Raw genomic sequence first — 107735 nt, 5'->3', positions numbered from 1 at the left:
CAGTGGGCCGCACCACGATCTCGTTCACATCCACATCGTCAGGCTGTTCGATCGCAAACCGCACCGCGCGCCCGATCGCGTCCGGCTGCAGGGCGATGGCGCGATAGCCGACCATCATCGCGGCGGCCGCCGGATCAGTGATGCTGTCGGCCAGCTCGCTTTCCACCACGCCGGGATGGATGCAGGTCACCCGCAGTTCACGGTGTTCCTGGCGCAGGCCGTCGGAGATCGCACGTACCGCGTATTTGGTCGCGCAGTACACCGCCGCCGTCGGGACCACCGACAGCGCACCAACCGAGGCGATGTTGATGATCTGCCCGCTGCGCTGCGCGATCATGCCGGGTAGCACGGCAGCGATGCCGTACAGCACGCCGCGGATGTTTACGTCGATCATCCGGTCCCACTCCTCGACTTTCAGCGAGGACATCAGGGACAGCGGCATCACGCCGGCATTGTTGACGATGACATCGATGGAACCGAAGTGCTGGCGGGCGGCGTCGGCGAAGGCCTCGACCTGCGTGCGGCGGGTGACATCCAGGGCGTGCACCAGCACCTCGGCGCCCTGCAGGCGCAGCTCGTCGGCCAACGCCTGCAGGCGATCCACGCGACGGGCGCCCAGCACCAGGCGTGCACCCGGTTGGGCGAGGGAGCGGGCGATGCCGGCGCCGATGCCACTGGAGGCGCCGGTGATCAGGATGGTTCGGGAAGGGCTCATGGCAGTGCTCTTGAGGGGGGAGTGCCGGGCCGCGCCCGGTACAGCCACGGTAGACGTCCGACCTTGTCGCGATAAGATGGCGACTCCTGATCACCTTGTTCAGATCTTCTAACCAATGAGCGTCGATCTCAACGCGCTGGCCGTGTTCCAGCGGGTCGCCGACTGCCGCAGCTTCACCGGAGCGGCCCAGCAGCTGGGCGTGACCCGTTCGGCGGTCAGCCAGACCATCGCCAGGCTGGAACAATCGTTGGGTGCTGCCCTGGTAATGCGCACCACCCGCAGCGTCAGCCTCACCGATGCCGGTCAGGCGCTGCTGGCCTCGATCAGGCCTGCGTTAGCGGAACTGGGCGACGCGCTGGAGGCCAGCATGCGCCGCCAGACAACCGTGTCCGGGCAGCTGCGGCTTGCTGTGTCATCCATTGCCGAGGCGTTCCTGGCTGGCCCGATGCTGGCCGGTTTTGCTGCACGTTATCCGGCGTTGCAGCTGGACATCACCGTCACCGATGAAGGGTTCGACATCGTCGGCGCGGGATTCGATGCGGGCGTGCGGCTGGGAGAGGTCATTGCCCAGGACATGGTGGCGGTGCCGGTATCGGCGCGGCAGCGCCAGTTGGTGGTGTGCTCGCCGGGCTATCGTGATGCCCACGCGCTGCCGACGCACCCACGGGAACTGGGTGCCCACCGCTGCATCGGATGGCGCAGCGCGCCGGACAGGGCGCCCTACCGATGGGAATTCGAAGAGCGGGGGCGTGAGTTCAGCGTCGATGTACAGCCGGAAATCACCAGCAACGACATGGGCGTGATGGTCCGGCTGGCCCTGGCCGGAGCGGGGCTGGCCATCGGCATGGAAGAGACCTGGCGGCCCTGGCTGCAGCGCGGCGAACTGGTGTCCGTGCTCGACGCATATTGCCCGCGCTTCGCGGGCTTTTTCCTCTACTACCCCAGCCGTCGCCAGGCCGAGCCGAAACTGCGCGCGCTGGTGGAGCATGTGCTGGCGCAGCGTCAGTAGCGTCGAGCTTGCTCGGCTGAAGCGGCAGGGCAGTCGAGCAAACTCGACTCTACGGAACCCGCCATCGCACGCCAGGTAGATCCACGCCAGGCGTGGATGCCTTGGATCAAGCCGCCGACGCTGCCACCTTCTCCAGGATCCGCTTGCCGCTGCTTTCCAGTGCCGCGTCTTCCTGCGCCTTCTGCTGCTGCGCCAGTTTCGCGCCCGGGCACTGCGCCAGCATGTAGTTGGCGTCGAAGTTGAGTTTCTCGACGAGGAAATCGACGAATGCCCGTACCTTCGGCGAGACCAGCCGGCCACCGGCGAACACGGCATTGAAATCCACTTCCGGGCCGGTCCAGCCGGCCAGCACGCGCCGCACCATGCCCGACTCGACGAACGGCTTGGCCATCACGTCGCCGGTCAGCAGCAGCCCCTCGCCGCACACCAGTGCACCATTGAGTGCCGACATGTCGTTGGCGGTCATCAGCGGCGTGACCGGGAAGTCGCGCAGCTCACCGCCGTTCTCGCCCAGCTGCCAGGTGAAGCGCGGCGAGTTGCCGGTGTGGTACGGCTTGCGCATGGCCAGGATGCGGTGGAACTGCAGTTCTTCCGGGTGCAGTGGTTCGCCGTAGCGTTCGATGTAGGCAGGGCTGGCAAACACCTGCGTGCGCAGGCTGCCCAGCTTGCGCGCCACCAGGTTGGAATCGGGCAGGGCGCCGACACGCAGCGCGAGGTCGGCTTCACCGGCGATCAGGTCCAGCTTCTCGTTGCCCATGTGCATGTCCAGCCGGATCTCCGGGTACTGAGCATGGAACTGGCCCAGCAGCGGTGCGATCCAGGTGATGCCGATCGAATAGGGCACGGTGAAGCGCAGCCAGCCGCGTGGGCCGGACTGCAGCTGGCTGACCGCGCTCTCGGCTTCTTCCAGCTCGCGTGCGATGCGTTGGCAGTGCTCGTGATAGATCGAACCGGCTTCGGTCAGGCCGAGTCGGCGCGTGGTCCGGTGCAGCAGGCGCGCGCCCAGGCGCGTTTCCAGTTCCTGCACTTTGCGGCTCACAGTGGTCTTGGGCAGGCCGAGCGATTTGGCGGCGGCAATGAAGCTGCCTTGCTCGACCACCTTGACGAAGATCAGCGTCTCGTTGAGATCGTGGGACATGGTCGGGGGTCCTGGACGTCGGGGATGGGACAATCGTGACAGAACGATTGGACCGGGTGCGGGATGATTATTCCCCTTAATCAGGACTAATCAAGTAAAGGTTTGAGGTCTATCGTGGCGCCATTCGTTAATTGGAGCCCGTCCGCCATGAGCCTGCGCAACATTCTTGCCCGACTCCGGAACGCCGGCCAGAACGCCCTGGACCTGGCGATGACCGTCGAAGCCCGTCCGAGTTCCTTGGTACACAAGGACTTTCGTGAGTTTACCGCGCCCATGCGTCAGCAGCGTGGCGGCACCGTCCGCCTGGTCCCGCACCAGGGCAACCGCCTGCGTCGAATCGGGACTATCCCGGATTTGGGAGGAAATGTCCCGTGAATGGGATGCTGACGCCCGAAGTCCTGGTTCTCGGCGGCACCGGTGCCGTTGGCCAGGGCGTGGTTGGCGCATTGCTGGAAGCCGGCAGCCCGGTGCTGGTGGTCGGCCGCGATCCGGGCCGGCTGGCCGCGCTGCATGAGCAGTTCGCCGATGAGCCTGGCCTGGAGACCCTGCTGGGTTCGCTGAGTGACGACGGTTCGGCACGCGTGCTGGCCGAGCGTATCGCGCAGCGTCCGCGTCCGCTGGCGGCGGTGATCGCGGCGATGGGCGGCCCCTACCGCCGCGGCCGGGTGACCGACCGCAACGGCGATGAGCTGCTGGGCGCGATGCAGGCCGATCTGATGCCGCATGTGCACGCGGTGCGTCACCTGTTGCCGCTGTTGCAGGGCAACGTGCATGCGCGGCGCTACGTGATGATCGGCAGCCCGGCCAACGCCAAGCCCTGGGCGGGCTATGGCGAGACCTCGATCACCACCGCCGCGCTGCGCATGTACGCGCAGGTCGTGCACCAGGAGGCGCAGGCGCTGGGCGTGCGCGCGCAGATGCTGGAAGTCTGCAGCCCGGTCTGTACCCCGGCCAACGCGGCCAATGCCTGCATCGAGTGGCCCAGCTCGCTGCTGGTCGGGCGTCGCGTGGTCTCGCTGCTCGATGGGTGCCGCGACAACCGCGCCATCGTGCGCTGCGACAGCAGTGATGCCGAACTGCCGCGCGGGCTGCTGCACCTGGACGTTCCCCCCTTGTGGCGCGATACCGCCGGCGTTGCTTGACCTCGACCATGGTTGAGGTCGCAGTCTGCGCACCCGCCGGCTTCCGCAAGCGACGTTCCACACCTTGATTCAAAAGCTGTACCACCCCTCCGTACGGATGCATGCCATGACTTCCCCCAATACCACCCCACATCGTTTCGGCCATCGCATCGCGATGGCTGGCGTGTCGATCCTCGCCGCGGCGGTACTTGCCGCGTGCAGCGGCGGCCACGCCGAAGAGGCCGGTGCACCGCCGCCGCCGCAGGTCAGTGCTGCCCCGGTGCTGGTCAAGCAGGTCAGCCAATGGGACGAGTTCAGCGGCCGTGTCGAAGCGGTACAGAGCGTTGAACTGCGTCCGCGTGTTTCCGGCTACATCGACAAGGTCAACTATGTCGAAGGCCAGGAAGTGAAGAAGGGCGAAGTGCTCTTCACCATCGACGCACGCAGCTACCAGGCCGAGTACGATCGGGCCGCCGCCGAACTGGCCCGCGCCCGCACCCAGGCCACCCTGGCCCGCAGTGAATCCGAACGTGCCAAGCGCTTGTCCGAGCAGCAGGCGATCTCCACCGAGACCGCCGAGCAGCGTCGGGCCGCCGCCGACCAGTCCGGTGCGGCCGTGCAGGCCGCGCAGGCCGCGCTGGATGCCGCCCGCCTCAACCTGGAGTTCACCAAGGTGCGTGCGCCGATCGACGGCCGTGCAGGCCGCGCGATGGTCACCGCCGGCAACCTGGTCACCGCCGGCGACAGTGCCAGTGTGCTGACCACGCTGGTCTCGCTGGACACTGTGTTCGTCTACTTCGATGCCGATGAAAGCACCTTCCTGCGCTACGCCCAGATGGCACGCAAGGGCGAGCGCCCGAGCGAGCGAGACAGCGAACTGCCGGTGAAGGTCGGCCTGTCCGGTGAAGAGGGCTACCCGCACGCGGGCAAGGTCGATTTCCTCGACAACCAGGTCGCCCGCAGCACCGGCACCATCCGTGTCCGCGCGCTGCTGGACAACGCCGATCGCCAGTTCACGCCGGGCCTGTTCGCCCGCGTGCAGCTGCTCGGCAGCGGCCAGTTCCAGGCCCTGCTGATCGATGACAAGGCTGTGCTGACCGACCAGGACCGCAAGTACGTCTACGTGGTCGACAAGGATGGCAAGGCCCAGCGCCGCGACATCCAGCTCGGCCGCACCGCCGAAGGCCTGCGCATTGTCGAGCACGGCCTGGCCGCCGGTGACAAGGTGATCATCGACGGCGTGCAGAAGGTGTTCATGCCGGGCATGCCGGTGCAGGCCAAGGCCGTGGCGATGCAGCCGCAGCCGGCGCCGGCGCCGGCGCCGGCGCCGGGCCGTGATGCCACCGCCGCGTTGAACCACTGATCCGCCGTCTCCTGATCCGCGTCCCCGCTTAGCTGCCGGCGCCAGCGGCGGCCTTTCCTGCCTTCGTCATATCGGCGAGGGGTAGGGGGGCTGTTGCCCGCCGTCAGCCTTTCCCAGGAATTCCTCCATGGACTTTTCCCGTTTCTTCATCGACAGGCCGATCTTCGCGGCGGTGCTGTCGATCGTGATCTTCGCCGCAGGCCTGATCACGATTCCGATCCTGCCGATCAGCGAGTACCCGGAAGTGGTGCCGCCATCGGTGGTGGTGCGCACGGTGTATCCGGGCGCCAACCCCAAGGTGATTGCAGAGACCGTCGCCACACCGCTTGAAGAGGCCATCAACGGCGTCGAAGGCATGATGTACCTCAAGTCGGTCGCCGGTTCCGACGGCGTACTGCAGATGACCGTCACCTTCCGCCCGGGCACCGACCCGGACGCGGCGGCGGTAAAGGTGCAGAACCGCGTGGCGCAGGCACAGGCACGCCTGCCCGAGGACGTGCGCCGCCAGGGCGTGACCACGCAGAAGCAGTCGCCGACCTTCCTGATGGTGGTGCACCTGACCTCGCCCCAAGGCAAGTACGACACCCTGTACCTGCGCAACTACGCACGCCTGCACGTCAAGGATGCGCTGGCGCGTATTCCGGGTGTGGGTGACGCGCAGATCTTCGGTGGTGGCGACTACGCCATGCGCGCCTGGCTGGACCCGGACAAGGTGGCCTCGCGCGGCCTGACCGCCAGCGATGTGGTGCGCGCCATGCGCGAGCAGAACGTGCAGGTCTCGGCCGGCCAGCTCGGCGCCGAGCCGCTACCGAACAGCCAGTTCCTGACCCTGATCAACGCCCAGGGCCGCCTGAAGAGCGAGAAGGAATTCGGCGACATCGTGCTCAAGAGCGGTAACGATGGCGAGATCGTGCGCCTGGCCGACGTCGCCCGTCTGGAGCTGGGCGCGGGTGACTACACCCTGCGTTCGCAGCTGGACGGCAAGAACGCGGTCGGTATCGGTATCTTCCAGTCGCCGGGCGCCAACGCGCTGGATATCCGTGACCAGGTCATCTCGACGATGGACGAGATGCAGAAGACCATGCCGGCCGACGTGAAGTACGAAGCGGTGTATGACACCACCATCTTCGTGCGCGACTCGATCAAGGCCGTGGTCTCCACGCTGCTGGAGGCGATCGCGCTGGTGGTGCTGGTGGTGATCCTGTTCCTGCAGACCTGGCGTGCTTCGATCATCCCGTTGATCGCGGTGCCGGTGTCGGTGGTGGGTACCTTCGCTGCACTGTATCTGCTGGGCTTCTCGATCAATACGCTGAGCCTGTTTGGCCTGGTGCTGGCGATCGGCATCGTGGTCGACGACGCGATCGTGGTGGTGGAGAACGTCGAGCGCAACATCGAAGAAGGCCTGTCGCCTACCGCAGCGGCGCACCAGGCCATGCGTGAGGTGTCCGGCCCGATCGTGGCGATCGCGCTGGTGCTGTGTGCCGTATTCGTGCCGATGGCGTTCCTGTCCGGTGTCACCGGCCAGTTCTACAAGCAGTTCGCGGTCACCATTGCCATTTCCACGGTGATCTCGGCGATCAACTCGCTGACCCTGTCGCCGGCGCTGGCCGCTCGCCTGCTGAAGGCCCACGGCGCCCCGAAGGATGCTCCGAGCCGTTTGATCGACCGCCTGTTCGGCTGGGTGTTCCGTCCGTTCAACCGCTTCTTCAAGTCCAGCTCGGAAAAGTACGAGCGTGGCGTGGCCCGCATCCTCGGCCGTCGCGGCGCGGTGTTCGTGGTCTACGCGATCCTGCTGGTCGGTACCGGCGTGATCTTCAAGCTGGTGCCGCCGGGCTTCATCCCGACCCAGGACAAGCTGTACCTGATCGCGGGCGTGAAGCTGCCGGAGGGTTCGTCGATCGCGCGTACCGATGAAATGCTGCGCAAGGTCGCCAAGATCGCCCAGGAAACCGATGGCGTGGCCCACACCATTTCGTTCCCGGGCCTCAATGCGCTGCAGTTCACCAATACGCCGAACACCGGTGTGGCGTTCATTCCGCTCAAGCCGTTCGCCGAGCGCCATGGCCGCACCGCCGCGCAGATCAATGCCGAGATCAACCAGAAGATCGCTGGCCTGCAGGAGGGCTTCGCCTTCGCGATGATGCCGCCGCCGATCCTCGGCCTGGGCAACGGCAACGGCTACCAGATGTTCATCGAAGACCGTGGCAACCTGGGCTACGGCGCGCTGCAGAATGCCGTGCAGGCGATGCAGGGCACCGTTGCGCAGACCCCGGGCATGGCCTTCCCGATCAGCAGCTACCAGGCCAACGTTCCGCAGCTGGATGCCGAAGTCGACCGCGTCAAGGCCAAGGCACAGGGCGTGCAGCTCACCGAGCTGTTCGACACCCTGCAGACCTACCTGGGGTCGGCCTACGTCAACGACTTCAACCAGTTCGGCCGTACCTGGCAGGTGATCGCCCAGGCAGATGGTCCGTTCCGCGAGACCGTCGAGGACATCGGCAAGCTGCGCACCCGCAATGATCGTGGCGAGATGGTGCCGATCGGTTCGATGGTCACCATCAAGCAGACCTTCGGCCCGGACCCGGTGCTGCGCTTCAACGGCTATCCGGCCGCCGATCTGGCCGGTGAAGCCGACCCGCGCCTGCTGTCTTCTGCAGAAGCGATGAACAAGCTGACCGAGATCGCCGGCAAGGTGCTGCCGGTGGGCATGACCACCGAATGGACCGACCTGAGCTACCAGCAGGCGACCCAGGGCAAGGCGGCCTTCATCGTGTTCCCGGTGGCGATCATGCTGGCCTTCCTGGTGCTGGCCGCACTGTACGAAAGCTGGTCGCTGCCGCTGGCGGTGATCCTGATCGTGCCGATGACCCTGCTGTCCGCGCTGTTCGGCGTGTGGCTGACCGGCGGTGACAACAACGTGTTCGTGCAGGTCGGCCTGGTGGTGCTGATGGGCCTGGCGTGCAAGAACGCGATCCTGATCGTCGAATTCGCCAGAGAGCTGGAGATGGGCGGCAAGGGCATCGTTGAAGCCGCGCTGGAAGCCTGCCGCCTGCGTCTGCGCCCGATCGTGATGACCTCCATCGCCTTCATCGCCGGCACCGTGCCGCTGGTGCTGTCGCATGGTGCAGGTGCCGAGGTGCGCTCGGTGACCGGTATCACCGTGTTCGCAGGCATGCTGGGCGTGACCCTGTTCGGCCTGTTCCTTACGCCGGTGTTCTACGTGGCCCTGCGCAAGTTCGTTACCCGCAATGGCGGTGGCCAGCTGGTGCAGCACGGCGAGCCGACCATCCACCACTGACATGGAACCCCGTCGCCGCCGGTCACTGGCCGGCGGCGGCATTTCCCCACAAGGCATGAATCCATGAATACCCATCAGAACAAGATCGCGCTGGTCACCGGCGCCACCCGTGGTATCGGCCTGGAAACCGTGCGCCAGCTGGCGCAGGCCGGCGTGCATACGTTGCTGGCTGGCCGCAAACGCGAAACCGCCGTGGAGCACGCATTGAAGCTGCAGGCCGAAGGCCTGCCGGTGGAGGCGATCCAGCTGGACGTGACCGATGCGGCCAGCATCGCCGACGCGGTCGAGCAGGTGCGCCAGCGCCACGGCCGCCTGGACATCCTGGTCAACAATGCCGGCATCATGGTCGAGAACCCGGCGCAGCTGCCGTCAGAACAGTCGCTGGAGACCTGGCACCGCACCTTCGGCACCAACGTGTACGCGCTGGTGGCGGTCACCCAGGCGTTCCTGCCGCTGGTCAAGCAGGCCAAGTCCGGGCGCATCGTCAACGTCTCCAGCATGCTCGGCTCGCAGACCCTGCATGCCGATCCGGCCTCGGGCATCTACGATTTCAAGGTTCCGGCCTACAACGCCTCCAAGGCGGCGGTGAACAGCTGGACGCTGAGCCTGGCCTACGAACTGCGCAACACGCCGATCAAGGTCAACACCGTGCATCCGGGCTACGTGAAGACCGACATGAATGGTGGCAACGGTGAGATCGAAATCAGCGAAGGTGCGCGCTCCAGCGTGGAAATGGCGCTGATCGGTGAGTCCGGCGCCAGTGGCAGCTTCACCTACCTGGGCGAGGTGCTGCCATGGTGATCCGCACGTTGGCGATGGCCGTCTCCAGCCTGGTGCTGGCAGGCTGTGTCAGCGTCGGCCCCAACTACAAGGCCCCGGCGCAGGAAACGGTGGTCCTGCAGGGCGCGCAGCAGCCGGTGTTCAGCACCGCCTCGCCGGTGGCCAGCTGGTGGGCGCAGTTCGACGACCCGGTGCTGGAGTCGCTGGTGCATGGCGCGCTGTCGGACAACCTGGACCTGCGCGTGGCCGTGGCCCGGGTCAGCCAGGCCCGCGCGGTGTTTGTCGAAAGCCGTTTCGACCAGGCCCCGCACATCACCGCAGGCGGCAGCTACGACCGCCGCAAGCAACCCGATCCGCAGCTGGGTGGGCAGCGGGTGTTCAGTGAAAGCTACCAGCTCGGCTTCGACGCCGGCTGGGAGCTGGATCTGTTCGGCCGCAAGCGCCGCGCTGCAGAAGCCGCACGCGCCGATCTCGGCGCCGAACAGGCCAACCTGGCCGATGCGCAGGTGCTGGTCGCCGCCGAAGTGGCACGCAACTACTTCGAGCTGCGCGGCACGCAGAAGCGCATCGCGGTGGCCCAGCACACCCTGGTCAACCTGCGCGATACGCAGAAGCTGACCGAGGCGCGCTGGGAGCTGGGCGCCGGCAGCGAGCTGGATGTGCAGAGCAGCCGTGCTCGCCTGAAGGCGATCGAGGCCGACATTCCGTTGCTGGAAGTGGCCGAGACGCAGTCGCGCAATCGCCTGGCAGTACTGCTGGGCCAGCGCCCGGAAGTGCTGACCGATATGCTCGCGCCGCATGATGTGCCGGCCTTCGCCAAGGCATTGCCGCTGGGCGATACCCGTGAACTGCTGCGCCAGCGCGCCGATGTGCGGGTGGCCGAACGTCGCCTGGCGGCGGCCACCGCGCGCGTCGGCGTGGCCACCGCCGACCTGTTCCCGCGGCTGTCGCTGTCCGGCTTCGTCGGCTTCCTCGGCGGCGACGCCGGTGGTCTGGTCAACGGCAACAACAAGGCGTGGTCGCTGACCCCATCGCTGAGCTGGGCGGCGTTCGACTTCGGCACCGTGCGTGCACGCCTGCGTGCCAGCAAGGCCGAGGCCGAAGGTGTGGCTGCGCAGTACGAGCAGGCCGTGCTGCTGGCGCTGGAAGACACCGAGAACGCGCTGACCCGCTATTCAAAGCAGCAGGCGCGCCTGGGCATCGTGGTCGAGCAGGCGCAGGCGGCGCGGCGTGCCGAGTCGCTGGCGCAGATCCGTTACCGCGAGGGCTCGGAGGACTTCCTCACCCTGCTTGACGCACAGCGCACGCAGCTGGCGGCCGACGATGCGTTGGCGGCCGCCGAGGCCGAGGTCAACGTCAGCGTGGTTGGCGTGTACAAGGCATTGGGTGGCTGGGGTCAGTCGCCACAGCCACCAAGCGTCGCGCAGGTGCAGTAACCACATGGGGACGGAGGCGGGTGCTTCCGTCCCTTTCTGGTTCAGGGCCACAGGTTGGCCGGCGTGTCACGTTCGCGCATGCGCACCACACAGAAGCGATGGCCCGTGGGCGCCTCCATCACCCACCAGCGTTTGACGAACCCGATCCGCCGCGCCCCGAGCGCCTCCAGCCGATCGGCCTCGGCATCGATGTCGTCGCTCTCGATGTCCAGGTGCACCCGTGAGGGATGTGCCACGCGCTGCACTTCCACCTGCAACCCGCCCGGCGCCTCGCGCAGTTCGGCGTACTCGGCGCCGTCCTCGGCATGCGACGGTTGCGCCTGCAGGCCGAGTGCGGCTGCCCAGAACCGGGCACTTTCGTCGGCGGGAATGTCCTGGCAGTCAATGATGAAACCGGCCAGACGGCTCTGGTGTGCCATGCCTTGCTCCACAGTTCCGGGATGCGGGCAGGGTAGCGCGACCGGAGCCGTGCACGTCGTCACAGTCGTGACGTTTCTGACTCTGCCGGAATCCCTGTCCGCCGTGTAACTAGTGGGGCAGTTATCGGGGGAGGACATGTGATGACGGATGGCAGACGGGATACCCAACGCATGTTGTTTGGCGATCCAGGTCCACCGGGCGCCGGGCTGTCGGTGGCCGTGGTGGTGCTGATGGTGCTGGCGACGATGGCCGCTGCCGTCGGCTTCCTGCGGCTGCAGGATTCGATGCTCGGGCTGGGCCTGATCGGTATCGCGGTATTCCTCGCGGTCGGCGCCCGCATCTGCCAGGCGCGCGACCAGCATCAGGCGCTGTATCGCCTGCTGTCACGACAGCCGCCGTTGTAGCGGTGGCGGCTGTCGGGCTCAGTGGCTGGGCCAGTCCAGCTCGACCACCAGTGGGAAGTGGTCGGAGGGCAGCACGCCGTCGACGCGCCGGTCATCGGTGAGGAAACTGCGCGCATGGAAGCCGCGCACCAGCACCCAGTCGAGCTGCACGGTGGCCTTGCCGGTGAAGTCGTGGAAGGTCAGCCGGGGGCCCTGCGCTGTCTTCACCTGGGTACGGGTGTCCTGCAGCACGCGGGTGAACGCCTTGTAGGTCTCACCGCCGGGTTCGCTGTTGAAGTCGCCGGTCAGCACCACCGGCAGATCGGTCGGCAGGCTGGCCACGCGCTTGCCGATCAGCTCGGCGCCCTTCACCCGGCGCGGCTCGTCTTCGTCGCGGTAGGGCAGATGGGTATCCATGAAATAGAAGCGACGGCCGTCGTCGATGCGGCGGAACAGGGCCCAGGTGACCATGCGCGGATACAGGTTGCCCCAGGTGATGCTGCCCGGCACATCTGGCGTGTCGGACAGCCAGAAGTTGCCTGATTCCTCGACCGCCAGCACTTTGCTGTCGTAGAACACACCCATGTGCTCGTCGCCGCTGCCGCCGCGACGGCCTTCCCCGAACCAGCGGTAGCCGGGCAGGTGTCCGGCCAGGTACTCGGCCTGCTCCTGCACCAGCTCCTGGGTGCCGATCACCGCGGGATGCGCATCGAGAATGACCTTGACCATCGCATCGCGGCGGTCGGGCCAGCGCTTGCCGGGCTCAGTGTCGGCCGGGGTGCGCACATTGAACGACATCACCTTCAGTGGGGCAGGTGCCGCTGCCCAGCTGTTGCTGAAAGGCAGGCCAAGCGCCAGCAGCGCATACAGCGCGGGGCAACGGAAACGCGACGACATCGTGGAATCCCTCCATTCCATGAAAACGGTTTCAAGAAGCATCGCACGGATCGCCGGTACGTGGCTGTGCGCGCGCTGGCGGTATCCAAGGGCTCTCTTGTGGCGTATTCAGGCGGGCCTTGACGATGCGTTGACCTGCCTGCGCGCGGTGGCGTGCTAGAACGACCCTGCCGGGAGCTGGATCCCGGCACCGCAACAGCAACCCCTAACGGAACGACAAGGAGCTGTGCCATGACTCGACTGATTCGCGCGCTGCAGGTGTCGCTGAACCTGCGTTCGGACAATTCCACGCAGTGCATCCGTTCCAAGTATCGCTACTGGAATATCTTCTGACCGGAAGGACTCCACGTATTCGATGACATCGCCAGGGAAGGTCGATGATCTTCCCTGGCATCGGGGGCAGGGCATGGATGAGCGTGCAACGGATGCGGAAGTGGTTTCCATCGACGATCTGCTCGAACGCGTGCGTCGCGAGGGGCCGGTCCTGCGCTTCAACAATGATGTTGTCGGCATCTTCGATCCGGCCCTGGCGGTCAAGATCGACAAAGCCAACACCGACCAGCACACCGTACCGGATTCACTGATCGATTTTCTCGGACTGCGCGGCGCCAAGGACCCGGTTGCCTGGCGTGAGGTGCGCGCACTGTTGAGCGAGCAGGCCGGACGCCTGGCCAGCCCCGCGCACATGCGCGAGCTCTACACCCGCATGCATGGCTTCCTTGCCCAGCGCGCTGACCGTGCGCATGACCTGAGCGAACTTAGCTGGTGGACGATCTCGCAGTCGCTGCTGCCGTTGCTGATCGATGGTCTCAGCCGGTCCGATGTCGACGCGCTGATCGGCGAGCAGAAGACCCGATACAACGCCATCGTGCTGCAGAACTTCTCGTTCTGGCGGCGGATCATCGATTTCCATCTTTCCCGCCGCGCGGCACGTACCGTGTCACGGCACATTCGACGGCGCGCTCGCGACCCGGTGGCCCGCGAAGATTTCCTGCAATCGCTGCTGCCGCTGGTGCAACGGGTGGGCGTGGACCGCGTGGCCTATCTGGTATCGATGGTGCTGGCCGGCATGTCGGGCCTGCCGGGCATCACCGCCGCCAGCCTGCTGTACGCCATGCATCGTTTCCCGCAGTGGCATGCACGTATCCGCGAGGAAACCTCGGCGCTGAGCCTGGAGGAACTGTACGCGCTGCCGATCAAGTCGTTGCCGTGCACGTCGCGCTTCGTCAAGGAAACCCTGCGCCTGTGGCCAGGGTTGTTCGCATTGCATCGTCCTGCGTCGCACGATATCGATATCGACGGCGTCTGCATCCGCAAGGGAGGGGCGTACGAACTGTCGTCCTATTTCCAGCATCACTCACCGGAGTACTGGCAGGCACCTGACAGTTTCGATCCGGACCGTTGGCTGCCCGAGCGGCGGCAGCCGAACAAGGGCGCCTACGTGCCGTTCGGATTCTCGTCGCGTGCCTGTATCGGCAGTGCGGTGGGCCATGCCCAGCTGCTGCTGTTCTGCGCACTGGTGACCCGTGATTTCGATCTGCAGGTACAGGAAGACCCCGCGCCCTGGATGCAGTTGGAGGGCTTCGCGATTCCGGTTGATTTCATCGGTACGCTGACGCCGCGACGTGCCTGAGCATGGCGGTGCTGCCGCACTCAGTCTTCGATTTCTCCACGGCGGCTTGCCGCGCGCACGGCCTGCGCGGTGGTCGCCACGCCCAGGCGTTGCCGCGCGCGCCGCAGGTGATTCTCCACCGTGCGTGCGGACAACCCCAGCGTCGCGGCGATCTCGGCCTGGCGCCGGCCGGCGGCGATCCAGCGCAGTACTTCACGTTCGCGCGCGCTCAGCGCGCCTGCGGGAACCTCCGTTGGTGCTTCGGCCAACCGCCGCGCCGCACGGAATGCCGACGCGCCAACCGTTTCCAGCAGCAGACGGGCGCTGGCGGACGCATCGATCGATGTGCCGGCGAGGCTGACCGCACCTTCCAGTCCGGTGGGACCGAAGACGGGTATCTGCAACCCATGCAGGCCCTCACCACGTGGCTGCTTCACCACCTGGTAGCGCTCGCCGCGCACGCCCTGGCGTTTGCTCCAGAAGAACGGGGCATCGCTGTCCAGCACGTGGCGGTTGACCGGACAGGCATGCAGATAGCGGGCAAGATCGGTATCGCTGCCATCGCCAAACCAATCACCCTCGATCCAATACACGCGCTGGGTGCCGCGCTCCAGCCCGGTGCCTGTGGCGAACAGCAGCAGGTGGTCGTAGCCGAAGGGGGTGGCGGCAGCACGCAGCACGCTGCCGACCACGCCCAGTGACCGCGCTTGTTCCAGTTGCAGCAGCGCGGGCACCAGGGCGGTCATCCGTTCAGGACCCGGCCAGTGCGTCTAGCAGCGTACGCGCGGCCAGCTTGCCCAGCGCATTGCCGGCCAGCGGGCTGTCACCGGTCAGCAGCAGGCGGTCCTGCAGCACGCTGCCGTCAATGCCGTCATTGACGATCTGCACGCCCTGCTGGGCCAGTCGTTCACCAAAGAACCAACGCAGCTGCCCGGGCATGTAGCCGATGTCCGGCGTCTGCCGGTCCATGGAGTCGGGGAAGGCGCAGATGCGATAGCCACGGAACAGCGATCCGCCTTCGGCTTCATCGACGCCGGCCGCCAGCAGGGCTGCCGGACCATGGCAGAGCGTGATGATGTGGCGCTGCCGGTCCATGGCCCACTGCAGCGTGGCCTTCACCGCGCGGCTTTCCGGCAGACCGATCAGTGCGCCGTGGCCGCCGGGAATGAAGACCGCCGCGTAGTCCGAATCGTCATCCAGCCCCGCCACCACGTCGTCCAGCTGCAGCGGCTCGCGGAAGCGGGATTCATAGCGCTCGTACAGGCCACTGATTTCGCGATCCTCGCGCGGGAAGGCCCACCATTCGAACTTGGCAGCGTTGCCGGACAAGGTCGCCACGTCGATGTCGAAGCCGGCCTTGTCCAGGTGGTACATCGGCAGCAGCGTTTCCACCGGGTGGTTGCCGGTGGAGAACAGATGGCCATTGGCGGTCGGCAGGTAGCGTTCGTCCGCGGCGATCATCAACACCTTCCAGCGACCATCGCGGCGCGCATCCGGATAGTCCGCGCCAGACAGGTCGCTCCTGGCTGAAGTGAACTGCGAAAGCGAATACGGCGACGGGAAGAAGGCATCGCGCTCGGCCGGATCGGGGCTGGGCTGGCGGCTGGGTTCTTGCGTGTTCATGCGGACCTCCGAGGGGGACAGTGGGCCCAGCATAGGAGGCCGCATGCGCAGGCGCGATGAGGGATTCCCCTCAATGCGCGCCGACGTGGATGTTGCAGCGCGACACCCCGGGCGGTTGGACAGCGGGATTATGCCGTGTTATCAAGCCGGTGCCGGGATAATCCCGGCATAACCACACAGCAAGCAAAGGAGTGAAAATGAAAAGATTCGCCCGAGCATTGCGCGTCAGCCTCAACATCCATCCGACAGAGAAGAGCAGTGTGTGGACGGTCTGGCAGATCTGGGTAGAGTTCTGATTCCCCGGAGTTTCTCCCGGGATTGATCTGCAGCAGGACGAAGGGACTCGTCTTCGAGTCCCTTCTTGCCGGAGGCGTACTTCATGCAAGGGACCTCGAATGAAGGCAGCACTGTTGCTGCCGAGCGCCTGGCCGCGCGCGTCGAGCGCGAAGGTCCGGTACTGAAGCTGGAAACCGGCGGTATCGGGGTGTTCTGCCCGGAACTGGCCGGCAAGGTCGACAAGGAAAATTCCGAGCACCTGTATGTGATCGAATCGCTGGCGGATCTGTTCCGCCGGCATGAGCGCGTGCGCTGGACCGAAGTGCGCAGCCTGATTGCCACGCGCAGTGCCGAGCTCACCGATGCGCAGACGCTGCGGGCGCTGCAGTCGCGCATGCGGCAGGCCCTGGATGCGGTCTGCGGCACGGAACAGGATGCAACACCGGCCATCTGGAAGGTGATGGCCCACCCGCTGATTCCACTGGTCATCGACGGACTCGACGCACGCGGCGTGGCGACCATCGAGCGCGCGCTGCATCTGCGCTACAGCATCCAGGTCGAACAGGTGATTCACCGCCGCGACCTGCTGCGCAATTTCCTCATCAACCGTGCTGAATCGCGCACCATCCACACGGAACTCAAGCGGCGTGTGCGTGATGGCCGCTCGCATCTGGACTACGCGCAATCGTTGCTGACCCTGCGCGAACGCATCGGCCTGGACAAGGTGACCTATCTGGTGACCGTGCAGCTGATCGCCATCTCCGGCGTGCCCGGAATGATGGCCGCGTGCCTGCTGCTGGCACTGCAGATGCATCCGCAGTGGCGCGAGCGTATCGAAGAGGAATTCGCACCGCTGTCGGATGCGGAGATCCAGGCACTGCCGATGGCGCGCATTCCCTGCACGATGCGGTTCCTGAAGGAAGTAATGCGGCTGTACTCCACGCCCTTCAACAATCGCCGCGTGGCGGTCTGCGATCTGGACGTGGAGGGGCAGGCCATCGCCGAAGGCACGGTGTTCGAGCTGAGCTCGTTCATCCAGCATCGCTCGGCGAAATACTGGGATGACCCGCTGCTGTTCGACCCGGACCGCTGGTTGCCGGAGCGGCGCAAGCGCACCGCCGGCATCTATGTTCCCTACGGTTTCCCGACACGCTCCTGCGTGGGGTCGGCGGTGGGCAACGCGCAGCTGGTGTTGTTGTGCGCGCTGCTGGCACGCGAGTATCGCTTCACCCCGGGTGCGGACTACCGCCCTGAAGTGCGCATGGAGGGTTTTGCGATACCGGCTGCGCTGCACGGCACATTCTCGCGCCGTGCTCCGCTTCCCTGACCGGCAGGGCAGGGCGGCTTATCTGCCGCTCTGCGCGTGCTCCTGCATGTCCTCGTGCAGGATCCGCCGCAGCTCGACGATGGCCGGGGTGGCCTCCTGCACGCTGTGCCCGGACACGATCACCTTCTCCGATTCCGCGTGCGGCAGGTGCGAGCTCCAGTAGGGCACCAGGCCGTCGTCGGTTTTTTCCAACGGGCCATCGGCCTTGGCGCGGGCGATGATCGAGTGGTAGTGCACCTTGGACGACATCGGTAGATCGGCCACGGCGCGGACGAACGGATCATCCTTGTCCAGGTTCTGGATGCTGTTCATCTGGTAGCCATGCTTGCCATCGTTGCGATCGATTTGGCCGTCATTGGCCAGCGTGGTCACGTCTTCCAGTACGGTCAACGGCAGCCGCACCAGGCGGCCGATCCAGCGACCAAGCCGTGTGCCGGCCACGTCGGTGCCGCGGTGCGGTGTGGCGATGAACACCACGCGCGATACTTCCGGTTCCGGCAGGAAGGTCAGCACCGGTGCACCCTTGGTGCGCAACAGCTCGCGCTGCGCGGGCGTCATCTGCGCAGTGGCCAGCAGCGTATCGACCAGGTGGTCGCCGGAGGAAGAAACCATCAGCCGCGCGATCACCCCGCCCATGCTGTGCCCGACCAGCACCATGTCATGCGAGGCCTGTGCGTTGCCGCTGGGATCGAAGTGCTGGAACACCTCGGCCAGCGTGTGGCGCATCGCATCGTGGCTCATCGCGATGGGCATGTTGGTCGGATAGTAGAACTGCCAGACCTGGAAGTCCTGGCGGATCTCATCGTCGCGCATCAGCTCGTTGGCCACGTTGACCCAGGCTTCCGGGCTGCTGGCCAGGCCATGGATCATCAGCAGCACGCGGCGGTTCGGGTCATAGGGCTGCATCATGAACAGATGTGGCCTGTCGATGCCGCCCTTGCCGCCGAACAGCGAGCGCAGCGACTGGTGGCTGAAGTTGGACCGCGCCAGCCACAGCGCGTAGCCCGCAGTGAAGTTGGCTGCCAGCGGCACCTGCTGGCCGTGCAGGGTCACTTCCGAGACCTGGTAGGGGTCGTGGATCTCCAGCTCCGGCTCGTCATCATGCAGCACTTCCCACAGGTTCTTTCCCGAGAAACGCAGCAGCACGGTCATCGACGGCGAGGGCATTTCGCTCCAGCTGCGTTCCACCCGCGTCGTCGAAGCGGAGGCCGCTGTTGTCGGTGCGGAGGCGGCGCTGTTGGCCGCCGGATCGTCCATGACCGCTACCAGTTCGGCACCGAAGCCATCGCGGCGATGCACGCTGCGCAGTGTGCCGGTGAACGACAGCGACGCTGCCGGCACCAGCTCGGTCGGGGTGCGGCTTTCCAGCGGCGAGCCCTCACCGGAAGGTGCCAGCACGAATGTCCAGCGGCCCAGCTGGAAATGGCTGGCATCGCTGTGCACGCGACCGGTGGCATAGGCGTTGTACAGCTGCACCGAAGCTTCCTGCACGGCCAGGTTGTAGTAGTCGCGCACCTGGGTCTGACGGTCTTCGAAGCCGCGCTGGTTGGCGGTGCGCTCGGTGAAGAACAGGTAGGCATAGGCCTGCCGCGCGACCTGCATCCAGGCATCCAGGCGCGGCTGGAAGTTGGCATCCAGTTCGGTGATGGCGGTCTTGGCGCGGCCTGAAGTGGAGTACTCGCGCTTCGGCGCGGGCAGCGTCATCGCATACTGCAGCCACAGCTCGGACAGGCTGGAGCGCTTGTCCTCCTCGCGGACCACGATGCTGCCTTCCAGCGCCTCGATGCAGGGCAGGCCAGGCTTCGCACAGATCCCTTCGTCCAGGCCCGCCACGCGCAAGGTTTCCGTCGTCGCCGAGCTGAGCTTGCCGGTGGTGAGGATGTCACCGCGCTTGAGCGCGATGTACTGGCCGGGCGTGACCGAGGCCACCTGCACCGACGGCCCGAACTGGCGCAGCGTCGCGCAGCCACCCAGGGTCAGCAGCACGGTGATGATGAGGGTCGTGCGGCCAATGAAGCCCAAGCCCGTGGTAGCCATACGATCCTCCTGCGCGGTGGCGCCACTCTAGCGGCCGGCCCGTCAAAGCGGAATATACCGGGCGGTCAGTGGCTGCCCATCGGGCGATTCAGGCATTCCCGTGTGACACTGCAGTGAATCGAACTGACGCAGGGATCGCGATGACCTGGCTGGAGACCCGTATCCCGCCGCCGCTGGTGATGGTGCTGTGTGCTGCCGCCGGCTACGCGGTGAGCCGGCTGCTGCCCGGTGTTGGTTTCCGGTTGCCGGTGCCGGCCGTGCTGGCGGCGCTGATGATGATCGCCGGTATCGTGCTGAACCTGCTACCGAAGCTGTCCTTCCGGCGCGCCGGCACCACGGTCAATCCGTTGCGGCCTTCGGCGTCGAGCTCGTTGATCGTGCACGGGCTATACCGGCGCACCCGCAATCCCATGTACCTGGGCCAGGCGTTCGTCCTGCTTGGGGCCCTGTTGTATCTGCAGAATCTGGCTGCACTGCTGGCGGTGCCGCTGTTCGTGGTGTACATCATCCGGCTGCAGATCCTGCCGGAGGAACGGGCGTTGTTGGCCCGCTTTCCCGACGCGTACGCGCAGTACCATCACCGCGTGCCGCGCTGGCTGTAGCGTCGGCTACACCATCAGCGGCTGATCTGGCACTTCACCGCAGCCGAATAGCCTTCGTAGTCGTCGCCGGCGATCACATGCAGGGTGTGGCGCTTGTCGATCGCCTTCACGTAGGACGGCTCTTCGGTGTTGGCGTGTTCGTTGACCTTGGTCACCGACCAGGCTTTGGCCAGGCGCTTGGCATCGACGCCGTTCAAGTACACGAAGAGGCTCTTCTCGCCTTCGGCCACACTTACATCGGCACTGGTCACGGTGCCACCGAACAGCGCGACCGGCGTGTCTTCCGGCTCGAACGTACCACCGGGTTTCTTCGCCAGTCCGGCGGCCTGCAATGCGTCGATGGCTTCGGCCTCGCTGAAGTTCGAGCCGGCCCTGCAGGCCAGCAGCGCTTCCAGCGTCGCGGTGCCAGGCGGGGCGATGGCCGGTGCCGCGGCGTGCGTGGCTGGGGCTGCGGCGAGGGCGGCGAGGAACAGGGAAATCGTGAGGGCAGCTTTCATGGCAGATCCTTCTGATGGGAGCAGGAATCAGAACGCCGGTTCGATCACCGGGAATTCCTCAGCGGAGGAGTAGAGGCGATAGGCCTGCGTGGCGCCGGCGCGGACGTTGATTTCGGTCGAGCGCCGGCGGGAATTATTGGTCTTCTCCGATTGCAGCACGCCGCACAGGCCTCGCCCCTGGACAGGCGTGGCGGTCAGTACGTGGCGCCCCTCGGCCAGGACAACGGACAGGCGCTCGGCGGGGTCGAGATGTGCGGCCATCTTCCCGTCGACCATGACGCCCATGTAGCAGCCGCTGCCCACGAATCCGACGTCGCGGGTGACCATGATGGTGCCCGTGGGTTCACCCTGGGCGTCGATCGGGAAAATGCGCGCGGCCGGAGTGTCCTTGATCTGCTCGGGCGATGCCTGCTTGGTGGGCATGCAGCCGGACAGTGCGGCAACCAGCAGGGCAGGGACGAGCAGCTTCTTCATCGCAATTCTTCCTTGGCGGAGATCGGGGTCTCGATGGCCGGAATGATGCAATGAAATGGGCCTGGAGTTACAGCCTTCCAGACGTGCAGGCACAAAAGTGGCCGGAACCCCGGTCGTAACGGGATCCGGCTTCTTGCCCAGGACGGGCAGGTTTTCCCTGAACTTGCCGGCCGGGTAGACTCGCAGGCCTACAGGGAGGACGCATGAAGAAGATTTCGGCTCTGGGGTTCTTGGTCCTACTTGCCGCCGGATGTTCCTCAACGGCATTAGCCCCGGGGACAGCGAAGGCTGTGTCAGCCGGTCGGTTGTACGACGCCAGTTACCTTGAAAGCAGTCCCGATCGCTCGGCGACCATCAACGTGACTCGTGACAAAGGGTTTGCGGGCGGTGGCTGCTCGTTCGACATCCTGATAGACAACCAGAAGGTCGTTGCGTTGAAGCCAGGCGAATCGGTCAGCATGCACGTGGTGCCTGGAACCTACTTCCTGAAGCTTGAGGCCGGTGGCGGTCTTTGCCAGAACGTCTCAACGTTCCAGAACTTGACGGTCGCTGCTGGTGATGTCCTGGCCTATCGCATCGCCTGGCCTGCCGGTGGACGGCCAACGATGGAGCGGCAGTAGATTGCTGCTCCTCTATGGTTTGAAGTACTTCTAGGTGACGCATTCCAGGCGCTGGTTGTACCCCTGCAGTCGTACGGCCTGCAATGGAAGCCTTGGGTAACATTGGACAAAAAAAAGCCGGAGACCCTTGATTTCCTTGGGTTCCGGCTTCGTTTTGGTCCCGACTGGACCGGCAAATGGTGGAGGTGGGCTCTATCCCACGGCGCCCGCAAGTTGTTGATAAAGCAGCTTGCTTATGTCTTACAAGGTGGCGCATGCCCCCAATGATGCCCCCGCCTACGCGGCCTTTGGGAGGTCCGTTTCCCCAGGTGCTGGTGGGGATCGCTCCGCCAGTCGTTCTGCCTGCCACGCATCCACCTCGGCTTCGACCCAGGCGACCATTCCATCGCCCAGAGGAACCGCAGCCGGGAACGTCCGTTCGTGGATCCGTTTGTAGATCGTCGTCTTGCTCAGGCCCGTTCGGCGCCGAACCTCTGGCATCCGAATGAAGACGAGCGGCTTCGGGCTTGCAAGGATGTTGTCGCTCATGCTTCCTCCTTCGGCACGCCGGCGGCGGCCAGATTGGTGCCGCGGCGGCGGCGTTTCGAGACGGGGGCCATGATTCGCTGGGCTTCGGTCCGATCCCCCCGCGACAGTTCGATCAGCGCCAAGCCCCGGGCCTCCCAAGCACGCACGGTGGCCCTGTTGGCCTTGCCGAGGTCGATTCCTGAAAGCCTGGCCAGCACATGGCCCACCTCGCGGAAGTCAGGCACGTCGGTGCACTGCAGAAGATCAGCCATGCCCAAGCACCTCGCGGTTTGAGCCCGTGGCAGAATACAGGGCAGTCCACGGGGGGATCAGGGAATGAGTATTCTCGACGGCATTATTCAGTGTTCGCCGCTGAGCGCGACTTGTGAAGTGTGGTGGGAAGCGTACGCCGCAGCAGCCGGAATCATGGGCGTTTCGGTGGCTGCGGGCGCACTGTTGGTCGCATGGGTGGGGGTTGGGGTATCGTTCCTTGCTGCTTTTGCGGTGTGGAGGTTGGGGTCTGAAGCAAATCACCTTGCTTCTGCTCCTGCAAAAGCGGCGGAAGTCGAGCGGGATCGAGAGCGCACCGTTCTCCTGTCGGCTTTGTATGGCGAGCTTCTTCGCGTATCGGGCGATTCCGGTGCTTGGCATGGTTTGGCCAGAGAGTTTGGTGTCGACCACCTTCTCGACACTGAGCAGAGCCGCTTGGCCGCAGCTGCTGCATTGACAGATATAGACATGCCGCTGACCAAGTCCCTGCTGGGTCGACTCCACGTATTGCCTACTAGTGAGTCCAGCCGCTTGGCTCGGTGCTTGGGCATCGTCTCCGTGCTTCACGCCTCTGTCGAATCCCTCAAAGCTGCTGATAGGAGCAACCCGGGCTCCAGAGAGGTGATCCTTCGACTCATCGGAGACACGATCAGGCTTGATGAGATTAGCAATGAGATGTCGGACATCTGCGCCATTGAGATCTATCCAGGCGCGAAGTGACGAGTGAAAGGGCACTTTGATCATGCGCACGACGAATCCTCCATCAATAGACTGACGTTGATCTGCCAGCCAGCCTCGCGGGCGCCCTGCAGGCGCAGCTCGTTGGCGTCGAACTCATCCAGGCCGAGGGCCCGAATTGATGCCTCCAGATGCTCAGGTGCGAGCGGTCGGCTGACGGCGAACAGGGAATAGACGGTGTGCGCGCTGCGGCCCCAAGCCGGGGCCAGATCCATCAGCCGCATGCCTTCCTCGCGGAGGTGGCGGCGCAGCAGTTCGCGGACGGTGCGCGCGTCCTTGGCGATGACCATGGGCCGGCCGGTGATCTTCCGGCGCACATGCATCACCTGGTGGCGACGGGCGCTCATGCGGCCTCCTGCATCAGGGCCTTGACCAGCGCCTTTGCGGTGCGGTTCGGGACCGCGTTGCCGATCTGCTTGGTGATCTCGGTGGCGTTGCCGGCGAAGTCGTAGACCTCGCCCTCGTCATCGAACGAGGTGGCCCGTGCCAGCTCGCGCCAGTGCAGCATCCGGTAGTTGATATCGATGCGGATCTCGTCGGCCCCGTCTGCTGCAGCGGCAGCCAGGCCCAGCTCGCCCCGGTTGGCACCGGTGATGGTCGGCAGCGGCTCATCCAAGCCGCGCACGCGCTCGCCGCCGTGGTGGGTCACCGGCATGGTGAACGGCTCAGCCAGCGCCAGGGATTCGGAGCAGGTGATGGTGGGCATGGGCTCGCTGGCCGGCCGCATGTCGCCGGTGCGGCCATTGCCGACGTTGCCGCGCATGACGATGGGCTCGGCCAGAGCCATCTCGTTCGATCCGGTCAGCGCAGGCACCGGGGCGTCAGCGTCCAGCACGCGGCTTACGGGATTGCGGCCGTCGCTGTCGCCGTGCCCGGCGCGCATCAGCACCGGCTCGGCCAGACCGAAGCGGGCTTTGGTGGTCACCGAAGGCACCGGCTCAGCCACGGACTGTGCGGTTGCGGTGGCGCCGTAGTACTGCGCCACCAGCGGCACGGCGAGGGCCTGGTCGCCGCCCTTCGCGGTGGTCACTGTGCGGATCGGCTCAGCGGCGGAACGCGGCACGCCTGCGCTGCTGGTGTTCGAGGTGGGCACGATGATCGGCTCCACCAGCTGCGGCCGCGCGCAGCCAGGGCGCTCGGCGCCCGCGCCGCCGGTGGTGATGGTGGGAAGCGGCTGGTCCAGATCACGCGCTGCGCCGCCGCTGCTGGTGGCCAGCACCAGCCCCACATGGCCGCCGCCTGCAGTGAGCGTGGGCAGCGGCTCGTCGGCGGACTTCGCCGTGGCCTGCAGGTGCTGCGCGCTGGTGCCGCGCAGGTGCACCAGCATCGGGTCCACCTCGATCAGGCCCTGGGCGATGGCGTCCGCACGGTTGAACACCAGGCGGGGCACGGTGCCGTCCAGCAGCGCCTGCACTGCGTCGTTATAGGGCTGGGGCCAGCGGTACTTCTGCGCACCCGCCAGGATTCGCCGCAGCGTGTTGGGCTTCAGGGGCTTCTTCCGGCTGAAGATGCTGTTGCCAGTCATGGTCCAGTCGATTACCTCGCGCGCACCGCGCCAGCGCTGCCGGCTGCCCAACAGGTCGGTACCGCCCACCCGGTCATGGCTCGGCTCGGGCCAGCGCAGGCGTTTGCCGTCGCTGCGGCCGATCAGGAAGAAGCGCCGGCGCGTGGTGGGGTCGCCGTAGTCCGCACAGGTCAGGATCTTCCAGTCGACCTTGAAACCTACGGCCTCGAGCGCGGCAACCCATGCGCGGAAGTACTCGCCGCGGCGGGACTTGATCGGCCGGCCGGTGATCAGGCTGCACGGGCCCCATTCCATGAACTCGGGCACGTTCTCCACCAGGATGCGGCCGACCCGAAGCTCCGTGCACCAGCGGACGACGTGCCAAGGATCCATGCGCTGCTGGTCATGCACCGGCCGGCCGCCCCGCGCACGGCTGTGGAACACGCACGACGGGGCAGCGATGAGCAGATCGAGACGGCCCTCGGGCACCAGCGTGAGCGGCAGCGCCGATTCCAGATCCGCACAGTGGATGCGGTCGGCGTGGTCCGCATGGTTGCGGCGGTTCGTCTCAATGGCGACAGGCCAGTGATTCACGGCAATCAGCTGCACCGGCCGGCCCAGCTCCCGCATGGCGCGCGCCGCACCGTTCGAAAGGCCGCCGGCACCGCAGAACAGGTCGCCGACCAGCGCGGCGCGAGTGCGGGACTTCGGGGTGATGCGAATGTCTGGCGCTCGGGAGCCGTCAGCCATGGTTTTCTCCAGTCAGTTCGGCGCGCAGCTGCTCAACGCGCGCGCGCCAGTAGTCGATGGTTTCGTCGCTGCTGCTGCGCAGCGTTTCGTGGTGCCCGAGGGCAGTAGCGGCGGTGACCAGGTCATCGATCAGGCCCGGCCGGGTGGTGCTGATGCTGCCGTCGGCGCGCAGTTCGGCCACCTCGGCCTGCAGCTGCTCGATGCGTTCGTTGGCCTGGGTGAGCCACTGCCGGTAGGCGTCCTTCGTCGGCTGCCGCATGCGGGCAGGGATGCCGGGCACCTCCGGCGCCGGCACCAGCACCAGGCCGCTCACCCCCGGGCCTCGCGGCGGGCTTCCGCCAGGATCTCGCGCAGGTCGTCCTGCACCTTGCGGTCCTCGCCCTGGGCGACAGCGGCGGCCACAGCGCGCTCCAGCGCGTAGACCCGGTCGTTCGGATGGATGTAGGTCATGGCAGAATCGGCTCCAACAGGGACAGGGGGACGGTATGTCGATGCTTGACGGTGTGAGCCAGTGCTGGTGGCTCAGCAAGACTTGCGAGGTCAACTGGGATGCGTGGGCGGCAGTCGGCACCGTCACAGCGGTGTTCGCAGCGGTGTTCGCACCGTCTATTCAGCAGCGCCTCGTCCGCCGGAAGGCGACCGCGCTGTTCATGGCGGCGTACATGCATGACTTGGTCGATGCGCACGCCTGCCTGCGCAAAGTGGATACCGACATGCCGGTGGGCAAAGACACCGAGCATTCGATGTGGGTAGATGCCCACCACCTCATCAGTCGTGAGCACCGGGTCAGTTATGCAGATAGCCTGAAGTTCGGGCTGTCGCGATTGGCTGTGCGTGAAGTTGACCTCACCAAATGGCCTGCCGTCGACCTGCATGCTGCTACTGGGGTAGTCATCGCGATTGAGACGGCGAAGGCCGTTCTCGCGGCCGCAACTGCACTGCCTGATCTGGAGAAGGAGAAGATTCCAGCTACGCTGAAGATCATCCGGGGTGGCATCAATGCTGCACTCCAAGCCCTCGCGCTCGCCGAGGCGGAAGGAAACAAGCGCTTCGGCTGGCTGATGGAGAGCTATAGGAAACGTGCAGAGCGCAGGTAGATTCATGCCGCTACCCCCATCGCCTGCAGGTCGATGTCGTCCACCTTGTCGCGCAGGAAGCGGCGCGCGCGGCGCAGGTGGCCGGCGATCACCGGGCGGTCCTCATGGGCGAAGAACGTCAGCACGTGCATGTGCAGCGCACGACGGTGGTCGCGGCGGTACAGGCGCCAGGTGATAGCGCTGCCGTCGACGGTCGGGAACCGGCCCCAGGCAAAGCCGATAGTTTCCTTGGGGGCGCGGCGGGCGATGTGGCGGCTCATACGCTCGCCGCCTTCTTGCCCACACGGCGATCGCGCCCACCCTCGACCACCTGCCGACGGCTGATCGTGGCCTTGTCGATGCCACTGTTGCCCAGGACTTGGACCTTGCCGCCGGCGGCCTCGAAGCGAGCCAGGTCGCTGGCCAGCCTCTGCCGGTCCTGCTCCTTCTCGCGATCAGTGGCGCCGCTGAAGACTGGCTTCGCGTGAATGCTGGTCATGCTGCTGCTCCTTCGTAGACCCAGCGGCGCACGGTCCCGAACGGGACACCCAGCGCCGCGCTGATCTGGTTGACGGTGTTGCCGCTGGCCCGGAGCTGCCGGGCGCGGCGTTTGGTGGTGGCCGGCCAGTACCGGGCGTGAGGCTGGCGTGGTACCTGCATTCCCTGGCAGCGCGCCATGTCCTGGACCGCGCGGGGAGAGCGCCCGAGGGCAGCCGCGACGGTCATCGCGTCGCGGCCCTCCATCCGGCGCAGGGCCCGCAGTTCGCTGGTGCGCCAGAACTCCATCACGCGGCCTGCGCGTAGGTATCGGGCAGCGGCTGCTGCAGGTGGCGGATCATGGCGCCGCGCATTGCATCGATCTGGCTGGCGTCGTACAGCTTCGAACCGCGCTCGGTTGAGACCGGCTCGAAACCCAGCTGGCGCAGGCCTTCGGCGTCGATCTTCAGGGGGGCGATCAGGTCTACGACCTGGCCCAGCTTGATCTTGACCACCGCACGCGGCGTTGCGCTCGCTGCCGGGGCGCTCGCCACTGCCGTCGGCGCGGTGCGCATCGGTGCCGCTGCCGGCGCTTCCGGTTCTACCGCCTGAGCCGCCTGGGCGGACTGCTCAGCTGCAGCAGCGGCCGCGTCGTCGGCTGCCTTCTGCTGCGCACGGGCCTCCTCTTCCTTGCGGATCTTTTCGCGCTCGGCGTCCAGGCGATCCTGCTCCGCCTGCTGATGCTGGGAGATGCGCGCCGCCATCAGGTTGCGCAGATCTTCTGCCGACTTCGTGGAGCACAGCTGCACGCGATCGGGGAACAGGGCGGCATGGGTGCCGACCTCCATTTCCATCACGCGGATGTTGGCGCGGATCCGCTCAGCCGACTGACTGGCATCGACCTTGGCGTTGGCAGCCACCGTGTCCACAGCTTCCTGCATGCTGGCGAACGAGCGCTTGCCCTTCATCGCATCGCCGATATCGGCGATCAGCGTGGCCGGCATCGGGATGGCGTGCTCGCCCAGAGTCTCGTTGATGGCCAGCACGTGCTGCTGCACCGCGCGGCGGGCGGCGTTACCGATCTCGGTGCGGCGCTCGTCCTTGCGGGTCTTGACGCGCTTCTCCAGCGCTAGGCGCTTCGAACGGGCTTCCTCGGCGATGGCATCGATCGTGCGGAACAGCAGGTCGATGCTCTGGGTCTGGCTCAGTGCGTGCTGCTTGGCGGCCTTCAGCTGGTCCTCGATGTCGCCGCACCACTTCACCGTCTTCTCGGCATCCGCGAAGTCCTGGTCGCTGACCAGTTCGGTGCTGATGCACTGGAACACGGCGATGGCCCGTTCCTTCCACTCGGCCAGATTCGACGCGGTGACCATGCCGGTTACTTCGATGCGCAGGGCCGGCATCTGGTCCGGCGCGCGGCCGGCGGCCACCGGCTCGGCCGCCGGCGCCGGGTCATAGGCCATCACGTCGGCGTCGAACTGTGCCCAGCCGGCCACGATCCTGGCGCGCAGCTCGGGGTTCGGCGTGTACCAGCAGTGGCGCTCCTCGACAAGTTCGTCGCCGTTCCACTTCGATGCCATGAACAGCACGCGCTCGGCTCCGCTGACCATGGCCTGGTGCTCCATCTGCACCTGGTAGTGCAGCGGCAGGCAGGCGTCGCCGCCGTCCACCGGTATGGCCAGACGCAGGTCGTCGTTGAGCGACTTGTGCTCGAACGCCTTGTCCTCCAGCAGGGTCAGGCCGTCGAAGCTGGCGGAGAACTTGCCGTCCACGCCCACGCAGGGATACAGCTCCTCGCCGATGATGCGCTCGGCCAGCGGCCGGGCCAGGTCTTCGAAGCGGTGGCCATCGGCGAAGCGCTGCAGGGTGGCGGGGTCGTGCTCGATAGCGGCGCCAGTGGCGAATTCGCGCACCAGCTGGCTGCGGGTTTTGTATGGGCTGCAGCCCATCATTGCCGGCGCGTCGCTGGCGTTGAAGTGGCTGGCGCGATGGGCGTGCCATTCCGGCGTGCCCTGGATCAGGCTTACGGTGCGCATGTTCAGCCCTCCACCGCATTCTGGGGAGCAGCGTCGGTTTCGCCCTGCGGCTCGCCGTTGTCGCCCGTCTCAGCCTTCGGAGTGGTGCGGATCTCCGCCAGCTGCTGAGCGGTAAAGCGCGCACGGGTCTGCAGCGTGGCGATCAGATCCTCAGCGGACTTCTTGCCGCTGGCGATGATCTCCCGCCACTTTGGCAGGTTGGCTGAGAAGTCGGCCTCGGAGTAGAGCGGCAGCTGCTTGTCGGCCTGGCCCTCGATGGCGGCGCGCGGCTGCTCGCCGGTGGCAGCACCTGCCTGCGGGATGTCCATGACTTCCTCGGCGATGGGCATGCCGCGCAGTACGTCCGGGAACACATCGCGCAGCGCGAACGCTCGGGCACGCATCTGACGCATGCGCTTTGGGTACTGGGTCCACGGGCCGGTCTTGCCAAGCAGGTTTGCGACCTTGGCGTCTTCGGTGCTGAAGGTGCGGACTTCCTCAGATTCGCCGCGACGCTTCACTCGGCAGACGGCCGTGCCACCATCGTCCGATTCGGTGACGTACTCGCAGAGCGGTGAATTGCGGACGAGCGCGATCACAGCATCGCCCCACAGCGCGGGCCGGCCATTGATGATCGCGATGTTCTGCAACGCCTGGAGGGGCTTCAGGCCCAACTCGGCGCCCCACTGCATAGCGATGAGGCAATTGCCGGGCTTGCCCTTGAAGTCCTTGGGGACCATGTCGCTGTCGGCGAGGATGTCGGCGAAGGTCAGAGCCTGCTCAAACGTCTGCGGGCTGAGGTCGAACTGCTGTCGCGCCGGTGCGGGGAGTGCACTGGCCTGCTGCTGGGTGGCGGGAACGTTCATGTCGCTGGATCTCCGGCCGGCGGGGCCGGCGTGCATGGAATAGGGGTGGAGAGGGCCGGTGCTGATCTCCGGCATGGCCTACTGCGGACTTGAACCGCCTTCGCTCGATCTGCTGGCCTAGCAGTCAGGGGACCGCCCCATCACCGGAGTCGAACCGGCACGTGCTTCACCGTGCGCATCAGCCTGCGCATTCCTCTCCGTAGTCGGTCAGGCGGCCAGCTGCTGCTCGGCGACCTTGTGGTACGGATACTTCTCCGGGAACGGCTTGATGTAGGCGCCGAAGTGCTTGCCCAGCGATTCGGCTTCCTTGAACGCCTGGAATTCCTCGGCGCTGAAGTTGGCGTAGTGATAGAGCGATCCGGGGCCGCGCTTGTCGCCGTATCCGCGCGTGAAGCGGATGGCCAAGGTGTTGCTATCGGCGTCATGCCCGATGCTGTGGATCTGGCTCGACTGCACGTCGAACAGGGTGATGTGGTTCCGTTCCGGCATGGTGCGGGTCATAAGTGTTCTCCTGGGCGGGTAGAGAAGTGCCCGTCTTTCCGGGCTGTCAGCCCTGCGCCACAGGGGGAAGCGCAGGGCAGGGGGATCAGGCGGCGAGGTCTTCCTGTTGCTTGGGTTCTTCGGCCTGGCCGGGCTGCAGGGTCAGGACCACGTTTTCGCGGATCAGGGCTTCGGTCAGCTCCGCGACTTCGTCCGGAGTGACGCTGGCCGAGGCCTTGAACGACAGCTCCACGCTGCCGCCTTCCTTCGGGGCGATAACGAACTTCTTCAGCTTCACGTCCACCAGGAAGATCGGCTGCGTGCTGTCCAGTTCGCCGTCGATCTGCAGTTCGAAGCCCTTGAATTCGTGGCCGACCTTGATGGGCTCCAAGCTCGGGATCTTGATCTCGGTCAGGTGGTCGCCGATGGTCGGCAGCGACTGCTGCTCACCCTTGCCCGGCTTGCGGAACAGCGCCTTGCGCAGTTCCTTGTCGAAGTGGTCCAGCACCAAGTTGCTGGTGCTGGTGGTGATGGAAAGGTCGACCGCCAGGTGCCGCTCATCGCCGTGCTTCTCGATGCGCAGGTTCACGTTGGAGACGGCCGCCGGGTTGTTCTTCAGGTGGAACATGTGGACCTCGTCGGTTGAGCCGGCCGGGCCGGCAGTGGGTTACTGCAGGTCTTCCGCCGGTACCGGCAGGGCGGAGGTCAGGGACTGGATGCCGCTGCGGCGTTCGTCCAGCGCTTTCTCGGCGCGGAACCACTCCAGGGCGGTCTGATAGACGGCTCCGGCCAGCACCGCGCGGGCCATCAGCAGCGAGAGGTAGTTGCCATGCACCACGGCCAGCAGCGCGCCGGCGGCACCGAAGCCACAGATCAGCGACCACATGAAAACCGGCGCGAGGATGTAGCTGAGGCGGCGGCTCACGACATCACCGCCAGCAACATGTCCTGAAAGATCAGCACGGCAGCAGCGCCAACGATGAAGCCGATCACCGCGCCATAGGCCATGAACTCGACCGACATGCGGGTGGTCTCCGCCTTCAGCAGATCTTCGAACTGGGACGTCCTGTCGCTCATGCGGCCTCCGGGCCAGGCTGGTTGGAGAACTCATCGCGGAACTGGCGGCGCAGCCGCAGCGCGTTGTCCACTACCGACAGGCCCCGGTTGCCGCGGCGCTGCTCGGCGTTGAGACGGCGGAACAGCGGCGCCGGGCTAAGGCCGGTGCAGGCGATCGCATCGCGTACGGCCTGGAACTCGCGGATCTGGCGAACGTTGGTGTTCATGCAGTAGCTCCTTCGGGTGCGTGCTGGTTGCTGGCGATGAGGCGGGCAATCTCGGCCCGTGCGGCGCGCAACCGGTCGCGGCGGTACTCCGCCCAATCGCAGACGCGGTCGGCGTGGATGTCGCGCTCGCCCTTGCGCGCTGCTGTGCGGTCCGCACGGGCGCGATGACGGGAAAGGGACTGGCTGATCACCTCGATTTCGTCGTCGAGGATCTGGAGGACGGTGGCGCTCATGCCGCTACCTCCGCCAGGAGATGGTCGATAGCACCGTTCGCGGACAGGCCTTTGTCGTCGGCCGTGTCCTCGACTTCGTCGTTGACGTAGGCGTCCCGAGCCTCGCGGATCAGTGCAGCGAAGGCGCTGTCCTGGCACGCGTCTAGCAACCGGGCGGCCTTGGCCCAAAAGGTGGCGGGCTGGAAGCCAAAGGTCTGTTCCAGCATGGCCGGCGCGGCGCGGAGGGCTTCCAGCGCAGTGCTGTCCACGGCGGCGTCGGCGGCGATGCCCGGATCCTCGCGGTTCTCCCAGGTTGCCTGGGCGCGGCGGGCAGCTGAATTGCGGGCGGTGTGGTCCATCTGGGGCTCCGGCGGTCCAGCACGGTGCTGGTCGACGGCTGACAAATTACCAGACGGTAATTTCTTGTCAATACCAAATGGTAAATATTTTTGGCATGCGGCTCTGCAATGTCGCCGGCGGTAAGGGCGCCAGTGGGTTCCGGTAGACTCGAAGCCTTACAGGGAGGCCATATGAAGAAGGTTGCAGCTTTGGGATGCGTTGCAGTGCTCGTCGCAGGGTGTTCCTCGACGCCAGTCACCCCGGGAACCGCCAAGGCTGTGTCAGCCAGCAGGGTGTACGACGCCAGCTACCTCAACGGCAGTGCCGAACGGTCGGCCACCATCAACGTCACCCGCGACAAAGGGTTCGCAGGCGGAGGTTGCTCGTTCGACATCCTGATTGATGACCAGAAGGTCGTTGCGCTGAAGCCAGGCGAATCGGCGAGCATGCACGTAGTGCCCGGCTCGTATTTCCTCAAACTTGAGGCTGGCGGAGGCCTCTGTCAGAACGTCTCAACGTTCCAGAATGTGACCGTCGCGGCTGGCGACGAGCTGGCCTACAGAATTCTCTGGCCAGCTGGCGGTCGCCCAACGATGGAGCGGAAGTAGACCCCGCTCCAGGGTCGCATCACAAAGGCTTAGGCGACGCGTTCCAGGTGCTGAATCAAGTAGACCCTGCCACCGATAATCGCTTCATCGGTGAGGCGGAACGGCGGATAGAGATTCTGATCGGAGCTGCGCGCCCAGATCCCATCCGGCTGCGCCTGTAGTGCTTTGATCTGCTGGCCATAGCCGGTATTGATCAGATAGAGGCCGTCCCCCACAAACTCGTTGCAGCCAGTGTCGACCAGCACCATTTCGCCTGGCCTGATCTTCGGCGCCATCGAGTCGCCCACACCTGTCACCAACTTCAATCGCCCTGGCGGCGGCATGAATCCTACGACCGACCTGATGTAGGCAGGGGCGAAGTCCATCGCTTTGATGACTTCCGGGAAATCCTCGTTCACACGCCCCATGCTTCCCATCTGCGCCTCCGCGTCGATCTGTTCGACGCGAACGTAGTCAGACTGCATCGCAGAAACTGCGACAGCTACTTTTCCCCCATCCAACCCAGATAGGTAGCCAGCAGGCATGTTGGCCGATGCCTCAATCGCTGCAGCCTTCTTCTCGCCGAAGGATTTGTCCTTCAGAAGCCCCGACAGCTCGCCTTGGTTGATAGTCGTGGCCATGACGAACGCAGCTTGGCTGCCGCGATGGTGCGTGTCGATCCACTCACGCAGGCGGCGACGGCGGGTGGCAACTATCGGGGTGTCGGCTTTCATACCCGAAGTTTCAGTTACCGAGGGGTAATTTACCAAACGGTGTTGACTGACAATTACCATATGGTAATCTCCAGCGCATGGACACCCTTCGCACCTACCTTTCGACCTTGAGCCCGGCTGACCAGGCGGAATACGCCAAGCGTGCCGGCACTTCCATCGGCTACCTGCGCAAGGCCTTGAGCAAAGGCCAGCGCTTCGATGGTGGGCTCGTTCGCCAGCTCCACGTACAAAGCGAGGGCGCTGTCTCCCTGACGGAGCTGCGACCGGATATCTGGCCCCCGGCCGCTAACGACGACCAGCAGGAGGCAGCCTGAGATGGCCGACTCACCTGCGGTGAAGATCCACGCAATGGTGGTCACGGCCAGAGGCCTGTTCGTAGAAGACGAGCAGGGGCTCATCGAGACCGATGAGTTCCTGATCCCGCTGACGGAAGACGCCTGGCTGGTCATGGCGCGATCGCAGGTCAACTCAAGAACCTTTGTAGTAGAGGGAGTGCGAGTGGCCAGTTTTTCAAACCGGCGTCCACAAGCTGCATGGCAAGGTGTTTTGTGGTCTCGGCGGGCAGCTGTCGAAGCTGATCGAGCAATCGCTGCTTTTGAGTCTGGGGCATGTCCGACCGGTGGATCTGCAGCTCAATCAGTTGGTGGATCTGATCCTCATGCAGCTTGATCGTCACCACGCCGAGCTCGCGCGTCAGCCCGCCGTCCTCGGCAAGGTAGTCGCGGCCTTTCGTTGTGATGCGAGCAAAGCTAAGCCCCTCCAGGAAGAAGTCTGCCTTTACCAGGCCGTGGTCGTGCAGGTACCGGGCGACGTCCTCGATCGCTTCGGAGGTACCGGCGTCGGCGAGCTGCTCCGCAGTAAAAACGCTGTTCGGCTTCTCGTTCAGACGCTTCAGCACTTCAAGCATCAGTTCCTTGTTGAGCATATGTCGCCCTCCTTGCGGGCAATGGCTGTGCGTGTGGTGACCGCAGCCTACCGCAAGGAGGACGACCCCCTTCATCCCTGATTTGACGTTGTACATGGCGCAGATGGTGCGCCGCCGTCGCCGCCCCGTCTCCAATCGAGTAACCCGCCCATGAATGTCACTGATGCCGCCTACGACACCGTCCACCAGCACCCCGGCGGCAGTGAGGCTCTGGCGCCCAGGATGGGCATGTCGGCCGCCACGCTACGCGGCAAGGTCAACCCGAACACCGATCGAAACCTGCTGAGCCTGCAGGAAGCGGACACGCTGATGGGTAGGACCGGTGATTACCGGATCCTGCATGCGCTATGCGCAGAACACGGCTTCATCGCTCAGCGCGTCGATGCGCCCCAGTCCGGCAACCTGATCACTGCATTGCTGTCGGCTGCCGCCGCGAAAGGCGATCTCGCGGAGCTGGTCTCGGAGGCGATGGCCGATAACCGCATCACGCCGAATGAAGCCGACGCAATCGCGCGTGCCTGCCAGCAGGTCATGGCCGCGCTGGTGCAGGTCAGCCAGCACGCAGAGGCAGCGGCGGAGCGGGGTGGGGTATGAGCGTAACCCCGGGTCACATCGCGGCAGTTAGCGTGCAGCGTCGCCGCCGGCATGCCATAAGGTGGGTGTCCACCCAGAAAGGGGGACACCCCATGAACGCTACAGAGAAAGCCCTCGTTGTCGTCCGCACGCTCTGGCACATAGCTGGGTGCCTGCAGCTGTTGGAACCCAGTGGTGCGGATCAGTCTTCCAACGGATCCTGCCCTGGGAAGCCCAAGACGTACTTCACTTCGACGTACGAGTCGACGCCTTCGTTGACTGGGACAGTATCCACGGAAAGCAGTCGCCAGCCTTCAGCAAGAAGCTTGTTGGCATGGTCCTCATGGCGCTCGGTCTTCACCTTGACCATGCGGCTCAGCATCGTTGCAACGGGTTCGGCCATTTCAATCGTCCTTGGGCGGGTGTCTGCCGATCATACCGGAGGGCTGCGCCATGGCTGAGTCCGAAGTCCGTCAGGCAAAAGGCCGCTACCGCAAGGTGGAGGTTCGCACGTGGGGTGACGAGAAGTTCCGGCGCCTGACCCCGATCCCGCCTTGTGGTCAGGGTCTGTGGCTGTTCCTGATCACCGGTCCGCATACCGGCCCCATCCCGGGGCTGTTCCGTGCTGGTCGCGCCGCGATGGCTGAGGAACTGGATTGGGATATCGAAGACTTCGACAAAGCCTTCGGGGAAGCCTTCCGGGAAGGCATGGTCAAAGCCGACTTCAAGGCCCGCGTTGTGTGGGTCCCCAAGGCAATAAATCACAATCGGCCTGAGTCGCCCAACGTGGTGCTGAGCTGGGCCGCAGAGTTCGATCTGATCCCCGAGTGCGCCCTCAAGTGGGAAGCACTTGAAGTCCTGAGAGCCTTTGTCTACGGACTTGGAGAGGCTTTCACCAAGGCATTCGATAAGGCTTTCGGGAAGGCCTCAGGAAAGCCTTTGCCAAAGGCTATGCCTAATCAGGAACAGGAACAGGAGCAGGAACAGGAACAGGAACAGGAAAGAGCTTCCTCGCTTCGCTCGGATTCGTCCAACGCCGGTGGCGTGGACCTGCTTGGGGACAACGCTGACCAGTCCAAGGGACAGGGCAAGAAGCAGATCGCCAAGGACGAACTGAAGGCACGCAGGGCGGACCGGATCCGTGAGATCGCCACCGATGCGCAGACCGCGTACAACGCCATCCTGGCTAAGCCCCACGGCCAGCTGTCGGCGTGCACCGTGCTGAACAAGCCGCGGCTCAAGGCCGTGGAGGGGGCGCTGCCGACGGTTCGGCAACTGTGCCAGGCGATGTTCGGCAGCGAGAAGGTCACGCCGCAGTTCTGGAAGGCCTACTTCGAAACGGCCGCAGAGGATGACTTCCACAACGGGACCGGCCCCTACACGGCGCCGCATGAGAACTGGCGGCCCGACTTCGAGTACCTGTTGCGGGAGACGGTCATCGCGAAGCTGGCCGATCGTGCTGCGTCGGAGGCTGCGGCATGAAGGGACAGCCAAGCGAAGCGGATCGCCTGGCCGGCCTGTACGGTGACCAGCAGGCCCTGCGCCTGCCGCCGCACAGCATCGATGCCGAGCAGTCCGTACTGGGCGCGCTGATGCTGGTCAATCGCGCGTTGATCGAGGTGCAGGACGTCCTGGTGGAGGAACACTTCTACCGCCGTGACCACCAGCTGCTGTGGCGCTGCATCCTGCAGCTTGCCGAGAAGCGTCAGCCGTTCGACGCGGTGACGATCTCCGAATGGTTCGAGGCCACTGGCCAGCTCGAGCTGGTGGGCGACGGCGCCTACATCATCGAGCTGGCCAACAACACGCCGTCGGCGGCCAACGTGCGTGCCTATGCCGAGATCGTGGCGGAGAAGGCCAGGTTCCGCTCCCTGATCGACGCGGGGCACGAGCTGATCGACGCTGCGTACAGCCCGGAAGGGCGTAGCGCGCTGGACCTGGTTGGCCAAGCACAGAGCCGGATCGGCGGCCTGCTGGACAACGAGCCCTGCGACCTTGAGCCCGTGGCACCGGTAATGGCGCGCGTGTTCGAACAGCTCAGCCGTTCGTCCTCCACGCCCAACGCCATCAGTGGCCTGCCGGTGGGCATGTGGGACCTGGACGTGATTCTGGACGGGCTGCAGCCAGGCCGGCTCTACGTGCTGGCTGCGCGCCCCAAGATGGGCAAAACAACCTTGGCGCAGAACATCGCCGAGTACGTGGCGATGCGCCTGGAGCGCTCCGTGGCGTTCTTCAGCTTCGAGATGAAGCCGGAAGAGCTGGGCAAGCGGATGCTGTGCAACCAAGCTGGCATTAGCGGGAACAAGCTGCGTAGCGGCAACCTGGACGAGATCGACTGGCAGAACGTAACCGAGTGGACGCGTCGAATCGGCGAGGCATCGATCAAGATCAGCCGCCCGCGCATCGCCAAGGTGCAGCACGTTTGCGCGCAGGTCCGCCGCATGAAAGCGCAGGACCCGAAGTTGTCGCTGGTGGTGATCGACTACCTGCAGCTGATGTACGTAGATGCTCGTAACAACCGCTCCGAAGGCATCAGCGACATCACCCGCGCCCTGAAGCTGCTGGCCAGCGAGTTGGATATCGCGGTGCTGCTGCTGAGCCAGCTGAATCGCGACGTGGAGAAGCGTCCGGGCGACAAGCGGCCGATCGTTTCGGACCTGCGCGACTCCGGTTCCATCGAGCAGGACGCCGACGCAGTGATATTCATCTACCGCGACGAGATCTATCACAAGGACAGCCGCTGGGAGGGCACGGCCGAGCTGATCGTGGCAATCCAACGCGATGGCGCTCCCGGCATGGCCCGTGTGCTGTACCAACCGGAGTACTTCCGTTTCTCCACGCTGCCGGAGTACTGGCAACCGAAGCAGTCGGCAGCCAATGAAGACAGCAACGGGGCAGCGCCTCGAAAGAAGCGCTCTGGCCTCGCCGCCCATCTACCTCAAGCAGGTGCCGCATGACCGCGATGACAGCAGCTGCGCGGAAGATTCGTGCGAAACGGGCCAGCAGGCCCATCTACGCTACCTGCCAGCGGCTGGTTGATCCGGCCACAGGCGAGGAGATTGGCGCGTTCGCTCCCAGCAACGACATCGACCGGCGGCTGGCCAAGGACCGCGGCTACCGGGTGGGCCACGAGTATCGGCTGGAGATCAAGGCGTCACGCAACGCAGCCTTCCACCGCCTGGCCCACGTCGTCGGGCATCTGCTGGTGGACAACGTCGAGGCGTTCCGCGACCTGGACGCGCACGCAGCGCTGAAGAAGCTGCAGCTCGAGTCTGGCATCTGCTGCGAGACAGTGGAAATGGACGCCAGCCCGGTCATCGCAGCGCTGCTGGATGCGGCCGAGACGGTGCTGGGCGCCGGCGCGCGCAAGGTGCTGTCGGGCGTGCTGCCGGAGATTCGCACCATTCCGGTGAAGGTGGCCCAGTCCCTGGCCTTCGATTCGATGGAGGAGGAGGACTTCGCCACCTTCTTCAAGGGCATCACCGCATGGATCGGTGAACACTACGCGCACGTCATGCTGGACGATGTGCGCGCGGACTACTGGCGAATGGTCAACGGCCGGCAGCAGGGGAGGGCTGCATGATCACAGGTAAGTCTTCGCCGGCGGCGGCGGCGGGTTGGGCATGTTCTGCTTCGCCCGAAGCACGTAGAGACGTTCACTACCGGTGGTGGTCAGCTTCAAGTGGCTCACAGGCCGATTGCCCGGCAGGGCCTGTCCGGAATGAATCGTGGCGTAACCGTGGGGTAGCAGCTGAGCATAAGGAGCGTCAGTTGCCAATGCGTATCCATTCTCCACATTTTCGAGCAGGCCAAGCAGATGCAGCTCATCGGGCCAGAGGTTCATTGCAATCTCTCTTGATTGAGGTTTCCAGAGCATGAAGCACTGGCGATCTAGGGGCAACAAGGCCAAGGTCCAACAGGCCAGGCTTGACACCATCAAGGATACCGGGTGCATTTTCTGCCACTACACCCGCTTGATGCTCGACAACGCGCGCGCAAGGCTCTGGGAAATGGTCGGGCATAACAGGAGGGTGGCGTGATTCTTTCAAGCCTTCCACAGCGGCGCGCGGATCTTCTTCAGCGCAATTTCGCTCTTTTCGTGGGCGAATTCGAGCAGGCGAATGAACTCGTCTGCATTGGATTGATCAAGAAACGAACCACGGATCAGGTCCTGCGCTTGCAGATAGAAGGAGGTGACCGTAAGGAAGTCCCCGCCACCACCGGCATCGCCCAGAAGAAAGCACTCTTTCTCAAGTTCCCTCATCTCGGCCGAAAGAGGCTGTGGGTGAATGATCGTGACAACGGTGCCCGACCGTTGGGTGCGAGCAAACTCGAGTTGCCTCTTCAAGACCTTTTGGAATCTCTCCATAGCACGATTGGCTCGGGTGTGGCGACTCTTCATTTCCAGGTCTTCTTTCCTGGCAGCCTCAGCTTTAGAAACCCTGCGTTCGTGAGCAGCTATACCGATCGCGGCAAGTATCGCTCCGACGCTGCCGACAGCTTGGACCCAGGCAGGCCAATCAATCTCTGCAGGCGGCCGGGGCTGCGGTGGGTGCTTGCTAAGAAGCGCCCATGTCAAACCCGCGCCCGTGATAAATGCCATCACCGTCACCACCGCCCAGTCCCTGTCCGTACGTCCCTGCTTCATGATTCCCCTCCTGTGTTCGCGGGGATTCTACCCCTCGGGGTGGCAGCGTGAGGACGAAGAATTCTAAGGCCTTCACTCCCGCCGAGAAGCAGCATGTAGACGCGGTGAAGCTGCTGCCCTGCAGCGTCTGTAGCCGGCCTGGTCCGAGCGATGCTCACCACATCAACCAGGGTCAGCACTTCACTACCGTCGCGCTGTGCAAGGACTGCCACCAAGGCAGCAAGAACGGCTGGCATGGCGAAAAGATCATGTGGCGCATCCACAAGATGGACGAACTGGCCGCCCTCAACGTCACCCTTTCCCGACTAAGCCTACAGGAGGCCGCACGATGATCCACCTCACCCTCCCGTACCCGATAAGTGCGAACCGCTACTGGGCCGTGCGCGTGATCCCACGGAAGCCGAAGCCTCTGGCGATCACCTACGTGACAGAGGAAGCGAAGAATTACAAAACGGCGGTGGGCTTTCTGGCCAAGGCGGCTGGCATCCGCACGCCGGCGACTGGCCGCGTGGTGCTGCACATCAAGCTGTTCCCGCACCGGCCGCAGGACTGGGCGAAGCGCGCGCGGAAGGATCCGCAAACCTGGGACGACACCGTGCAGTGCATCGATCTCGGCAACTGCGAAAAGGTGCTGTCCGATGCCCTGAACGGCATCGCGTGGGTAGACGACAAGCAGATCCGGCGGACCCTGCTGGAACGCATGGAACCGGACGAGAAGGGCGCGCGGCTGGAGGTTGCCATCGAGTATCTCGCAGCGGCGCCTTCACTTCTGGATGGTCTGGCCGCATGACCGGGGCAGAACTGCGCATGCAGAAACGCTACCGGTCCTACGTCCAGAAGCACGGCCGCTGCTCGGTCTGCCAATTCCGTGCCGACGGCGCCGCTGGATTTCACTGCAAGGGCTGGCCCGAGCGGGTCGGCACCTGCGACACCGACAGACAGCTGCCGGTTTTCCGATTCGATGACGCCGTACTGGAGGGCATGCGCGATGCGCAACAATGATCCGCTGACCGAAGAACTGCGCCGTTGGGGTCACGCCCAGGTGAATCGATTTGCGCTGAGCCGCACCGACCGCAGCGTCCATGTCCTGGACAAGGTTCGGGACCATGCACCGTTGACCAAGGAGCGGGCCCTGAAGGATCTGGTAGGGCGGGATGGTCTGGATCGCCGCAGACTGATGGCAGCGGGGGCAGGGGTGAAGGGGTTGCAGATCGTTCCCATGTGGGCAGCGGATCCCATTCGGGCTTCCAATGACGCTGACCATCCCCACGACAACCCCGAGATCGCTGTGGACGTTGGTGTGCCTGACGAACTGCGGTGGGTGGATAGGGCGCTGGCCTCGATGGAACGGCAGTACCCCATGCGTGCGCTGATCGTGCGCACCGAGTTCACGGCGTCAGCCAGCCAGGCGGTGAAGGCACGCATGGTGGCCGAGAAGTACGGCGGCACCTTGACCCTTCGACAGTATCGCTACGAGTTGGGTCGTGGCTTAGACTCCATGCGCGGCGCGATGGCCGCTTGAGTAGGGAGGTGCGTGGAATGGAAGTCGTCGTCGCCGCTCTGGCCGTCCTTGTCGCAGTCTTGACGTGGAAGGCGCAGGAGGCCCACAACAAGCTGTCTGTAAGGCCGCTCGCTGCGGTGGTCTGCAACGACCTCAACGGCCGGATTGTCGTGACGCTAGCCAACCATGGCACTGGTCCATTGGTGATCGAAACGTTGCGCGTATGGAAGAATGGGGTCGAGGTCGGAGACACTCTTTATGAGCAGTGCGACGATTGGCTCCAGCTTGAGTGGTTTGTCGGAAACGTCGATCAGCGTTCTATCCCAGTGGAGGGGAAGATCAGCCTCCTGCGTTACAAGGGGATATCCAGCTCGAATAAGGAGCATCTCCGTCACATCCTTTCAGAGCTTGAAATCCGCGTGACGTACAGGGATATCTACAAGGAACTGCAGCCGATCTACAGCCGTAAGCTGGATTGGTTTGCACGGGAGCGGCGCAAGAAGGGTTGACAGTGACGTAACCGAATGTTCTGATTCTGCAACTGTCAAGAATTGTCCCTGAAGCCCCGGCCCTGTGCTGGGGCTTCTGCGTTTCCGGGACTCAGAACACCGATCAACCACCGCGCCGAACCCCCCTCCGCTCGCCGTGAGGCGATTGGGGCTGGCGACAACGCAGGCGGGCGGTCTGCGCACGGCCGTTGAGGCCGGGCAGCGCCTAGGCAGCGGTGGTGATCGGCCCTACATCGGGATGAGTTGCCAGATGGGCGCTGGGCCGGGCTGTAAATCCGGCGTCTCCGACTCGCGTGGTTCGACTCCACGTCATCCCACCACCTACGCCCGCAGCCCCCCGGACCAACCACATCCACGCGCACCAGCCGGTAGCGGGGCGGGCACCTTTTTGGATAACCCCTATGAGCCAGTTCGACCAGATCATCGACCGAGTGCTGGCCCATGAGGGCGGCTACGTCAACGACCCGCGTGACCCGGGCGGCGAGACCCAGTGGGGCATCAGCAAGCGGTCGTATCCGCAGCTCAACATCCGGGCGCTGACCCGGCCGGACGCCGTGGCCATCTACCGCCGGGACTTCTGGCAGCGGGTGAGCGGCGACCAGCTGCCGAAGGCCTTCGCCTTCCAGGCACTGGACGCAGCGGTCAACCACGGCATCGGCAACGCCGTCCGCTGGATCCAACGAGCTGCCGGCGTGGCGGACGATGGGATCATCGGTCCCCGCACCATGGCCGCGGTGGCTGCGGCCGACCCCGCCGACCTGGTGCTGCTGTTCAACGCTGAGCGCCTGGAGTTCTACGCCAAGCTGGGTACGTTCGATACCTTCGGCCGTGGTTGGACGCGGCGCGTGGCCGGCAACCTGCGGTACGCCGCCAGGGACAACTGATGCCGGCGGCCAAGGCCAAGGCGGCCAAGCTCTCGCCGGTCAGTCAGCTGCAGGGCGTGCTGGTGGTGCTGGAGAGCCGCAAGGCCAGGAACCCAACCGCCGAGCTGCTGTCCGCCATCCGCGAGATGGTGAGCGACGCGCTCGCGGTGCTGCAGGAGCCGGATCCCACCAAGCAGCGCATTGCGTTCGTGCTGCTGGCGGTCCAGCAGTCCACGCAGGTGGCGATCAAGGAAGTGCGCGGCAAGCGCCTCACACGCGTGACCATCATCGACCAGCCCCTCTATCACTGGGCGCTGGAGGAAATTCACTCACTGGCAGGTGCCGCATGACCTTCGCGACACGCAACATCGGCGCCGCGCGCGTCGGCATCGCCGTGCTGGTGCTGACCATGCTCGGTCTGGCCATGGCCGCGCTGGTTGCGGTGGCCATCCCCGCCGAGAACAAGGATTCCTTCGGGATGCTGGTAGGCGGCCTGAACAACGCTACCGGCATGGTGATCGGCTATTTCTTCGGGATGACCCGTAGGTCGGGAGGCTGATATGTACGACGGACTCGGGAACGTGTTCGCTGCGGGCATCGTGTTGGCGATGCTTGCCGGCGCAGCCTTGACGGGCATCCTCTATTGGCTGGTTCCGCTTCTGTGGGGCCTGATCAAACCCTGGCTGCACGTGGTGACCGGATGAATCGGGCAGCCATTGCCGTGTTGGCCTTCATCGTCTGGTCTGCAGCTGCATTCGGCGCTGGCTGGGCCTGGCGCGGCGACCGCGCCGAGGGCAAGGAAGCCCAGCAGCAGGCCAGCACCAGCGCCGGCCAGGTCCAGCAGCTAACCGAGACCCGTGCCGTCGAGCACAGCCAAGCCGCAACGCTGGCCACCATCGGAGCCAAGCATGAAGAAGACCGGACTGCGGCCACGGCCGTCCCTGCTGCTGTTGCTGCTGGCGTCCGTGATGGCAGCCTCCAGCTGCGCGACGACCTCGCCACCTGCAATACCGCTCGCCTGTCCGAAGCTGTCGCCGGCGCCATCGAACGTGATGCGCACGCCGAACTACGAGCAGAGGTCGCGGGAGCTCTTGTTCAAATCGGACGCGATGCCGACGACCATATCCACGCCTGCCAAGCCGTGATCGCGGCAGATCGGGCCGACCTGGCGCCTTAACGATGGCCATGGCTTCACTCACCCCCAAGCAGCAGCGTTTCGTGTCGGAGTACCTGAAGGACCACAACGGCGCGCAGGCGGCCATCCGGACCGGGTACAGCGCAAAGACCGCGAAGCAGCAGGGCTCCCGACTACTGTCCGAGCCACGGATCCAGGCCGCAGTGCGCGCCGGCCAGCAGAAGGTGGCCAAGAAAGCCGAGGTGACCGTCGACAGCCTGATGGCCGAGCTGGAGCAGGCCCGCAAGCTCGCGCTGAAGGAGAAACAAGCCAGCGCCGCGGTCACCGCCACGATGGGCAAGGGGAAGCTGGCCGGCCTGCTGGTGGAGAAGCACAAGCACAGCGGTGCGATTGGCACCTACGACCTGAGCAAGCTTTCAAACCATGAACTCGACCGCCTTGAACAGATCCTCGGTCCGCTTGCCGACGCTGGCGGAGATCCGGGCAGAGCGGGCGAGGAGGGCGGCTGACACTGAGCGCGAGCGCCTTGCCCGCGATGGCGAGGCTATCAGGCATCGCTGCACCACTCTAGCTGGCTTCATCCGGGAGGCCTGGCCCGTTCTGGAACCCGCGCAGCCGTACGTGCACGGCTGGCACATCGACGTCCTGTGCCAGCACCTGGAGGCGATCACCGACGGGCAAATCACCCGGCTGCTGATCAACATCCCACCGGGCACCATGAAATCACTGGTGGCCAGCGTGTTCTGGCCGGCATGGGAATGGGGGCCGCGTGGCCTGCCGTCGATGCGCTACCTGACGACCTCCTATGCGGAGAAGTTCGTCAAGCGCGACAGCCGGCGCATGCGCGACCTTGTGCAGTCGGAGTGGTTCAGCAGTCTCTGGCCAGAAATCGAGCTGAACCGATCGGGCGAGATGTCCTTCGCCAATTCGAAGATGGGCAACCGCGAGGGCATGGCGTTTGCCAGCCTGACCGGCGGCCGCGGCGACCGCGTCATCATCGATGACCCGCACTCGACGGAGACGGCGGAGAGCCCTGCGGAGCGCGCGACGACGACGCGCATCTTCCGTGAGTCGGTGCCAACGCGACTGAACAATCCAGCCACGTCGGCCATCGTGGTCATCATGCAGCGCCTGCACGAAAAGGACGTGTCGGGGCAGATCCTGGACCTCGGCCTCGGGTACGAGCACCTGATGCTGCCGATGGAGTTCGAGCCAGAGCGCCGATGCCGGACGTCTATCGGGTTCGAGGATCCGCGCACTGAGGATGGCGAGCTGCTGTTCCCTGAGCGCTTCCCCCGCGCGGTGGTCGAGCGCGACAAGAAGATCCTGGGTAGCTACGCGGTGGCCGGCCAGCAGCAGCAACGGCCAACCCCGCGCGACGGTGGCAAGTTCAAACGGGACTGGTTCGAGGTCGTGGAGGCAGCGCCGGCGATCTTGGCAGCGCGGAAGGTGCGCCGCTGGGACTTCGCGGCAACGGATCCGAAGCTGCAGAAAAAGAAGGGCGACCCCGACTACACCGTAGGCCTGCTGTTGGGCGAAGTCGGCGGGGTCTATTACGTGCTCGATGTGGTGCGTGACCAGAAGTCGCCCGCAGGCGTGGAGACGATGCTGAAGAACACCGCGCTGCAGGACGGCAAGGCGATCAAGGTCCGGATTCCGCAGGACCCTGGCGCCGCCGGCAAGAGCAACGCCGCGCACCAGATCAAGCTGCTCGCCGGCTGGGACGTAAAGGCGGCGCTGGAATCCGGATCCAAGGAGGTCCGGGCAACGCCGGTCGAGGCCCAGGCCGAAGCCGGAAACATCAAGCTGGTCAATGGCCCATGGGTGGCGGCGTTCTTGGATGAGATCGCCGAATTCCCCAACGCAAAGCACGACGACCAGGTGGATGCGCTGTCAGGCGCCTTCGCTGAGCTGGTCACCGGCAGCACCTACAACCTCGGGAACGCGCTCTGATGGGCAAGCTCGCACAAATCAAAGACGGGCTGGTCAACCTGGTTGCCAACCTGGGCACGCCGCGCGACAAGGCGGCGGCCACCTTCTACGGCGTGCCGACGTTGTCGGAACAGGAGGCGGATAACGCGTACCGCGGCACTTGGTTGGCTCGGAAGGTGATCGACATCCCGGCGATGGACAGCTGCCGGAAGTGGCGCGGCTGGAGCGCAGACCAGGAGCAGATCACCGCGATCGAGGCAGAGGAGAAGCGGCTGGGCCTGCAGCAGAAGGTCCTGAAGGCGATGATCCGCGCACGGCTCACCGGCGGCGCCGCGCTCTACATTGGCACGGGCCAATCGGACCCGATGCTGCCGCTGAAGCCTGAGTCCATTGGCAAAGGCGGGATCCGCCACATCAACGTGCTTTCGAAGCGAGTGCTGCAGGCGGGCGAGCTGGACCTTGACCCGGAATCGCCGGGTTACGGCCTGCCGGCGTTCTACACCCTGAGCAGTGGCACGGCTGGGCAGGTGCAGATCCACCCGTCGCGCCTGGTGATCCTGCACGGTGCGGAAAAGCCGGATCCGGAGTTCGGCATCAGCGACGGATGGGGCGACTCGGTGCTGCTGGCGATCAGCAAGGCCATCAAGGATGCCGACGCCAGCGCCGCGAACATTGCGTCGCTGGTGTTTGAAGCGAAGGTCGACGTCATCAAGATCCCGAACTTCATGTCCATGCTGGCGGACAAGGAGTACGAGCAGCAGGTGCTGCAGCGGCTGCAGCTGGCGGCCATGGCGAAAGGCATCAATGGCACGCTGCTGCTGGACGCCGGCGAAGAGTATGAGCAGAAGCAGGCGCAGTTCGGCGGCCTGATCGACCTGCTGATGGGCTTCATGCAGCTAACCTCCGGCGCGTCGGACATCCCGATGACCCGCCTGCTGGGCCAGTCGCCGGGCGGCCTCAACGCCAGCGGCGAGAGCGACCTGCGGAACTACTACGACCGCATCAGCAGCAACCAGGAGCTGGTCCTGCAGCCGGCGCTGCAAGTGCTGGACGAATGTCTGATCCGTTCGGCGCTCGGCAGCAGGCCGGCTGAGGTGTTCTACAACTGGCGCAGCCTCTGGCAGACCACCGACACCGAGCGCGCGACCATCGGCAAGACCACAGCAGAGACCATCAAGACCATCTCCGAAACGCGGCTGCTGCCGGATGAGGTGATGTCCACGGTGGCGGTGAACATGCTGACCGAGGCCGGAGTCGCCCCGGGGCTGGAGGCTGAGATGCTCGAGTACGGCAAAGCCAGCCCGCAGGAATCCACCGGTGAGGATGACGACGAGCAGCGCGCCGCAGCAACACCGGTGACGGACGCTCAGCCGCGCTCGCTGTACGTCAGCCGCAAGGTTGTGAACGCGGACGAGATCGCAGCCTGGGCGAAGGAGCAGGGCATCGAACAGCTGCAGGATGACCTGCATGTGACCGTCGCCTACTCCCGCCAGGCGTTCGACTGGATCAAGGCCGGTAACGCCAACGAATGGAGCAACGGCGGCAAGGATGAGCTGGTCATCCCCGAGGGCGGCCCGCGCGCGGTTGAGCCGCTGGGTGGGATGTCGGCGGTGATCCTGTTCGCGTCGTCGCAGCTCTCCTGGCGGCATGAAAGCATCATCCGCGCGGGCGGGTCGCACGATTACCCGGATTACACCCCGCACATCAGCCTGACGAAGGCGGCCGTCGACCTGTCGAAGGTCGAGCCGTACCGCGGCCGCATCGTGCTGGGCCCGGAAATCTTCGAAGAAATTCGAGAGGACTGAATCATGGAGATCTTCGACAGCCTGGCGCTCGATGCGTCCGGGCTCGCTTTTACGCGCGACGGTTTCCTGGTCGGCGATGCCAAGGTCAGCCGCGCGGGCAACGTGCAGCAGTACCTGGGCCGCGAGCTGGGCCTGACCGGCGAAGACGCGGGGCGGGTGTTCGGCGTGTACCGCGACCCGGCCACAGTGTTCGATGAGGACAGCATGCGCTCGCTGGTAGGCAGGCCGGTCACGCGCGGCCACCCGCCGAAGGGTGTCACCGCCGACAACTGGAAGGAGCTGACCGTCGGGCAGGTGGGCGGTCGCGTAGTGCGCGACGGCGAACACGTTGTCGCCCCCATGGCGATCATGGATGCCGCATCCGCCAAGGAGGTGGCCGCCGGCGCTCGCTCGCTGTCCGCCGGCTACTCGGTGGAGATCCTCGCCGATGAAGGCGTGGCGCCCGACGGCACCCCGTACCAGTACCGCCAGGCCGGCCCGTTGCGCTTCAACCACGTGGCCTATCTGCCGGACAACAACCCGCGCGCCGGCAACACCCGCATCGGCGATTCGCAATGGGGCCCGGCCCCGCTCACGCAGTACGAACTCGCGCTAGTCGACCGGGCGCGTGGTCAGCAGCACCAGCACGGCGACGACCACAATCCATCTACGAGGAAAGACCCCATGAGCGACAAGACCATCTTGGTCGATGGGCTGTCCGTCGTCACCAACGACGCCGGCGCCCAGGCCATTGGCAAGCTGCAGCAGCAGCTGAAGGATGCACAGACGGCGGCTGGCACCGCCGAAGCCGCGCATCAGGCCGCCATCACCGCCAAGGACGCTGCAATCGCCAAGGCTGAAGGCGAGCGCGACGCGCTCAAGAGCCAGGTCCTCAGCGATGCCGACCTGGACCAGCGCGTCCAGCAGCGCGGCGACCTGATCGCCAAGGCCAAGGCCGTGCACGACGCCGACTACAGCGGCAAGAGCGACGCCGACGTCCGCAAGGCCGCAGTGGTGGCGAAGCTGGGCGACGCCGCTGTGGCAGGGAAGCATGAGGCTTACGTCGAAGCACTGTTCGACGGCCTGTACAGCAACGCCAAGCCGCGTGATCCGGTGGCCGTTGCTCTCGGCGATCGCGCAACCCACCGCCAGACCGTGCAGGACAACGGCTATTCCGAGTCCGTCGCTGGCCTCGACTACCGCACCGCCAACCAGAAGGGGGCCTAAGCCATGGCACTGCAGACCAACTACCCGGATATCCAGCCGGCCGCCATCGAAGGTGCGCAGGCGACCATGCTGCCGGCCACGATCATCAGCCGCGACGTGGAAACCTCTCCCGGCATTGGCTTCGGCCGCGCCGTCGCCCAGGGCACCGCAGACAAGGGCATCGTCTTGGCCGGTACCGGTGCCACCAAGCTGGTTGGCATCACCCTGCTGGACCGCTCCGCCGTCGGCAGTGCCGGCGTGCCGGACAGCTTCGCCCAGCGAAGCTCTGCGCGCGTCATCACCAAGGGCGATATCTGGGTGACCGCCGCTGTCGCGGTGAAGGCCGGTGATCTGGTCTACGTGACCGCCACGGGCACCTTCACCAACGTGGCCACCGACAACACCGCCTTCACCGGCGCCCGCTGGGACACCAGCACCACCGCCGCCGGCCAGCTGGCCGTCGTCCGTCTCGGCTAAGGAGCCAAGCCCATGAATGGAAATTCCATGCACCTGTTCGACGCACAGGCCGCGCTCGGCTTCGTCGTTGCCCAGGCATCGATCATCGAGCCGGGCGTCTACCGCACGCGCTACCCGTCGGTGCAGTACCGCGACCTGATCCCGGTTGACACCACCGGCAGCGAGTTCGCCACCTCTGTGACCTACTACTCGTCCGACCAGTTCGGCAAGGCCACCTGGATCAACGGCAATGCCGACGACCTGCCGAAGGCCGGCACCACCCGTGCTCAGCACCAGACCGGTGTGCACACCGCTGGTATCGGCTACGGCTTCGGCTGGGAGGAAATCGGTCGGGCACAGCTGCTCGGCATCAACCTGCAGTCCGACGATGCTTCCGCTGCTCGCCGCGCTTCCGAAGAGATGGTCGACCGCGTGGCACTGCTGGGCGATGCGGACAAGGGTTTCACCGGCCTCTACAACGCTGCGAATGTGACCCCGGTGGCGGCGGAAACTGGCAACTGGACGGTGGATACGGACTCCAACCTGATCGTTGGTGTACTGAACCAGGCGCTGTTGAACGTGTTCAACGGCACCAACACCGCGTCGATGGCGGACACCCTGCTGCTCCCGTGGACCAAGTTCAACCTGCTGGCCACTCGCAAGATGAGCGAGAACAGCGACAAGACCATCATCCAGTGGTACCTGGAAAACAATCTGTACACCGTGCAGACCGGTCAGCAGCTGACCTTGCGCGGCGTGCGCGGGCTGGATAAGGCAGGTGTCGGCGGGACCACGCGCCTGGTTGCCTACCGCAAGGATCCCGAGGTTCTGAAGCTGCACATGCCGATGCCGCACCGCTTCCTGCCGGCCTGGCAGAGCGGTCCGTTGCGCTGGGATATCCCGGGCGTGATGCGCTTGGGCGGCCTGGACGTCCGCCTGCCCAAGGAAGTCGTCTACCTGGACGGCATCTGATCCGCCTGGCCCCGGCCGTGCGCCGGGGCCTCACTGGAGCGAAGCATGAAGATCACGAACAACCACGCAGGCCCGCTGGGCCTTCCGGACGGCACGATCCTGCCGCCAGGCGAGGCAACTCCGATCGCCAACTGGGATGCCCTTAAAGGCAATGCGGTAGTGCAGGGCTGGCTGAAGGGCAAGATCCTGAGCGCCGAAGGTGGCAAGGCCAGCGCCGCGCCGCAGGAAACGCTTCTCGGCTCCAACGTGCTGCCGGCCAACATCGAGCTGGCCGAAGGCGTTTCGGTGCAGCTGGGCGAAGTGGTGCGCCGGGCGCACGAAGCAACGGGCCTGAGCGTCGCCGAATGGAACGCGCTGGAAGACGGCGACCGCGAGGCAGAGCTGGCAGCAGTGGTGCGCGAGCTGCAGTCCGCTGCTGAAGCCGAGGCCGAGGCCAAGAAGGGCGCTGCCGCAGCAGACGCCGAGAAGGCCAAGGCCAGCGGGGGCACCTCCACGGGGACGCTGCCGTCGAGCGATAAGGACGTGCTGCTGGCCCGCGCCAAGGAGCTGGGCATCGACGCGAAGGGCACCTGGGGCGTGCTGAAGCTGCAGGCGGCCATCGCCGAGGCCGAGGCCAAGAAGGGCGAGGGCTGACCGTGTACGGCACGCTCGAGGGCGCAGACCTCTACCACCAGGCGCGCGGCAATGCCGCCTGGGCCGCCGGTACGGAAGACGCCCGCACCGGGGCACTGGTCCGCGCCACGGACTACATCGATGGTCGGTACCGGGTGCTGCTGGCCAGCGGCCGGTGGGCGTCGATGTTCCCCGGCGTGCGCACGGCCGGGCGGGGCCAGCCGAACGAGTGGCCCCGCACCGGCGCAGTCGACTACGACGGCGACCCCATCCAGCCGGATGAGGTTCCCGATGAAGTGGAGCGCGCAACGTACGAGGCAGCGCTGCGCGAGCTGACCAACCCCGGCAGCCTTTCGCCGGACTACGTCGCCAGCGAGGCGGTGACCAAGGAGAAGGTTGGGCCGATCGAGGTCAACTATGCCGATGCCAGTGCCGCCGGCCAGGTGCCGAACCGGCCGGTGGTGCCGGCCATTGACGAGATCCTGGCACCGCTGCTGCGGACGCCGGCAACCTATCCGGCGGTGCGGGTGGTATGAGCGCCTTCTATGACCGCATGCAGGCCACGGCCACGAAGCTGATCGCGCGTTTCGGCTACTCAACGCAGCTGGAGCGCGACGGCGTACCGACCGGGCCGCCGCACAACCCGCAGCCGGGCGAGCCCACGCGTCACGACTGCAAGGTGGTGGAGCTCGAATACAGCCTCACCGATCGCGACACCACGCTGGTGCAGCAGGGCGACAAGCTGGGACTGATCTCCACGGCCGTGGACATCCAGCCTGGTAAGGATGACCGGCTGATGCTGGGTGGCCAGCTCTATCACCTCATCGACCTGCAGCCGCTCGCCCCGGGCGGTCAGGTCCTTCTCTACGAGTTTCACGCCCGACGCTGATGGCAAACCTGACACCCCGCGAGCTGGAGTTGCTGGCACGGCGCCTGGAGCCGGCGATTCGCCGCGCGTTCGAGCAGGCCATCGCCGGCGTCCGATCGCAGGTGCAGTTGGATCTTCTGGCCGAACTGCTACGCGCCGGCCAGGTCGACATGGTGCTGGAAGCCCTGGGATTCGACGCTGAGCGGTTCTCGCCGATGGCTGAGCAGGTGCGCCAGGCCTTCATGGCTGGCGCCGAGGTGGGGATGAAGGAATTGCCGGTGCTGTCGCTGCGGCAGCAGGTGCGAGGCAGATACAACCCAGCGAACGAAACACCGCTGTTGCGCTTCGGCTTCGACATGCGCAACCGCGGCGTTGAGCAATGGCTTCGGGACAACTCGTCCCGACTGATCACCGGCGTGCTGGAAGATCAGCGGGCGCTGGTGCGGCAGCTGCTGACGCGCGGCATGGCCTCGGGCACCAATCCCCGGCAGACGGCACTGGAGCTGGTAGGGCGGGTGGGGGAGACCGGGCGCCGCACCGGCGGCGTGGTTGGGCTCACCGCGCAGCAGGCGCAGTTCGTTGCCAACGTTCGGCACCAACTGGCCAGCGGTGATCCGGTGCAGATGGCGGAGTACTTCGGCCGCAAGCGGCGCGACAAGCGCTTGGATGGCATCGTCACCCGGGCCATCAAGGCTGGGCAGCCGGTGGCACCGGCAGACGTCGAGAAGATCGCTGCGCGCTATGCGGACAGGTTGCTGGCGCTGCGCGGCGAGATGATCGCCCGTACGGAGTCGATCACCGCTATGAACGCCGGGCGCGAGGATGCATTCCGGCAGCAGATCGAGGCGGGGCGTCTTGCGCCCGAGAACGTGACGGGAACCTGGTCAGCCACAGGCGACGACCGAACCCGGCACAGTCACCAAGCAATGAACAACCAGGTGCGTCCTTTCGGTGTGCCGTTCCAGACCCCGAGCGGTGCGCTGCTGCGCTTCCCTGGTGACACGTCGCTGGGCGCGGGGCCGGAGGAAATCATCGGGTGCCGCTGCACGAAGCACTATCGGGTCGACATGGTGGCGGAGGTGAAGCGTGGCCAATAAGTTCGGCGCTCAGGTGCGTGCCTTCACTGAGAAGGCCAAAGCCATGCAGGGCGCCATCTTCCGCGAGTCCGCAACGAAGCTGATGGAGGAAGCCAGCACGCCGGAGGGGCAGGGCGGAAGAATGCCGGTCGACACAGGGTTCCTTCGCAACTCGGCGGCCGCCTCGGTGGAGGGCATGCCGACTGATGGCGCACAGGCGCCGGCGCTGGTGTTCGCCACCATGGAACTGGGCCAAACCGTGTGGGCCGGTTGGACCGCGAAGTACGCCATGCGCATGGAGCACGGGTTCTACGGCGAGGACAGCAAGGGCAGGACCTACGCTCAGGCCGGCAAGGGCTTCGCGCGCGCCGCAGCGCAGCGCTGGGACTTCATCGTGGCTGAGGTCACAGCGAGCGTGAAAGGACGGATGGGATGAGCGACACCGCGATCTATGACGCATTCGCCACGCTGGTGGGGCAGTTCGCTGCTGCGGAGCGCCTGGCCTGTTCCTACCCGGGGCAGACGTTCTCACCTCCGACCGGGAACGGGGCTCGTTGGCTGGAGCTGCAGTGGTTCCCCAACCGGACCGAGAACTACGGCATCGATGACGACGGCCCGTCCCTGATGCAGGGGTTTGGCCAGCTGTCCGCCTGCTACCGGCCGGGGCAGGGGATCATGGTGGGTACCGCCATCACGGACCGGATCATCGCCGCGTTCGCCAAGGGCACAACCTTCGCCGGCATGCGGGTGGAGAGGAAGCCCTGGACCTCCAGCATCATCCAGGACCCGGAGCGGGTCATGCACCCGGTGACCATCCCGTGGCGGGGATTCGTTTCGGGGTAGACTCCGGCCATGAGCCCCAAGTCGCCAAACCTGCACCTGGTCAGCAGCAACGAGATCCCGAACGAGGGCGAACTGCAGGCCATGCGCGATGCCATCACCCGCATGAAGCGGAACCGGCAGCTGCTGGATGAGTTTTGCGCCGAGCAGGCGCGGTTCGTCCGGGCGGAGTACCTTGCCTACGTGGAGGCGGGATTCACTCGGCCGCAGGCCATGCAGCTGGTGGCGGCGAAGCTGGCTCCGGCCAGGAAATAGGAAGACAGGGCTGCGGCCGCCACAGAGCTGTGGTAGTAAAGGCTGGAGCGGCGGCATGAGGCTGCCTATCAGGGGGCGACATGAAAGCGATCACAGCTTTAGCGGTTGTGGCGGTTGCGTGTGCGGGATGCTCTACCCTCAAGCAGGAAACCATCCAAGTCTCGGATGGAACGACGACGAAGACCGTTGGTTCCGTGACTACCTGGAGTCCCGACAAGGCAGCCGCGGTAGTCGTAAATCAGAAAGTCTGCATGCAACTCCCCACTCGAATTGTTTCTCTGGGTGGGGGGGGGGTGGGAGCAGCGAGCGCGGATGCTAACGGCGTTCCAAACGTCGCAGGAGGAGGCAGCGTCGAGGGCGCTGCTGCTGCGGCGGGTGACTGGAAGTCGACTGCATCTTCCGCGATTACATCTACCGAGCGGACCACGTTCTTGTCGTTTGGCCTGTTCTACCTCTGCCAGATGGCCATGAACGGTTCCATCAAGGAGCAGCGCATCGAGGAGATGATGCAGTTCTTGGTGACCGAATCGGTAAAGATCGGCGACCCCAAGCAAGTGCCTATAGCGAAATAATCCGCAATAGATTCACTCTAGGCCCGCCCACCAGCGGGCCTTTCGCTTTTCCAACGACCCCGCCCCGTGGCGGGTTTTTTTACGCCCATCGCGAGGAGATACGGCTATGGCCGCTGAAGCAAAGACCAACGCAGGCTCGAAGCTGAGCATCTGCGTCCTTCCCCAGAACGAAGACCTGACCGCCACCGAGTTCGCTGCCCTCACCTTCGTCCAGGTGAAGAAGGTGGGTAGCATCGGCGAGCGCGGCATCAACACCAACGTGGTGCAGTACGACACGCTGGATACCTTGGTGGCCCTGAAGGGCAAGGGCATCACCAACGCCGGCGATCCCCAGATCGAAGTGGCTGAGGATCTGACTGACCCGGGCCAGGTGGCGATGCGCGCCGCTGGCGCGCCGGATGTACCGGACACCTACGCCTTCAAGATCGAGCGTGCTGACGGTTCCATAGAGTACCTGCGCGGCCTGGTGACCGGCCCGAACGTCCCCGGCGGCCGCAATGAGGACTTCATCCTCAACACCTACACGCTGGGCCTGAACCAGGTGCCGGTGGTCGTCGCCGCACCGTAACCTGAACACCTCGGGGGATAGGGCGGCCGCCTGACAAGCCGGAACTGATCCGGCCGGCTTCCCCCGGGGCTCTCGACCGGATTGCCATCAAGGATCTCGAACATGACTGAACTGTCCAACATCGTGGCGGCAGAGCGCCGCCTGGAAGTCCTGCACCCCGCGACCCAGGAGCCGGTAGGCCTGGTGCTGATCCTGCTGCCCGACACGCACCCGCAGGTCAAGGCTGCAGCCCGCAAGTCCATCAACGATCGCATCAACCACCGCGGCAAGGTGACCGCCGAGCAGATCGAGGCCAACCGCATCACGATGCTGGCGGCATCGGTGGGTGGCTGGGAATGGCAGGGCGCCTCGACCTTCCACCGCGAGAAGCCGGAGTTTGAGGAACAGACCCTGCGGCAGGTGCTGAAGGAACTGCCCTGGGTTGCAGAACAGGTCGATGCAGCCCTCGGCGAACGGGCCGAATTCTTTCAGCGACTTGACGAAACGGACGGCTGAGGCCGTCTACATCGCTGTCCGCTATGACATGGCGGATGAGAACGGCGAGACCCGCCGGCAGCGCAACGCACGGTTCGGCTTGGCCGAATCCCCTGAGCTGGAAGTCCCGGACGCAGCTGAGCACGTCTGGGGTTGGTTCTGGCAACTATCCGGCCGCAGGTACAGCGGCCCGGAAGCGTTGACGTTTGCTGACATCGGCCAGTGGGCATCCCTCCTGCAGATCGAACCGCTGCCGGAGGAGGTCCAGATGCTGATGGCGATGGATGACCAGTACCTACGCGCGGTTCGCGAAGACCAGAAGGCCGCGCGTGAGCGGGCCCAGCAGCAGTAGCACAGGAGCCCCGATGGACATCGCAGAGCTTGGGTACAAGATCGACAGCAGCGGGCTGGTGGAGGGGACCAAGGCACTGGACGAGAATGCTGCTGCGGCTGATCGTGCTGGTGCTGCAGCCGAGCGCTTGGACAAGCAGCAAATGGACGCCAGCAGGGCGGCGTCCTACTGGGCCAACGAGCAGGCCAAGATCAACGCCCGCGTCCAGGAGATGGAGCTGATTGAGCAGCGCACCGCCCGCGCAACTCAGCAGGCTGCACGGGCGAGCGAGGCGCGGGAGCTGAACCTCCAGAAGCTGCTCGGCCAGATCGACCCGACCGTGGGCGCGCTGAACCGCCTGGCTTCCATGGAGGAGCGCCTGGAGCGGGCGCACAAGGCGGGCCTGGTGAACCCGGCCATCTTCGATCAGTACCAGAACAAGATCGACGCCATGCGCGCGTCCGTGCTCAATGCCACGGGTGCGCAGAACGGCATGGGACAGTCCGCCAAGCAGCTGCAGAACAATCTGCGCATGATCCCCATGCAGGTGACCGACATCACCACCAGCCTGGTGAGCGGCCAGCCCGCGTGGATGGTGGCGATCCAGCAGGGCGGCCAGCTGAAGGACCAGTTCGGCGGCATCGGCCCTGCGGCGCGTGCCGTGGGCGGATACGTGCTCGGGCTGATCAACCCGTTGACGCTGGCTGCCGCCGCGCTGGCGGCGCTGACCATCGCCGCAAAGCAATCGGAAGACCAGCTGTTCGACTTCCAGAAGGCGCAGATCCTGAGCGGGCAGGCTTCATCGGTCGGTGCTGCGGGGTTCCTCGAACTGGCCAGCAGCATCGATCACCTGCAGGGCGTGTCCAGAGGCGGCGCGGTGGCGGCATTGACAGAGACGGCGAAGGCTGGCCGCTATGCGGGTGAGCAGTTCGAGATGGTGGCGGCTGCGGCTGCACGCATGGAAGCGTCCGCCGGCCGTTCCCTGGCGGCCACCGTCAGTGCGTTCGACGCCATCGCGAAGGAGCCTGTCGAGGGCTTGCTGAAGCTCAACGACGCCGAGAGGTTCCTGACCGCTGCGCAGCTGCAGCGAATCACCACCCTGCGCGATGAGGGGCGGTCGCAGGAAGCGGCCAATGAGGCGATCCAGATCTATGCCGCACACCTCGACGATGTGGCCAACCGCACCGAGGCGGTGATGCCTGGCATGTCGAAGGGCTGGCGCGACATCAAGGACGATATCGATGGTGCGTGGGGCGCACTGGGTAGCTTCACCAGCGCCGTTGTCGACCTCGCGGGGGAATGGGGCGTACTGGCCCGCTTGCCACGCCTGAGCGACATGCTGGGCCTTGGCCTCGCGGGCGGCACGCTGGTCAAGAACCTCGGCTTGCCCTCCTTCACGGACGCGCTGAATGGCGCAGCTGCAGCGATGCGAGGCCTGCCGCCGCTGCCCAAGCCTATCGATGAGGGCGGTGCGTTGGATCCGCAGACCGCACGTGACCTCGCCGCGGTGACGCAGGAGCGCGCCACGGCCGAGCAGGCTGCTGCCGAGGCCATCAATGCCCAGGTCGCAGGCCTCGATCGGGCCAGTGCCAAGGAAGCGGCCCGGCTGAAGATCATCGCGCAGTACAACAAGCTGGCCGACAACGATGCCCGGCACTTCGACGGGTCCATGCAGAGGCTGATCGCCAAGGCCCAAGCCGACGTCGACAAGTCGTTCAACCGACGCGACGGCGTGGGCAAACGCAATGGCGACGACACTGCAGCACAGAACATGCTGGCCGCTGCCCAGCGGCAGATCGAGGCGAACAAGCAGCTGGTGGAGACCGGCGTCAAGGTGACCGAGAGCGAGCGCCAGGCGATGGCGATCGAGCAGGTGCTGGCCAAGGGCAAGAACACCATGACGGCGTCCACCCGGGAGCTGCTGACGGCGGCCAGAGAGGAACTGCTGGCGTCGGGCCAGAAGGCTGCGGCGTACACCAAGGAAAAGGAGGCGGCAGAGGCGCTGGCCCGGCAGCAGGCGATTTTGGCCCAGGCCGGGGCCAACCGTGACCGATCGAACGAGCTCGACCTGATGGGTATGTCCGGCGGCTCGGATGCGGTGGCGATGTTGCGTCGGCAGCTGGACATCCAGCGCGAGTACCAGGACGAGTTGAAGCGGCTGGGCAGCCGGGATGTGGCCAAGGACAAGGAAACCTGGGACCTGATGGCGGCCAACGCTGCAGCGTTCCGCGATACGGAGCTGGCGAAGGAGCGCACGTTCCAGGAGCAGCGCCTTGCGATGCTCTCCGACTGGCGTGCCGGCGCACGGCGCGCGTGGCAGGACTATGCCTTCGCCGCGAACAACGCGATGGAGAACGCCGGCTCAGTGATGAATACCGCGCTGAGCGGCTGGGAGGATGCGTGGGTGCGCTTCGCCCAGACCGGAAAGCTGTCGTTCCGCGATATGGCCAACGCAATCATCGCCGACCTGGCTCGCATTGCGGCCAAGCAGGCGGCGGTCGGCATCATCAACGCGGTCGCCAGTGCGTGGGGCGGTGGTGGCGGCACGTATACGGGTGATGGCACGGGTGCGGGCTCCATCGGCGGATTCGGCAACAACCTGGGCAACTTCGGCGGCGGCAGGGCCAAGGGTGGGCCGGTGCGCGGGTCCACGCTGTACGAAGTGGGCGAGGGCGGCCGTCCTGAGCTGTTCAACGATGGTCGGGGTCGCACCTATCTGATACCAGGCAACGACGGCCAGGTGATCCCGGCTGCTGCTGGTGGTGGCTCTGCTGGCGCAGCTGCGGCATCTAGCCCCGCGCAGATCAACGTCAACGTGGTTGTGAACAGTGACGGCAGCACGGAAGCGGATGGCGACACGTCGTTGATGCAGCAGTTTGGCCAGGATCTGGGCAGGTTCGTTGAATCGAAGTACCGCGAGCTGCAGACCCGAGACATGCGCCCAGGCGGCGCCCTGCATGCCATGGGGGCACGCGCATGACCGACACCTTCATCTGGGTACCAACGCGGACGGGCGGCGGCACGGCGAATTCCGTCGTGCGGCGCGCCAAGTTCGGCGATGGCTACAGCCAGAGCGCGCCGGATGGGCTGAATGCCCGGTGGCGTTCCTACCAGCTCACGTTTACCGGCTCGCAGCAAAGAATCAACGAGATCATCGACTTCCTCGATGCCCATGTCGGCCGCTCCTTCTACTGGCAGAGCCCACGGGGGCTGCTGCTGTTCCAGTGCGACACACACAGCGAGCCGCTACCGACCGGCCTGGTGCACAGCATCACGGCCACCTTCGAACAGACGTTCCAGCCGTAAGGAAAGGCCATGGCACGACAAGTAATCGACACCACCACCCAGAACCCCGGTTGGATCGGCGATCTGGCCAAGGTCGCCTTCACCAAGACCAACGAGAACTTCGCAGAGCTATACGACGCATCCGATCGCGTGGCGCTGCTGACTGGTAAGAATCTGATCATCAACGGCGATTTCAGGTTCTGGCAGCGAGCCACGGCCCAGACTGAGCGTGATACGGGATACGCCCCGCTCTACTTGGCTGCCGACCGCTGGTACATGGCGGCAGCAGCAACGAAGGTTGGAATGTCTCGACAGGCGTTCACGGTCGGCCAGACGCAGGTCCCCGGAAGCCCGCAGTACTACATGCGCGTGAGCTCAAACAGCGGGATATCGGCCGCGGCGCTTGGCTACTTCGGGCAGACCATTGAAGGAGTCGGCACGTTCGCAGGCCAGACTGCCACCCTCAGCTTCTACGCAAAGGGCAATGTCGCTGCCAAGCTCGGTGTCAGTTTTGTGCAGAGTTTCGGCACAGGCGGATCGCCAGACAACTGGAGCATCGTTGGCCCGGTACTGAACATCAGTACCACGTGGAAGCTCTACACAGTCACCGTCGATATCCCATCCATTGCAGGTAAGGCCGTGGGTAGTGGAAATGACCATCTGCGCGTGCGGCTATGGCTGGACGCAGGATCGAACTACACGGATCAGGCAGGGGCAGTTGGCAGCCAGACGTGGGCCCTGGACATCGCAAACGTGCAAATTGAAGCTGGCGGAATTGCGACGGGGTTTGAGCAACGAAACCCGGCCCTAGAGATGCTGCTGTGTCAGCGCTACTACGAGATAAATGGCGGTATCGCTACCTCTGACGGTGCGTATTTTTCAACGCATTACTACAAGGTTCAAAAGCGCGTTACGCCAAGCCTGACTGTGACGAGCGGGTCGGTATCGCCGGCCACCTTGAATCCCCGTGGAAACTCCGGCTTCTTCAGCATGGATGGCCGGGCATCAAGCAGCAATGCGTTCACTGTCGCCATTGATGCGGAGCTTTGACCATGTATCGACTTACAGCCGATCCCGATCTTATCTATTGCGTAGATTCCAACACGTTCATTCCGCGTGGCCACTACCTGTGGCCGACCAAATGGTTGTTGGAGAACGTCCCAGAGCCGGTTCCGGCGCCATATGATCTCTACTCGCCGCAGCACTTTCGGGCGATTCGCGACGCGGCGTTCGCGTGGATGGAAGCGGAAGTGAAAGCACGTGGTTATGACGATATTCCGAACTGCGCGAGCTACTTCAACAGCAGCGTCACTCGCTATCGGCAGGAGGCGCGCGCGCTGGTGGCTTGGCGCGACGCCGTGAACCAGAGGCTGGAGCAGCTGGTACTGGCGCCGCCGGCTGGCGTTGAGACCTGGGACCAAGTCCGCGCGTTGCTGCCGCAGCCCGCAGACTTCGACTGGCCGGAGAAGGCGGAGCTGCCGCTGGACATGAATGACAAGGTGGTGCTGACGTGATCACCGCCGATGCCCAGAAGCTGGAGCCCGGCGGCCGGGTGACGTTGTACGAGCTGGATTGCAGCAGCTTCGGCGCTGATCAGCTGTTCTTCCACCAGCACCTGCAGTCGGGGGGGATCTGGTGGCAGGGCCAGGAGTATGGCCCTTGGCCAATCGAGGCCACCGGCTTCGCCCGTACCAGCGACCAGCCGCCTAACCCTCGGCTGAAGGTGAGCAACATCGATGGCAGGATCGCAGCCCTGTGCCTCCTGTTCGATGACTTGGTGGGTGCGCGAGTGATTCGCCGGCAGACGCTGGCCAAATACCTGGACGCTGCGAACTTCCCCGACGGCAACCCAACGGCGGACCCGAACGAACACTTTCAAGACGAGGTCTGGTTCATTGAGCGGAAGACCTCCGAGGACAAGGAGACGGTCGAGTTCGAGTTGACGACTGCAATCGACCTCAATGGTGAGCAGTTGCCCGGACGACAGATCATCGCTGGCGTCTGCGGGTGGCTGATCAGGGGCGGCTACCGCGGCCCCTACTGTGGATACACCGGGCCTGCAGTGGCCGACGCCAACGACATCCCTACGGATGACCCTGCGCGCGACCAGTGCAGCGGTCTAGTGCGGGGTTGCAAGCTGCGCTTCGGCGCCGACAAAGAGCTTCCGTACGGCGGTTTCCCGGCCGCAGGCCTGCTTCGCACCTGATGGCCTGAATTTTTCGCTGCACCAGCAGCATTACCCAGGCCCGCCCAGCGCGGGCCTTTCTATGGGCGACACCCATGCAACAGAGCACCCTAAAGGCCATCCAGGCGCACGCCGTGGCCGACTACCCCCGCGAGTGCTGCGGACTCATCGTGGCTACGGCCGGTGGTGAGGCTTACGTTGCCTGCCGCAATGTGGCGACGACCCCCAGCGAGCACTTCATCCTGCCGGCAGAGGACTATGCTGCCGTCGAAGACGAGGGTCCGATACTGGCGCTGGTTCACAGCCATCCCAACGCCTCGGCGGCACCGTCTGACGCCGACAGAGTTATGTGCGAGGTCAGCGGTTTGCCCTGGCACATCGTCAGCGTCGGCCAGTGCACCGGTGCCGAGCCGGAATGTGGTGACCTGCAGAGTATTGAGCCGTGCGGCTATGTGGCGCCGCTGGTTGGGCGCCAGTTCGCCCATGGCATCCTCGACTGCTACACCTTGGTCCGCGACTTCCTCGCGCGCGAATTGGGCATCCATCTCAGCGACTACGAGCGCGAGGATGACTGGTGGGAGAAGGGGCAGGACCTCTACAGCCTGGAGCGGTTGAGCGCCGAGGGCTTCGAGCTGATCGAGGGCGCCCCGCAGCGCGGCGACATGGTGCTGATGCAGATCCGCTCGCCGGTGCCGAACCACGCCGGCGTCTATCTCGGGGACGGCCAGATGCTGCACCACATGCACGGCCGCCTGTCGGAGGTGATCACCTACGGCGGCATGTGGGCCGAGCGCACCCGTTACATCGTTCGCCACAAGGAGGCAGTCCGTGTCTGAGCGCCTGCGCACCATTCGTCTGTATGGCCAGCTGGGGAGCCGGTTCGGACGCTCCTTCCGGTTGGCCGTGAACAGCCCCGCTGAGGCGATCCGTGCGCTCTGCGCAATCCTGCCGGGGTTCCAGCAGTACCTGACCGGCGCGAAGGAGCAGGGCATTGTGTTCGCTGTCTTTGTCGGCAAGCAGAACATAACCAAGGATCAGCTCCAGGATCCCCCCGGCAACGATGACATCCGCATTGCGCCCGTGATGGTAGGTAGCAAGCGTGGTGGAGTGCTGCAGACGATCATGGGGGTGGTTCTGATCGTCATCGGTGTCTGGATGAACATCGTGACGCCCGGCTCAGGCATGGGGTTCGTGCAGATGGGTGCCGCGATGGCACTGGGAGGCGTCGTACAGATGCTCGGTCCGCAGCCGAAAGGCTTGGGCTCGCAGGACAGCGTCGACAACCGGCCGAGCTACAGCATGAATGGGACGGTCAACACGCAGGCCCAAGGCAATCCAGTTCCGCTGCCCTATGGTGGGCACGACACCAAGGGGATGCTGGTTGGCTCGGCAGTGATCAGCGGCGGCATCCAGGCGGAGGACCAGCTTTGAACACACCTGTCATGTCGAAGGCGCTATCCAACGACGTTGGCCAGGCTATCCGCATGGGTGGTGCTGGCGGAAAGAGCGGATCCAATGCCCGCACTCCTGTCGAAACGCCGGACAGCCTCCACTCGATGGCCGTGGCCCGAATCGTGGATCTGGTGGGCGAAGGTGAGATCCGTGGACTCGTTGCCGGTAACCAGTCCATCTACCTCAACCAGGTGCCGATCCAGAACCCCGACGGCACGTACAACTTCTCCGGCGTGACGGTTGAAACTCGCTCTGGCACGCAGGACCAGTCGTACATCCCTGGTTTCCCCTCGGTCGAGAATGAGGTTGCGATCAATGTCGAGCTGCGCGGCGGGGAGCCGGTGGTTCGCGCTGTCAGCGGCCCCGATCTGTCGGCGGTGCGCATTCGCTTGGCCGTTCCTGCTCTGCAGGAGGTTGACGGCGAGAACGGCGACCGGAAGGGCTATTCGATCACCTACGCGGTCGATCTGTCGGTAGATGGCGGCCAGTTCTCCACTGTTCTGACCGAAGCCATCACTGGCAAGACGACGTCCCAGTATGAACGCAGCCGCCGCATTGATCTTCCCGCAGGAACGCAGTGGCAGGTGCGCATCCGGCGCATCACGCCGAACCGAAACAATTCGCTGATCTCGGATACGGTGAACGTGCTGTCGATGACCGAGATCATCGACGTAAAGCTGCGCTACCCGAACTGCGCGCTCGCGGCCGTGCAGGTGGATGCAAGTGCATTCCAGAGCATCCCGTCGCGCTCCTATCGCATCTGGGGCCGCATCGTTCGGGTGCCGGCCAACTACGACCCTATCAGCCGCATCTACTCGACCAGCGGCCCAGGAACCACCAACGGCGCTTGGGACGGGACGTTCAAGGCTGCTTGGACGAACAACCCGGCGTGGGCGTTCTTTGACATCGTGACCAACGATCGCTTCGGCTTGGGGAGCCGCATCCCCTTGGACTGGGTGGACAAGTGGCGCCTGTATCAGATCGCCCAGTACTGCGATCAGCTGGTGAGCGATGGTCTGGGTGGTCAGGAGCCGCGCTTCACCTGCAGCCTGTACCTGCAGAGTCGCGCGGATGCGTACCGCGTGCTGAAGGATATGGCCAGCATGTTCCGCGGTATCAGCTTCTACGCGGCAGGCCAGGTCATGGCTTCGGCCGATATGCCGAAGGATGCAAGTGCCACCTTCAGTCCGGCCAATGTTATTGGCGGCCGGTTCCGCTATGAAGGCAGTGGCCGCAAGGCACGGCATACCGTGGCGCTGGTGTCGTGGACGGACCCTGATGATTTCGGCCGGCAGAAGGTTGAGCCGGTGCAGCACAAGGAAGGCATCGCCCGCTACGGCGTGAATCAGACCGAGGTAACTGCCATCGGCTGCCATTCGCGCGCGCAAGCCCAGCGGGTAGGCAACCACATCTTGTTCACCGAGAACCTCGAGACGGAAGCTGTGAGCTTTGCCGTGGGCCTGGACGCTTTGAACTGCATGCCGGGCGATGTGATCCAGGTTTCGGACCCCAACCGATCAGGCCGGCGCAACGGCGGCCGCGTTCGTACCGCTGCAGCCGAAAGTCTGACGCTCGACCGCATCCCCGATGAAATGGCCCCGGGAGATATGCTGCATGCGACCCTTCCCAGCGGGAAGATTGAAGGCAGGACCATCACCGGCGTTGACCGTGTCAGCGGTATGGTGACCGTTGCGGCCCCGTGGTCAGCCATTCCCGTGGACCAGTCCATCTGGGCGACCGAGTCCAGTGAGCTGGCGCTGCAGCTGTTCCGGGTTGTCGGTGTGGCCGAGGGCGAGGATCTGACCTACAACATCACGGGCCTGAAGCACGTCCCCGGGAAGTATGCGGCGATCGATGACGGTACGCGCCTGGAGCTGCCACCCATCAGCATCATCCCGCCCAGCGTGCAGCCGCCGCCGACCAATGTGGCCCTGTCGTCGCACGTGATGATTGACCAGGGCATCGCCACGCCCACGCTGACCATCCAGTGGGACGCGGCAGACAAGGCTATCGCCTACGACGTGGAATGGCAGCGTGACGACCTGAACTGGGTGCGGGCGGGGCGGGTGGGCACGACAAGCATCGATGTGCCGGGCATCTACGCCGGCCAGTATCTCGCGCGGGTGCGCGCGGTGAATGCCCTGAATGCGGTGTCGATCTCAGCGACGAGCATGCTTACCGAGATCCGCGGCAAGACCGAGCCGCCGCCGGCAGTCACGTCGCTGACCACGACACCAATAGTGTTCGGAATCCAGCTGGCATGGGCGTTTCCGCCGGGCGCGACCGACACGCAGCGCACGGAGATCTGGCGCAGCACCGCGCCGGATCGCGAAACGGCGGTAAAGCTCGGCGACTACGCCTACCCGCAGAATCGACTGCAGCTGGACGGCCTAGCTGCAGGTGCGCGCTTCTACTTCTGGGCACGCCTGGTGGACAGGACGGGCAACATCGGCCCGTGGTATCCGACGGGTGCGGGCGTGATGGGGGAGGCGAGTACTGATGCGACCCTCTATGACGCCTACTTCTCCGGGCTGATCAACAAGAGCGCGCTGGGGCAGGAGCTTCTGTCGGAGATCGAGAGTATCAGCGGGATCGCGCCGCTGATCTGGGCTGCTGATGCCACCTACGAGCCGGGTCAGACCGTGATTCACAACGGGAAGATCTGGAGCTGGAAGGGGGCCGGGCCGGGCAACGAGGAGCCGCCCAGCGCCAACTGGCTTAACGTGGGTGATGCCGTCGCACAAGCCGGCGCAGTTGTCGGCAGGGTCAACTCGCTTGAGCTGGCGGTCAACGACCCAGATACGGGCCTGCAGGCCGTCGGGCGCAAGACCGATGGCCTGTTCGCTCAGCTCGATGCGCAGGGCGCCGGCGATGCCGACTGGGGCGCCGGCAACGAGAACGTGTTTGCCGGCACGACGACCCTCCAGACCGTCATGGTTGAGGCGGACCGCGCACTGGCTAAGCGCGTGGATACCGTCGAGGCATCGGTGGGCGATGTCGACCTCGGTGGCGTCCAGGCATCGGTGCAGCAGACCAGCCAAGCCATCGTAGATCTCAACGGCAGGATCAGCGCCACCTACACGGTCAAGGCGCAGATCACCAGCGCTGGTCAGATCTACATGGCCGGCATGGGCTTGGGTGTCGAGCAGCAGCCCGATGGCAGCTACCAGAGCCAGATCCTGATGCAGGCCGACCGGTTTGGCGTCATCAACGTGGTCAATGGGAACGTGACCGCGCCGTTCGTGATCCAGGGCGGGCAGACGTTCATCAACCAGGCGCTCATCGGCACCGCGTGGATCACCAGCGCCAAGATCGCCGATGCCGCGATCACCAACGCGAAGATCAGCGGGGCGATCCAGTCCGATGACTACGTCGCAGGCCAGACCGGCTGGAGGATCGACAAGGCAGCTGGTGGCGGGTTCCAGTTCAACGGAATGGTGGCTGGCGGCTATCGCCTCAACATCACCAACCAGGGCGTCTACATCTACTACCCGAACGGCAATCCGGCCGTCGAACTTGGAGTGCTGCTGTAATGGCCGACGTGGGTCTGCGGGTTCGGAGCGAGAGCGGGTACGTGGAGACCACGGTCACCACGCGGCTGACCAAGATCATCGGGTCGTACACGTTTCCGCTCTACAACCCGGTCAACTCCAACAACAAGTGGATCGCGCCGCCCGAGGCAAACGGGGGGCTCATCGTCAATGACTTTTCAGGCGGTGAGCCCTTTTACTACTTCACCTGCGAGGGCCAACGATCTGTATACGGGATGCTGGTCCCTTCGGTAACCATCTCGGGAAACAGCATCAATTGGAGCTGGGACCCTGACGTGGTGAACTTCCACGTCAGGATGGAGATGTTTCCGAGCAAGCCCACGACGGACACGGTCGGCGGCATCACCATTCATTACGGGATCTACAGCTGATGGCCGTCGGATTACGCGTGCGAAACCAGGGAACCGGGCAGATCCAGATCGGTCTCGGCTATCGAAACCTGCAGCTGGCCAAGTCCGGGACGTTGAACACTGGATCCTTCTCCGGTGGCGGGACCGGCGGCACGCCGCCGTTTGCCTCATGGTCGCCGAGCGGGGTCTTGGCTTCAACGAACGGAACAACGAACCTCCATGTCTGCCGCTACATCAACGACAGCGTGGCAACTACGACGGGATTCACTCTGGTTCAGACCGGTGTGACGTGCTTCGTCTACGCTTCCAGCCAAGCGCCGAACAAGACGCTGGAGTACTACACGTTCAATGCCAACGAGCGTGCGGCCAGTGGACCGGTTGGTGTGCGCATGCGTGGCGAAGACGGCACGGTCTTCTACGATTCAAGGCGCAAGGGCCTGCGGGTACTCCAAGTGGTGGCGCTGCCAACAGTCCCTGGGCCTCCCGTAGAGATCGGCCAGTTCTTCCCAGGGACGAAGATAGGCATTGCCATTCCGTCACCGCGCTTCTACTACTTCGCGCAATCGCAGGATCGGTGCACCATGAATGCCGATTACTTCCACATGACCAGTGATAATCGGATCTTCCTATCCCGGCTGCAGGTGACTCAACAGACCCTGATCACCAACACCTTCCCGGTGGGCGGCGTGACGATGGGGCCGCAGAACGCCACGATCTTCATCGTGGACCTAACCGAGGTTCCGCTGGGGTTCGGGTGACGGCGGATCGCTTGGCGTGAGCAAAAGCATGATGGAAGCGCCGGGTTGCCAATGCAGGTCACCCAGCTTCACCTAGCATGTTGACGATTCGTGGTGACGGTCGCATCTGATCGCAAGCACTATTGGTGCGGCAGTGAGCAGTAGACCAGTTGCGCAGTAGATCGCAATCATTGCGTAGTTGGGCGGGCCAAGCACGTAGTGGGGGTCGGCGTTGACTGCTGCTGCCTTCCATACCCAAGCGGTCCAGAAGGAAGCGGCTAGGCCAATCGTCATTGCAACTGACAGGATGCGGTGAGGTGCAAGGGCGAGAGGGCCAATCACCGCCCATGCGAAGTAGAGAGACATGGGGGCGCAGACCAGCCAGGCCTGACTACCCGGATTTCCGCCGAACTCGATCAGGATGAATGCGACGGAAGAAGCCCCGACCATCGTCGCTAGCGGGCGAAGCCATGCCGGTCTCGAACTCCGGTTGAACAGCGCAAGCAGGCCTAGCAGGGCGATCATCGGGGCGGTTCCAACAAACAGGAATTGATTGCGCCGGATCTCCGCCGCAGGATCATCTACCCAAGCCTGGGCTGGCTTGGTCGTTCCATCGATGTCGAGGCGTGTCGTCCCCAAGAGGATTTTCAGGTTGTCCAGCTTCGCCTGCGCCACCCCGGAGAGTCCTAGCTTTGCGTAGTTGTTCCTGATCGTCGAAAGCAGGCTGTCCTGGGTGATCTCAACCTGGCCGGCCAGATGCCACTTGGGGAGTCGGTCAGCTGGAGGGGCAAAGTGCTTTTGGAACAAGAGCCATGGAAGGAACAGGACGATCCCGACAGCAAACGCAGTGGTCAAAGGAGCGATGCGGAGTCGGCTTCGGGTGATCGCGACTGCGGCCACGCCTACTATCCAGAAAATGACGCCGCCGTGGGCAAGCAGCCCTAGAGCAGCGAGAGCCCCCATAAGCCCCATGTCGCGGACTGGGGCGTCGTTCCTGCGTACGGCGATGGCAGCCAAACCCAACCCGAATGCGCCGGCCAAGAGCTTGGGCCACACGTAAACGCCATTTACGAACGTTGAGCCGATCATTGCCACGGACGCCGTGGCAATGAATGCATGCCGGCGTGTGACGTTCAACGATCCAAGCAGAGCCCAGAGGCCGAAGACCCAAATAGAATTTGCGGCAATGCCAGCTACCAATCCGAGCAATTCTCTATTTGCAGTGTCCCCAGCCGAGTAGACGGGAAGGATCATTCCGGTCTGCAACGGGGGACGGTCGCTTGTGAGCCAGTCGCCAGTGGTGAAACCTCTGAGATGATCGCGCCCGGCTTGGATCTGATCGGCAGCAAACTGGGGAAGTTTGTTGTCAACCTGTGCCCAGTAGCGTGCGGCAACCATTCCTTGCGCATCGTCTGAAATTCCATGATCGGCGGCGATGGCGAAATAGAAGATCGCAATGGTGAGGGAGAGCGCCGCAGGGACGATGGCTGATCGAGGTAGGCCGCGAAGGATAACGACAGCGATGCTCAGGACGATTACAGCTATGCCGAGATACCACCCAAGAGCTGGATGGGTAAACCATGCCCAGAAGTTCAGCATGCCGACGGTGCCTGATCCGACGAGCACAGTCACGCTGCTTCCCCAACTCTTGGTTTTGCTGATGCTGGCCAGCGCAATGCCTGGTAGAACCATTGAGGCCCATGCCGCCACCAGGGCGCATAGGCCTGCAAGCGGGGCGTGTGCCATTTCGATTGGGTGCTGCAGAGCTTGCACGCCCAGGAGTGCGACAGCGGCGATGCTCACTATGGTGATCGTCGTGGCTCGTCTGGAGGCATGGCATTTGTTGTGGTTCATCGCGTCGTCCGTGGCCTGCGCACTTTCGATTTTGGCAGAAGGCGCCCCTCTGCGGGGCCGTTCGCCTTAGCATCGGCGACCAGCTGCAATGGGGGCGTTGCGCGATCGCCTGACCTGGTAGCTCGAGCCTGCCTCGAGCTTGCTGCTTCAGCCAACTTGGGCGAGCAGCTCCTGGCGGTTGTTCCGCGGCGTGTTCACCGCGCGGCTGACCCGGTAGGCCTCCATGGCAGGCGGCTCACTGGCCAGCAGCATCGCCATGGCGTCGTCTGGGCTGGCGGCCATCCATTCGTCGAGCTGGTCGGCCTGCAGCCACACCGGCATGCGGTCGTGAATGTCGGCCGAGACGCCGCTGCTGTCGCCGGTGATGATGGTGAAGGTGCCGAGGTTGCCGTCGGAAAGGAGAGGGCTGGTGTCCTCCCACAGGCCGGCGGCCAGCAGCGGCCCGGTGGCGTGGATGAACCACGGGTCCTTCTTCTCATCGATCGGGCTCACCGACCACTCGTAGTAGCCGGCCATGGGGATCACGCACCGGCGCTTCTTGAACGCAGACCGGAATGCCGGTTTGGTGGCCACCGTCTCGATCCGGGCGTTGATGGTCGAGCCCTGCAGGCCCTTGGCCTTCGCCCAGAACGGCAGCAGGCCCCACGCCAGCCGGGTGACCTGCCGGCCTTCGCCGCGGTCCAGGATCACCGACGCCCGCTGCGTGGGTGCCAGATTGAAGCTGGGCTGGATCTCGGCCAGGCCGGGGGCAAGGTCAGCCAGGCCCGGCTGGCCAAAGTCGACAACGGGGAGCTGGACAAATCGGCCGCACATGGCCGAAGCGTAGCCCGGCTTGTCGTGCTCAAGGCGTGTATAGCCTCCGGCGCGGGCGTTACGGTCTCGTCCTGTGCGCCTAACACTGTTGGTATGGTGTCGTTACAAGTAATTGAAAAATATAAATAAAACATCCACTTTTCGTTGACTCGCGAGACCGCTAGGTCTACGTTCTGGGCTCCCAACAACGGAGCATTCAGATGATCGAGAAGTTCGAAATCCACAGTTGCGAAATCGCTGACGAGTTCATGGCAAGCATGGTCGCTAACGGCGGCCGGCTGGCAGATGCCAGTTTTCACGCTGCTGACAAGATCCATGACCCTCACGTCCGCGACTACTTCTTGGACCGGGCGCGACATTTGCTGCAGGCCTGAGTCGCGTCAGCGCTGAAGGATGCCGGATAGAGCTGGGCCAAGGCTCGGCTCCGCGAATCGGGCAAATTGACGATTTCGTCAAATCGGCGATGCAACGCTTAACAACTCCTTCGCCGAACGATTCAGTCAGATCGACGCCGCGTTCGCAGAATCTGCGACAGCCGGCCGTATCCTTCCGGCCATGCTTCCCATGCACGGCTATCAAGGTTTCCGCACCGCACCGCCACCCTCCGGCTGGGTCCAGCTGAGGGACATATGGGTGCTGTGGTGGAGTGGCCGGCAGATCGCCCAGGTTTCGCCGGCGAAGGAGCGCGGGGTGCGTGTGCACCTCGATGCCAGGAAGATGTGGCAGACCAAGGATGTGTGGGCGGCGAGCGTCGACCAGGGCAAGCGCTACGCCGAGCGGTGGTGCGCGGCCAGGCTCTACCCAGAGATGCGGCTGCGAGCCGCTGTGGCTCGGATGGTGGACGGCTCCCCGGGTGAACCTCTACCGCCGCTACCCGGCCTGCCGCCGACACCCGAACAGCTGCAGCAGGCCCGGCGTCTGGCCGAGGCGGGGGCGAAGGAGCTGGAGCGAGTCAAGGAAGCGCTCGAGCCAATCCGTCCGCCGTCGGCGACGAAGCCCAGGGCGAAGGACCCGCAGAAGACGCGGGTAAGGGCAGCGCTGCGGGATCTACGGCGCGGGGTGTAAGCGTCAGGCTACCCGCAACTGCACGACGTTTCCGGCGCGGAGCCGGTCCAGATAGTCGGCCCATTCCTGCATCATCCGGATGCGCTCATCCAGGTGCGTTGTGCGGTTGTACGCTCGGCCGTTCAGATCCTTCACTTCATGGGCCAGCTGGTGCTCGATGATGTCGGGGCGGAACTTTAGGACCTCGTCCAAGATGGTGCGCGCCGTGGCGCGGAAACCGTGTCCGGTCACCGTGCCCGACTCGAATCCCATCCTGCGCAGAGCAGCAGTCACTGCGTTCTCTGACATGGGCCGTGCTTTGGAACGAGCTGAGGGGAAGACGTAGCGCCCCCGCCCCGTAAGCGGCTTGATCTCCTCGAGGATCGCCAGAGCCTGGGCCGACAGCGGCACTATGTGTGGCCGGCGCATCTTCATCCGCCCCTTCGGGATCGTCCACAACCGTTCTTCGAGGTCGAATTCCGTCCACTCGGCCTGCCGCAGCTCGCCAGGACGCAGAAACAGCATTGGAGCGAGGCGGAGGGCCATCCGAACCGTCAGCGTGCCGGAGTACCCATACATGGCGCGCAGCAGAGGCGCCAGTTCGACGGGCTCGGTGACTGCGGCGTAGTGATTCTCTGGCGCGGGGGTAAGAGCGCCGCGCAGGTCAGCAACCGGGTCGCGCTTGGCCCTGCCGGTGGCGATGGCGTATCGCATCACCTGGCTGCAGTTCTGCATGATTCGGTGCGCCGATTCGATGGCGCCGCGGGCCTCAATGCGCCTGGCGACCGACAGGAAATCAGTCGCTTCCAACTCGGCCGCTGGTCGGCTCCCGACCCACGGAAACACGTCATTGGCGAACCACGCTTCGACCTTGATGCGGTACTTCGGCACCCAGTCGCGCTTGGCCAGCCATTCACGCGCAATGACCTCGAACGTGTTGGCTCCCAGTTCCGCCCGAGCCACGGCTGCCGCCTTCTTGTGCTCGCCCGGATCTACCCCGCGCGCCAGCAGCTGCCGAGCGTCGTCCCGGCGCTGCCGGGCAAGAGCCAAGGTCACGTCTGGGTAGACGCCCAATGCGAGCCGCTTCTCCTTTCCGTCAAAGCGATACTTCAGCCGCCACCAGCGGCTGTCCTTGGGCGAGATCTCCAGATACAGACCCCCGCCGTCGAAGATCTTCTGGGTGCGGTCAGTTGCTTTGGCCTTGCGAATGGCCAGGTCGGTCAGTGGGGGCATGTGTCTGTCAGGTCTGGGCGGATGCCCCAAAATATGCCCCCACGGTCTCACGGCCTGCAACGAACTGACGCGAACGAGGCCGGAAAGAAAAAAAGCCCGGAAACCCTTGCTGCTTGTGGGTTTCCGGGCTTCTCCGGTTCTTGACGAACCGCTCATTGGTGGAGGTGGGCGGAATTGAACCGCCGTCCGAAGGCACTCCATCCCCAGCACTACATGCTTAGCTCACCGTTGAATCTCATCCCCGAACAGCACGGCGTGCAAAGCGCATCCGGGGACCAGCCTGTTGTGTTCTAGTGCCGGACTGACAGGCAGCCGCCCAGCGCGATTCCATGATAATGACTCTACGCTGCGAGCATGGACACAAGCAGTTTCGAGGCTCCGCCTAAGTCGGCAGAAGGTCACGCACCGCAGTTTTTAGGCTGCGAGAGCGACCGGAGCGTAGTTGTCGTCGTTGGCAACTAGAGTTTTGCAGCTGGATTTACGAGGAAAGCTACCCCCTCGGCATGCGCCAGGCGACTTCACAACCCCCGTCGAAACCAATGCACCCCCGGTTTCTACAGTGCTGCAAGGTACAAGGCCGATTCCGTGTCGCCACGGGCAGGGCCTGCCTAACGATGCGGATGTTACGGCAATCTTCCTGAACAGTCACGCATGGGAGTGGTGTGGCCGCTTTCAGCGGGCTTCGAACGTTGGTGTGGCCCTCAGCCAGTTCCCCTGCCGGGGTACTGCCATGGATCTGCCGCCGTTGAAGTAGGATCGGAGCCGCCCCCTGATGAGCATGCGCAGCATCCACGCCTTGAGGGGCGAGTGGAACGACCAGGAGAAGGACGATCGTGTTGAAGTCTGCAGGTGCGGGAATTCTGTTGCTGACGGGCGCGGCCCTGGCTGCGGGTGATGCCGGCGCACGGGTGGTCCGCTGTGAGACCTGTCTAACCGACAGCGATTATCGAGACGTCGCCGTTCGCCTTGGACCGGGAACCCACCTTGTGTACAACGTAACGGCCAACCAGATTCAACAGTATTACGTCGGGCGGGATGCAGATGACGACGGCGACGAAGCGAACAGCGCTGGTGCAGAGGGGCCGGTGATGGAGCGCCCGGTCTCCCGGCCAGCGTCGCAGAAGGACTGAGCTGCAACGCCCTGCGCCAGACGTGCTGCTGCCGCGCCGGCCCCTGTCGCTTGGCACGTTGTCCTGCCCCAGGCGGCATGCTCGAATCTGCCAACGTTTCCCTCTGGACCGCCATGGTCATCTCTGTCAGCCCGCGCAGCCTGGGATCACGATGTGCGGCCGTGTGGATTGCGGCGGCGTTGACGCTGTTGGCCGGCCCAGTCCAGGCGGCGGAAACCCCGCCTCCGCTGGAGGTGGGCTACAGCCCGGCCCTGGACCTGTTCAATCTGCTCGACAATCTGCCCGATTGGCTGCCCGGATATACCGCTTCGGTGTATCAACAGGCCTGGCAGCGCCGCTTCGGCCTGGATGATGAGGATCGCGCGTTGCTGGCCGGCTACGCGGCCTTCCGCCAACGGACGTCGCCGCTCGCGCGGGACCCGGTGGGTGAGGCGCCTCCCGCCGACCGCTTGCTGGCGGGCCCCGACACCCGCAGTGGCGACCCCTATTCGCGCCACTTCCTGAAGGCAGCGTCGTTTGCCGAGGGCGTCGAGGCGGCGCTTGCCGGGCAGAGCCGCAAGGACCGGGCACTGCTGCGGCAGTACTACGCCCATTTCGTGCCGCGCGCACAACAACTGCTGGCGGTGCGGAAGCCCTTCAGCAGGCAGCAGCATGGACTTGCGCGCCAGTTGGCAGCGCCTGCGGTAACCAGATTCGCCGAGGAGATGAAGGCGTTCTTCAAGGTGGATGATCCGGCCGCGTTCCGCGTCCGCTTCATCTGGTGGCCCGATGCGCAACGTACCCAGGCAAAGCTCCGTGGCGGCTACATCCTGCTGTTTTCGACATTCGAGACCGACGACGACTGGGCGCCGATCGTGATGCACGAATACAGTCACTTCCTCTCTGCAGGGCAAGCGCCGAAGCAGAAGCAGGGCGTAGCTGAGGCGTTTGCGGCGTTGTGTCCCGGCGCGATGGCGTTGCCGAATCCACTCAATGCGCTGGAAGAACCGTTGGCGATCTACTGGGGGCAGTACCGTTTCCAGCAGCAGGTACGCGGGGAGGCGTTGCCGCTGGAGGCTGCCTGGTACATCCAGCCGCGGGCCGATCACGCAGCCAAAGCGCTTGCGGCGGCCTTTCCGGCAACCGGCCCTGCGCCGCGCCTGGAGGCGGGTCCGCTGCTGGAGGCTCTGGCGTCGACCTGTGCTGAGTCCGACCCGGTCAGGAAGTGAGGGGCAGGCGGTGGGGTGCCCGCATTTGTCGGCTGCGGCAGTCTGCAACGGGGTGTAGAGCCGGTGTCATAGCGGATTGGTAACGTCATGGGCACGAATTTGCGACACACTGGCGACGACCATCCGAGCCAGCAAAGACACGGAGACTGTGGGTGACCGAGGCAAGCCAACAACGCAGCCTGCGACAGCTGGTCGGGCCCGTCGGGGCCGACTACCAGCGGCGGGCGTTGCCTCCCGGTTGGGTATGGGCGGTGCTGGGCGTGCTGTTGGCGGCCACGTGGCTGACCGAGTTGCCGGCTACGGCGGCTGCGGCCCTGGTCGCCAGCGCGGTGGTGGTGCATTGGCCACAGCGCGGTCGTACCCACTGGCTGGGCTGGCGCTTGCCTGCCTTGGCGGTGATGGCGGCCCTGCTTTGGGGTCCGGAGGTGCTTTCGCAGTGGTTCGAGCACGGCCTGGCGGTGGTGCTGATGTCGCTGGCCAGTCTCAGTATTGGTGTGCATGTCTGGCAGTCGCGTCAGCTGGCCCGCCAGTTGCAGGGCGCGGCCGACGCGCTGGACGACACCCAGCTGCTGGCGCTGCTGCCGGCCGATGCGGCCCAGCTTGCGCTGCAGTGGCGCACCGGCGATGACCGCCACGCGCCGGAGTTGGCGGTGGTGATGCATCTGGCGGTGATGCACGCCGCATTGGCGCCGCGGATGCGCGGGCAGGGCATGCTGGCCGGGTGACCGGCGTTCTATAGGGCCGAGCCATGCTTGGCTGCATTCAACCCCAGCCGCCGAGCATGGCTCGGCGCTACGTCAGGGTGTGTGGCCGCGCTTATGCGTCGCGGTTGCCGCGACGCATCACACGCTGTTTCTCGATGGCCCAGTCGCGGTCCTTGGCGGCATCGCGCTTGTCGTGGGTCTGCTTGCCCTTGGCCAGTGCGACTTCGAGCTTGATCTTGTTCTTGCTCCAGTACATCGCGGTGGGCACGATCGTGTAGCCGTCGCGCTCGACCTTGCCGACCAGCTTGTCGATCTCGCTCCGGTGCAGCAGCAGTTTGCGTTCACGACGGTCGTTGGCCACCACGTGGGTGGAGGCCTGGATCAGCGGAGTGATCTGCGCACCGATCAGGAAGATCTCGCCATCCTTCACGTAGGCGTAGGCATCGACGATGTTGCCGCGGCCAGCGCGGATCGACTTCACCTCCCAACCCTGCAGGGCCAGGCCGGCCTCGAAGCGATCTTCGATGTGGTACTCGTGGCGGGCACGCTTGTTCAGCGCGATGGTTTTGTTGGCCGTCGCGCTCTTTGCTTTATCCTTGACGCTGTTCTTGCTCATTTCCGTATTGTCTCCGATTCGGGCCCGCCCGGTCGATTGCCGAAACGTCCTGTATACATGCCTACTATCCGCCGCAGCGCCCTGGTCGAACATTCGGCCGCGCGCATGTTCGACCTGGTCAACGATGTCCAGGCCTACCCGCGCCGTTTCCGCTGGTGCTCGGCTGCCCAGATCCTGGAGCAGGGCGAGGACCGCCTGGTCGCGCGCCTGGACCTGGGCCTGGGGTCGTTCAGCACCTGGTTCCAGACCGAAAACACCCTGCAGCGCCCGCACAGCATTGACATGCAGCTGCGTGAGGGCCCGTTCAAGCAGCTGCACGGCCGCTGGGATTTCCATGCACTGGCCGAAGACGCCTGCAAGGTCACCCTGACCCTGGAGTTCGAACCCAGCTCGCGCCTGCTCGGCCCTGCCTTGGCGATCGGCTTCCAGGGGCTGGCTGATCGCATGGTCAACGATTTCGTCCGCGTCGCCGACGAGGACTGAGCGATGATCGAGGTCGAGGTGCTGCTGGCCTGGCCGCAGCGGCTGCTGTCGCGCCGCGTGCAGCTGGAAGAAGGGGCAACCGTGGCCGATGCCATCGCCGCTGCCGCGCTGGAGGGGAGCGCCGACTGCCCGGCGGTGGCCGTGCATGGTCTTCTGGCGCGCCCGCAGCAGGCACTGCTGGATGGCGACCGCATCGAGCTGCTACGCCCGCTGCTGGCCGATCCGAAGGACAACCGCCGGCGTCGCGCGCACGGCGGTTGATTCCCGCAGCCCGTCCCGCTGGACGGGCAGGGGTCTCAGCGGCCCTTCTTCTTCTTGTCCTTCGGCAGGTTGCGGCCGAACTGCCGCACCGTCTGTCCGGCCAGCGCCTTGTCGTTGCCCGGGAAGTAGTCGCCTTCCCAGCGGGTCACGGCGTCGTTCTCGAAGAACACCACGAAGTTCTTGACCTCGGTACGGCCCAGTCGGTTCACGCGCTGGCTGGCGGTGTAGTCCCAGCGCTGGGCGTGGAACGGGTCCGGCACCGACGGGGTGCCCAGCAGCGCGGTGACCTGCTGCTTGCTTTGCCCGACCTGCAGCTTGGCCACGGCATCTTCCCGGATCAGGTTGCCCTGATAGATGGGTTGCTTGTAGATGATGCCGCACCCGGTGGTGGACAGAGCGACGGCGGCGACCAACAAAAGATTGCGCATCGGGAAGGGCAGTTGGGGAAATCGAACCGATGATACACTCCCGGCGTGCCACCGCGACCCAATCCGAGGCAGCTGGCGCTAAATCGCCAATGAACGGAGACCTATGGAAACCCACGACCTGCGAAAAGTCGGCCTGAAGGTGACCCATCCGCGGATGCGGATCCTCGCGCTGCTCGAACAGCGCACCCCTCAGCACCACATGACCGCCGAAGACATCTACCGCCAGCTGCTGGAGCATGGCGACGAGATCGGCCTGGCGACGGTCTACCGGGTGCTGACCCAGTTCGAGGCCGCTGGCCTCGTGCTCAAGCACAATTTCGAAGGCGGCCAGGCCGTCTATGAGCTGGACCGCGGCGGCCACCACGACCACATGGTCGATGTGGACAGCGGCAAGATCATCGAATTTGAAAGCACCGAGATCGAAGAGCTGCAGCGCAAGATCGCGGCCGAACACGGCTACGAGCTGGAAGAGCACTCGCTGGTGCTGTACGTGCGCAAGAAGCGCAAGTAAGCCGTTCCGGCCTGCCGGATGCGACAAAACCCCGGGCCTGCCCGGGGTTTTTCGTTTGGTGGGGTCAGAGCCGTTGCCCGGTGGGCAAGGGCTCTGACCCCGTCCGCCTCGGTAGATCCACGCCATGCGCGGATGGCCCCATCAGGACATCCAGATCCACCGCCTCGGCCATGGCCCGGTTTCCCGCATCCCCAGGATGCAGGTGGTCGCCGGAGTCGTAGGCGGCGGCCATCCGTGACGGAGCGGCAGGGTCGCGCAGGGTGGCGTCGAGATCGATCACCGCATCAAACGGGCCGTCGGTGCGCAGCCAGGCGTTGAGCTGCTGGCGCAGAGCGTCCTTGTCGGGCTGGTAGTAGTCGTCCAGGGGCGTGCCGGGCAGGGCGCCGGCGAATGGCGGCAGGGTGGCGCCGACGATCCGCACGCCACGGCGATGGGCCTGTCCGGCCAGCGCCCGATAACCCGCCTGCAGCTCGGCCAATGTGGGCCGAGGCTGCTCGCGGGCGAACGCGGTGCCGGGCCAGCTGATGTCGTTGATGCCGATCAGGACGATCACGCTGACCACACCCGGCAGCTCCAGCACGTCCCGGGGAAACCGGGCGAGGGCGGACTCGCCCATGCCATCGCGCAGCAGCCGGCCGCCGGAAATACCGGCGTTGACGACCGCCACGCCCCACGGGGCCAGTCGCGCGGCCAGGTGGTCGGTCCAGCGCTGGTCCTGGTCGAGGCTGGCGCTGGCGCCATCGGTGATTGAATCGCCGATCACCACCACGCTGCGCGTGCTGGCGGCGGCCTCGACTTCGATGCCGGTCAGGAACAGGCGGGCGGTGGTGCCGCTGGCCTCGCTCAGCTCGCGCGCCAGGCTCTGGTCGCCGGCAGCGATCCAGCTGGTCTGGCGGCCATCCCAATGGAAGGTCTGCAGCGGCACCGGCTGGGGGACGTAAATGCTGACCTGCAGCGCCTGCCGGTCAGCCGTCGCCAGCGCAAGCGGATCGCTCAGGCGCTCCTGGCCGGGCCCGATCAGCACGCCGGGCTGGCCGTCGAAGCGGAGCGGCTGCGGCGTTGCGCCCGTGTGCGCGGCCACGCTGGCCGCGCCGATCCACAGCGGATGCGTGCCGTAGGCATTGCTCAGCCGCACCCGCAGCCGGGGACCTCCCAGGCTGATGCGCGCGGTCTGGCGGAAGGTCTGATCCTGCAACGTGGTAGGAACCAAGGTGGGAAACAGGAAGTCCGCCGCCCAGACCGGTTGTGGGCTGGCCTGCCAGCTGGCCAGCCAATGCGGGACAGAGGCAGCGCTGGCGACCCCTGACAGCGCGAGCAGGGTGGAGGTGAGTTGGCGGAGGCGGTCCATCGGGCGATTCCGGGGGGAGGGAGTCGCCATGGTGATTCCGCCCTCATCTGTGAACTAGACTGCGCATGGATAATCATCTGTGAACTGGATTCATTGTCATGGCGCGCTCCGACATCAACCGATCCGGTGAACTGGAAGTATTCGTGCGGGTGATCGAGACGGGCGGGTTCTCCGCTGCTGCCCGCACGCTGGACATGACCCCGTCGGCGGTCAGCAAGCTGGTGGCACGCCTGGAGCAGCGGCTGGGCACGCGTCTGCTGCAGCGTTCCACCCGCCAGCTGCAGCTGACCCCGGAGGGCTGTGCGTTCTACGAGCGTGGCCTGCGCGTGCTGGCCGACCTGGACGAGGCCGAGCGCTGTGCCAGCGCCCATGCCGAGCCGCGTGGGCGGCTGCGGGTCAACTCGAACGTGCCGTTCGGCCAGCATTTCCTGTTGCCGCTACTGCCGATGTTCCTTGAGCGCAACCCGCAGGTGGGGGTGGACCTGACCCTGAACGACGAGGTGATCGATCTGCTGGAGCAGCGCACCGACGTGGCGGTGCGGGCCGGTCCGCTGAAGAGTTCCAGCCTGGTGGCGCGGCGGCTGGGCGCGACGCGGATGATGATCGTGGCCGCGCCGGCCTACGCGGTGCGGCATGGCCTGCCGCGCAACAGCGATGAGCTGCAGGCGCACAACCGGCTGGACATCGGCCATGCGCGGGCAATGCAGGGGTGGCCGCTGCTGCAGGACGGCCGTGAGCGCATGCTGCTGCCCAGCGGCAACGCCCGCGCCAGCAACGGTGATGCGCTGCGTCAGCTGGTGCTGGGCGGCCTGGGCCTGGCGCGGCTGGCGGCCTTCCAGGTGCAGGCGGACATCGCTGCGGGACGCCTGCTGCCGGTGCTGGAAGACGCCAACCCGGGTGACCTGGAGGAGGTGCACGCGGTGTTCCTGGGACAGGGGGGCTACCTGCCGCTGCGTGTGCGCGCGTTGCTGGATTTCCTGGTGGAGCACGTGGATCTGGCGCGGCCGCAGGGGTGAGACGGGTAGTGCCGGCCTGCTGCCGGCACTACCTGTAGATCCACGCCAAGCGTGGATAAATGATGTAGTAGATCCGCGCCATGCGTGGAGGAATGCCCGCGATTCGCGTGCGCCAGCAGGCGTGCAGAGGCCTACAGCTGCAGCAGCTTGCGGGCGGCGGCGCGTGCTTCCTTGCTCACTTCCACGCCACCCAGCATGCGTGCCAGTTCTTCTTCGCGGGACCTGTTGTCCAGCTTTTCCACCGCGCTCTGGGTCATGCCTTCCACCGGGGCCTTGCTGACCCGGTAGTGGGCGTGGCCCTTGGAGGCGACCTGCGGCAGGTGGGTCACGCACAGCACCTGGCGCTTCTCGCCAAGGGCGCGCAGCTTCTGGCCGACGATATCGGCCACCGCGCCGCCGATGCCAGAGTCGACTTCGTCGAACACCATGGTCGGCACTGCATCCAGGTCCAGCGCGGCCACTTCGATGGCCAGCGAGATGCGCGACAGTTCACCGCCGGAGGCGACCTTGCGCAGGGCGCGCGGCGGCTGGCCGGCGTTGGCCGCGACCAGGAACTCCACGCGTTCGGCGCCCTGAGGGTCGGGCTTGCCGCCGTCCTGCGGCTCCAGTTCGATCAGGAACTGGCCGCCGCCCATGCCCAGCTCGGCAATGATGCCGGTGGTGGTGGCCGACAGTTCGGCGGCGGCACTGCGGCGGCTGGCGGTCAGCACCTCGGCCTGCGCACGCCAGGCGGCCGCGGCCTTGTCGATTTCGCCGGCCAGGCGCTGCAGGCGCTCGTCGGCGCCACGCAACTGCTCCACTTCGGCATGCATGCGCTCACGCTGCGTGCCCAGCTCGCCCATTGGCACGCGATGCTTGCGGGCCAGGTCGTGCAGGCGGCCGAGGCGGCGCTCGTTCTCCTCGAACTGCTCCGGGTCGGCATCGAGGTCGTCGTGCACCCGATCCAGCAGCGACAGGGCCTCGTGCAGCTGGATCGCGGCGTTTTCGATCAGGCCATCCACCTCGCCCAGGCGCGGGTCGTGTTCGATCAGGCGCGACAGCTCGTGGCGCACCTGCTGCAGCAGGTCCAGCGCGGAACTGCCGTCGTCGCCGTTGAGCTGGTTGCTGGCCGCCTGGCAGGCACTCAGCAGGGCGCTGGCGTGGGCCTGCCGGCGATGGCTCGCCCCCAGTGCGGCAATCGATTCCGGCTCCAGTTCTTCGCGGTCGAGCTCGCGTAGCTGGTGCTCCAGGAAGCCGATCCGGTCACTGACGTCGCCCTGTTGCGACAGCGCCAGCGACTCGTCGACCAGCGCCTGCCAGGCGGCCGCAGCGCGGCGCACCTGGCGGCGTTCGCTTTCGTTGCCGGCGTAGGCGTCGAGCAGGGCCAGCTGCGACGGGCGGGTCAGCAGGGCCTGCTGTTCATGCTGGCCATGGATCTCCACCAGCAGCGACGCCAGGTCGGCCAGCTGCGCCAGGGTGACCGGGCGCCCATTGATCCACGCGCGCGAGCCGCCGTCGGCGCGGATCACGCGGCGCAACTGGCATTGCTCCTCGTCGTCCAGCTCGTTGTCGGCCAGCCACTGGCGCGCGGCCTGCAGCTGGTCCAGCGCGAACTCGGCGGAAAGCTCGGCGCGGGCGGCGCCGTGGCGGACCACGCCGCTGTCGGCGCGCAGGCCGGACAGGAAGCCCAGCGCGTCGACCATCAGCGACTTGCCGGCGCCGGTCTCGCCTGAAACCACGGTCATGCCGGGCCCGAACTCCAGTTCGGTGGCACGGACGACGGCGAAATCCTTGATCGAAAGGTGTCTGAGCATGGGTAATGGGTGGTCTGCAGCCGCGCAACGCTAGCACGGGGACGAGGGAGGTCCAATGACTTGCCAAGGTGATGCGCCGCCATTATCTAGTGTCCGTGTCTCACAGGTTGATTCCATGCGCGGTTCTCCCGACCAGCTTGCCCCGCGTGCGCGCCATCTGCTGCGCACGTTGATCGCGCGTTACATCCAGGACGGTGAGCCGGTTGGCTCGCAGACGCTGGCGCGGGTGGCCGGCTTGGAGGTCAGCCCGGCCACCATCCGCAACATCCTCGGCGACCTGGAAGACCTGGGGCTGCTGGCCTCACCGCATACGTCGGCCGGACGCGTGCCGACCGCCCACGGCTACCGGGTGTTTGTCGACAGCCTGCTGCAGATGCAGCCGCCCGGCGAAGGCGAGCTGGCCCGGTTGCGCCAGGAGCTGGCCGGGGGCGGCAGTACCCAGGCCCTGCTCGGCAGCGCTTCGGAGCTGCTGTCGGCGATGAGCCACTTCGTCGGCGTGGTCAGCGCGCCGCGGCGCGAGCAGTTCGCCTTCCGCCAGATCGATTTCGTGGCGCTGGACGGGCGCCGCGTGCTGGCAATTCTGGTATTCGCCGACAACGAGGTGCAGAACCGGGTCATCGAGACCCGCCAGGAATTCGCGGCGGGCCAGCTGGAACAGGTGGCCAACTATCTCAACGCCCATTTTGCGGGCCTGCCGATGGCCGAGATCCGCACCCGTCTGCTGCTGGAGCTGCGTGACGCCCGTTCGGAGCTGGAGCAGCTGCTGGCGCACAGCATCGAGCTGGCCGAACAGGCGCTGCAGCCGCCGGCCGACGACATGCTGGTGGCCGGCCAGACCCGGCTGATGGGGGTGCAGGACCTGTCCGACCTGGAGCGCCTGCGCGAACTGTTCGAGCTGTTCTCCAGCAAGCGCGAGATCCTGCAGCTGCTGGAGCGGACCATCCAGGCCCCGGGTGTGCGCATCTTCATCGGTGAGGAGACCGGGATGATGCCGCTGCAGGGCGTCTCGCTGGTCACCGCGCCATACACCGCCAACGGCCAGATACTGGGCGTGCTGGGGGTGATCGGGCCGAAGCGGATGGCCTACGACCGCATGATCCCGCTGGTCCAGGCCACTGCCGATGTGCTGGGCGCGGCCTTTTCACCGGCCGGGCGCACTCCTGGAACTTTCGACGCTTGAAACGCAGCATCCCGCCCACACTAGGGTGGGTGGAGGCGGAGACTGACCGCCAGGGACCCAGACATGAACCACGAATATCCAGATATCGAATCCCAGCAGAGTGCAGCCGATGCGGCTGCCGCCGCTGGCGTCAGCGACGAAGTGGAGCGCCTGCGCGCCGAAGTCGAGCAGATCAAGGCCGATGCGCTGCGTGAGCGCGCCGACCTGGAGAACCAGCGCAAGCGCGTCGCCCGTGACATCGAGCAGGCCCGCAAGTTTGCGAACGAAAAGCTGCTGGGCGAGCTGCTGCCGGTGTTCGACAGCCTGGATGCCGGCCTGAAGGCCGCCGGCGACGACCCGCATCCGCTGCGCGAGGGTCTGGAAATGACCTACAAGCAGCTGCTGAAGGTTGCCGCCGACAATGGCCTGGTCCTGCTGGACCCGACCGGCCAGCCGTTCAATCCGGAACACCATCAGGCCATCAGCCAGGTGGCCGCCCCGGGCGCCGCCCCAGGTACCGTGGTGACCGTGTTCCAGAAGGGCTACCTGCTCAACGAGCGCCTGCTGCGGCCGGCGCTGGTGGTGGTGGCCGCCGACTGACGGGCCGCGCCGGGTTGCGGTCGCCGGGCATGGCCCGGCGCTGCCTGCCCCGGATCGGTAGCGCCAGGCCATGCCTGGCAAGGTTTTCCAGGCGCTGAACACAGCGTTCGGGAGATGGCTTGAATGTTCCACGAGCCTCCCCCACATCGTATTCATCCACCGGCCGAGTGGCCGGACTGACAAAAACAACATCCTTCAAGGAGTCCCCCCATGGGCAAGATCATTGGTATCGACCTCGGCACCACCAACTCGTGCGTGGCGATCATGGACGGCGGCAAGGCCCGCGTCATCGAGAATTCGGAAGGCGATCGCACCACCCCGTCGATCGTCGCCTACACCAAGGACGGCGAAGTCCTGGTCGGTGCCTCGGCCAAGCGCCAGGCCGTGACCAACCCGAAGAACACCTTCTACGCGGTGAAGCGCCTGATCGGCCGCAAGTTCACCGACGCCGAAGTGCAGAAGGACATCGCGCACGTCCCGTACAGCATCCTGGCCCATGACAATGGCGATGCCTGGGTGGCCACCAGCGATGCCAGGAAGATGGCGCCGCAGGAAATCTCGGCCAAGGTGCTGGAGAAGATGAAGAAGACCGCCGAGGACTTCCTCGGTGAGAAGGTCACCGAAGCGGTCATCACCGTGCCGGCCTACTTCAACGACAGCCAGCGCCAGGCCACCAAGGACGCCGGCCGCATCGCCGGCCTGGACGTCAAGCGCATCATCAACGAACCGACCGCGGCCGCGCTGGCCTATGGCCTGGACAAGGGCGACAACAAGGATCGCAAGATCGTGGTGTACGACCTGGGCGGCGGCACCTTCGACGTCTCGGTGATCGAGATCGCCAACGTCGATGGTGAGAAGCAGTTCGAAGTGCTGGCCACCAACGGCGACACCTTCCTGGGCGGCGAAGACTTCGACAACCGCGTCATCGAGTACCTGGTTGAAGAGTTCAACAAGGACCAGGGCATCGACCTGCGCAAGGATCCGCTGGCTCTGCAGCGCCTGAAGGACGCTGCCGAGCGCGCCAAGATCGAACTGTCCAGCGCCCAGCAGACCGAGGTGAACCTGCCTTACGTCACCGCTGACGCGTCGGGTCCGAAGCACCTGAACATCAAGCTGACCCGCGCCAAGCTGGAGTCGCTGGTGGAAGAGCTGATCAAGAAGTCGATCGAGCCGTGCCGCGTCGCCCTGAACGATGCCGGCCTGCGTTCGAGCGACATCAGTGAAGTGATCCTGGTCGGTGGTCAGACCCGCATGCCGAAGGTGCAGCAGGCGGTGACCGAATTCTTCGGCAAGGAACCGCGCAAGGACGTCAACCCGGACGAGGCCGTGGCACTGGGCGCGGCGATCCAGGGCGGCGTGCTCGGTGGCGACGTCAAGGACGTGCTGCTGCTGGACGTGACCCCGCTGTCGCTGGGCATCGAGACCATGGGCGGCGTGTTCACCAAGATCATCGAGAAGAACACCACCATCCCGACCAAGGCCTCGCAGGTGTTCTCCACCGCCGAGGACAACCAGTCGGCCGTGACCGTGCACGTGCTGCAGGGTGAGCGCGAACAGGCCCGCTTCAACAAGTCGCTGGCCAAGTTCGACCTGTCCGGCATCGAGCCGGCCCCGCGTGGCCTGCCGCAGGTGGAGGTGTCCTTCGACATCGACGCCAACGGCATCCTGCACGTGTCGGCCAAGGACAAGAAGACCAACAAGGAACAGAAGGTCGAGATCAAGGCCGGTTCGGGCCTGTCCGAGGAAGAGATCGCGCGCATGGTCGCCGACGCGGAAGCCAACCGCGAAGAAGACAAGAAGTTCCAGGAGCTGGTGCAGGCCCGCAACCAGGCCGATGCCCTGATCCACGGCACCCGCAGTGCCATCACCGAGCACGGCAGCAAGGTTGGCGGCGATGTCATCGGCAAGGTCGAAGCGGCGCTGGCCGACCTGGAAACCGCGATGAAGGGTGACGACAAGGCACAGATCGAAGCCAAGTCGAAGGTGCTGGAAGAAGCCGGCCAGTCGCTGTTCGCCGCGGCTTCGTCCGACCAGGGCGGTGCCGCCCCGGGTGCCGATGCCGGCAATGCGGGCAAGGCACAGGATGACGTGGTGGACGCCGAGTTCACCGAAGTCAAGGACGACAAGAAGTCCTGATCCGGACCGACGCGGGACGCTGCCTGGCAGCGTCCCGTTGTCGTACCAGGGTCCTGACCGCCCTCTGGCGTGTCGGGGCGCCCGACGCAAGAGCGGACCTGGTTCCGCTCTTCCGCTTTGACGAATCCCGACTTTCCGGAATGCGATCCACGATATGAGCAAGCGCGATTACTACGAAGTGCTGGGCGTTGCCCGCACCGCCACCGACGAAGAACTGAAGAAGTCCTATCGCCGTTGCGCGATGAAGTTCCACCCGGACCGCAATCCGGGTGATGCGGCGGCCGAAGCCTCCTTCAAGGAGTGCAAGGAAGCCTACGAAGTACTGTCCGACGGCAACAAGCGCCGCATGTACGACAGCCACGGCCATGCCGCGTTCGAGCACGGCATGGGCGGTGGTGGTGGCGGTCCGGGCGGCCCGGACATGAACGATATCTTCGGCGATATCTTCGGCAACATCTTTGGTGGCGGTGCCGGTGGTCCGCGCCAGGCCCGTCGCGGTGCCGACATCGGTTACGTGATGGAGCTGGACCTGGAAGAAGCGGTGCGTGGCATCGAGCGCCGCATCGAGATTCCGACCCTGGCCGAGTGCGGCGACTGCGATGGCAGTGGTTCTGAAGACGGCAAGGTCGAGACCTGCAATGTGTGCCATGGCCGCGGCCAGGTGCGCATCCAGCGCGGCATTTTTGCCATGCAGCAGGCCTGCCATAACTGCGGCGGCCGCGGCCAGATCATCGCCAAGCCGTGCAAGACCTGCCACGGCAATGGCCGTGTCGAGGAAGACAAGGTGTTGTCGGTGAAGGTGCCGGCGGGCGTCGATACCGGCGACCGCATCCGCCTGGCTGGCGAAGGTGAGGCTGGTCCGGCCGGTACGCCGCCGGGCGATCTGTATGTGGAAGTGCGCGTGCGCGAGCACCACATCTTCCAGCGTGATGGGGATGACCTGCACTGCGAAGTGCCGATCCGCATCTCGCAGGCCGCACTGGGTGACACCGTGCGCGTGGCGACCCTGGGTGGCGAGGCGGAGATCCGCATCCCGGCCGAGACCCAGACCGGCAAGCTGTTCCGCCTGCGCGGCAAGGGCGTGCGTTCGGTACGCAGCCGCAGCGAAGGCGACCTGTACTGCCGCGTGGTGGTGGAGACGCCGGTCAACCTCACCAATGAGCAGCGCAAGCTGCTGGAACAGTTCGAAACCACCTTCGTGGGTGAAGAGGCGCGCAAGCATTCGCCGAAGTCGGCCACCTTCATCGATGGCGTGAAGGGCTTCTGGGACCGCATGACGTCCTGAGTTCTCGACGCAAGCGTTGAACGGAAGCGCCGGGCCATGCCCGGCGTTTCCGTTTGCGATGCCCGACCGATTCCGCCGGGCGCGGCCCCGCGCTACCCGAATTGGCGCGCACTGGTAGATTCACGCCATGCGTGGATGCCGTTCAACGCCTTACCGGAAAAACGCCGCTGGCGTTTGCCCCAGCTGGCGCCTGAACATGCTGGTGAACGCACTCGGGCTGTCATAGCCCATCGCCAGCGCGACATCGATGACCTTGTCGCCCACCGCCAGCCGTTCCATCGCAGCCAACAGCCGTGCCTGCTGGCGCCACTGGCCGAAGGTCATGCCCAGTTCGCGGGCGAAATGGCGCTGGATGGTCTTCACGTCCACCTCCAGCGCCTGCGCCCAGTCCTGCAGCGTGGCGTCATCGCCGGGGTGCTTCTGGATGTGCTGGCAGATCCGCTGCAGGCGAAGATCGGTCGCGGCGGGCAGGTGCAGCGGCAGCACATCCATGCGATGCAGTTCGTCCAGCAGCAGGCGTACCACGCGTCCATCGCGGCTGTCTTCGATGTGCTCGCCCTTGACCAGGGTGGCCGCCTGCAGCAGTTCGCGCAGCAGCGGCGCCACCTGCACCGCGAACGGTTCGGCGGGTAACTGTGGGGCGAACGAAGGCTCGATGTACAGGCTGCGCATGTGCACAGCGGCGATGCAGTCCACTGCGTGCACCATGCCCGCCGGCATCCAGATCGCACGGGTCGAGGGCACCACCCAGCGCCCCACTTCCGATCGCACCACCATCAGCCCCGAGATGGCGTAGACCAGCTGGTGGCGCTGGTGTTTGTGGCCGGCGATACAGGTGCCGGCCGGGTACTGGGTGACCCGGTAGGTGACCGGACGATGCTGCGGCACCTCCCGCCATGGCGCGGCCGGGTCGACGTCACTGGCAATGTCCTTTTTGCGATAGGCCATGACCCGAACGCGGCAGAAGGGAGGGGAGGGCAACCGTAGCATGCGTGGCTCGCCCCCAACCTGACTGCGTCCATGTCCGCTTTGGCTTCCCCCGCAACGACCTCCCGCCCGGTGGCCCCCGGCGTGCTGGCCGCCATTTCCACCTCGCATGTCGTCAACGACATGATGCAGTCGCTGATCCTGGCCATTTACCCGGTGATCAAGGGTGGCTTCAACCTCAGCTTCACCCAGATCGGCCTGATCACGCTGACCTACCAGCTCACCGCTTCGATCTTCCAGCCGCTGATCGGCATGGCCACCGACCGCCGCCCGGCGCCCTACTCGCTGCCGATCGGCATGGCCTCCACCCTGTGCGGCATGCTGCTGCTCGGCTTCGCACCCAGCTACGCGATGGTGTTGATGGCTGCGGCGATGGTCGGTATCGGTTCGGCGATCTTCCATCCGGAAGCCTCACGCATCGCGCGGCTGGCCTCGGGCGGCCGGCATGGCTTCGCGCAGTCGGTGTTCCAGGTCGGCGGCAATTTCGGTACCGCGCTGGGCCCGTTGATTGCTGCTGCGGTGATCGTGCCGTATGGCCAGCATGCCGCATCGTGGTTTGCCGGTGCCGCGCTGATCGGCATTGCGCTGCTGACCTATGTCGGGCGCTGGTATGCGTTGCATCTGGGCACGCCACGCCCGGCCAGCACGGCAGCAATGGCGCCGCGCCATCCGCCGCGTACCGTGGCCAAGGTGCTGGCGATCCTGCTGGTGCTGATCTTCAGCAAGTACTTCTACATGGCCAGCATCGGCAGCTACTTCACCTTCTACCTGATCCACCACTTCGGCATTCCGGTGGCGCAGGCGCAGCTGCACCTGTTCGCGTTCCTGGTGGCGTCCGCTGCCGGTGGTTTTCTGGGCGGTCCGCTGGGAGACCGGATTGGCCGCAAGCCGATCATCTGGACCTCGATTCTCGGTGTGGCCCCGTTCGCGCTGATGTTGCCGCATGCCGACCTGCTGTGGACCACGGTGTTGGCGGTGCTGATCGGTTTCGTGCTGTCCTCGGCGTTCTCGGCGATCGTGGTCTATGCACAGGAGATGATGCCGCACCGCATCGGCATGGTGTCCGGGTTGTTCTTCGGCTTTGCGTTTGGCATGGGGGGACTGGGTGCGGCCGTGCTCGGTCTGCTGGCGGACAAGACCAGCATCGAGTACGTCTACCACCTGACCGCGTTCCTGCCGTTGCTGGGCATCGTGGCGGCGTGGCTGCCACCGTCGCGGCCCGCTGCTCACTGAGGGAGGCTGGGTTTGCAGGGATTGCAGCCCTGCACCTGCTGCAAGCCAGAGCCGAAGCAACAGCGGAAGCTGGCTATCCGTGGGTTGGCGAGGTGGGTCCGGTTGCGGGGGACGCTGCAAGTACGTCCATGTAAGCTCGGTCGCCGCATCCATGCGGCTCACGCCCCCGCAACCGGACCCACCCCGCCTTCGACAGTTTTCCGCTAGCTGTCGGAACGGCGTATTGCCCTGGTGGGTGTCGACCTTGGTCGACACGGTAGATCCACGCCATGCGTGGATGATTCATTCGATATCTGAAAGAAAAATCGTGTCGACCAAGGTCGACACCTACCAGCAGCCGCGCGGAACAACAGCCGCAGTTACCAACAGCCGAGTGAACCTGTCGAAGGTGGGGCGGTGTTGGAGTGCGGGGTGTCAGCCGCATGGATGCGGCTGCCAAGCCCCCATGGACGGGTTCACGGCGTCCCCGCACTCCGACACCGCCCCGCCATCCAACGGATAGCTCGCTTTGGCTTTTGCCGTTGCCGTTGCTTGAAGCTTCGGCAGGTGCAGGGCGCAGCCCTGCCGAACCCTCTACCGGGCGTAGAATGCGGCTATGAGCGAATCCCTTGATAACCTCCTGGTCCACGGCCGCCGCCAGCGGCCGGATGGCCCGTCGCCGATCGATGTCATCTCGGTCCAGTCGCAACTTGTCTACGGCCATGCCGGCAACAGCGCCGCCGTGCCGCCGATGCGCGCGCTGGGCGTGCGCGTAGCGGAAATCCCGACGGTGCTGCTGAGCAATGCGCCGTTCTACGACACGACCCGCGGCCGCGTGCTGCCCGCCGACTGGTTTGCCGACCTGCTGCTCGGCACCCACGAACGTGGTCTGCCGCAGCGGGCGAAGATGCTGGTCTCCGGCTACTTCGGCAGCACTGCCAACGGTGCTGCGTTCGCCGACTGGCTGGATCAGATCCTGCCGGCCTGCCCGCAGCTGCGCTACTGCCTGGACCCGGTGATCGGCGATACCCATACCGGCCCCTACGTGGAGCCCGGCCTGGAAGCGATCTTCGCCGAGCGCCTGTTGCCGCATGCCTGGCTGGTCACGCCAAACGCCTTCGAACTGAACCGCCTCACCGGCATGCCAGCGTTGGCCGAGGCCGATGCCATCGCCGCCGCACGTACGTTGCTCGACCGTGGCCCGCAGTGGGTGATCGCACACAGCGTCGGCGGCAACCCGGGCGAGCTGGTGACGCTGGCCGTCGGCCGCGAAGAGACCTGGCGCTGGACATCGCCGCTGCTGCCGGTGGACGTGGCCGGCACCGGCGATGTGTTGATGTCACTGGTGGTCTCGTTCCTGCTGCGCGGGGAATCGATGCAGCAGGCGATCTCGCGCGCCATCGCTGGTACCCATGCGGCTTTGGAAGCGACCCTGGACAGCGGCTTCGAGGAATTCGACGTGATCGCCGCGGCGCCTGCTGCGTTGGCCGATGGCGCGCGTTTCCGCGCCGAACGTGTGGCATGAGTGATCTGCAGCAGCGCGCGCCGCGCACCGTCGGCATCGTTGGCAGCGCGGGTGCCTACGGGCGCTGGCTGAGTCGATTCTTCCAGCAGCACATGCAACTGCAGGTGATCGGTCACGACCCCGCCGATCCCGAGTCGCATACCCCGGAGCAATTGCTGGCCCAGGCGGATGTACTGGTGTTCTCGGCACCGATCCGGCACACGCCCGCGTTGATCGCCACGTATGTGCAGCAGTCGGCCGGCCGCGAGCAGGGCCGGCTGTGGCTGGACGTGACCTCGGTGAAGGAAGCGCCGGTGCAGGCGATGCTGGCCTCGCAGGCCGAAGTGGTCGGCCTGCACCCGATGACGGCACCGCCCAAGGCCCCGACCCTGAAAGGGCGGGTGATGGTGGTCTGCGAGGCACGGTTGCAGCACTGGCAGCCGTGGGTCGACATGCTGTGCGAGACGCTGCAGGCCGAATGCGTGCGCGCCACCCCGCAGCACCACGACCAGATGATGGCGCTGGTGCAGGCGATGGTGCATGCCAGCCACCTGGCCCAGGCCGGCGTGCTGCGGCAGTACCAGGCGCAGCTGGGGGATCTGGCCGCCATGATGCCGTACCGGTCGGCCGCGTTCGAGCTGGATACCGCCATCATCTCGCGCATCCTGTCGTTGAACCCGGCGATCTACGAGGACATCCAGTTCGGCAACCCCTACGTGGCGCCGATGCTGGAGCGGCTGGTCGGCCAGCTGCAGGCGCTGCAGGCCCAGGTCGGGCAAGGAGGCGACGCTGCACGCGGGGCATTCCGTGAGCAGCTGCTTTCGGCCAACCGCAGCGCCTTTGGCGAGCGGGCGTTGGCCGATGGCAACTACACCTTTGAACGTGTCGGTTACCTGCTGGCCGACCTGACCGAGCGCAACGCGCTGTCGGTGCACCTGCCGGAGGACCGGCCGGGCTCGCTGCGGGAGTTGCTGAATGTGTTCGAGCAGCGCCGCATCAGCCTGGCGTCCATCCATTCCTCGCGGACGCCGGCTGGCGAAGTGCATTTCCGCATTGGATTCGTCGCGGGCAGCGACCCGGCGGCGATCACACTGGCCGCCGCCGAGGTGGACGCTACCGGCATCGGGCGCGTGCTCGGCTGACCGGATTCATCCACAGGCGGTGTGGATGGATTCCGAGCAAACATGTGGATAACCACGCGAAGCCCTTGGCAGGCAATGCTGTCAAGATGGTTGATCAAAAATTGACCACGCCTTTTTGTAGGGCCGAGCCATGCTCGACTGCCTTTGGCCAAAAGCGTGTCGACCAAGGTCGACACCTACCAGAGCGGGGCGATGCGAAATCCGGTAGCGCCAGGCCAAGCCCGGCGAACCTCAGATCGTCAACCGCAGTTCGCCACCGCTGGTGGTGAACTCGCGACCATTGCGAACCAGTACGCGGCCGTCGTCGAGCTCGTAACGTGGCGTCGCCTCGGAGTGGTGCCCGCTGCCATTCGCCTCGGGCTTGAACTCGATGATGATGTGGCTTTCACCACCGCTGTCGACTGCAGGGAACTGACGGAACGACATCGTGCACCTCCTTCAGCGGATGCTGCTGATGCGCGGCCAGCTTGGCCCGGCTGATGTTAGCCAGCCGTCATCAATCGATGAACTGCAGTCGTGCCAGTTCAGCGTACAGACCGCCTTCGGCCAGCAACTGGGCATGCGTGCCCTCGGCCACGATGCGGCCCTGATCCATCACCACGATGCGATCGGCCTTGAGTACGGTGGCCAGACGATGGGCGATGACCAGCGTGGTGCGGCCGGCCATCAGGCGCTCCAACGCCTGCTGCACGCCATGTTCGCTCTGCGCATCCAGCGCGCTGGTGGCTTCGTCCAGCAGCAGGATCGGTGCGTCCTTCAACAATGCACGGGCAATCGCCACGCGTTGCTGCTGGCCACCGGACAGGCGCGCGCCACGCTCGCCCAGTTCGCTGTCGTACCCCTGTGGCAGGGCACGCAGGAAACCGTCGGCCTCGGCTGCGCGCGCGGCATCTTCGACCTCGGCATCGCTGGCCTGCAGGCGACCGTAGCGGATGTTGTCGCGTGCGCTGGCCGCAAACAATGTTGGCTGCTGCGGCACCAGCGCCAACTGCGCGCGCAGTTCGGCCGGGTCGACCTGGCGCACATCGACGCCATCCACGCAGATGCGGCCGTCGGCCGGATCGTGGAAGCGCAGCAGCATCGAAAGCACCGTGCTCTTGCCTGCGCCGGAGGGACCGACCAGCGCCACGGTCTCACCCGGGCGCACGTGCAGGTTGAAATGGTCCAGCGCGGCCTGGTCCGGCCGCTGCGGATAATGGAATACCACGTCGTCGAACTGGATCTCGCCACGCAGTGGCTGCGGCAATGCATGCGGCTGTGCCGGCGCACGGATCTCGATGTCTTCCTGCAGCAGTTCGCCGATGCGGCCCATGCCGCCAGCAGCGCGTTGCAGTTCGTTCCAGACTTCGGCCAGGGCACCGACCGAGCCACCACCGATCAGGGCATACAGCACGAACTGGCCCAGGGTGCCGGCACTGAGGCGGCCGTCGATGACATCATGTGCGCCGAGCCACAACACGCCGACGATGGCGCCGAATACCAGCAGGATGGCGCTGGCAGTGACCAGCGATTGCGCACCGATGCGGCGGCGCGCGGCACCGATGGCTTCGCCCAGCGCGGTGTCGAAGCGGCCGCGCTCATACGGTTCACGTGCGTGCGCCTGCACCGTGCGTACCGCGCCCAGGGTCTCGCTGGCCAGGCTGTTGGCGTCGGCGATGCGGTCCTGGCTGCTGCGCGCGACCGTGCGCAGTTTGCGCGCGCCGATGATGATCGGCAGCACTGCCAGCGGAATGCCCAGCAGCGACCACGCCGCCAGGCGCGGGCTGGTGACGAACAGCATGCCCAGGCTGCCGACCACGGTGACACTGCTGCGCAGGGCGACCGACATCGTCGAGCCGACCACGCTGCGCAGCAGTTCGCTGTCGGCGGTCAGCCGCGAAACCAGTTCACCGCTGCGGCTGCGGTCGTGGAAGCCGGCGCCGAGCTGGATCAGGTGTGCGTACAGTCGGCTGCGCAGGTCGGCGACGACCTTTTCGCCCAGCAGCGATACGAAGTAGAAGCGTGCCGCAGTGGCCAGCGCCAGCACTACCGCCACCAGCATCAGCAGGGCAAAGGCGCGGTTGATCTGGCCGCCACTGCTGAAACCATGGTCGATCATCTGCTTGACCGCTGGCGGCAGGCTCAGCGTGGCCGCCGAGGACACGGCAAGGGCCAGCAGCCACGCGCTGAACAGGCCGCTGTGCCGGCGCACGAAGGGCCACAGCGTGCGCAGGCTGCCAAGGCGGCGCAGCGGCGGGGTCGAAGCGGGGGCGTCGTCCTTGTCAGTCATCCTGGTCGTCGTCTTGTATGCGGATACGGTCACGGGTGGCGTCGCGCAGGCGGATTTTCAATGCATCGACCTGATCGGCAGGCAATTCGACCCGCAGGCACACGCCATTGGCATCGAACTGTTCATCGCGCTTTTCCGCGGCGAAGGCCGGCAGGGTGGCGTGCAGGACGCCCAGATCCTCGAAGCCGGCAAGCAGCCGCAGCCGGGCCATCGCGATCAGCGGCAACCGCGGCGCGGTCCGCAGGCATTCGGCAGCCGCACCACCATAGGCCCGCACCAGGCCTCCGGCGCCCAGCTTGATGCCGCCGAACCAACGCGTCACCACCACCACCACCCGGTCGAAGCCCTGGCCGTCGATCGCGGCCAGGATCGGCCGCCCGGCGGTGCCCGCAGGCTCGCCATCATCGCTGGAACGGTAGTCCTGGCCGTGCCGGTAGGCCCAGCAGTTGTGCGTGGCATCGGCCACCGCCACCTGCTGCAGGAATGCCATTGCCGCTACGGCACCGTCGATCGGCGCGGCATGCGCGATGAATCGGCTGTGCTTGACGTCCAGCGTGTGGCTGACCGGTAGGGCGAGGGTATCGGGCATCCCCATCATTCTACGGGGTTGCCGCGGGTTGCCGTCCGCCTCAGTCGTCCAGCAGCGGACGCAGGTCGCGCGGCAGGCGTGCTTCCGGATACTGCTGCACATAGCGTTCCAGGCTGGCACGGGCGAGATCGCGCTGGCCATTGTCGCAGCGCTCGCGGATCTTCTGCAGCCACTGCCGGCGTGGAAGCCGGGCGTCGGCCTCCACTTCGGCCTGCACCGCATCTGCGCTCAGCCCCGCGTCGTTGCCGCGGCGCATGACGCCCGGCGCGGAACGGCTGGGAGCTTCGCGCTTCATCGAAGTGATTTCTACCCGATCCAGTACCTGTGCCCGTTCGGCTTCGGCGTCGTTGGCGATCGGTGCCGCAGCGGTGCGTGCTTTCAGCGCCCCTGCCGGCGCCGGTGCAAATGCCGGTTCAGGTGCCGAGTAGGCGACCGGTGCAGGTGGAGCAGGGGGGGCCGCCGCTGGAGCGGGAGCCGGCGGCTGCGCGGCAAAGGATGTGTCGGCGACCGCTTCTGCGGTCCTCGTTCGTGCTGCCTGTACCGGAATGTCGGTGATTTCTGCCGGCGCAGGCTTGGACGCGCGCGCCTGCGCCGAAGCCGTGGCGGCGGCTGGCGCAGCAGCAGGCGTGGCCTGCGGCGCTGCCGGGGCGGGTGCTGGGGCTGTAATTGCGGCGGCGCTGTCTGCAGCACTGCTCTCATCCGTCTGCGCGGTGGGCGCGACATCGGCAGCTGCCGGAGCCGCTGCCACCTGCGCCTCGCCCGCCGGGACCGGCGGTGGTTCCGGGCGCAACTGCCAGGCGATGCCGATGGCAAACACCATCGATGCGGCGATGCCGAACACGGCCGGCCAGCGCGGACGTGGACGCGGTGAGCGCGGTGCGTTGGCGGCGCTGGCCGCGACGGCGTCGGGCGCGTCCACGGCGGCACGGGCCGCGGCCAGGATGGCCGCGTCCAGCGCCGGTGGCGGCGCCTGTTCCGCGCGACGGCCGAGCAGGCGCGCCAGCTCGCGTTCTTCCGGCGTCAGAGGTTCGTCTCGGTTCATGCGTTCAATCCCGCACGCAGCTTGTCCATCGCATAGCGCAGCCGCGATTTCACGGTTTCCCGGCCTACGCCGGTGATCTGGCCGATCTCCTCCAGGCTCAGTTCCTGATCCAGCCGCAGTTGCAGCACTTCGCGCTGCTCGGGCGGCAGTTGTTCCATCGCCAGCTGGATGCGGCGACGTTGTTCGAATTCGGAAAGCTCCGCTTCCGGGGTCTGCCCATCCTCGATCGCGGCCAGCCGCAGGTCCGCATCGGCCGGAGCGGCAGGGCGGTGGCGAGCGGCGCGCCAATGGTCGTTCAGCCGGTTGTGGGCGATGCGGAACAACCAGGTGCTGAATGCCGCTTCAGGCTGCCAGCCGGCGCGGGCGGTGATCACCCGCTGCCAGACGTCCTGGAAGATCTCCTCGGCCAGCGCGTTGTCGCGCAGTTGCCGCAGCAGGAAGCCGAACAGGCGCTTGCGATGGCGCGCATACAGGCTTTCGAACGCGCGCAGGTCACCGCCGGCCCAGGCCAGCATCAAGGCTTCATCAGTTGGCAGTGCGCTGGCTTCCACGGTGTACAGGGTAAGGCCTGCAGACGGTGGCGCATAGCCGGTGACACGGGCGGACGGGGCGAGATTCATGGTGTGGAAGGGGCTACGGACAGCAGGAAAAACGTACGGGCGCACGATTCGGGGTTTACGGGCTTCCATTGCCCCCCGGGTGGCGCGCTATGCTCGGCGGCTCAGGGGAGGCGACGCACAGACGGCGCCAAGAGATTGTCATTTGTCCACGCATGTTGAACCGGCGGAAGAGCCACCACACGAGGCCGTGCTGAGCACGGCGCTGGTGCGCGCATTGCATGCGCTGCTGCCGGATCTGGCCGTGGTCCGCGTCGGCTGGGACGACCCGCAGCTGGGCCATGGGCAGGACAGCTGGCCGGCAACCGCTGGGGGCACGTCCATTCCTCCCGGCACGGGCGAGGGTTGCCACGGGTGGGAGCACGACGGCGCGCGCCTGCGGCTGTCGGTGGAAGGCGCGGCACCGTCGGCGGCGTGGTGGGGGCTGGCCCGGCAGGCGATGGAGTTGGCCCTGCAGCGTGGCCGGCAGGCTGGGCAGATCAAGGCGCTGGAAGAGGCCGAACGACTGCAGCAGGCATTGTTCCAGATCGCCGACCTGGCCGGTGCCGACCTGGAAATGTCCGAAATGCTGCGCCATGTGCACGGTGTGCTGGGCACGCTGATGTACGCGGAGAACTGCTACATCGTCGAATACGACGATGTGCGCGACCAGATCCGTTTCCTGTACTTCGCCGACCAGGTCGACGACTTCGTCGCCGATCCGTCGCTGAGCCATGACGCCAGCGAAATGCCGCGCAGCCTGACCGTCGCGCTGCTACGCCACGGCAAGCCGCTCAGCGGCCCTTCGCGTGAGCTGCTGGCGCGGGTGGTCGATCAGGAACATGACCCGCAGCGCGGCCCGGAAAGCCTGGACTGGCTGGGGGTACCGATGTTGCGCGATGGCCGCGTATGTGGCGCCATCGTGGTGCAGAGCTATGAACGGGCCGCCCGCTATGGCGAGGCCGAGCGCGCCCTGCTGGGTTTTGTTGCCCAGCACGTGCAGACCGCCATGGACCGCCGCCAGGCACAGGTGCGGCTGGAGCAGCAGGTGGAGCGGCGCACGCTGGAACTGCAGCGTGCCAATCACAGCCTGCAGGATGAAGTTGCCGAACGCCGGCGTGCCGAGCAACTGCAGACCGCGCTGTACAACATCGCCGAGATGGCGATGTCGGCCGACAGCCTGGCCCAGTTCTACGGGCAGGTGCACGGCGTGGTCGGACGCCTGCTCGACGCGCGCAATTTCTACATCGCGCTGGTGAACGCCTCCGGCAATGGGCTGGACTTTGTTTACTCGGTGGATGAGCACAATGCCAGTCGCGCGCCGCGGCCGTTCAGCCGAGGCCTGACCGAGTACGTGGTGCGCAACCGGCGGCCCTTGCTGGCGTCGCGTGGGCAGATCGACGCGCTGCTGGCCAGTGGCGAGGTGCGTGAATCCGGTGCGCGCTCGCATTGCTGGCTGGGCGTGCCGCTGCTGCGTGACGACGAAGTGGTCGGCGCGATCGTGGTGCAGAGCTACAGCGAGAACAGCACGTTCAGCGTGCACGACCAGCGCTTGCTGACTTTCGTTGCGCAGAACATCGGCACCGGCCTGGCCCGCCAGCGTGACCAGCAACGGCTGCGTTCGGCGCACGCAGAACTGGAAAAGCGGGTGGAGGAACGCACCTGCGAGCTGGCCGAGGTCAATGAGAAGCTGCTCGGCCAGATCGGCGAGCGCCTGCGTGCCGAACAACGCTTGACCCACCAGGCCATGCACGATGCGCTGACTGGCCTGCCCAACCGGCTGCACCTGCTGGATCGCCTGCAGGACGCGCTGGCGCTGGCCAAGCGCGAGGGCGGCCCGGTGTTTGCCGTGCTGTTCCTCGATCTGGACCGTTTCAAGCTGGTCAATGACAGCATCGGCCACGCCGCCGGCGATCGCATGCTGGTGGAGGTGGCCAAGCGCATCGTATCGATGGCAGGTACCGGCGACCTGGTGGCGCGGCTGGGCGGCGATGAATTCGCGGTGCTGCTGCAATGCCCGCAGGGCCTGGCACAGGCCTTGGATTTCGGCCAGCGGTTGCTGCTGGCACTGCAGGAATCGATGTGGATCGCCGGGCGCGAGCTGTTTCCGTCCGGCAGCCTCGGCATCGCGCTGTGGAACCCGCGCTACCGCACCGGCGAGGAGCTGCTGCGCGACGCCGACGCCGCGATGTACCGGGCCAAGGCGCAGGGCCATGACCGTTGTGCGATCTTCGACGAGGACATGCGCGAGCAGGCCATGCGCAGCCTCGACCTGGAGGCCGACCTGCGCCGTGCGATCAACAACCGTGATTTCATTCCGTTCTATCAGCCGATCGTGCGCCTGTCCGATGGCGAGGTGGTGGGCCACGAGGCGCTGCTGCGCTGGCAGCACGAGCGCCGTGGCCTGTTGTTGCCAGGCGCGTTTCTGGAGCTGGGTGAGGAAAGCGGCCTGATCGAGCAGGTCGACTGGCTGATCTACGAACAGGTCATTGCGGGGCTGGCCGAAGGCGGGCAGGGCTATGTATCGGTGAATGTCTCGCCGCGCCATTTCCGTTCGGCCGGATTCAGCGATCGCCTGTTCGGCCTGCTGGACGCCTGTGGCGCCGATCCGTGCCGGCTGCGGCTGGAGATCACCGAGGTGGCGCTGCTGGACGATGGTCCGCATACGTTGCGCATCCTGCAGGGCCTGCGCGAGCGCGGCATCCAGGTGCAGCTGGACGATTTCGGTACCGGCTTCTCGGCGCTGTCCTACCTGCACCGCTTCCCGATCAGCACGTTGAAGATCGACCAGAGCTTCATCGCCGGCCTGCATGGGCCGGAAGTGCAGAGCACGCGCGCGCTGGTCGAGGGCGTGCTGTCGCTGGCGCGCACGCTGGGTATCGAGACCATCGGCGAGGGTATCGAAACCGAGGCGCAGCGGATGACCCTGCGCGAACTCGGCTGCGACTACGGCCAGGGCTACCTGTTGGGGCGGCCCGCGCCGTGGGTGGGCGCGGCGGCCTGAGCCGCCGCACGCAGAGGGCTCAACGCAGGGCCGTGCGGCGCTTCTCGTCGATCCACTTCGACGCCTGGGCCGGCTGGTAGTTCTTCATCCAGGTCAGCATCTCTTCGATGTCCGAGCCGTACCACAGGTCCTGGCGCTGGTCCGGGTGCAGGAAGCGCTCTTCCACCATGCGATCGATCATGCCGATCAATGGTGCATAGAAGCCTTCCACATCGAGGAAGGCGCAGGGCTTGTTGCCGATGCCCAGCTGGCGCCAGGTCAGCATCTCGAAAATCTCTTCCATGGTGCCGAAGCCGCCGGGCAGGGTGACGAACCCATCGGCCAGATCGAACATGCGCGACTTGCGCTCGTGCATCGAGCCGACGATCTCCAGCTCGGTCAGGCCGCGGTGGGCCACTTCCCAATCGGCCAGCTGGCGCGGGATCACCCCGGTGACCTGGCCGCCTGCGGCGAGCGCGGCATTGGCGACGGTGCCCATCAGTCCCACGTTGCCACCGCCGTACACCAGGCGCAGGCCGTCACGGGCGATGCGGTCGCCCAGGGCGATGGCGCGTTCGGTGTAGGCAGGTTTGCTGCCAGCGTTGGAGCCACAGTAGACGCAGATGGACTTCATGGGGGTTCCTGTCTCTTGATGCGGAAACGAAAACGCCCCGCCGGCAACCGGGTCAGCGGTCGCGGGCGGGGTGTCGGTGAAGTATGACGCGTTGGTGGGGGTTACGCGGCGGCGGCCTGCTCGCGGCGCGGGCCCTCACGCAGGGCGCGGCCGACCATGCCCACCAGCAGGTCCAGCTCGTCGCTGTCCATGCCGAAGTGCGGAGTGAAGCGCAGCGAGTTCTCGCCGCCATGGATCACGTTGATGCCGTGCTGGCGCAGCCATTCCTCGGTGGAACCGGCGCCGTAGCACTTGAACTGCGGGGCCAGCTCGCACGAGAACAGCAGGCCGGTGCCCTGCACCTTGGTGATCAGGCCGCCCAGTTCGCCCTTGAGCTGTTCCAGCTTGCGCACCGCTTCGGCACCGCGTTCGGTGATGTTGGCGCGCACCTGCGGGGTCAGCTTGGCCAGGGTGGCGCAGGCCACGTCCAGTGCACGCGGGTTGCTGGTCATGGTGTTGCCATAGATGCCCTTGCGGTACAGCTGCGCGGCATGGTCGGTCACGGCCAGCACCGACAGCGGGAACTGCGCCGCGTTGAGCGCCTTGGAGTAGGTCTCCATGTCCGGCGGGTCCAGGCCTTCGAAGCCCGGGTAGTCGACCACCGACAGCACGCCATGCGCGCGCAGCCCGGCCTGGATCGAGTCGAGCAGCAGCAGGCTGCCGTGCGCACGGGTCAGTTCGCGGGCCAGTGCATAGAACGCCGGCGGCACCGAGCGGCCCGGGTCGCCTTCACCCATCACCGGTTCCAGGAATACCGCCTCGATGAACCACTGGTTGCGTGCGGCGTCCTCGAAGACCTTGCGCAGGCCGGCCTCGTCGTAGGGAGCAACGGTGATCACCGACTCCTCACCACGGTAGCTGGCCAGGTGCTGCAGGTAGGTCTTGCGGCTGGAATCGGAATACAACGCCGGTCGGTCGGTACGGCCGTGGAAGCTGCCCTTGACCACCACGCGCTTGATCGCGGCACCCGCATGGCGGGCGCCCGGGTCGGTCTGCAGCTTGGCATTGACGTCGGCGATGCGCGCAGCCAGGCCGACCGCTTCGGAGCCGGAATTCAGGCACATGAAGCGGGTGAACGGGCAGCCGCCACGGCGGTGGCCGATCTCCGCGCGCAGCGCACTGATGAAGCGCTGCTGGGACAGGCTGGGCGTCATGATGTTGGCCATCACCTGCGGCCGCGACATCGCCTCCATGACCGCATCGGGGGTGTGGCCGAAGCCGAGCATGCCGTAGCCGCCGGCGTCGTACAGCACCGCGCCCTTCAGGGTGACCACCCACGGGCCACGCGCGGCCAGTGCCACATACGGGGTCACCGCATCATCGGCATAGAAATTGACGAAGCCATCCTGCATCGCATCGATCTGCGCCTGCTCGTCCTGCGCCAGCAGCGGCCCCAGATCGGCCTGCACGCGCGCGAATTCCTCGGCGGCAGCGTCCACCGCGGCGATCAGCTGCGGGTGCTTGGCGGACAGGGCGGCCAGAGTGGTGTCGTCCAGGCCGGTGGTCAGGCGGGTGCCGGGCTGGTTGCGCAGGGGGGCGAGGCGTTCGATGAAGCTCATTGCAGATCTCCTGAAACGATGGGTCGCACGGGCCTTCAAAAGCAAAACGCGCGTCATCACGCGCGCTTGGGGGCAGGCTCGTGCAGCGGACTTCCGACTCGATGCTAGCACTTGTTTTTTTGCGCGATAACCCCGCAAAAGCCTGCTGCATAGCAGCATTTTGCGCGACGTTCGAAGCGAAGTGCGCCGGCTCGCAGACGCTGGCCGTACAATGCGCGCCAATGTCGACCTGTTGCCGCCCACTGCCTTGAAGAAGTCCGATTTCCATTACGACCTGCCGGCTGAACTGATCGCGCAGGCCCCCCTGGCCGAGCGTTCCGCGAGCCGCCTGATGCTGGTGCCGCAGGCGCCGGCGGCGTTCACCGACCTGCAGGTGCGCGACCTGCCGTCCCTGCTGCAGCCGGGCGACCTGCTGGTGTTCAACGATACCCGGGTGATCCCGGCGCGACTGTTCGGGCAGAAGGCCAGCGGTGGCCGCGTGGAGATCCTGATCGAGCGCCTGCTCGGTGGCCAGCAGGCGCGTGCGCAGGTCGGCGCCAGCAAGTCGCCCAAGGCCGGCAGCCGCATCGCGCTCGATGCCGGTGGCGAAGCTGAAGTGCTGGGCCGCGATGGCGAGTTCTATGTGCTGCAGTTCCATGTGCCCGAATCGCTGGAGCAGTGGCTCCTGCACGCCGGTCGCCTGCCGCTGCCGCCGTACATCCAGCGCGAGCCGGGCGTGGACGACCGCGAGCGCTACCAGACCGTGTTCGCGCGCGAAGTGGGCGCAGTGGCAGCCCCCACCGCCGGCCTGCATTTCGACGAATCGCTGCTGGCCGCGCTGAAGGACAAGGGCGTGGAGTTCGGCCACGTCACTCTGCACGTGGGCGCGGGCACCTTCCAGCCGGTGCGAGCCGATGACCTGAAGGACCACGTGATGCACCGCGAGTGGCTGAACGTCGGTGCCGAGCTGGTGCAGCAGGTGCGGCGCACGCGTGCCGCCGGCGGCCGCGTGATCGGCGTCGGTACCACCGTGGTGCGCGCGCTGGAAAGCGCGATGCGCGATGGCGAGCTGCTGCCGTTCGCCGGCGAGACACAGATCTTCATCACCCCCGGCTACCGGATCCGCAGCGTCGACGCCATGGTGACCAACTTCCACCTGCCGGAAAGCACGCTGCTGATGATGATCTCTGCGTTCGCCGGCAAGGATCGCGTGTTCGAGGCCTATCGGCACGCGATTCAGCAGCGCTACCGTTTCTTCAGCTACGGCGACGCGATGCTGCTGTTCCCGCAAGCGGGGTAGGGTTGGTGGGTGCGCACCGTTGGTGCGCACTTGCAGGTGCCTGGAGGCCAGGTAAAGCCACGCATGGCGTGGCTCTACTGGCTCCAGCGCTGTAGTAGATCCACGCCATGCGTGGATGAATCTTTCCGCGAGCGCGTTCCGGGGAGAGGACTGCTCAGCTCAAGTCCACGTTGCATTCGTTGAGCGGCACGGACTGGCCGTCCGAGACCATCAAATGGCGACCTTGAATACGGGCCAAGCGAAGCCCCAGCGTTTATGCCGTCCATCTTGGAGTGGCAGCACGCTATGGCCAGGGCCAGATGCGACATGCAGGCGTGTTGCCCTCGCCACCCGGGCTGTTCAGGCCTGAATGGCCGGTGGGCCGGGTTTTGGGAGACAATGGGCGACTATTTGCCTGAACGACCGCTCCATGTCCCGATTGCAGTTCCAGCTCAAGACCCGTGACGGCCGTGCCCGTCGTGGCCGCCTGACCTTCCCGCGTGGCACGGTGGAAACGCCGGCCTTCATGCCGGTGGGAACCTATGGCTCGGTCAAGGGCATCCTGCCGGACCAGGTGCGTGCGCTGGGCGCCGAGATCATTCTCGGCAACACCTTCCATCTGTACCTGCGCCCGGGCCTGGACATCATCGCCGACCACGGTGGCCTGCACGGCTTCTGCCGCTGGGACGGCCCGATCCTGACCGACTCCGGCGGTTTCCAGGTGTTTTCGCTGGCGCACCGCCGCAAGATCACCGAGCAGGGCGTGACCTTCGCCTCGCCGACCGACGGTGCCCGGGTGTTCCTCGGCCCCGAGGAGAGCATGGAGATCCAGAAGGTGCTCGATTCGGACGTGGTGATGATCTTCGACGAGTGCACCCCGTACCCGGCCACCGAGGATGTCGCCCGCCGTTCGATGGAGCTGAGCCTGCGCTGGGCCCAGCGCAGCCGCAACGCGCATGACGAGCTGGGCAACGACGCGGCCCTGTTCGGCATCGTCCAGGGCGGCGTGCACACCGACCTGCGCAGCCGCTCGGCCGAGGCCCTGCAGGCGATCGGCTTCGACGGCTATGCCATCGGCGGCCTGGCCGTGGGCGAGCCGGAAGACGAACGCAACGCCATGCTCGACCATCTGGACCCCGAACTGCCTGCCGACCGGCCGCGCTACCTGATGGGCGTGGGCCGGCCGGAGGACCTGGTCGAGGGCGTTGCCCGCGGCGTGGACATGTTCGACTGCGTGATGCCGACCCGGAATGCGCGTAACGGCCACTATTTCACCTCGTTCGGTACCGTCCGCATCCGCAATTCGCAGTACGCGCGGGACATGGATCCGATCGAGCCGGGCTGTGGCTGCGTGGCCTGTGCCGGCGGCTATACCCGCTCGTACCTGCGCCATCTGGACCGCTGCAACGAGATGCTGGCGCCGATGCTGGGCACCCAGCACAACCTCTTCTATTACGAAAAACTGATGGCCGACATCCGTGCGGCGATCGAAGCGGGAACCTTCCTGGCCTTCCGTGAGTCCTTCTACGCGGCACGCGGGGCGGTCGCGCCGCCCCTGTAACCCGAACGCCCCCTGCCAAACGGCCCAAGGACGAACGCCCGGGGCCGTGGCATACTTCAAGGCTGACCCAGATCCGCGGTCGACACGCCGTGCCCGTGAAAGGGCCGGAGCGCCGCCCAACCAAAGGACCAATGATGAACCTGCTTGCCTTCCTGATTCCCGCCGCCCACGCCCAGGCCGCCGGCGGCCAACCGCAGGGCATGGGCCTGACCACGCTGCTGTTCCCGGTCATCCTGATCGCCATCATGTACTTCCTGATGATCCGCCCGCAGATGAAGCGGCAGAAGGAGCACAAGTCCATGCTGGAGAAGATCAAGCGTGGCGACGAAGTGCTGACCAACGGCGGCATCGCCGGCAAGGTCACCGACATCGGCGACAACTTCGTCACCATCGAAGTGGCCGACAACGTGCGCATCCGCGTGCAGAAGGGCGCTGTTGGCAGCGTGCTGCCGACCGGCACCCTGGATTCGGCCAAGTAAGCCACTCCCTTTCCGATGCACAACCGCGGCGCCGGGGATGGCGCCGCGCGGGACCCAAGCAATGCTCGAATTTCCACGCTGGAAGTACGTCGTCATCCTGATCGTACTGGCGCTCAGCGCGCTGTACGCGCTGCCCAACATCTACCAGAAGGACCCGGCCATCCAGATCACCGCCAACCGTGGCGGACAGATCGACGATGCGCTGCGCGACCGTGTGCTGGCCGACCTGAAGCAGGCCGGTGTTGCCACCGTCGGTGCCGAGAAGGAAGGGGACAGCCTGATCGTCCGCCTGCCGGACCTGAAGGCGCAGTCCGCTGCCAGCGACGCCCTGCGTGACACCGTCGGCGAGAAGTACACCGTGGCCCTGAACCTGGCCTCGACCGTGCCGGATTGGCTGTCCAGGCTTGGCGGCCGCCCGATGGTGCTGGGTCTGGACCTGCAGGGTGGTGTGCACTTCGTGCTGCAGGTCGACCAGAAGGCCGCCCTGGACAAGCGTCTGGATGCCTACACCGAAGATGTGCGCAGCACGCTGCGTGACGCGCGCATCGCCTACCAGTCGGTGGAACGCCGCGCTGACAACAGCATCGTGGCCAATCTGAGCCCGTCCGCCGGCGATGACGCCGCGCAGCGTGCCCGTACCGCCCTGGTCAAGGCGCAGCCGACCCTCGGCTACGACGTCAGCGGCAACCGCATCACGGTGACTGTGCCGGATACGGAGATCGCCCAGATCTCCAATGGCGCCATCGAGCAGAACATCAACACCCTGCGCAACCGCGTGAACCAGCTCGGCGTGGCCGAGCCGATCATCCAGCGCCAGGGCGCCGACCGCGTGGTCGTGCAGCTGCCGGGCGTGCAGGACACTGCCGAAGCCAAGCGCATGATCGGCGCCACCGCCACCCTGGAGTACCGCGCGGTGGTTGAAGGCAACGCGCAGGACGCCATCAATTCCGGCCGCATTCCGCCGGAAGCGAAGGTCTACCAGCGTCGTGAAGGCGGCGGTCCGATCCTGCTGAACAAGCGTGTGATCGTCACCGGTGACCAGATGGTGGGCGCACAGGCGGTGACCGACTCCAACAGCGGCTCCCCGGCGGTCAGCGTGACGCTGAACAACGTCGGCGGCCAGCGCATGTTCGATTTCACCAGCGCCAACGTGAACAAGCCGATGGCGGTGGTGTACACCGAGCGCGTGCCGACCGTGACCATGGTGGACGGGCAGGAAGTGCGTGGCTTCAAGGTCAATGAGGAAGTGATCTCGGTGGCCAACATCAACGGCGTGTTCGGCAAGAACTTCCAGACCACCGGCCTGCAGAAGAAGGAAGCCGAGGATCTGGCCAAGCTGCTGAAGTCCGGCTCGCTGGCCGCGCCGATGGACTTCGTCGAAGAACGCGTGGTCGGCCCGAGCCTGGGCGCAGAGAACGTCAAGAACGGTATGCGTGCGGTCGTGTTCGCATTCCTGTTCACCCTGGTGTTCTTCAGCGTCTACTACCGCATGTTCGGTGTGATCACCTCGGCGGCGATGCTGTTCAACCTGCTGATCGTGGTGGCGGTGATGTCGCTGTTCGGCGCGACCATGACCCTGCCGGGCTTCGCCGGCCTGGCGTTGTCGGTCGGTCTGTCGGTGGACGCCAACGTGCTGATCAACGAGCGTATCCGTGAAGAGCTGCGTGCCGGCGTGCCCGGCAAGACCGCGATCGTGACCGGTTACGAGCGTGCTTCGGGCACCATTCTCGACGCCAACCTGACCGGCCTGATCGTCGGCGTGGCGCTGTTCGCATTCGGTACCGGTCCGCTGAAGGGCTTCGCGCTGACCATGATCATCGGTATTTTCGCCTCCATGTTTACTGCGATCACCGTGTCGCGTGCACTGGCGACGCTGATCTACGGCCGTCGCAAGAAGCTCCAGAACGTGGCCATCTGACGGGACGACACGCACATGAAACTGTTTCCGCTGCACATCCTCCCGAACGACACCAAGATCGACTTCATGCGGTGGCGTCATGTCGCCATGGTGGTCACGATCGTGGTGTTCCTGGCCTCGATTGCCATCATCGGCTTCAAGGGCTTCAACTACGCACTGGACTTCACCGGCGGTACCCTGATCGAAGCCCGCTTCGACAAGGCGGTGGACGTCGAGCAGGTCCGCACCAAGCTCGAGCAGAATGGCTTCGAAGGCGCCCAGGTGCAGAGCGTCGGTGGCAACACCGACCTGCTGATCCGCCTGGCCCCGCATGGCGAGCATGCCCCGGGCACCGGCGATGCCGCGCACGAGGACAAGGCAACCGCGGCTGCCGTGGTCAAGGCGCTTTCCACGGCTGACAACCAGGCCACCGTACTGCGCAACGAGTTCGTCGGCCCGCAGATCGGCAAGGATCTGGCGATGAACGGCCTGTACGCCACCATCTTCATGCTGGCCGGCTTCCTGATCTACATCGCGGTGCGCTTCGAATGGAAGTTCGCGGTCACCGCCAGCATCGTGGCGATGTTCGACCTGATCGTGACGGTGGCTTACGTGTCCCTGCTGGGCCGTGAGTTCGACCTGACCGTGCTGGCCGGCCTGCTGTCGGTGATGGGTTTTGCGATCAACGACATCATCGTGGTGTTCGACCGTGTCCGCGAGAACTTCCGCAGCCTGCGCGTGGACTCGATGGAAGTGCTGAACCGTTCGATCAACCAGACGCTGTCGCGTACGGTGATCACGGCGGTGATGTTCTTCCTGTCGGCGCTGGCCCTGTACATGTACGGCGGCAGCTCGATGGAAGGCCTGGCCGAAACGCACATGATCGGTGCGGTGATCGTGGTGCTGTCCTCGATCCTGGTGGCGGTGCCGATGCTGACGATCGGCTTCCTGCGCGTGAGCAAGCAGGATCTGCTGCCGAAGGCGAAGGACGTCGAGGCCCTGGCCCGTCGCCCGTAAGCGCCTGCTGCACGCAGCACACAGGGAACCCCGCGCAAGCGGGGTTTTTTGTTGGCCGGGTTGCACCCGGCGCCCGCCGAAGCCAGAGCAACGTCAACGTCAAAAGCGGGTATCCGTGATTGGGCGGGGCGGTGTGGGTGGGCAGGACACGCCGTAAACCCATCCATGGGGGCTCGATGGCGCCATCCATGGCGCCAACGGTCCTGCCCACCCACACCG

At 65.5% G+C, this 107735-nt stretch carries 126 protein-coding genes, 1 tRNA gene and 1 other RNA gene (1 of these 128 running past the window's edge); 80 read left to right on the top strand and 48 right to left on the bottom strand.

Annotated elements, in window-relative coordinates; translation table 11 throughout:
• Positions 1–715: the 5' portion of an SDR family oxidoreductase gene (locus tag ABH900_RS18015; protein WP_429624486.1), read on the bottom strand. The gene continues 11 nt to the left of window position 1, outside the view; only the first 715 of its 726 coding nucleotides appear in the window; the start codon lies at positions 713–715; the stop codon falls past the left edge of the window.
• A 115-nt stretch (positions 716–830) separates the two neighbouring features.
• On the opposite strand from ABH900_RS18015, the gene ABH900_RS18010 reads away from it, so the two are divergent.
• Entirely contained in the window at positions 831–1724 is an 894-nt protein-coding gene (locus tag ABH900_RS18010) for a LysR family transcriptional regulator (protein WP_429624485.1), read from the top strand.
• Positions 1725–1830: 106 nt separating this feature from the next.
• Here the strand turns inward: ABH900_RS18010 and ABH900_RS18005 are convergent, their stop codons facing one another.
• Complete coding sequence (locus tag ABH900_RS18005; RefSeq protein ID WP_005416157.1) at positions 1831–2862, bottom strand: LysR family transcriptional regulator; 1032 nt, start codon at positions 2860–2862, stop codon at positions 1831–1833.
• 147 nt (positions 2863–3009) lie between these two features.
• Between ABH900_RS18005 and ABH900_RS18000 the strand changes: the two genes are divergently transcribed.
• From ABH900_RS18000 to ABH900_RS17975, 6 genes are all read left to right on the top strand, one after another.
• Positions 3010–3237, top strand: coding sequence for a hypothetical protein (locus tag ABH900_RS18000; RefSeq protein ID WP_429624484.1), 228 nt, complete (start codon positions 3010–3012; stop codon positions 3235–3237).
• Positions 3234–4004 (top strand): SDR family NAD(P)-dependent oxidoreductase, encoded by a 771-nt coding sequence (locus ABH900_RS17995; RefSeq protein ID WP_429624483.1) that lies wholly within the window; start codon positions 3234–3236, stop codon positions 4002–4004. Before ABH900_RS18000 ends, ABH900_RS17995 begins: the two co-directional genes overlap by 4 nt.
• 106 nt (positions 4005–4110) lie before the next feature.
• Positions 4111–5346, top strand: coding sequence for an efflux RND transporter periplasmic adaptor subunit (locus ABH900_RS17990; protein WP_429624482.1), 1236 nt, complete (start codon positions 4111–4113; stop codon positions 5344–5346).
• 127 nt (positions 5347–5473) lie between these two features.
• Positions 5474–8644 carry an efflux RND transporter permease subunit gene (locus ABH900_RS17985; protein ID WP_429624481.1) on the top strand — a complete coding sequence of 1057 codons (3171 nt, stop codon included), beginning with the start codon at positions 5474–5476 and terminating at the stop codon, positions 8642–8644.
• A 63-nt stretch (positions 8645–8707) separates the two neighbouring features.
• Complete coding sequence (locus tag ABH900_RS17980) at positions 8708–9445, top strand: SDR family oxidoreductase (protein WP_429624480.1); 738 nt, start codon at positions 8708–8710, stop codon at positions 9443–9445.
• Positions 9439–10860, top strand: coding sequence for an efflux transporter outer membrane subunit (locus ABH900_RS17975; RefSeq protein ID WP_429624479.1), 1422 nt, complete (start codon positions 9439–9441; stop codon positions 10858–10860). The genes ABH900_RS17980 and ABH900_RS17975 overlap by 7 nt, the downstream gene beginning before the upstream one ends.
• A 41-nt stretch (positions 10861–10901) precedes the next feature.
• Here ABH900_RS17975 and ABH900_RS17970 read toward each other — a convergent pair whose 3' ends face one another.
• A complete protein-coding gene (locus ABH900_RS17970) occupies positions 10902–11279 on the bottom strand; it encodes a VOC family protein (RefSeq protein WP_429624478.1) in 378 nt (125 codons plus the stop codon).
• A 141-nt stretch (positions 11280–11420) separates the two neighbouring features.
• On the opposite strand from ABH900_RS17970, the gene ABH900_RS17965 reads away from it, so the two are divergent.
• Entirely contained in the window at positions 11421–11684 is a 264-nt protein-coding gene (locus ABH900_RS17965) for a hypothetical protein (protein ID WP_429624477.1), read from the top strand.
• Positions 11685–11702: 18 nt separating this feature from the next.
• On the opposite strand, the gene ABH900_RS17960 is transcribed toward ABH900_RS17965, so the two are convergent.
• The gene (locus ABH900_RS17960; RefSeq protein ID WP_429624476.1) at positions 11703–12560 is read right to left on the bottom strand and encodes an endonuclease/exonuclease/phosphatase family protein; all 858 of its coding nucleotides are present in this window, start codon (positions 12558–12560) and stop codon (positions 11703–11705) included.
• A gap of 406 nt (positions 12561–12966) precedes the next feature.
• On the opposite strand from ABH900_RS17960, the gene ABH900_RS17955 reads away from it, so the two are divergent.
• Complete coding sequence (locus tag ABH900_RS17955; protein WP_429624475.1) at positions 12967–14193, top strand: cytochrome P450; 1227 nt, start codon at positions 12967–12969, stop codon at positions 14191–14193.
• A gap of 20 nt (positions 14194–14213) precedes the next feature.
• Here the strand turns inward: ABH900_RS17955 and ABH900_RS17950 are convergent, their stop codons facing one another.
• The gene (locus ABH900_RS17950; RefSeq protein WP_429624474.1) at positions 14214–14918 is read right to left on the bottom strand and encodes a PA1136 family autoinducer-binding transcriptional regulator; all 705 of its coding nucleotides are present in this window, start codon (positions 14916–14918) and stop codon (positions 14214–14216) included.
• Between the two features lie 4 nt (positions 14919–14922).
• Positions 14923–15795 carry a glyoxalase III HchA gene (hchA, locus tag ABH900_RS17945; RefSeq protein ID WP_429624473.1) on the bottom strand — a complete coding sequence of 291 codons (873 nt, stop codon included), beginning with the start codon at positions 15793–15795 and terminating at the stop codon, positions 14923–14925.
• Positions 15796–16174: 379 nt separating this feature from the next.
• Here hchA and ABH900_RS17940 point away from each other — a divergent pair, with 379 nt between their 5' ends.
• Positions 16175–17398, top strand: coding sequence for a cytochrome P450 (locus ABH900_RS17940; protein WP_429624472.1), 1224 nt, complete (start codon positions 16175–16177; stop codon positions 17396–17398).
• Between the two features lie 18 nt (positions 17399–17416).
• On the opposite strand, the gene ABH900_RS17935 is transcribed toward ABH900_RS17940, so the two are convergent.
• The gene (locus ABH900_RS17935; protein ID WP_429624471.1) at positions 17417–19435 is read right to left on the bottom strand and encodes an esterase/lipase family protein; all 2019 of its coding nucleotides are present in this window, start codon (positions 19433–19435) and stop codon (positions 17417–17419) included.
• 140 nt (positions 19436–19575) lie between these two features.
• Here ABH900_RS17935 and ABH900_RS17930 point away from each other — a divergent pair, with 140 nt between their 5' ends.
• The gene (locus ABH900_RS17930) at positions 19576–20037 is read left to right on the top strand and encodes a methyltransferase family protein (protein WP_429624470.1); all 462 of its coding nucleotides are present in this window, start codon (positions 19576–19578) and stop codon (positions 20035–20037) included.
• Between the two features lie 14 nt (positions 20038–20051).
• On the opposite strand, the gene ABH900_RS17925 is transcribed toward ABH900_RS17930, so the two are convergent.
• A complete protein-coding gene (locus ABH900_RS17925) occupies positions 20052–20534 on the bottom strand; it encodes a hypothetical protein (RefSeq protein ID WP_429624469.1) in 483 nt (160 codons plus the stop codon).
• Positions 20535–20561: 27 nt separating this feature from the next.
• The gene (locus ABH900_RS17920) at positions 20562–21008 is read right to left on the bottom strand and encodes a hypothetical protein (protein ID WP_429624468.1); all 447 of its coding nucleotides are present in this window, start codon (positions 21006–21008) and stop codon (positions 20562–20564) included.
• 203 nt (positions 21009–21211) lie between these two features.
• On the opposite strand from ABH900_RS17920, the gene ABH900_RS17915 reads away from it, so the two are divergent.
• Positions 21212–21628, top strand: a complete 417-nt coding sequence (locus tag ABH900_RS17915; protein WP_429624467.1) for a hypothetical protein — start codon at positions 21212–21214, stop codon at positions 21626–21628.
• Between the two features lie 276 nt (positions 21629–21904).
• On the opposite strand, the gene ABH900_RS17910 is transcribed toward ABH900_RS17915, so the two are convergent.
• Together ABH900_RS17910 and ABH900_RS17905 are read right to left on the bottom strand one after the other, a co-directional pair.
• On the bottom strand, positions 21905–22156 hold the full coding sequence (locus tag ABH900_RS17910; RefSeq protein WP_429624466.1) for a helix-turn-helix transcriptional regulator: 252 nt from the start codon (positions 22154–22156) through the stop codon (positions 21905–21907).
• The gene (locus tag ABH900_RS17905) at positions 22153–22407 is read right to left on the bottom strand and encodes a hypothetical protein (RefSeq protein WP_429624465.1); all 255 of its coding nucleotides are present in this window, start codon (positions 22405–22407) and stop codon (positions 22153–22155) included. The genes ABH900_RS17910 and ABH900_RS17905 overlap by 4 nt, the downstream gene beginning before the upstream one ends.
• Before the next feature lie 64 nt (positions 22408–22471).
• On the opposite strand from ABH900_RS17905, the gene ABH900_RS17900 reads away from it, so the two are divergent.
• Positions 22472–23125, top strand: coding sequence for a hypothetical protein (locus ABH900_RS17900; RefSeq protein WP_429624464.1), 654 nt, complete (start codon positions 22472–22474; stop codon positions 23123–23125).
• A gap of 20 nt (positions 23126–23145) precedes the next feature.
• On the opposite strand, the gene ABH900_RS17895 is transcribed toward ABH900_RS17900, so the two are convergent.
• Genes ABH900_RS17895 through ABH900_RS17880 form a run of 4 tightly spaced genes read right to left on the bottom strand, consistent with a single transcriptional unit; the run spans position 23146 to position 25847 of the window.
• Complete coding sequence (locus tag ABH900_RS17895; protein ID WP_429624463.1) at positions 23146–23490, bottom strand: hypothetical protein; 345 nt, start codon at positions 23488–23490, stop codon at positions 23146–23148.
• On the bottom strand, positions 23487–25397 hold the full coding sequence (locus tag ABH900_RS17890; RefSeq protein WP_429624462.1) for a DNA cytosine methyltransferase: 1911 nt from the start codon (positions 25395–25397) through the stop codon (positions 23487–23489). Before ABH900_RS17890 ends, ABH900_RS17895 begins: the two co-directional genes overlap by 4 nt.
• Entirely contained in the window at positions 25390–25710 is a 321-nt protein-coding gene (locus ABH900_RS17885) for a hypothetical protein (RefSeq protein ID WP_429624461.1), read from the bottom strand. The genes ABH900_RS17890 and ABH900_RS17885 overlap by 8 nt, the downstream gene beginning before the upstream one ends.
• On the bottom strand, positions 25707–25847 hold the full coding sequence (locus ABH900_RS17880; RefSeq protein WP_164116115.1) for a hypothetical protein: 141 nt from the start codon (positions 25845–25847) through the stop codon (positions 25707–25709). Before ABH900_RS17880 ends, ABH900_RS17885 begins: the two co-directional genes overlap by 4 nt.
• A gap of 35 nt (positions 25848–25882) precedes the next feature.
• Between ABH900_RS17880 and ABH900_RS17875 the strand changes: the two genes are divergently transcribed.
• The gene (locus tag ABH900_RS17875) at positions 25883–26494 is read left to right on the top strand and encodes a hypothetical protein (protein WP_429624460.1); all 612 of its coding nucleotides are present in this window, start codon (positions 25883–25885) and stop codon (positions 26492–26494) included.
• A 2-nt stretch (positions 26495–26496) separates the two neighbouring features.
• Here ABH900_RS17875 and ABH900_RS17870 read toward each other — a convergent pair whose 3' ends face one another.
• The 12 genes from ABH900_RS17870 to ABH900_RS17815 all read right to left on the bottom strand — a co-directional run bounded on the left by ABH900_RS17870 (position 26497) and on the right by ABH900_RS17815 (position 32165).
• Positions 26497–26754 (bottom strand): hypothetical protein, encoded by a 258-nt coding sequence (locus ABH900_RS17870; protein ID WP_429624459.1) that lies wholly within the window; start codon positions 26752–26754, stop codon positions 26497–26499.
• Positions 26751–26972 carry a hypothetical protein gene (locus tag ABH900_RS17865; RefSeq protein ID WP_429624458.1) on the bottom strand — a complete coding sequence of 74 codons (222 nt, stop codon included), beginning with the start codon at positions 26970–26972 and terminating at the stop codon, positions 26751–26753. Before ABH900_RS17865 ends, ABH900_RS17870 begins: the two co-directional genes overlap by 4 nt.
• The gene (locus tag ABH900_RS17860) at positions 26969–27259 is read right to left on the bottom strand and encodes a hypothetical protein (protein WP_429624457.1); all 291 of its coding nucleotides are present in this window, start codon (positions 27257–27259) and stop codon (positions 26969–26971) included. Before ABH900_RS17860 ends, ABH900_RS17865 begins: the two co-directional genes overlap by 4 nt.
• Positions 27259–28986 carry a YqaJ viral recombinase family protein gene (locus ABH900_RS17855; RefSeq protein ID WP_429624456.1) on the bottom strand — a complete coding sequence of 576 codons (1728 nt, stop codon included), beginning with the start codon at positions 28984–28986 and terminating at the stop codon, positions 27259–27261. Before ABH900_RS17855 ends, ABH900_RS17860 begins: the two co-directional genes overlap by 1 nt.
• A 2-nt stretch (positions 28987–28988) precedes the next feature.
• Complete coding sequence (locus ABH900_RS17850) at positions 28989–29831, bottom strand: hypothetical protein (RefSeq protein ID WP_189487105.1); 843 nt, start codon at positions 29829–29831, stop codon at positions 28989–28991.
• 207 nt (positions 29832–30038) lie between these two features.
• Complete coding sequence (locus ABH900_RS17845) at positions 30039–30332, bottom strand: KTSC domain-containing protein (RefSeq protein ID WP_429624455.1); 294 nt, start codon at positions 30330–30332, stop codon at positions 30039–30041.
• An 85-nt stretch (positions 30333–30417) separates the two neighbouring features.
• The gene (locus ABH900_RS17840; RefSeq protein ID WP_429624454.1) at positions 30418–30939 is read right to left on the bottom strand and encodes a hypothetical protein; all 522 of its coding nucleotides are present in this window, start codon (positions 30937–30939) and stop codon (positions 30418–30420) included.
• Positions 30940–30978: 39 nt separating this feature from the next.
• Positions 30979–31236 (bottom strand): hypothetical protein, encoded by a 258-nt coding sequence (locus tag ABH900_RS17835; RefSeq protein WP_429624453.1) that lies wholly within the window; start codon positions 31234–31236, stop codon positions 30979–30981.
• A complete protein-coding gene (locus ABH900_RS17830) occupies positions 31233–31388 on the bottom strand; it encodes a hypothetical protein (protein ID WP_429624452.1) in 156 nt (51 codons plus the stop codon). The genes ABH900_RS17835 and ABH900_RS17830 overlap by 4 nt, the downstream gene beginning before the upstream one ends.
• Positions 31385–31594, bottom strand: coding sequence for a hypothetical protein (locus tag ABH900_RS17825; RefSeq protein ID WP_223485286.1), 210 nt, complete (start codon positions 31592–31594; stop codon positions 31385–31387). Before ABH900_RS17825 ends, ABH900_RS17830 begins: the two co-directional genes overlap by 4 nt.
• Positions 31591–31827, bottom strand: coding sequence for a hypothetical protein (locus ABH900_RS17820; RefSeq protein WP_134832331.1), 237 nt, complete (start codon positions 31825–31827; stop codon positions 31591–31593). The genes ABH900_RS17825 and ABH900_RS17820 overlap by 4 nt, the downstream gene beginning before the upstream one ends.
• Complete coding sequence (locus ABH900_RS17815) at positions 31824–32165, bottom strand: hypothetical protein (protein WP_429624451.1); 342 nt, start codon at positions 32163–32165, stop codon at positions 31824–31826. Before ABH900_RS17815 ends, ABH900_RS17820 begins: the two co-directional genes overlap by 4 nt.
• 171 nt (positions 32166–32336) lie before the next feature.
• Between ABH900_RS17815 and ABH900_RS17810 the strand changes: the two genes are divergently transcribed.
• Positions 32337–32753 (top strand): hypothetical protein, encoded by a 417-nt coding sequence (locus ABH900_RS17810; protein ID WP_429624450.1) that lies wholly within the window; start codon positions 32337–32339, stop codon positions 32751–32753.
• A 29-nt stretch (positions 32754–32782) separates the two neighbouring features.
• Here the strand turns inward: ABH900_RS17810 and ABH900_RS17805 are convergent, their stop codons facing one another.
• Complete coding sequence (locus ABH900_RS17805; protein WP_429624449.1) at positions 32783–33466, bottom strand: S24 family peptidase; 684 nt, start codon at positions 33464–33466, stop codon at positions 32783–32785.
• Between the two features lie 77 nt (positions 33467–33543).
• Between ABH900_RS17805 and ABH900_RS17800 the strand changes: the two genes are divergently transcribed.
• Positions 33544–33780, top strand: coding sequence for a hypothetical protein (locus tag ABH900_RS17800; RefSeq protein ID WP_429624448.1), 237 nt, complete (start codon positions 33544–33546; stop codon positions 33778–33780).
• 149 nt (positions 33781–33929) lie between these two features.
• Here ABH900_RS17800 and ABH900_RS17795 read toward each other — a convergent pair whose 3' ends face one another.
• Positions 33930–34391 carry a hypothetical protein gene (locus ABH900_RS17795; RefSeq protein WP_429624447.1) on the bottom strand — a complete coding sequence of 154 codons (462 nt, stop codon included), beginning with the start codon at positions 34389–34391 and terminating at the stop codon, positions 33930–33932.
• A gap of 150 nt (positions 34392–34541) precedes the next feature.
• Here ABH900_RS17795 and ABH900_RS17790 point away from each other — a divergent pair, with 150 nt between their 5' ends.
• On the top strand, positions 34542–34985 hold the full coding sequence (locus ABH900_RS17790; RefSeq protein WP_429624446.1) for a phage regulatory CII family protein: 444 nt from the start codon (positions 34542–34544) through the stop codon (positions 34983–34985).
• A gap of 181 nt (positions 34986–35166) precedes the next feature.
• On the opposite strand, the gene ABH900_RS17785 is transcribed toward ABH900_RS17790, so the two are convergent.
• Positions 35167–35367 carry a hypothetical protein gene (locus tag ABH900_RS17785; protein ID WP_164158310.1) on the bottom strand — a complete coding sequence of 67 codons (201 nt, stop codon included), beginning with the start codon at positions 35365–35367 and terminating at the stop codon, positions 35167–35169.
• A gap of 50 nt (positions 35368–35417) precedes the next feature.
• On the opposite strand from ABH900_RS17785, the gene ABH900_RS17780 reads away from it, so the two are divergent.
• Genes ABH900_RS17780 through ABH900_RS17770 form a run of 3 tightly spaced genes read left to right on the top strand, consistent with a single transcriptional unit; the run spans position 35418 to position 38547 of the window.
• Positions 35418–36446, top strand: a complete 1029-nt coding sequence (locus ABH900_RS17780; protein ID WP_134832339.1) for a hypothetical protein — start codon at positions 35418–35420, stop codon at positions 36444–36446.
• The gene (dnaB, locus tag ABH900_RS17775; RefSeq protein ID WP_429624445.1) at positions 36443–37921 is read left to right on the top strand and encodes a replicative DNA helicase; all 1479 of its coding nucleotides are present in this window, start codon (positions 36443–36445) and stop codon (positions 37919–37921) included. Before ABH900_RS17780 ends, dnaB begins: the two co-directional genes overlap by 4 nt.
• Positions 37918–38547, top strand: coding sequence for a hypothetical protein (locus ABH900_RS17770; RefSeq protein ID WP_429624444.1), 630 nt, complete (start codon positions 37918–37920; stop codon positions 38545–38547). The genes dnaB and ABH900_RS17770 overlap by 4 nt, the downstream gene beginning before the upstream one ends.
• Here the strand turns inward: ABH900_RS17770 and ABH900_RS17765 are convergent, their stop codons facing one another.
• On the bottom strand, positions 38548–38808 hold the full coding sequence (locus tag ABH900_RS17765) for a hypothetical protein (protein ID WP_429624443.1): 261 nt from the start codon (positions 38806–38808) through the stop codon (positions 38548–38550).
• Between the two features lie 201 nt (positions 38809–39009).
• Positions 39010–39612 carry a hypothetical protein gene (locus tag ABH900_RS17760; RefSeq protein ID WP_429624442.1) on the bottom strand — a complete coding sequence of 201 codons (603 nt, stop codon included), beginning with the start codon at positions 39610–39612 and terminating at the stop codon, positions 39010–39012.
• 104 nt (positions 39613–39716) lie between these two features.
• Between ABH900_RS17760 and ABH900_RS17755 the strand changes: the two genes are divergently transcribed.
• The 38 genes from ABH900_RS17755 (at position 39717) to ABH900_RS17570 (ending at position 67147) form a co-directional block, all read left to right on the top strand.
• The gene (locus ABH900_RS17755) at positions 39717–39944 is read left to right on the top strand and encodes a hypothetical protein (RefSeq protein ID WP_429624441.1); all 228 of its coding nucleotides are present in this window, start codon (positions 39717–39719) and stop codon (positions 39942–39944) included.
• Positions 39941–40402: a RusA family crossover junction endodeoxyribonuclease gene (locus tag ABH900_RS17750; RefSeq protein WP_429624440.1), complete on the top strand. Its 462-nt coding sequence runs from the start codon at positions 39941–39943 to the stop codon at positions 40400–40402. The genes ABH900_RS17755 and ABH900_RS17750 overlap by 4 nt, the downstream gene beginning before the upstream one ends.
• Entirely contained in the window at positions 40399–40614 is a 216-nt protein-coding gene (locus tag ABH900_RS17745) for a hypothetical protein (protein WP_429624439.1), read from the top strand. Before ABH900_RS17750 ends, ABH900_RS17745 begins: the two co-directional genes overlap by 4 nt.
• Positions 40601–41134 carry a hypothetical protein gene (locus tag ABH900_RS17740; RefSeq protein WP_429624438.1) on the top strand — a complete coding sequence of 178 codons (534 nt, stop codon included), beginning with the start codon at positions 40601–40603 and terminating at the stop codon, positions 41132–41134. The genes ABH900_RS17745 and ABH900_RS17740 overlap by 14 nt, the downstream gene beginning before the upstream one ends.
• Before the next feature lie 17 nt (positions 41135–41151).
• Positions 41152–41622, top strand: a complete 471-nt coding sequence (locus ABH900_RS17735) for a hypothetical protein (RefSeq protein WP_429624437.1) — start codon at positions 41152–41154, stop codon at positions 41620–41622.
• 235 nt (positions 41623–41857) lie between these two features.
• Positions 41858–41942, top strand: a tRNA-Tyr gene (locus ABH900_RS17730).
• Between the two features lie 81 nt (positions 41943–42023).
• Entirely contained in the window at positions 42024–42506 is a 483-nt protein-coding gene (locus ABH900_RS17725; protein ID WP_429624436.1) for a glycoside hydrolase family 108 protein, read from the top strand.
• Positions 42506–42835, top strand: coding sequence for a hypothetical protein (locus ABH900_RS17720; protein WP_134832349.1), 330 nt, complete (start codon positions 42506–42508; stop codon positions 42833–42835). Before ABH900_RS17725 ends, ABH900_RS17720 begins: the two co-directional genes overlap by 1 nt.
• The gene (locus ABH900_RS17715) at positions 42832–43044 is read left to right on the top strand and encodes a hypothetical protein (protein ID WP_053506032.1); all 213 of its coding nucleotides are present in this window, start codon (positions 42832–42834) and stop codon (positions 43042–43044) included. Before ABH900_RS17720 ends, ABH900_RS17715 begins: the two co-directional genes overlap by 4 nt.
• Before the next feature lies 1 nt (position 43045).
• Positions 43046–43189 carry a hypothetical protein gene (locus ABH900_RS17710; protein ID WP_429624435.1) on the top strand — a complete coding sequence of 48 codons (144 nt, stop codon included), beginning with the start codon at positions 43046–43048 and terminating at the stop codon, positions 43187–43189.
• Complete coding sequence (locus ABH900_RS17705) at positions 43186–43662, top strand: lysis system i-spanin subunit Rz (protein WP_429624434.1); 477 nt, start codon at positions 43186–43188, stop codon at positions 43660–43662. Before ABH900_RS17710 ends, ABH900_RS17705 begins: the two co-directional genes overlap by 4 nt.
• Positions 43663–43664: 2 nt before the next feature.
• A complete protein-coding gene (locus ABH900_RS17700) occupies positions 43665–44129 on the top strand; it encodes a terminase small subunit (RefSeq protein ID WP_429624433.1) in 465 nt (154 codons plus the stop codon).
• Positions 44044–45573, top strand: coding sequence for a phage terminase large subunit (gene terL / locus ABH900_RS17695; RefSeq protein ID WP_429624432.1), 1530 nt, complete (start codon positions 44044–44046; stop codon positions 45571–45573). Before ABH900_RS17700 ends, terL begins: the two co-directional genes overlap by 86 nt.
• A complete protein-coding gene (locus ABH900_RS17690; RefSeq protein ID WP_429624431.1) occupies positions 45573–47357 on the top strand; it encodes an anti-CBASS protein Acb1 family protein in 1785 nt (594 codons plus the stop codon). Before terL ends, ABH900_RS17690 begins: the two co-directional genes overlap by 1 nt.
• 3 nt (positions 47358–47360) lie before the next feature.
• Positions 47361–48563: a DUF2213 domain-containing protein gene (locus tag ABH900_RS17685; RefSeq protein WP_429624430.1), complete on the top strand. Its 1203-nt coding sequence runs from the start codon at positions 47361–47363 to the stop codon at positions 48561–48563.
• A 3-nt stretch (positions 48564–48566) separates the two neighbouring features.
• Positions 48567–49019: a structural cement protein Gp24 gene (locus ABH900_RS17680; RefSeq protein WP_429624429.1), complete on the top strand. Its 453-nt coding sequence runs from the start codon at positions 48567–48569 to the stop codon at positions 49017–49019.
• A 12-nt stretch (positions 49020–49031) separates the two neighbouring features.
• Positions 49032–49970: a DUF2184 domain-containing protein gene (locus tag ABH900_RS17675; protein WP_429624428.1), complete on the top strand. Its 939-nt coding sequence runs from the start codon at positions 49032–49034 to the stop codon at positions 49968–49970.
• 45 nt (positions 49971–50015) lie between these two features.
• Positions 50016–50603, top strand: a complete 588-nt coding sequence (locus ABH900_RS17670; RefSeq protein ID WP_429624427.1) for a hypothetical protein — start codon at positions 50016–50018, stop codon at positions 50601–50603.
• A gap of 2 nt (positions 50604–50605) precedes the next feature.
• The gene (locus tag ABH900_RS17665) at positions 50606–51118 is read left to right on the top strand and encodes a DnaT-like ssDNA-binding protein (RefSeq protein ID WP_223485337.1); all 513 of its coding nucleotides are present in this window, start codon (positions 50606–50608) and stop codon (positions 51116–51118) included.
• Positions 51115–51471, top strand: coding sequence for a hypothetical protein (locus ABH900_RS17660; protein ID WP_134832357.1), 357 nt, complete (start codon positions 51115–51117; stop codon positions 51469–51471). The genes ABH900_RS17665 and ABH900_RS17660 overlap by 4 nt, the downstream gene beginning before the upstream one ends.
• Positions 51471–52547 carry a phage minor head protein gene (locus ABH900_RS17655; protein WP_134832358.1) on the top strand — a complete coding sequence of 359 codons (1077 nt, stop codon included), beginning with the start codon at positions 51471–51473 and terminating at the stop codon, positions 52545–52547. The genes ABH900_RS17660 and ABH900_RS17655 overlap by 1 nt, the downstream gene beginning before the upstream one ends.
• Positions 52537–52962 carry a hypothetical protein gene (locus ABH900_RS17650; protein ID WP_429624426.1) on the top strand — a complete coding sequence of 142 codons (426 nt, stop codon included), beginning with the start codon at positions 52537–52539 and terminating at the stop codon, positions 52960–52962. The genes ABH900_RS17655 and ABH900_RS17650 overlap by 11 nt, the downstream gene beginning before the upstream one ends.
• Complete coding sequence (locus tag ABH900_RS17645; RefSeq protein ID WP_429624425.1) at positions 52959–53369, top strand: phage tail terminator-like protein; 411 nt, start codon at positions 52959–52961, stop codon at positions 53367–53369. Before ABH900_RS17650 ends, ABH900_RS17645 begins: the two co-directional genes overlap by 4 nt.
• Before the next feature lie 9 nt (positions 53370–53378).
• Positions 53379–53621 (top strand): hypothetical protein, encoded by a 243-nt coding sequence (locus ABH900_RS17640; protein WP_429624424.1) that lies wholly within the window; start codon positions 53379–53381, stop codon positions 53619–53621.
• Between the two features lie 80 nt (positions 53622–53701).
• Positions 53702–54193 carry a hypothetical protein gene (locus ABH900_RS17635; protein WP_429624423.1) on the top strand — a complete coding sequence of 164 codons (492 nt, stop codon included), beginning with the start codon at positions 53702–53704 and terminating at the stop codon, positions 54191–54193.
• A gap of 106 nt (positions 54194–54299) precedes the next feature.
• A complete protein-coding gene (locus ABH900_RS17630) occupies positions 54300–54761 on the top strand; it encodes a hypothetical protein (RefSeq protein ID WP_134832362.1) in 462 nt (153 codons plus the stop codon).
• A gap of 102 nt (positions 54762–54863) precedes the next feature.
• On the top strand, positions 54864–55256 hold the full coding sequence (locus tag ABH900_RS17625; protein WP_134832363.1) for a hypothetical protein: 393 nt from the start codon (positions 54864–54866) through the stop codon (positions 55254–55256).
• Positions 55237–55587, top strand: a complete 351-nt coding sequence (locus ABH900_RS17620; protein ID WP_429624422.1) for a phage tail assembly chaperone — start codon at positions 55237–55239, stop codon at positions 55585–55587. Before ABH900_RS17625 ends, ABH900_RS17620 begins: the two co-directional genes overlap by 20 nt.
• Before the next feature lie 13 nt (positions 55588–55600).
• Positions 55601–58546: a phage tail length tape measure family protein gene (locus ABH900_RS17615; RefSeq protein ID WP_429624421.1), complete on the top strand. Its 2946-nt coding sequence runs from the start codon at positions 55601–55603 to the stop codon at positions 58544–58546.
• On the top strand, positions 58543–58872 hold the full coding sequence (locus ABH900_RS17610) for a phage tail protein (RefSeq protein ID WP_429624420.1): 330 nt from the start codon (positions 58543–58545) through the stop codon (positions 58870–58872). Before ABH900_RS17615 ends, ABH900_RS17610 begins: the two co-directional genes overlap by 4 nt.
• Positions 58873–58881: 9 nt before the next feature.
• A complete protein-coding gene (locus tag ABH900_RS17605; RefSeq protein WP_134832367.1) occupies positions 58882–59901 on the top strand; it encodes a hypothetical protein in 1020 nt (339 codons plus the stop codon).
• Positions 59902–59903: 2 nt separating this feature from the next.
• Positions 59904–60365, top strand: coding sequence for a hypothetical protein (locus ABH900_RS17600; RefSeq protein WP_134832368.1), 462 nt, complete (start codon positions 59904–59906; stop codon positions 60363–60365).
• On the top strand, positions 60362–61057 hold the full coding sequence (locus ABH900_RS17595; protein WP_134832369.1) for a phage minor tail protein L: 696 nt from the start codon (positions 60362–60364) through the stop codon (positions 61055–61057). Before ABH900_RS17600 ends, ABH900_RS17595 begins: the two co-directional genes overlap by 4 nt.
• Before the next feature lie 74 nt (positions 61058–61131).
• Positions 61132–61872 carry a C40 family peptidase gene (locus tag ABH900_RS17590; RefSeq protein ID WP_429624419.1) on the top strand — a complete coding sequence of 247 codons (741 nt, stop codon included), beginning with the start codon at positions 61132–61134 and terminating at the stop codon, positions 61870–61872.
• Positions 61865–62467 carry a tail assembly protein gene (locus ABH900_RS17585; protein WP_134832371.1) on the top strand — a complete coding sequence of 201 codons (603 nt, stop codon included), beginning with the start codon at positions 61865–61867 and terminating at the stop codon, positions 62465–62467. Before ABH900_RS17590 ends, ABH900_RS17585 begins: the two co-directional genes overlap by 8 nt.
• Positions 62464–66021, top strand: a complete 3558-nt coding sequence (locus ABH900_RS17580) for a host specificity protein J (RefSeq protein WP_429624418.1) — start codon at positions 62464–62466, stop codon at positions 66019–66021. Before ABH900_RS17585 ends, ABH900_RS17580 begins: the two co-directional genes overlap by 4 nt.
• Positions 66022–66062: 41 nt before the next feature.
• Positions 66063–66410 (top strand): hypothetical protein, encoded by a 348-nt coding sequence (locus ABH900_RS17575; protein ID WP_429624417.1) that lies wholly within the window; start codon positions 66063–66065, stop codon positions 66408–66410.
• Complete coding sequence (locus tag ABH900_RS17570) at positions 66410–67147, top strand: hypothetical protein (protein WP_134832373.1); 738 nt, start codon at positions 66410–66412, stop codon at positions 67145–67147. The genes ABH900_RS17575 and ABH900_RS17570 overlap by 1 nt, the downstream gene beginning before the upstream one ends.
• 72 nt (positions 67148–67219) lie before the next feature.
• On the opposite strand, the gene ABH900_RS17565 is transcribed toward ABH900_RS17570, so the two are convergent.
• Together ABH900_RS17565 and ABH900_RS17560 are read right to left on the bottom strand one after the other, a co-directional pair.
• A complete protein-coding gene (locus tag ABH900_RS17565) occupies positions 67220–68980 on the bottom strand; it encodes a hypothetical protein (RefSeq protein ID WP_134832374.1) in 1761 nt (586 codons plus the stop codon).
• A 147-nt stretch (positions 68981–69127) separates the two neighbouring features.
• On the bottom strand, positions 69128–69793 hold the full coding sequence (locus tag ABH900_RS17560) for an SOS response-associated peptidase (RefSeq protein ID WP_429624416.1): 666 nt from the start codon (positions 69791–69793) through the stop codon (positions 69128–69130).
• A gap of 200 nt (positions 69794–69993) precedes the next feature.
• Here ABH900_RS17560 and ABH900_RS17555 point away from each other — a divergent pair, with 200 nt between their 5' ends.
• Complete coding sequence (locus ABH900_RS17555; RefSeq protein ID WP_429624415.1) at positions 69994–70167, top strand: hypothetical protein; 174 nt, start codon at positions 69994–69996, stop codon at positions 70165–70167.
• Between the two features lie 181 nt (positions 70168–70348).
• On the top strand, positions 70349–70858 hold the full coding sequence (locus ABH900_RS17550; RefSeq protein WP_429624414.1) for a hypothetical protein: 510 nt from the start codon (positions 70349–70351) through the stop codon (positions 70856–70858).
• A gap of 3 nt (positions 70859–70861) precedes the next feature.
• On the opposite strand, the gene ABH900_RS17545 is transcribed toward ABH900_RS17550, so the two are convergent.
• Together ABH900_RS17545 and ssrA are read right to left on the bottom strand one after the other, a co-directional pair.
• Positions 70862–72070 carry a tyrosine-type recombinase/integrase gene (locus ABH900_RS17545; protein ID WP_429624413.1) on the bottom strand — a complete coding sequence of 403 codons (1209 nt, stop codon included), beginning with the start codon at positions 72068–72070 and terminating at the stop codon, positions 70862–70864.
• Between the two features lie 156 nt (positions 72071–72226).
• Positions 72227–72619: a transfer-messenger RNA gene (gene ssrA, locus ABH900_RS17540) on the bottom strand.
• A 284-nt stretch (positions 72620–72903) separates the two neighbouring features.
• Between ssrA and ABH900_RS17535 the strand changes: the two genes are divergently transcribed.
• The 3 genes from ABH900_RS17535 (at position 72904) to ABH900_RS17525 (ending at position 75133) form a co-directional block, all read left to right on the top strand.
• A complete protein-coding gene (locus ABH900_RS17535) occupies positions 72904–73200 on the top strand; it encodes a hypothetical protein (protein WP_429624412.1) in 297 nt (98 codons plus the stop codon).
• Positions 73201–73277: 77 nt separating this feature from the next.
• A complete protein-coding gene (locus ABH900_RS17530; RefSeq protein WP_429624411.1) occupies positions 73278–74408 on the top strand; it encodes a hypothetical protein in 1131 nt (376 codons plus the stop codon).
• Positions 74409–74560: 152 nt separating this feature from the next.
• Positions 74561–75133: a hypothetical protein gene (locus ABH900_RS17525; protein ID WP_429624410.1), complete on the top strand. Its 573-nt coding sequence runs from the start codon at positions 74561–74563 to the stop codon at positions 75131–75133.
• 91 nt (positions 75134–75224) lie between these two features.
• On the opposite strand, the gene smpB is transcribed toward ABH900_RS17525, so the two are convergent.
• Positions 75225–75728: an SsrA-binding protein SmpB gene (gene smpB / locus ABH900_RS17520; RefSeq protein WP_429624409.1), complete on the bottom strand. Its 504-nt coding sequence runs from the start codon at positions 75726–75728 to the stop codon at positions 75225–75227.
• A 57-nt stretch (positions 75729–75785) separates the two neighbouring features.
• On the opposite strand from smpB, the gene ABH900_RS17515 reads away from it, so the two are divergent.
• Together ABH900_RS17515 and ABH900_RS17510 are read left to right on the top strand one after the other, a co-directional pair.
• On the top strand, positions 75786–76211 hold the full coding sequence (locus ABH900_RS17515) for a type II toxin-antitoxin system RatA family toxin (protein WP_429624408.1): 426 nt from the start codon (positions 75786–75788) through the stop codon (positions 76209–76211).
• A 3-nt stretch (positions 76212–76214) separates the two neighbouring features.
• The gene (locus tag ABH900_RS17510) at positions 76215–76472 is read left to right on the top strand and encodes an RnfH family protein (protein WP_429624407.1); all 258 of its coding nucleotides are present in this window, start codon (positions 76215–76217) and stop codon (positions 76470–76472) included.
• A 35-nt stretch (positions 76473–76507) separates the two neighbouring features.
• On the opposite strand, the gene ABH900_RS17505 is transcribed toward ABH900_RS17510, so the two are convergent.
• On the bottom strand, positions 76508–76900 hold the full coding sequence (locus tag ABH900_RS17505; RefSeq protein ID WP_429624406.1) for an outer membrane protein assembly factor BamE: 393 nt from the start codon (positions 76898–76900) through the stop codon (positions 76508–76510).
• 103 nt (positions 76901–77003) lie between these two features.
• On the opposite strand from ABH900_RS17505, the gene fur reads away from it, so the two are divergent.
• Positions 77004–77411 (top strand): ferric iron uptake transcriptional regulator, encoded by a 408-nt coding sequence (gene fur / locus ABH900_RS17500; RefSeq protein ID WP_429624405.1) that lies wholly within the window; start codon positions 77004–77006, stop codon positions 77409–77411.
• A 64-nt stretch (positions 77412–77475) separates the two neighbouring features.
• Here the strand turns inward: fur and ABH900_RS17495 are convergent, their stop codons facing one another.
• Complete coding sequence (locus ABH900_RS17495; protein WP_429624404.1) at positions 77476–78759, bottom strand: SGNH/GDSL hydrolase family protein; 1284 nt, start codon at positions 78757–78759, stop codon at positions 77476–77478.
• Between the two features lie 98 nt (positions 78760–78857).
• On the opposite strand from ABH900_RS17495, the gene ABH900_RS17490 reads away from it, so the two are divergent.
• Complete coding sequence (locus tag ABH900_RS17490; protein WP_429624403.1) at positions 78858–79775, top strand: LysR family transcriptional regulator; 918 nt, start codon at positions 78858–78860, stop codon at positions 79773–79775.
• Positions 79776–79906: 131 nt separating this feature from the next.
• On the opposite strand, the gene recN is transcribed toward ABH900_RS17490, so the two are convergent.
• Positions 79907–81568 carry a DNA repair protein RecN gene (recN, locus tag ABH900_RS17485; RefSeq protein WP_429624402.1) on the bottom strand — a complete coding sequence of 554 codons (1662 nt, stop codon included), beginning with the start codon at positions 81566–81568 and terminating at the stop codon, positions 79907–79909.
• A 115-nt stretch (positions 81569–81683) separates the two neighbouring features.
• Between recN and hrcA the strand changes: the two genes are divergently transcribed.
• The 4 genes from hrcA (at position 81684) to dnaJ (ending at position 86748) form a co-directional block, all read left to right on the top strand.
• Positions 81684–82748: a heat-inducible transcriptional repressor HrcA gene (gene hrcA, locus ABH900_RS17480; RefSeq protein ID WP_429624401.1), complete on the top strand. Its 1065-nt coding sequence runs from the start codon at positions 81684–81686 to the stop codon at positions 82746–82748.
• A 63-nt stretch (positions 82749–82811) separates the two neighbouring features.
• Positions 82812–83327: a nucleotide exchange factor GrpE gene (gene grpE / locus ABH900_RS17475; protein ID WP_429624400.1), complete on the top strand. Its 516-nt coding sequence runs from the start codon at positions 82812–82814 to the stop codon at positions 83325–83327.
• A gap of 210 nt (positions 83328–83537) precedes the next feature.
• A complete protein-coding gene (gene dnaK / locus ABH900_RS17470) occupies positions 83538–85463 on the top strand; it encodes a molecular chaperone DnaK (protein ID WP_429624399.1) in 1926 nt (641 codons plus the stop codon).
• Positions 85464–85617: 154 nt separating this feature from the next.
• Positions 85618–86748: a molecular chaperone DnaJ gene (dnaJ, locus tag ABH900_RS17465; protein ID WP_429624398.1), complete on the top strand. Its 1131-nt coding sequence runs from the start codon at positions 85618–85620 to the stop codon at positions 86746–86748.
• A gap of 150 nt (positions 86749–86898) precedes the next feature.
• On the opposite strand, the gene ABH900_RS17460 is transcribed toward dnaJ, so the two are convergent.
• Positions 86899–87696, bottom strand: a complete 798-nt coding sequence (locus ABH900_RS17460) for an AraC family transcriptional regulator (RefSeq protein ID WP_429624397.1) — start codon at positions 87694–87696, stop codon at positions 86899–86901.
• Positions 87697–87768: 72 nt separating this feature from the next.
• On the opposite strand from ABH900_RS17460, the gene ABH900_RS17455 reads away from it, so the two are divergent.
• From ABH900_RS17455 to ABH900_RS17445, 3 genes are all read left to right on the top strand, one after another.
• Positions 87769–88968, top strand: a complete 1200-nt coding sequence (locus ABH900_RS17455; RefSeq protein WP_429624396.1) for an MFS transporter — start codon at positions 87769–87771, stop codon at positions 88966–88968.
• 595 nt (positions 88969–89563) lie between these two features.
• Positions 89564–90472, top strand: a complete 909-nt coding sequence (gene pdxY, locus ABH900_RS17450) for a pyridoxal kinase (protein ID WP_429624395.1) — start codon at positions 89564–89566, stop codon at positions 90470–90472.
• The gene (locus ABH900_RS17445) at positions 90469–91593 is read left to right on the top strand and encodes a prephenate dehydrogenase (protein ID WP_429624394.1); all 1125 of its coding nucleotides are present in this window, start codon (positions 90469–90471) and stop codon (positions 91591–91593) included. Before pdxY ends, ABH900_RS17445 begins: the two co-directional genes overlap by 4 nt.
• 231 nt (positions 91594–91824) lie before the next feature.
• On the opposite strand, the gene ABH900_RS17440 is transcribed toward ABH900_RS17445, so the two are convergent.
• The 5 genes from ABH900_RS17440 to ABH900_RS17420 all read right to left on the bottom strand — a co-directional run bounded on the left by ABH900_RS17440 (position 91825) and on the right by ABH900_RS17420 (position 96008).
• Positions 91825–92019 (bottom strand): hypothetical protein, encoded by a 195-nt coding sequence (locus ABH900_RS17440; protein WP_429624393.1) that lies wholly within the window; start codon positions 92017–92019, stop codon positions 91825–91827.
• Between the two features lie 70 nt (positions 92020–92089).
• Positions 92090–93862 carry an ABC transporter transmembrane domain-containing protein gene (locus tag ABH900_RS17435; RefSeq protein ID WP_429624392.1) on the bottom strand — a complete coding sequence of 591 codons (1773 nt, stop codon included), beginning with the start codon at positions 93860–93862 and terminating at the stop codon, positions 92090–92092.
• Positions 93855–94451, bottom strand: a complete 597-nt coding sequence (locus ABH900_RS17430) for an IMPACT family protein (protein WP_429624391.1) — start codon at positions 94449–94451, stop codon at positions 93855–93857. Before ABH900_RS17430 ends, ABH900_RS17435 begins: the two co-directional genes overlap by 8 nt.
• Before the next feature lie 40 nt (positions 94452–94491).
• Positions 94492–95493 carry a hypothetical protein gene (locus tag ABH900_RS17425; protein ID WP_429624390.1) on the bottom strand — a complete coding sequence of 334 codons (1002 nt, stop codon included), beginning with the start codon at positions 95491–95493 and terminating at the stop codon, positions 94492–94494.
• Positions 95490–96008, bottom strand: coding sequence for an RNA polymerase sigma factor (locus ABH900_RS17420; RefSeq protein WP_429624502.1), 519 nt, complete (start codon positions 96006–96008; stop codon positions 95490–95492). Before ABH900_RS17420 ends, ABH900_RS17425 begins: the two co-directional genes overlap by 4 nt.
• Positions 96009–96255: 247 nt before the next feature.
• Between ABH900_RS17420 and ABH900_RS17415 the strand changes: the two genes are divergently transcribed.
• The gene (locus ABH900_RS17415; RefSeq protein ID WP_429624389.1) at positions 96256–99093 is read left to right on the top strand and encodes a bifunctional diguanylate cyclase/phosphodiesterase; all 2838 of its coding nucleotides are present in this window, start codon (positions 96256–96258) and stop codon (positions 99091–99093) included.
• 19 nt (positions 99094–99112) lie between these two features.
• Here the strand turns inward: ABH900_RS17415 and ABH900_RS17410 are convergent, their stop codons facing one another.
• Positions 99113–99706 carry a TIGR00730 family Rossman fold protein gene (locus tag ABH900_RS17410; protein WP_429624388.1) on the bottom strand — a complete coding sequence of 198 codons (594 nt, stop codon included), beginning with the start codon at positions 99704–99706 and terminating at the stop codon, positions 99113–99115.
• 101 nt (positions 99707–99807) lie between these two features.
• A complete protein-coding gene (locus tag ABH900_RS17405; RefSeq protein ID WP_429624387.1) occupies positions 99808–101304 on the bottom strand; it encodes an aminotransferase class III-fold pyridoxal phosphate-dependent enzyme in 1497 nt (498 codons plus the stop codon).
• Positions 101305–101515: 211 nt separating this feature from the next.
• Here ABH900_RS17405 and queA point away from each other — a divergent pair, with 211 nt between their 5' ends.
• From queA to secF, 5 genes are all read left to right on the top strand, one after another.
• Positions 101516–102583: a tRNA preQ1(34) S-adenosylmethionine ribosyltransferase-isomerase QueA gene (gene queA / locus ABH900_RS17400; RefSeq protein WP_429624386.1), complete on the top strand. Its 1068-nt coding sequence runs from the start codon at positions 101516–101518 to the stop codon at positions 102581–102583.
• 409 nt (positions 102584–102992) lie between these two features.
• Positions 102993–104123: a tRNA guanosine(34) transglycosylase Tgt gene (tgt, locus tag ABH900_RS17395; protein WP_429624385.1), complete on the top strand. Its 1131-nt coding sequence runs from the start codon at positions 102993–102995 to the stop codon at positions 104121–104123.
• Between the two features lie 134 nt (positions 104124–104257).
• The gene (gene yajC, locus ABH900_RS17390; RefSeq protein ID WP_429624384.1) at positions 104258–104602 is read left to right on the top strand and encodes a preprotein translocase subunit YajC; all 345 of its coding nucleotides are present in this window, start codon (positions 104258–104260) and stop codon (positions 104600–104602) included.
• A 61-nt stretch (positions 104603–104663) separates the two neighbouring features.
• A complete protein-coding gene (secD, locus tag ABH900_RS17385; RefSeq protein ID WP_429624383.1) occupies positions 104664–106520 on the top strand; it encodes a protein translocase subunit SecD in 1857 nt (618 codons plus the stop codon).
• A gap of 15 nt (positions 106521–106535) precedes the next feature.
• Positions 106536–107516 (top strand): protein translocase subunit SecF, encoded by a 981-nt coding sequence (secF, locus tag ABH900_RS17380; protein ID WP_429624382.1) that lies wholly within the window; start codon positions 106536–106538, stop codon positions 107514–107516.
• Positions 107517–107735 lie beyond the last annotated feature (219 nt).

The organism is Stenotrophomonas sp. AN71 (assembly GCF_050435725.1).
GTDB lineage: Bacteria > Pseudomonadota > Gammaproteobacteria > Xanthomonadales > Xanthomonadaceae > Stenotrophomonas.
This window is presented reverse-complemented; position numbering and strand designations above follow the sequence as displayed.

Excerpts from the sequence above, each read along its gene's own strand:
- ABH900_RS17630 (WP_134832362.1), top strand. The coding sequence starts at position 54,300 with ATGGCCGCTGAAGCAAAGACCAACGCAGGCTCGAAGCTGAGCATCTGC.
- ABH900_RS17710 (WP_429624435.1), top strand. The coding sequence starts at position 43,046 with ATGTACGACGGACTCGGGAACGTGTTCGCTGCGGGCATCGTGTTGGCG.
- ABH900_RS17495 (WP_429624404.1), bottom strand. The coding sequence starts at position 78,759 with ATGGACCGCCTCCGCCAACTCACCTCCACCCTGCTCGCGCTGTCAGGG.
- ABH900_RS17550 (WP_429624414.1), top strand. The coding sequence starts at position 70,349 with ATGCTTCCCATGCACGGCTATCAAGGTTTCCGCACCGCACCGCCACCC.
- ABH900_RS17980 (WP_429624480.1), top strand. The coding sequence starts at position 8,708 with ATGAATACCCATCAGAACAAGATCGCGCTGGTCACCGGCGCCACCCGT.
- grpE (WP_429624400.1), top strand. The coding sequence starts at position 82,812 with ATGAACCACGAATATCCAGATATCGAATCCCAGCAGAGTGCAGCCGAT.
- hchA (WP_429624473.1), bottom strand. The coding sequence starts at position 15,795 with ATGAACACGCAAGAACCCAGCCGCCAGCCCAGCCCCGATCCGGCCGAG.
- ABH900_RS17690 (WP_429624431.1), top strand. The coding sequence starts at position 45,573 with ATGGGCAAGCTCGCACAAATCAAAGACGGGCTGGTCAACCTGGTTGCC.
- ABH900_RS17405 (WP_429624387.1), bottom strand. The coding sequence starts at position 101,304 with ATGAGCTTCATCGAACGCCTCGCCCCCCTGCGCAACCAGCCCGGCACC.
- ABH900_RS17965 (WP_429624477.1), top strand. The coding sequence starts at position 11,421 with ATGACGGATGGCAGACGGGATACCCAACGCATGTTGTTTGGCGATCCA.
- ABH900_RS17625 (WP_134832363.1), top strand. The coding sequence starts at position 54,864 with ATGACTGAACTGTCCAACATCGTGGCGGCAGAGCGCCGCCTGGAAGTC.
- ABH900_RS17505 (WP_429624406.1), bottom strand. The coding sequence starts at position 76,900 with ATGCGCAATCTTTTGTTGGTCGCCGCCGTCGCTCTGTCCACCACCGGG.
- ABH900_RS17590 (WP_429624419.1), top strand. The coding sequence starts at position 61,132 with ATGCAACAGAGCACCCTAAAGGCCATCCAGGCGCACGCCGTGGCCGAC.
- hrcA (WP_429624401.1), top strand. The coding sequence starts at position 81,684 with ATGCGCGGTTCTCCCGACCAGCTTGCCCCGCGTGCGCGCCATCTGCTG.
- ABH900_RS17410 (WP_429624388.1), bottom strand. The coding sequence starts at position 99,706 with ATGAAGTCCATCTGCGTCTACTGTGGCTCCAACGCTGGCAGCAAACCT.
- secD (WP_429624383.1), top strand. The coding sequence starts at position 104,664 with ATGCTCGAATTTCCACGCTGGAAGTACGTCGTCATCCTGATCGTACTG.
- ABH900_RS17895 (WP_429624463.1), bottom strand. The coding sequence starts at position 23,490 with ATGAGCGCCCGTCGCCACCAGGTGATGCATGTGCGCCGGAAGATCACC.
- ABH900_RS17955 (WP_429624475.1), top strand. The coding sequence starts at position 12,967 with ATGGATGAGCGTGCAACGGATGCGGAAGTGGTTTCCATCGACGATCTG.
- fur (WP_429624405.1), top strand. The coding sequence starts at position 77,004 with ATGGAAACCCACGACCTGCGAAAAGTCGGCCTGAAGGTGACCCATCCG.
- ABH900_RS17920 (WP_429624468.1), bottom strand. The coding sequence starts at position 21,008 with ATGAAGAAGCTGCTCGTCCCTGCCCTGCTGGTTGCCGCACTGTCCGGC.
- ABH900_RS17960 (WP_429624476.1), bottom strand. The coding sequence starts at position 12,560 with ATGTCGTCGCGTTTCCGTTGCCCCGCGCTGTATGCGCTGCTGGCGCTT.
- ABH900_RS17910 (WP_429624466.1), bottom strand. The coding sequence starts at position 22,156 with ATGAGCGACAACATCCTTGCAAGCCCGAAGCCGCTCGTCTTCATTCGG.
- ABH900_RS17660 (WP_134832357.1), top strand. The coding sequence starts at position 51,115 with ATGAGCGCCTTCTATGACCGCATGCAGGCCACGGCCACGAAGCTGATC.
- ABH900_RS18005 (WP_005416157.1), bottom strand. The coding sequence starts at position 2,862 with ATGTCCCACGATCTCAACGAGACGCTGATCTTCGTCAAGGTGGTCGAG.
- ABH900_RS17670 (WP_429624427.1), top strand. The coding sequence starts at position 50,016 with ATGAAGATCACGAACAACCACGCAGGCCCGCTGGGCCTTCCGGACGGC.
- ABH900_RS17675 (WP_429624428.1), top strand. The coding sequence starts at position 49,032 with ATGAATGGAAATTCCATGCACCTGTTCGACGCACAGGCCGCGCTCGGC.
- ABH900_RS17785 (WP_164158310.1), bottom strand. The coding sequence starts at position 35,367 with ATGGCCGAACCCGTTGCAACGATGCTGAGCCGCATGGTCAAGGTGAAG.
- ABH900_RS17445 (WP_429624394.1), top strand. The coding sequence starts at position 90,469 with ATGAGTGATCTGCAGCAGCGCGCGCCGCGCACCGTCGGCATCGTTGGC.
- ABH900_RS17605 (WP_134832367.1), top strand. The coding sequence starts at position 58,882 with ATGGCACGACAAGTAATCGACACCACCACCCAGAACCCCGGTTGGATC.
- ABH900_RS17970 (WP_429624478.1), bottom strand. The coding sequence starts at position 11,279 with ATGGCACACCAGAGCCGTCTGGCCGGTTTCATCATTGACTGCCAGGAC.
- ABH900_RS17700 (WP_429624433.1), top strand. The coding sequence starts at position 43,665 with ATGGCCATGGCTTCACTCACCCCCAAGCAGCAGCGTTTCGTGTCGGAG.
- pdxY (WP_429624395.1), top strand. The coding sequence starts at position 89,564 with ATGAGCGAATCCCTTGATAACCTCCTGGTCCACGGCCGCCGCCAGCGG.
- ABH900_RS17830 (WP_429624452.1), bottom strand. The coding sequence starts at position 31,388 with ATGAGCGACAGGACGTCCCAGTTCGAAGATCTGCTGAAGGCGGAGACC.
- ABH900_RS17915 (WP_429624467.1), top strand. The coding sequence starts at position 21,212 with ATGAAGAAGATTTCGGCTCTGGGGTTCTTGGTCCTACTTGCCGCCGGA.
- ABH900_RS17570 (WP_134832373.1), top strand. The coding sequence starts at position 66,410 with ATGGCCGTCGGATTACGCGTGCGAAACCAGGGAACCGGGCAGATCCAG.
- dnaJ (WP_429624398.1), top strand. The coding sequence starts at position 85,618 with ATGAGCAAGCGCGATTACTACGAAGTGCTGGGCGTTGCCCGCACCGCC.
- ABH900_RS17850 (WP_189487105.1), bottom strand. The coding sequence starts at position 29,831 with ATGAACGTTCCCGCCACCCAGCAGCAGGCCAGTGCACTCCCCGCACCG.
- ABH900_RS17780 (WP_134832339.1), top strand. The coding sequence starts at position 35,418 with ATGGCTGAGTCCGAAGTCCGTCAGGCAAAAGGCCGCTACCGCAAGGTG.
- ABH900_RS17600 (WP_134832368.1), top strand. The coding sequence starts at position 59,904 with ATGTATCGACTTACAGCCGATCCCGATCTTATCTATTGCGTAGATTCC.
- ABH900_RS17975 (WP_429624479.1), top strand. The coding sequence starts at position 9,439 with ATGGTGATCCGCACGTTGGCGATGGCCGTCTCCAGCCTGGTGCTGGCA.
- ABH900_RS17845 (WP_429624455.1), bottom strand. The coding sequence starts at position 30,332 with ATGACCCGCACCATGCCGGAACGGAACCACATCACCCTGTTCGACGTG.
- ABH900_RS17555 (WP_429624415.1), top strand. The coding sequence starts at position 69,994 with ATGATCGAGAAGTTCGAAATCCACAGTTGCGAAATCGCTGACGAGTTC.
- ABH900_RS17530 (WP_429624411.1), top strand. The coding sequence starts at position 73,278 with ATGCTCGAATCTGCCAACGTTTCCCTCTGGACCGCCATGGTCATCTCT.
- ABH900_RS17950 (WP_429624474.1), bottom strand. The coding sequence starts at position 14,918 with ATGACCGCCCTGGTGCCCGCGCTGCTGCAACTGGAACAAGCGCGGTCA.
- ABH900_RS17925 (WP_429624469.1), bottom strand. The coding sequence starts at position 20,534 with ATGAAAGCTGCCCTCACGATTTCCCTGTTCCTCGCCGCCCTCGCCGCA.
- ABH900_RS17565 (WP_134832374.1), bottom strand. The coding sequence starts at position 68,980 with ATGAACCACAACAAATGCCATGCCTCCAGACGAGCCACGACGATCACC.
- ABH900_RS17770 (WP_429624444.1), top strand. The coding sequence starts at position 37,918 with ATGACCGCGATGACAGCAGCTGCGCGGAAGATTCGTGCGAAACGGGCC.
- ABH900_RS17825 (WP_223485286.1), bottom strand. The coding sequence starts at position 31,594 with ATGAACACCAACGTTCGCCAGATCCGCGAGTTCCAGGCCGTACGCGAT.
- ABH900_RS17655 (WP_134832358.1), top strand. The coding sequence starts at position 51,471 with ATGGCAAACCTGACACCCCGCGAGCTGGAGTTGCTGGCACGGCGCCTG.
- terL (WP_429624432.1), top strand. The coding sequence starts at position 44,044 with ATGAACTCGACCGCCTTGAACAGATCCTCGGTCCGCTTGCCGACGCTG.
- ABH900_RS17890 (WP_429624462.1), bottom strand. The coding sequence starts at position 25,397 with ATGGCTGACGGCTCCCGAGCGCCAGACATTCGCATCACCCCGAAGTCC.
- ABH900_RS17875 (WP_429624460.1), top strand. The coding sequence starts at position 25,883 with ATGTCGATGCTTGACGGTGTGAGCCAGTGCTGGTGGCTCAGCAAGACT.
- dnaB (WP_429624445.1), top strand. The coding sequence starts at position 36,443 with ATGAAGGGACAGCCAAGCGAAGCGGATCGCCTGGCCGGCCTGTACGGT.
- ABH900_RS17735 (WP_429624437.1), top strand. The coding sequence starts at position 41,152 with ATGGAAGTCGTCGTCGCCGCTCTGGCCGTCCTTGTCGCAGTCTTGACG.
- ABH900_RS17720 (WP_134832349.1), top strand. The coding sequence starts at position 42,506 with ATGCCGGCGGCCAAGGCCAAGGCGGCCAAGCTCTCGCCGGTCAGTCAG.
- ABH900_RS17765 (WP_429624443.1), bottom strand. The coding sequence starts at position 38,808 with ATGAACCTCTGGCCCGATGAGCTGCATCTGCTTGGCCTGCTCGAAAAT.
- dnaK (WP_429624399.1), top strand. The coding sequence starts at position 83,538 with ATGGGCAAGATCATTGGTATCGACCTCGGCACCACCAACTCGTGCGTG.
- queA (WP_429624386.1), top strand. The coding sequence starts at position 101,516 with ATGCGCGCCAATGTCGACCTGTTGCCGCCCACTGCCTTGAAGAAGTCC.
- ABH900_RS17740 (WP_429624438.1), top strand. The coding sequence starts at position 40,601 with ATGCGCAACAATGATCCGCTGACCGAAGAACTGCGCCGTTGGGGTCAC.
- ABH900_RS17840 (WP_429624454.1), bottom strand. The coding sequence starts at position 30,939 with ATGTTCCACCTGAAGAACAACCCGGCGGCCGTCTCCAACGTGAACCTG.
- ABH900_RS17440 (WP_429624393.1), bottom strand. The coding sequence starts at position 92,019 with ATGTCGTTCCGTCAGTTCCCTGCAGTCGACAGCGGTGGTGAAAGCCAC.
- ABH900_RS17705 (WP_429624434.1), top strand. The coding sequence starts at position 43,186 with ATGAATCGGGCAGCCATTGCCGTGTTGGCCTTCATCGTCTGGTCTGCA.
- tgt (WP_429624385.1), top strand. The coding sequence starts at position 102,993 with ATGTCCCGATTGCAGTTCCAGCTCAAGACCCGTGACGGCCGTGCCCGT.
- ABH900_RS17760 (WP_429624442.1), bottom strand. The coding sequence starts at position 39,612 with ATGAAGCAGGGACGTACGGACAGGGACTGGGCGGTGGTGACGGTGATG.
- ABH900_RS17490 (WP_429624403.1), top strand. The coding sequence starts at position 78,858 with ATGGCGCGCTCCGACATCAACCGATCCGGTGAACTGGAAGTATTCGTG.
- ABH900_RS17615 (WP_429624421.1), top strand. The coding sequence starts at position 55,601 with ATGGACATCGCAGAGCTTGGGTACAAGATCGACAGCAGCGGGCTGGTG.
- ABH900_RS17680 (WP_429624429.1), top strand. The coding sequence starts at position 48,567 with ATGGCACTGCAGACCAACTACCCGGATATCCAGCCGGCCGCCATCGAA.
- ABH900_RS17745 (WP_429624439.1), top strand. The coding sequence starts at position 40,399 with ATGACCGGGGCAGAACTGCGCATGCAGAAACGCTACCGGTCCTACGTC.
- ABH900_RS17560 (WP_429624416.1), bottom strand. The coding sequence starts at position 69,793 with ATGTGCGGCCGATTTGTCCAGCTCCCCGTTGTCGACTTTGGCCAGCCG.
- yajC (WP_429624384.1), top strand. The coding sequence starts at position 104,258 with ATGAACCTGCTTGCCTTCCTGATTCCCGCCGCCCACGCCCAGGCCGCC.
- ABH900_RS17430 (WP_429624391.1), bottom strand. The coding sequence starts at position 94,451 with ATGCCCGATACCCTCGCCCTACCGGTCAGCCACACGCTGGACGTCAAG.
- ABH900_RS18010 (WP_429624485.1), top strand. The coding sequence starts at position 831 with ATGAGCGTCGATCTCAACGCGCTGGCCGTGTTCCAGCGGGTCGCCGAC.
- ABH900_RS17455 (WP_429624396.1), top strand. The coding sequence starts at position 87,769 with ATGTCCGCTTTGGCTTCCCCCGCAACGACCTCCCGCCCGGTGGCCCCC.
- ABH900_RS17645 (WP_429624425.1), top strand. The coding sequence starts at position 52,959 with ATGAGCGACACCGCGATCTATGACGCATTCGCCACGCTGGTGGGGCAG.
- ABH900_RS17985 (WP_429624481.1), top strand. The coding sequence starts at position 5,474 with ATGGACTTTTCCCGTTTCTTCATCGACAGGCCGATCTTCGCGGCGGTG.
- ABH900_RS17750 (WP_429624440.1), top strand. The coding sequence starts at position 39,941 with ATGATCCACCTCACCCTCCCGTACCCGATAAGTGCGAACCGCTACTGG.
- ABH900_RS17930 (WP_429624470.1), top strand. The coding sequence starts at position 19,576 with ATGACCTGGCTGGAGACCCGTATCCCGCCGCCGCTGGTGATGGTGCTG.
- ABH900_RS17900 (WP_429624464.1), top strand. The coding sequence starts at position 22,472 with ATGAGTATTCTCGACGGCATTATTCAGTGTTCGCCGCTGAGCGCGACT.
- ABH900_RS17640 (WP_429624424.1), top strand. The coding sequence starts at position 53,379 with ATGAGCCCCAAGTCGCCAAACCTGCACCTGGTCAGCAGCAACGAGATC.
- ABH900_RS17515 (WP_429624408.1), top strand. The coding sequence starts at position 75,786 with ATGCCTACTATCCGCCGCAGCGCCCTGGTCGAACATTCGGCCGCGCGC.
- ABH900_RS17880 (WP_164116115.1), bottom strand. The coding sequence starts at position 25,847 with ATGACCTACATCCATCCGAACGACCGGGTCTACGCGCTGGAGCGCGCT.
- ABH900_RS17510 (WP_429624407.1), top strand. The coding sequence starts at position 76,215 with ATGATCGAGGTCGAGGTGCTGCTGGCCTGGCCGCAGCGGCTGCTGTCG.
- ABH900_RS18000 (WP_429624484.1), top strand. The coding sequence starts at position 3,010 with ATGAGCCTGCGCAACATTCTTGCCCGACTCCGGAACGCCGGCCAGAAC.
- ABH900_RS17685 (WP_429624430.1), top strand. The coding sequence starts at position 47,361 with ATGGAGATCTTCGACAGCCTGGCGCTCGATGCGTCCGGGCTCGCTTTT.
- ABH900_RS17435 (WP_429624392.1), bottom strand. The coding sequence starts at position 93,862 with ATGACTGACAAGGACGACGCCCCCGCTTCGACCCCGCCGCTGCGCCGC.
- ABH900_RS17855 (WP_429624456.1), bottom strand. The coding sequence starts at position 28,986 with ATGCGCACCGTAAGCCTGATCCAGGGCACGCCGGAATGGCACGCCCAT.
- ABH900_RS17805 (WP_429624449.1), bottom strand. The coding sequence starts at position 33,466 with ATGAAAGCCGACACCCCGATAGTTGCCACCCGCCGTCGCCGCCTGCGT.
- ABH900_RS17425 (WP_429624390.1), bottom strand. The coding sequence starts at position 95,493 with ATGAACCGAGACGAACCTCTGACGCCGGAAGAACGCGAGCTGGCGCGC.
- ABH900_RS17865 (WP_429624458.1), bottom strand. The coding sequence starts at position 26,972 with ATGACCAGCATTCACGCGAAGCCAGTCTTCAGCGGCGCCACTGATCGC.
- ABH900_RS17635 (WP_429624423.1), top strand. The coding sequence starts at position 53,702 with ATGAAAGCGATCACAGCTTTAGCGGTTGTGGCGGTTGCGTGTGCGGGA.
- ABH900_RS17795 (WP_429624447.1), bottom strand. The coding sequence starts at position 34,391 with ATGCTCAACAAGGAACTGATGCTTGAAGTGCTGAAGCGTCTGAACGAG.
- ABH900_RS17935 (WP_429624471.1), bottom strand. The coding sequence starts at position 19,435 with ATGGCTACCACGGGCTTGGGCTTCATTGGCCGCACGACCCTCATCATC.
- ABH900_RS17990 (WP_429624482.1), top strand. The coding sequence starts at position 4,111 with ATGACTTCCCCCAATACCACCCCACATCGTTTCGGCCATCGCATCGCG.
- ABH900_RS17815 (WP_429624451.1), bottom strand. The coding sequence starts at position 32,165 with ATGGACCACACCGCCCGCAATTCAGCTGCCCGCCGCGCCCAGGCAACC.
- ABH900_RS17715 (WP_053506032.1), top strand. The coding sequence starts at position 42,832 with ATGACCTTCGCGACACGCAACATCGGCGCCGCGCGCGTCGGCATCGCC.
- ABH900_RS17870 (WP_429624459.1), bottom strand. The coding sequence starts at position 26,754 with ATGAGCCGCCACATCGCCCGCCGCGCCCCCAAGGAAACTATCGGCTTT.
- ABH900_RS17800 (WP_429624448.1), top strand. The coding sequence starts at position 33,544 with ATGGACACCCTTCGCACCTACCTTTCGACCTTGAGCCCGGCTGACCAG.
- ABH900_RS17905 (WP_429624465.1), bottom strand. The coding sequence starts at position 22,407 with ATGGCTGATCTTCTGCAGTGCACCGACGTGCCTGACTTCCGCGAGGTG.
- smpB (WP_429624409.1), bottom strand. The coding sequence starts at position 75,728 with ATGAGCAAGAACAGCGTCAAGGATAAAGCAAAGAGCGCGACGGCCAAC.
- ABH900_RS17790 (WP_429624446.1), top strand. The coding sequence starts at position 34,542 with ATGAATGTCACTGATGCCGCCTACGACACCGTCCACCAGCACCCCGGC.
- ABH900_RS17460 (WP_429624397.1), bottom strand. The coding sequence starts at position 87,696 with ATGGCCTATCGCAAAAAGGACATTGCCAGTGACGTCGACCCGGCCGCG.
- ABH900_RS17810 (WP_429624450.1), top strand. The coding sequence starts at position 32,337 with ATGAAGAAGGTTGCAGCTTTGGGATGCGTTGCAGTGCTCGTCGCAGGG.
- ABH900_RS17420 (WP_429624502.1), bottom strand. The coding sequence starts at position 96,008 with ATGCTGGCCTGGGCCGGCGGTGACCTGCGCGCGTTCGAAAGCCTGTAT.
- recN (WP_429624402.1), bottom strand. The coding sequence starts at position 81,568 with ATGCTCAGACACCTTTCGATCAAGGATTTCGCCGTCGTCCGTGCCACC.
- ABH900_RS17940 (WP_429624472.1), top strand. The coding sequence starts at position 16,175 with ATGCAAGGGACCTCGAATGAAGGCAGCACTGTTGCTGCCGAGCGCCTG.
- ABH900_RS17725 (WP_429624436.1), top strand. The coding sequence starts at position 42,024 with ATGAGCCAGTTCGACCAGATCATCGACCGAGTGCTGGCCCATGAGGGC.
- ABH900_RS17860 (WP_429624457.1), bottom strand. The coding sequence starts at position 27,259 with ATGGAGTTCTGGCGCACCAGCGAACTGCGGGCCCTGCGCCGGATGGAG.
- ABH900_RS17820 (WP_134832331.1), bottom strand. The coding sequence starts at position 31,827 with ATGAGCGCCACCGTCCTCCAGATCCTCGACGACGAAATCGAGGTGATC.
- ABH900_RS17545 (WP_429624413.1), bottom strand. The coding sequence starts at position 72,070 with ATGCCCCCACTGACCGACCTGGCCATTCGCAAGGCCAAAGCAACTGAC.
- secF (WP_429624382.1), top strand. The coding sequence starts at position 106,536 with ATGAAACTGTTTCCGCTGCACATCCTCCCGAACGACACCAAGATCGAC.
- ABH900_RS17610 (WP_429624420.1), top strand. The coding sequence starts at position 58,543 with ATGACCGACACCTTCATCTGGGTACCAACGCGGACGGGCGGCGGCACG.